Source organism: Pseudomonas sp. DSP3-2-3, from assembly GCF_049898225.1.
Taxonomy (GTDB): domain Bacteria; phylum Pseudomonadota; class Gammaproteobacteria; order Pseudomonadales; family Pseudomonadaceae; genus Aquipseudomonas.
This window is the reverse complement of sequence record NZ_JAFCXH010000009.1, coordinates 1-115,343: the sequence shown is the minus strand read 5'-3', so window position 1 is coordinate 115,343 and position 115,343 is coordinate 1. Positions and strand designations below refer to the sequence as shown.

Below are 115,343 nucleotides of genomic sequence, written 5' to 3'. Positions count from 1 at the left end.
AATCGCCGTAGCCATCGCCCTTGGCCTGGGAACCCTGGTCGGTTGGCGGCGCATCGTCATCACTGTCGGCGAAAAAATCGGCAAGACCCACATGACCTACGCACAGGGCGCATCGGCCGAAATCGTCGCCATGTTCACCATTGGCGCGGCTGACATGTACGGGCTCCCGGTTTCGACGACTCACGTGCTGTCATCCGGCGTGGCAGGTTCCATGGTCGCCAACGGCTCAGGCCTGCAACTGCGCACCTTGCGTAACCTGGCGATGGCCTGGGTGCTGACGTTGCCGGCGGCGATTCTGTTGTCGGGGTCGTTGTATTGGGTGTTTATGCAGATTTTCTAATCTGACGCTCGTGAGAATAGAAAAAGCCGGCGCTTATCATGCCGGCTTTTCTTTGCCCGGTTGCCTCACGCCTTCAGGTTGAACAACGCCACCTGCGGCGCCTCGCTGATCCATTGTTCGCTCACGGTCCAGCCCGCTTGCTCGGCCAGGGCGGTGAACGCCTCGACGGTGAACTTGTGGGAGTTTTCCGTGTGCAGGCGTTCGCCGGGGCTGAAGTGGAACGCCTGGCCGGCAACCGTCGCGGTTTGCTCGACGCGGCTGACCAGATGCATTTCCATGCGCTGTTCCTGCTCATTCCAGACGGCCAGATGATCGAACGCGTTAACCCGGAACGTGCCGTCCAGTTCGCGGTTGATGCGGGTCAGCAGGTTCTTGTTGAAGCGTGCCGTGACACCTTGAGCGTCGTCGTAAGCCGCGACCAGCGTGGCAGCGTCCTTGACCAGATCGACCCCGACGATGAAATGGGCGTTTTCACCCAACAGCGTCCTGGCTGCGCGCAGGAATTTCACCGATTGCTCCGGAGTGAAGTTGCCGATGGTCGAACCGGGGAAGAACCCGACCCGGGTCAGGCCATCCGCCGCGCGGGGCAGTTTCATGACACGGGTGAAGTCATCGATCTGCGGCGCCACGGTCAGGTGCGGGTATTTCTCGTGAAGCTGCTGCGCGGCCTTGTTCAAGGCGTTGGCGCTGATATCAATCGGTACGTAGACCGCGATGTGCGGCGCCGCGTCCAGCAACAGACGAGTCTTCTCGCTGGCGCCGCTGCCAAATTCGACCAAGGCCGCGCCTTGTGGAATCGACGCAGCCACTTGTGCAGCCACATCGGTCAGCAGGCGGGTTTCAGCGCGGGTCGGGTAATACTCGGCGGTATGGCAAATGGCTTCGAACAACTCGGAACCGGCGGCATCGTAGAAATATTTAGGCGAAAGGTTTTTCGCGGGCGAGGACAAACCGGCAATGACGTCGCGGGCAAATTCGCTGTCATGGGGATTGACCACCCCCGGCTGGCGACTGTCACGGGCCAGGCGCAGACCCGAAACGACCCAGCGCTTTTCCGGATGAAAGAAGTTGCGATACGTAGCCCGCGAGTGATTGGGCGAAGTCACGCTGGCGCCACCGCGCAAGACCATCTGGCTGATCATGAACTTGCCGTTGTATTCCCCCACCGCGCTGGCTGCCGGACGGAATCCGGGATAAGCGCTGTAGGCACTTTGCGTCCACTGCCAGGCGACATCATCGACTTGCTCCAGGAGGCCCGCGATGGCCGCAGCCTCCCATTCGGCCTCGGTGGGCAAGCGCGCGTCGACCCAATGGGCATACGCGGCGGCTTCGTAATAGCTGATGTGGGTCACCGGCGCATCGCGCTCGATGGCTTCCAGCCCGCGCAGACTCATGCGCCGCCAGCCGAGGGTTTCATCGTGCTGCCAGTAGAGCGGCGCGTTCCAGGCGTTTTCCTGAACCACGGTCCAACCTTCCGACAACCACAAGCCAGCCTGGCTGTAGCCGCCCGCCTTCATGAACGCCAGCCATTCGCCATTGGTAACCAAGCGATCGCAGATTTCGAACGATTGCAGGTACGTGGTGTGGCGCGGGCCTTCGTTATCGAAGGCGAACTGCGTGCCCTGATGGCCGATTTCGGTCAGACCGCCCTTGAGTGGCTTGTACTGACCGCGCCGCCCGCCTGCATCCTTGGGCCAGCCGGGATCGTAGGCCGGCTTGAGTGACGAGGTGCTGAACAGGTGCAGGATGTCCATCAACAGCAGTTCCTGATGCTGTTCTTCATGGGCCAGGCCCAGTTCGATCAGGCTGTCGAGTTCTTCCGGCAAGGCGCTTTGCAGCAGCGTATTCATGTGCAGATCGACATAATCGCGATACGCCAGCACTTGATCGATACCGGGCCGGGTCATCAACCCCCGCTGCGGGCGCGGGTGGCGCGGGCCGACGGCTTCGTAATAGGAATTGAAGAGATAGCCGAACGTCGGGTCGAACGCCGAATACCCGGAAAGGTTCTCGCTGAGCAGGAAGGTCTCGAAAAACCAGGTCGTATGCGCCATGTGCCATTTCGCCGGGCTGGCGTCCGGCATCGACTGCACTACCATGTCTTCGGCACTGAGCGGCGCCGCCAGACTTTGCGTGCGGCTGCGGACGCTTTGATAGCGTTTGAGCAGTTCGTTGGCGGCAAGGGGTTGGCGTGGCTCGCGTGAGGGGCTGATCATGGGTGTTCATCTCCGGCGTGGCCGCGACCTGTGTGTTCAGGCAGTGCGGCGTCGAGCGTTTCTTTATGAGCTTCTTATGAGCGGCGGCAGGGAGTTTGAGGTGCGAAAAGCGCGGAATGTTCAAACCGTATATCCGAACGGGGACGCTGCCCGAAGGGAACGTTTACCAGCACTGTGGATCGGAACACACAATCATCTGAATACTTTCCCCTTTAGACGGGCCTTAATGCAGGAGCCAACTTGCTGGCAACGCGTGAGCACGCGTATCAGCGACGCCGCCTCGCGAACAAGTTCACTCCTACCGTGCGACCGATCCCAAAAGGCTGTGCCGATTCATGAGCAATAAGTACGCGCCCCGTGACTGGGCGCCCCATGAGCGCCCTACCCTGCCGGGTTCGCCGTCCACGCCGCTGCACTCGACCGGCAAGCGCTGGGCATTTGCGCTGGTAGGCGTCATTGTCGCGCTGACCGGCGGCCTGGGGAACGCCCTGGTGATCGCCAACCTGCCGTATCTGCAAGGTTCACTGGCGGCAACCACTGCCGAGATTGCCTGGCTGCCCGCTGCGTACGTCATGACCAATGTGTCGATGAACCTGCTGCTGGTGAAATTTCGTCAGCAATTCGGCTTGCGCGCATTCACCGAAGTGTTCCTGGTGCTGTATGCGCTGGTGACGTTCGGCCACCTGTTCGTCAATGACATCAACTCGGCGATTGCGGTGAGGGCCGCGCACGGCATGGTCGGCGCAGCACTCTCGACGCTGGGCCTGTATTACATGATTCAGGCGTTCCCCACCAAATGGCGCTTGAAAGCCCTGGTGCTCGGGCTGGGAACCGCCCAGCTGGCAGTACCGATGGCGCGGCTGGTCTCGGAGGATCTACTGCAGATTGCCGAATGGCGCGGTTTGTACCTGTTTGAACTGGGTATGGCCCTGCTTTCCCTGGGCTGCGTATTGCTCCTGAAGCTGCCGCCGGGTGATCGTTTCAAGGCATTCGAAAAGCTCGACTTCCTCACTTTTGGACTGCTCTCCACCGGCTTCGCCTTGCTCTGCGCGGTACTGTCGCTGGGGCGCATCGATTGGTGGCTGGAGCAAACCTGGATCGGCGTCGCGTCGGCGGCCTCCATTGCGCTGATCATGGCGGGGCTGGCCATCGAGCATAATCGGCGCAATCCGTTGCTGATCACCCGTTGGCTGGGCAGCGGCAAGATCCTGCGCCTGGCGCTGGCGGTGATCCTGTTTCGCGTGGTGCTGTCGGAACAATCCATTGGCGCGGTAGGTTTTCTTCAAGCCTTGAACATGGGCTCCGAACAACTGCACACGCTCTACGCGGTGATGTTGCTCGGCAGCGTCGCGGGTCTGGCGGTCAGCGCCTGGACGATCAATCCGGCGCACCTGATCACCCCGCTGATTATTTCCTTGATGATGATGGCTACGGGCGCGTGGATGGACAGCGGTGCCACCAACCTCACCCGTCAATCGAACATGTATTTCAGCCAGTTCCTGCTGGCGTTCGGCGGGACGTTTTTCCTTGGGCCGACCTTGGTCCTGGGGGTCAGCGGGGTGATTGCCAATCCGCGCAACATGGTAAGTTTTTCCGTGCTGTTCGGGATTACCCAGAACATCGGTGGCCTGATCGGCTCGGCGGCGCTGGGTACTTTCCAGATCGTGCGGGAGAAGTTTCACTCCAGCGTCCTCGTCGAGCACCTTACGTTGCTCGACCCGCAGGTACAGGCGCGCCTGACCAGCTCCAGCGCCAGTTATGCTGCGGCGATTGCCGATCCATCGACGCGGACCAATCTGGGCATTCGCGCCATTGCGACCGCCGCGACCCGGGAAGCCAACGTACTGGCCTATAACGATGTGTTCATGCTCATCGCAGTGATTGCCGTGTTGACCATGATCTGGATCTCGATACGCGGGATCTGGTTGAGAATCACCACACAACCGATTACACCGGCCGCCCCTGCGCCGGTAGCATCGACTTCCGTAACTTCCAGTGGCGCCACCTCTTCATGACCGAATCCACCACGCCGACGCCTGCCAACCCGGCTCCCGCAGCTTCCGCGCCACCACCGCCCGCGCCAGCCCCCGCGACCAGCGAACCGCGCTCGACACGCACCCGGATCATCTCCTCGGTGATTTTCGGCAGCGTTGCCCTGATCGGCATTCTGATTGTGCTGTACGCCTGGCAACTGCCGCCGTTCGGCAGTCCGATAGAGACCACCGAGAACGCGCTGGTGCGCGGCCAGACCACCATCATCAGCCCGCAGTTGAGCGGTTACGTCTACGAAGTGCCGGTCCAGGACTTCCAGTTCGTCAAGCAAGGCGACTTGCTGGTGCGGCTCGATGATCGCATCTATCGTCAGCACCTGGATCAGGCCGTGGCGCAACTTGGCATCCAGAAAGCCGCGCTGGCCAACAACCTGCAACAGCGGCGCAGCGCAGAAGCGACTATCGTGCAACGCAAGGCAGCACTGCAAAGCAGCATCGCCCAAGGTCGCAAGGCCTCGGCGGATCTGCGCCGCAGTCAGGCGTTGGTCACCGACGGTTCCATATCGAAAAGCGAACTGGACGTTGCCCGGGCCGCCGACGCTCAGGCAACCGCCGCAACCGCCGAGGCCAAAGCCGTGCTGGAGATTGCCCGGGAAGACCTGCAAACGGTGATCGTCAATCGCGACTCGCTGGAGGCCTCGGTGGCCAATGCTGAAGCCGCGATTGAACTGGCGCGTATCGACCTGACCAACACGCGCATCCTTGCGCCCCGCGACGGGCAGCTTGGGCAGATCGGTGTGCGCCTGGGCGCCTACGTGAATTCTGGCGCGCAACTGATGGCGCTGGTACCGAAGCGGCTGTGGATCATCGCCAACATGAAGGAAACCCAGATGGCCAACGTACGTCTCGGTCAGCCGGTGACGTTCAGTGTCGACGCCCTGAATCACCAGAAAATGCAGGGGCGCGTGCAGCGCATCGCCCCCGCCACCGGCTCGGAGTTCAGCCTGCTGCCGGCGGACAATGCCACCGGCAACTTCGTCAAGATTGCCCAGCGGGTTCCGGTGCGCATCATCGTCGAGCCCGATCAGCCGCTTGCCGAACACCTGCGGCCGGGCATGTCGGTGGTGGTCAGCATTGATACCAGCCGCGATGGTGAAATCCCTCCCGATCCGGGCAGCAAAGACTGATACGCGCTATCGGCCATGCATGAATGCCTTGGCGTTTTGCAGGAATGCCGATTGTGCTTTGCAAATTTGCACTGGTAGCATCGGCGGTCATTACTCTGACCGCCCGCCCTAAAGTCTGAACCCAAAACAACAATGAACAGGGAGTTTGCAGATGACTGTACAGGTTGTAACTGGCGTACCTGACCAGCAGGATTTCCCCCAGGACACCGTGCTGGCCGAGGTCCGCAACCATATCGGGCATCTGACCCTCAATCGCCCGTCCGGCCTCAACGCCATTGACCTGAACATGGTGCGCGGCCTGCAACGTCAGCTCGACGCCTGGGCCGAAGACGATTCGGTGTACGCCGTGGCCCTGCGCGGGGCCGGTAACAAGGCGTTCTGCGCTGGCGGCGACATTCGCTCGCTGTATGACAGTTTTAAAAGCGGCCAGACGATGCATCAGGACTTCTTCGTTGAAGAGTACGCGCTGGATCTGACGCTGCACCATTACCGCAAACCGGTCCTGGCGCTGATGGACGGATTCGTCCTGGGCGGCGGCATGGGCCTGGTGCAAGGCGCCGATCTGCGGGTGGTGACCGAACGCAGTCGGCTTGGCATGCCGGAAGTGGCCATCGGTTATTTCCCGGACGTCGGCGGCAGTCATTTCCTGTCGCGAATCCCGGGCGCGCTGGGTACTTACCTGGGCGTCACTGGCGTACAAATCGGCGCCGCCGACGCCTTGTATTGCGGCCTGGCCGACTGGTATCTGCACAGCGATGCGCTCCCGGAACTTGATCAACAGCTCGACCAGATGCCGTGGCGCACCAGCGCGCTCAAGGATCTGCAGGGCGTGATGGCTGGACTGGCGAGCCAACATTTGCCGAATCCGCCACTGGAGAAGCTACGTCCGGCCATCGACCACTTCTTCGCTCAGCGCGATATCCCGAGCATCATCGAACAACTGCGCGAAGTGACCGTTGCCGACAGCCACCCGTGGGCTATGACCACGGCAACACTGATGGAGACTCGCTCGCCGCTGGCCATGGCCGTGACCCTGGAAATGCTGCGCCGTGGCCGGCATCTGTCCCTGGAAAAATGCTTTGCCATGGAGCTGCATCTGGATCGCCAATGGTTTGAACGTGGCGACCTCATCGAAGGCGTCCGCGCCCTGATCATTGATAAAGACAAGAAGCCCCAATGGAATCCGCCAAGCGTGCAGGCCTTGAGCGCCGAGCAGGTACATGGATTCTTCAACGGCCAGGAGAACTGAGTCATGCACGATATTGAACTGAGTGAAGAACAAGTCATGATCCGCGACATGGCGCGCGAATTTGCCCGCAATGAAATCGCGCCCCATGCCCAGGCCTGGGAAAAGGCCGGCTGGATCGACGACGCGCTGGTGACCAAGCTGGGCGATCTGGGCCTGCTGGGCATGGTGGTCCCGGAAGAATGGGGCGGCACCTATATCGATTACGTGGCCTACGCCCTGGCAGTGGAGGAAATCTCGGCGGGCGATGCGGCCACCGGTACCTTGATGAGCGTGCACAGTTCAGTGGGCTGCGGGCCCGTCCTCAATTACGGCAGCGAAGAACAGAAAACCACCTGGCTGGCGAAGCTGGCCAGCGGCCGCGCCATCGGCTGCTTCTGCCTGACCGAACCACACGCAGGATCCGAAGCCCATAACCTGCGCACCCGCGCCGAGTTACGCGACGGCCAATGGATCCTCAACGGCGCCAAGCAGTTCGTCAGCAACGGCAAGCGCGCGCAACTGGCGATCGTCTTTGCCGTGACTGATCCGGAGCTGGGCAAAAAAGGTTTGTCGGCGTTTCTGGTGCCCACCGATACGCCCGGTTTTGTCGTGGATCGCACCGAGCACAAAATGGGCATTCGCGCCTCCGACACCTGCGCGGTGACCTTGAGTAACTGCGTAATCCCCGCCGCCAACCTGCTCGGCGAGCGCGGCAAGGGGCTGGCCATCGCGTTGTCCAATCTGGAAGGCGGCCGCATCGGTATCGCCGCCCAAGCGTTGGGGATCGCCCGCGCCGCATTCGAAGCCGCGTTGGTGTATGCCCGGGAACGGGTGCAATTCGACAAGCCGATCATCGAGCATCAGAGCGTGTCCAACATGCTCGCCGACATGCACACCCGCATCAACGCCACGCGTTTGTTGATCCTGCACGCGGCGCGATTGCGCAGTGCCGGCAAACCGTGCCTTTCGGAGGCTTCGCAGGCCAAGCTGTTCGCCTCGGAGATGGCCGAATGGGTCTGCTCCAAGGCGATACAGATTCATGGTGGCTACGGTTATCTGGAAGATTACCCGGTTGAGCGCTATTACCGGGATGCGCGGATCACCCAGATTTATGAAGGATCGAGCGAAATCCAGCGGCTGGTGATCGCTCGGGAACTCAAGCATTACCTGGTTTAAAGCGATCACAAAGATGATCCGGCAGGCGGCGACTTGTCCCTGAAGCATCATTCCACCTGAGCCCATCCAGCGTCTGGCCCACCGCTTTCCCGGACAAGTCCGGTCCTGCCGAATCTGTGCTAGTCCGGTAGGAGGGGACTTGTCCCCGAAAGCATCATCCAACCCGACCCAACCCAGCGTCTGCGCCACCTCTTTCCCGGACAAGTCCGGTCCTGCCGAATCTGTGCTAGTCCGGTAGGAGGGGACTTGTCCCCGAAAGCATCATTCAACCCGACCCAATCCAGCGTCTGCGCCACCTCTTTCCCGGACAAGTCCGGTCCTGCCGATCTCGTCGTTTCAGATTGGCGGCAATCAAGTCATGGGAGGGTTGAATCGTTCGCGCCCCAGCAAGGTGACCAGCAAGGTTATCGAGTCGGCATTACTCAGTATGATGTCACTGCGTTTGTCAGCATCGGCATAGAAGATATCCCGGGCCTCGTCCAGTGTTTTCTTCCCGGTGATTCTCAGAATCGTGAGTTTGGCGTCGCCATCGCTGGTCTTCAGGTCTCGCGGGAACTCATCACTGGTAGTGTCCTTGAACAACTCCTCTCGAGGCGTATCGAACGACAGACAGCGCTGTTGATAACCTTCATAGCGCTTCTTCAAGCTTTGGTAATAGTCACCACTGTCGTAGACCAGATCCAGATACGGCGCAGAAGCTTCCACATAAGCGATGTCATGGCTGTCGTTGGCGATGTGTGAGAGTTCGTGGAGCAGAACGGTAGTCCGATAGTGCGCCTGAACGTTGAATCCATTCTGACCGCTGGGCGGAGGTTTAAGGCGGTAGGTTTTACCGCGAAAGTAACGCTCGGTCAGAAAAATGCGTTTGTGCACGTCTGCACTGTAAGTGAACGCAGTGGCGTCCTGATGTCCCCGCTTATTGGTGCCAACGACAAACCTCTCGGAAGAGAATGGCGAGAGTGACTGATGCAGCAACGCTTCCTGAAGTTCAGTGATCTTCAGGATGATCAGCGCGATCAGCCGCTCGTTGGGCGTAGTGACCGTAAAGAAATCGGCGATTATGTGCCGGGTTGCCGCCGGGATATCCCCGGTAGCAAACTTGGGCAACAGATTGCTGCGCGCCGTCTTCAATAAATTGCGCACCCCCTGATGCGCCTCGGCTATTCGTCGGGCTCTGTCCGGAAATAGACGCCTGATTTCCGGTAAACCACGGGCCTCGACAATCAAGATCTCATCGAGTTGATCATCAATGGTCAAAACGTCAATCCGGGACAGCATACCGCCGCCGCCTTTGAGGCCAGCGTCGAGATCAAGGGTCCAATTGCGGTCTTTGTCGGTTCGTATCCAGGGCCCCAGGATATGGTCCTTGACGATACGGTAGCCTCCCACAGTGAAACGTATCTGATAAACCTTGCCGTCGACTGGAGCATACTCATTAGACGTACTGCGACTGCGATACACGTTGAACAGCTCGTCTTTGGTCAATTCGCTCAGTGAAACGCTATCAGCCTCAAGACGCCGGAGCCGATTGCGCAGCTCGGGGGTCAGTTTGTGATTACCCCAGGAAAAATCCACAAAAGACGTAGCTGGCGTCTCAACGACGGGTTCCTTGACAACAGGCTCCTCGACAGCATGTTCCTCTCGGCCTTTCGGATTCTGCCGCGATGAAATCAAAAGGGCCAGGGCGGTAGAAAATTCCGAAAGCGCCTTGCCCCAACGATGCCCGGTCAGGTCGTCCGCAGAAGCTTGCAGCCACGACTGACTTTGCCAGGCCCCGACCAGCTGACCCAGCCGGCCAGGCAAAAGCGCCAAGGTCTGCTCGCTGCCCAGGGTCATTAGAAACCGACAGGCCTGTTGGTTGTATTGCGCCGTGGTGAGGCTCGCTTGCTGCGCGGTCAGGATCAGGACGGACTTCAGGCCTTCGAACAAATAGTTAAAGGCATTGCCGCGTACCGGCTGGAGCAGGATGCGTGGCGGCGCCGGAGGAAATATTGGCACGTCCAGAAACGCTTCCGTACTCCAGGGCAGATGGGGTTCGAGGAATCCGCCATTGTCGTAAACCTGCCTGACCTGCGGATCAAGGCGTGCAAGGATCAACGATTGCAAACCGCTGGAGTCCTGAATGGCTGCAATCAACGCAGCTTCGCTGGCGTATTCCGAAAACTGCACGTGATCCACCAGAACTGAATACAGGATCCACGGCCCGGTCGTAGCGTCCTGCGCAGTGATGATATACAGACCTGTCACCACATCCGGCGCGCGCCCCGGCTCTGCGACCAGTTGCAGCGGACTGAGTTCAACGTCCTTACCCTCCACGGGTAACCGGGCCAACCCATCGGGCATCTCCACAATCGCGTGGACAAAACGCAGCGCTTGCTCGGAAAAAACCTTCTGTAACTTGAGTTCAAAGGCCGCCAGGATCATTAACGGCGGCATGCATACCGTGAATAACCTGACGCGCCGGTGATATTCCGGATCATGGACGCTGAGTTTCACATGCAGCAAAGCCTGATAGCTGGCGCCGACATCAAGGTCGCTCACCAGATCCCTCACGTAAGCAACGTCAGGTATTGGTGACGCGGCATACCCGTTTTCCAGGGCAACGCTCAGCGTCGCATCCTGTGCGCCACCGAAGCGGGTGATTGCAAAGTTAGTCAGCGTTTGCGTGCGTACCTGAGTGGCAGCAGGCACCGAGGACGGAATCTCGCCGAGCGGTGATGGTGCGCTGAGGTAACGGGTCAGGCTGATCAGAATCCTGTCCGGATCGAGCGACTGCCCGGCAAAATCCTTCTCCAGCCGAGCGTTTATAAGCTCATAGGCATGCGTCTTCAGGCTCGGGATATCAAACATGAAATCCTGATCGGAGCCCAGCACCACGTAAGCATTGAGCAAAAGCGCACTGAGCGTTTCAAGATCCTCGACGCTGGCGTCGTTTATCCAGTGCGGCAAAATTGCTGTGAACAGCGAGACCTCAACAGCGTATGCCAGCGAGTCCTTCAAACCGCGCAGCTGATCGCTGGTATTTGCCACGCTGATAAGCGCGCCTGTCAGGGCAGCGTCCGCCTGCCATCGCACGGCATCATCAAAGGCGGCTTCGACTTCCTTGATCTGCCGGTCCAGCTCTGCGTCCTGAAGATGCTCGATAAAGTGTTCGTCAATGCGCTCCAGCCCGACATTGATTGGCAAGGATTGCTGCAGATGAGCACGAATCCCCTCTTTGACAGGTGAGCTGAAACAATCCAGCCACTGCGCCCGGGTTGAAGGATCAGCCAGTGTCTGCTGGATCAGGGCTTTCAGATCGGAGCGCGCCTGATATTCCTGCAAGCCGATAAACGGCGAGCACAGCAGCAGTTTGCCCTCGGCGTCCAGGGGTTGACGCAGGACAAACACGTTGGTCATAACGGCTGCGGGCGCCCCCGATTGATACTCGACATGCAGCGCATACACCTCAGTAGTGGCATCGCCACAATGGGTGCGCAGGCTCAAGCTCGGCAGGTCCAGAACCTGCTCGAACATGCCCAGCGATCTGACACTCAAGTTGCCAAAGCGTTTTTCCACGCGCAATGCAAGGCGCAGCAGCTTGCCGCGCATTCTGCTGCTCATCTGCCAGGGCAGTAACTGTGTGTCCAGGCTGCGCAGGTGACCGAAGCGGGCATTGCGGTTCTGCGAGGTCAGTGTTTGCCGGAAGCCGGCATCGGCCAGATCCAGAATGTGGTCCAGTATGCCGACTGTCAGTACCGTCTGCGGGTGTTGTTCTGCGGTTGCAGAGTCTGCGGTGACTATCAGGCAATCGTTCGGCAACTGCGTAAGGAAACGGCCGGTGACTTTTTCCAGCAGCAGACTCAGCAGGTTTATCGGACCCGCACCGACGGGCTGTAACCAGAGAACACGAGCGTCGAGTTGCACCTGGGTAACAACCGATAGATAGCGATTCAGAACCTGGCGTGCGCACTCAGCCGCGCCTGGATGCAGGGCTCCGGTTTGATCGATTTGCTGCTCCACGGCATTGAGATAGTGCTGCCAGGTGTTCAGGGCCACGGCACCACCGATAGCGTCCGGTTTGAATGAGTTGGCGCGCACCGCAGCCTGCCGGCACGCGCGTCCAGGGGCTCCGGGTTCATCGCCCCAGCGGCCTGAACCGCCCGACGCAACGAGCCCTGGATTGAGCAACTGTCGAATGTCCAATGCATCGTCGATAACCACTGCCGCCTTGCTGGCCCGATTGCAAGGCAGGTCGATGACGTGCGCCAGATTACGTTTCTGCCAGGCGATGATCGAGTCCATGGCATCGCTGAACAGCGGTCGCCCAATCGGGTCCAGGCGCAGCTGCAATTGGCCTTGGGCACCCAGCAACGCGTGGTCATTGAGCGATGTACACTGCAGCATCTCCGCCCGGCCAGCGGTCGATGTCAAATGCTCGATTAACCGCCTGATGCCAGCGAAACGGCGCAGCCCATGCCAGGCTGAAAACAACAGCAGGCAGGATAAATCTGCCGTCGTCAGATCGATCAGGATAACGCCCGCAAGTTTCACCGGCTCCGCGCCAGCGATCGATACGGAAAGTCTGGCCGTCGCAGGCTGCGCACTCCCGTCAGCGCTGGACTGAGGATGCAATCTGCGCAAGTGAACCCATTCCTCGTTGGAAATACCTGCGGTCTGCACACTGCTCAGCAAATGATGGCGAAAACTGTCCGCCAACAGCCGCGCACCCAGATCGCGCCGGGTACCACTGCCGGTAACCGGGCTGAGCCAAAAGTTCTTCAGCAGTTCTTCGAAGCAATCCTTGGTCGCGTCGCGAACGTTGGTAAGCGCATCCACAAACGGCTGCGCCTCAAGCGAAGTCAGCACCCGACCCGTAGCGTCCAGGAATCGCCTCCGGACAGCAGGATCGACAGGCTTGTGGACATACTCATCCATTGCAGCCTCAGCCAGGGACTGCGTCCCCAATACCAGAGGCTGCGCAGCGACGCCGGAGATATCTGCAACCTGAACGATTTGCAACAGATGGGTGTACACATTCAGCGAGGTGTCTGGCAGTGCGCGCAGAAGGGTGTCTTGCATCGCGCAGCCCACCGCCACTTGCAGTGAAGGCAGCAGCATCAGGTGGGCCGCGAAAACTTCCAGGCTCTGCCCATGCTGGCAGATGATGGAGCGCATTTGCTGCTCAAAAGTATCACCCTCGATCGATTCATATGCCCATGGGGGTGAAGGGGTAGGCGGCAACCTGAAACGAGCGTTGAGCACCTGCGCCAGCTGTTCGCGGCTGGCGAACTGTTCCAGTCCGCTGAGCTGAGTGTGCAGAAACACGGTCTTGTCGCTGGACGCAGGGTCACTCAAGAGCAGCGCGGCCGCCAGCTCCGCAACAGGAACCGCGCCGTCATCGATGACCAGGCGATCAACTCGTGGCATGGGAACGATTTGAGCGGGTTGCGCAAGATCGACCAGCCTGCCGAGCCATTGATGCTGCGGTGAATCGATTCGCGCAACGGCCAGCGCGTGGTGCAGATCTGCGACGTACTGCGCCCTGAGCGCTTGGCTGGAGAAATAGTGGGTGGATGCCAATGGCATAACAAACTCCTTGTGGAAAACCCTGCGCCGTTGGCAGCGCAGAGTCTGGACAAAAAACAAGGAGCTTATCCATGGTTCCCCGCAGGCGTTCCATATATAAAGCAGTGCTGAGTAAGCGCAACCTGCGGGAGGAAAACCGTCTCAAGGAGCAACTGAGGGAGGGTCAGAGTGTTTTCACGTCAAACGCCCGCGCCCCAGGATCATGACCAACAAGGCCACCGAGGCGGCATTGTCGAGGATGATCTCGCTGCGCTTCTGGATTCAGGCTTTTTTGTTCTGCTCAACCCATGCCGCGTAGGCATTGATAAAGGTTTGCAGGAAAGGTTTGGTCTGCTCGGACAACGTTCCAGCTGCATCGAAGAACGTGCCCGCATTACCGAGATAGGCTTCAGGCTGTTGCAGACAAGGAACGTTGAGGAACACCAGGGACTGGCGCAAATGGTGGTTGGCGCCAAAACCGCCAATGGCACCTGGCGAAGCGCTGATGACGGCACCGGGTTTGCCGCTCCAGGCGCTCTTGCCGTAAGGTCGGGAGCCGACATCAATGGCGTTTTTCAAGGCACCGGGCACCGAGCGGTTGTATTCCGGAGTGACAAACAGGACCGCATCGGCTGCGGCGATCTGCTGGCGAAACGCAGTGTAAGACTCAGGCGTGGAGGTCGCGGTATCGATGTCTTCGTTGTACAGCGGCAGGTCGCCGATTTCGACAATCTTCAACTGCAGATTTGCCGGAGCCAGTGCAGCGAGCGCCAGCGCAACTTTTCGGTTAATGGAGTCCGCACGCAAACTGCCCACTACAACCGCGACCGAGTAAACCTGACTCATGGAGATTTCCTTTTACGAATTCAAAGAGCCAGTAGTTATAGATGAAGTCAGGGATTAAAACCGGCTTTAACTTGTTTGAATGTGCCAATATTTTTGGCCGACTGACGGCGCATCCCCGGTAAATCGCAGCGCGAACTATTTTTTTCCAGGCGGAAAACTCCCTGCTAAAACAGCGGTCTACAAGGCTTGAGTGCCAATGCCATAAACCTTTCTTGCGACTCGGCTTACAAGCCGGCGCAGATTATCGGCGCGCGGTGTTAGCATGCAGCAGTAAATGAGCGGTTATCTTCAGAGGTTACAAAGCAAATGGCTTCAGTTCTCGTCGGACAATTTCATGCAAGGGACGCCGAAGGCCGCGTCTACTCCGTGCATGAGTTCCAGGAATCACAGCCCTCCGAGGCTGGCGGCACGGAACCTGTATCAACCTATCGCCTGGCAATCGGCGATCGGGTCAAGCACTTGGGCGGAGATGTCTTCCAGTTGCTTCAGTCCGGTGTGGAAATGACCCGTACAAAGTAATATTCGGCCTGAGGTCGCTTGATCGCTTCGTCTTATCGTGAGCGCAAGCGGCTGTTCAGGCTGAACGCTGATCGCTGCTGCTATCAACATCGGTAACAGCATCATTGAACAGCATGTACCAGAAAATCGCTGCTTCCCGTGTATGCGGGTCAATGCCGCGATAACGCATGTGATCAACCCCGCCTACAACGAACCCGCAACGCTCGTACAACTTGCAGGCAGCCAGATTGTTGTTCTGGGTTTCCAGCATGATCCCCGGCAAATCCTGTTTGCGACTCCAGAATTGCGCGACATCCAGCAGCGCCCGGGCTACCCCGTTGCGACGCGCGCAAGCATCAACCGCCAGTTCGTCGATATGGGCAAAGCCATTCCAGTGCCTGCTCAGCACCACATGTCCCACTGCTCGATCTTCCAGCCAGGCAACCAGCACGGTGCTGTCCGCTGCGTCGCGATAATCGCAGAACTCCTGGGAATCAATGCCGTAATTCTTGGAATAAGGCTCGACCGGTTCGATCTCCCAGCACTCGACGCTCTCCCCTACCTGCGCCAACGCAAATCCGCTGACGGTGAAGCTGAATTCGCTGTTGAGGATGTAATCCTCGAAGCATTCGTCTGCAACCCGAATGCTCAGTGCTGGATTAACCGCTGGATTAGCCAAAGTCATCACATCGCTGCGCTGGGATGAAGGATCAAGCTGACGCCTGGTCCCGAGCTTCCTGCAACTGCACCCACAACGCCGGGGCGCCTGCCGATTTGGCGATAGCGGCCATGCGCACATCGTGCTCGGCCAGCTCGCTTTCGCTGGCACGGATGACGCGGCAACGTGCGCGATCAATCGGCAAGCGACGAATCTCGCTGGCGTTATTGCCGGAACCTTCGCCGGAGCCATTACCGTCTGTGGCATTGCCAGCCAACGACAGGCTGGTCTGGCCGCCGGTCATGGTCAGGTAGACGTCGGCCAGAATCTCGGAGTCGAGCAAGGCGCCGTGCAATTCACGACCGGAGTTGTCGACGCCATAGCGTTTGCACAAGGCGTCCAGGCTGTTGCGCTGGCCGGGATGGCGTTCACGAGCCATCAGCAAGGTGTCGAGCACCGTGCAATGCTGGGTGATATCGGCCTTGTCGGTCTGTCCGATCAGGGCGAATTCGTTATTGATAAAACCGATGTCGAACGCGGCGTTGTGAATGATCAGCTGCGCGCCCTTGATGAATTCGAAGAACTCATCTGCCACTTCAGCGAAACGCGGCTTGCCCACCAGAAATTCATTGGTGATGCCGTGGACGCCAATCGCGCCTTCGTCGCTTTCGCGATCAGGTTGCAGGTAAACGTGGAAATGCCGACCGGTCAGACGACGGCCGATCAGTTCGACGCAACCGATCTCGATGACCCGGTGGCCATCGGTGACCGGCATGCCGGTGGTTTCGGTGTCGAGTACAACACTACGCATGTCTGATGCCTCTCACTTCGTCGACACCCCGATTGGCCAGCTGGTCGGCACGCTCGTTGCCGTAATGGCCGATGTGTCCGCGCACCCATTGCCAGGTCACAGTGTGCCGATTGACTTGTTCATCGAGCAATTTCCACAGGTCGGCGTTTTTCACCGGCTCCTTGGCCGCTGTCTTCCAGCCGCGCTTCTTCCAGTTGACCATCCACTCGGTAATGCCTTTCATGACGTACTGCGAGTCGGTCACCAGGGTCACGTCGCAGGAACGCTTGAGCTCTTCAAGGCCGCGAATCGCGCCTGTCAGCTCCATGCGGTTGTTGGTAGTGTTGGCTTCGCCGCCCCACAACTCCTTTTCGACGCCCTTGCACACCAGCAGTGCGCCCCAGCCGCCTGGGCCGGGATTACCCTTGCAGGCACCATCGGTGAAGATCTCAACGCTTTCGGTCATTACAACTTTTTCCGGAAAATAGTGGGCTTGAGCACAGCCTAGGGTTCGCTACTGCGACGATTCACTTTCGCCATGGGCAGCGGAATGAGCTTGCCCAGGGGTTCACGGCGGGTCTGGCGCACGGGCCGCAGCCCCACCACCATCTTTCGCGCCACTAATAAATAGAAGCCACCGCCGGGGCTTTGCCATCCGCCACCAAGCCGTTCAAGGCCAGACAAACGTGCTTGCCAGGCTGCCGAAGCAAGCGGCGGACGATAGCATCCGAAGCGCCGTTTCTCCAGTGCGAAGCCCAGCAGATTAAGCCAGTCGGCGACGCGCGACGGGGAAATGCAGCGCGCCTTGCGCAACGCGTCCTGGGCGAACGCATGGCGCAATCCCCAGGCGCTCCAGGGGTTGATGCCGATAATCAGCAGATGACCGCCGGGCCGCACACTGCTGGCGGCTTCGCGCAACAGGCCGTGGGGTGACAGGCAGAAATCCAGGCCGTGCTGCAAGACCACCACGTCAGCCGCATGCTCGCTGAGCGGCCAGGCCTGCTCTTCACACACGATCTCAACCCCCGGCAGCGGCGCGCCAAGGCGGACGTTACGCTGCACCTGCTCGGCAGCGGGCGGGGTCTCGGCAGACGGCCCGTAATGCACCAGATAGCCGCCAAAATAACGCCCCAGCTCGTCTTCGAGGACGCGACGTTCTTCCTGCAGCAACAATTGGCCCAACGGCCCGGACAACCACTCACGCGCCGAACTGATCAGCGCCAGCCACTCAGGATCAGCCTGGGCGAAAGCTTCATCGGTCATTTCAGTTCTCCTGAGGGGATGCTCGCCTCGAACGTAATCAGACTCTAAGATGCACCATTGTTTCCCGCTAAGCGAACTGCGCCATGATACAGATCGATGCCCTGCCCGCTTTCACTGACAACTACATCTGGTTGTTACAAGATCCTTCCAGCAAACGCTGCGCCGTGGTCGATCCGGGCGATGCGGCGCCGGTACTGAGCTGGCTGGAACAGCACCCCGACTGGCAACTGAGCGACATTCTCGTCACCCACCACCACCACGACCATGTGGGCGGTGTTGCCCAACTCAAGCAGGAAACCGGGGCCAGAGTGCTTGGTCCGGCTGCGGAAAACATCCCGGCACGGGACGTGGCCCTGGTCGATAACGACCGGATCAACGTCCTCGGCCTGGACTTCGATGTCTATGCGGTGCCGGGTCACACCCTGGGCCACATTGCTTTCTACCATGCACAGACACCGGCGCCGCTGCTGTTCTGCGGCGATACCTTGTTTGCCGCTGGCTGCGGACGCCTGTTCGAAGGCACCCCGGACCAAATGCATCACTCCCTTGGCCGCCTGACCAACCTCCCGGGCAGCACGCTGGTGTACTGCACTCACGAATACACCTTGAGCAATCTGCGCTTTGCCCAAGCCGTTGAACCGCATAACACCGACATCGCCGAACGTCTTGCCCAGGTCAGCCAGTGGCGCAGCGAAAACCGTATCAGCCTGCCTTCAAATCTAGCTCTGGAACGCCGGACCAATCCATTTATCCGCACCAATGAAACATCTGTTAAAGAAAAAGCTGACGAACGGACGGGAACCCAAAACCAGTCCCCGAGCGCGGTTTTTGCTGCATTGCGCGCCTGGAAAGATAAGTTCTAAACAACCCGCAAATCAGTAACAAAATTCTGAATGGTTGACCATTGGCAGGGCTGTTCCTAGAATCGCCCGACATTTTCGCCTGGAACTATCCCCCAGCCAATGTCGTCATCTATAAGCAGAACCCTCAATTCAGACGCATTGACCCGGTTGGCTCAGGCTATCGCTGTTGCCGTGAGCGCTACACTCGCGGGCTGTCAAACCACCAGCCATATCGAGCCCAGCAGTACCCACCGCGCGCCGCCCCTGGCCGCGGGGATCAAGCCAAAACCGATTTTTCTCAGCCACAAACCCACGCCACTTGCGCCAGCGCAGGACGTCTGGGAGCGGATGCGTCAGGGCTTTCAGTTGCAACAAGGCAACGACCTGAACCCGCGAATCGATCAACAGCGCCTCTGGTTCGCCAACAACCCATCGTTCCTCGAGAACGCCGGTGAGCGTGGCAGCCTGTATATGCATTACATCGTCGAGCGTCTTGAAGAGCGCAACATGCCGCTGGAACTGGCCCTGCTGCCAGTTATCGAAAGCGCCTACAACCCAATGGCCGTGTCCCGCAGCAGTGCCGTCGGCCTGTGGCAGTTCATCCCGTCCACCGGTCGCTACTTCAACCTGCGTCAGACCAGCTTCTACGATGGCCGCCGTGACGTTCAGGCGTCGACCGTTGCCGCGCTGGATTACCTGAGCAAGCTGCACGACATGTTCAACGGCGACTGGCTGCTGGCCCTGGCCGCCTACAACGCTGGCGAAGGCACGGTCAGCCGCGCCATCGAACGCAATGACAAGCTCAACCTGCCGACTGATTACTGGAACCTGCCACTGCCGCAGGAAACCAAGGATTACGTGCCCAAACTGCTCGCGCTTTCCCAGGTTGTCCTGGCGCCTGAAGCCTATGGCGTGAACCTGAACCCGATCGCCAACCGGCCTTACTTTGAAGTCGTCGAACTGAACCAGCGGATGGACCTGTCCAAGGTCGCCGCCATGGCCAACATCGATGAAGACGAATTGTTCCAGCTCAATCCGGCCTTCAAGAAGCGCATGACCGTTGATGGCCCGCAGCACTTGCTGGTGCCCACGTCCAAGGCTCAGCTGCTGACCGCCAGCCTGTCGACCATGAAGCCTCAGGAACTGGTCGACTGGCAGCAATACCGCGTGCGTCCCGGCGACACCCTCGCCAGTCTCGCCAGCCGTTATCAGGTATCTGTCAGTTCGTTGAAAAGCAGCAACAAGATTGCCGGCAACAACCTGCGCGTCGGCCAGGCCCTGACCATTCCGACCCAACCTGGCATGAGCCCGGCGCAACCGGTGTTCGAAGAAGTGGCCCGTAACGACAAGCCTGTGCGCAGCCGCAGCTACAAGGTCAAACCCGGCGAGAACCTGACCATGATCGCCAAGGCGAACAAGGTCGACGTCAAGGATCTGCAGCATTGGAACAAGTTGTCCGGGCAGGGCCTGAAAGTCGGCCAGACACTGGTGATGGAAGACAACACCAAGGCCAGAAGCACGGTTGTCGCCAGCACCAAGGCCAAGCCGGGTACCAAGGAAGCGGACAAAAAATCCATGCAGTACAAAATCCAGAAAGGCGACTCGATGTACCTGGTCGCCAAGCGCTTCAACGTCGAGATGCAACATCTCAAGCGCTGGAACCCTCGCACAGGTTCGGCACTCAAGCCAGGCCAGACGCTGACGGTTTATCTGCCGCATTGAGTCCCACCGCCCCATGGACTGACGCCCGTGGGAGCAAGCTTGCTTGCGAAGACAATATTCCAGCCGCAGATGATGTGGCGCTCGGACTACTCCCTTCGCGAGCAAGCTCGCTCCCACATGTCCGTGTTCTACTGTGGGACTCAGCCCTTTGGGCTGTGGTCTTTTTCCTGCCGATACAAGCTGTTACTGTTACCGGCCTAAAGCCCAAGCCGTCTGGATCGTGATACGTCCCTTCCTGCTACTCATTAGCCTGGCCTTGAGCTTTCCCGTCTGCGCAGCCATCAGCGAAAGCCACGGCTATGCGCAATTCGGCGTGCTCAAGTATCCGGCCAGCTTCACGCATTTCGACTGGGTCAATCCCGAGGCGCCGAAGGGTGGCACCTTGCGAATGATGGCTTTTGGCACGTTCGATACGCTCAACCCTTATACCTTCAAGGGCAGCAGCCCGATTTCCACCGGTAATTTCCTGCAGTACGGCGTCAGTGAGCTGAACGAGCCGCTGATGGTCGGCACCGGCCAGTACGACCCTTCCGGGGATGAGCCGACCTCAAGTTATGGCTTGATCGCACAGAGCGTGGAGTTCAGCGAAGATCGCAGCTGGGTGGTGTTCAACTTGCGCCCCCAGGCGCGTTTTCACGACGGCAAGCCGATTACCGCCTACGACGTGGCCTTCTCCTATCGCACGTTGCTGAAAGATGGCCATCCGCAATACCGCACGGCGTTGCAGGAGGTGCAGCGGGTCGACATCCTCAATCGACATCGCATTCGCTTCGTCTTCAAGCGCGCCGGGAATCCGCTGCTGATTCTGCGTCTGGGCGAGCTGCCTGTACTGCCGCAGCACTATTGGAAAGACCGCGACTTCAAGGCCACCACCTATGAACCGCCGCTGGGCAGCGGGCCATACCGCATCACGCGAGTGCAGCCCGGTCGCCAGCTGGTGTTCGAACGGGTCAAGGATTACTGGGGCAAGGACTTGCCGGTGAATCGCGGCAAGTACAATTTTGATCGCGTCGAAGTCGAGTTCTATCGCGACAGCGATGTGGCCTTCGAAGCCTTCAAGGCCGGTGAGTTCGACATTTATATCGAGCATCAGGCCAAGAATTGGGCCACCGGGTATAACTTCCCGGCGGTGGCCAGCGGCGACGTGATCAAGGCGCAAATCCCGCACAAGATCCCGACCCAGACCCAGGGTTTGTTCATGAACACCCGGCGCGCCACCTTTGCCGACGTGAAAACCCGCGAAGCCCTGGGCCTGATGTTCAACTTCGAGTGGACCAACCGCACGCTGTTCAGCGATGCCTACCAGCGCTCGACCAGTTACTACCCCAACAGCGAGTTCTCCGCCAGCGGTCTGCCGACGGGCGCGGAGTGGCTGCTGCTGTCGCAGTATCGCGAGCAATTGCCGCCGAGCCTGTTCACCCAACCCTTTGCGGTGTCAAAAACCGATGGCGGCGGTATCCCACGGGAAACCCTGCGCAAGGCCTTGGGACTGTTCGGCGAAGCGGGCTGGAAGCTGGCGGATCAGCGTTTGATGAATCGTGATGGCCAGCCATTGCGCTTCGAGATCCTGCTGGTCAATCCCAATCTCGAACGCATTCTGCAACCCTATATCGAAGACCTGCGGCGCATCGGTATCGACGCGCGGCTGCGTACGGTGGATCGCGCCCAGTACAAGCAGCGCCTGGATCAGTTCGATTTCGACATGATTCTCATGACCCTCAACCAGACGCTCAGCCCAGGCCTGGAGCAATGGCAGTACTTCCATTCCAGCCAGGCGGCGATTACCGGCAGCAAAAATTACGCTGGTGTCGCCAACCCGGTGGTCGACGGCCTGCTCAATCAATTGCTCGCCGCGCAAACCCGCGACACCCAGGTGGCCGCCGCCCGTGCGCTGGACCGTGTCCTGTTGTCGCAGCACTACAGCATTCCAAACTGGTACCTCAATAATCATCGCCTGGCGTACCGCAACCGGTTCGCCATGGTCACCACCCCGCCCTATACGCTGGGGTTGCGCGCGTGGTGGCTCAAGCCCCTGGAGAAGATTCAATGACCGTTTTGCGTTCCCTGCTGATGCAGGCTGGCGGCCTCTTCCTCGCCGGCCTGGCCTGTACCGCTCAGGCTGCACCCGAACATGCCGTGACCATGTACGACGAAGCACCAAAGTACCCGGCCAACTTCACCCACTTCGACTACGTCAACCCCGATGCACCCAAGGGCGGGCTCTTTCGCCAGGCTGGCTTTGGCAGCTTCGACAGCCTCAACCCGTTCATCAACAAGGGCACCGCCGCCGATGACGTCGGCATGATCTACGACACACTGGCCCGCTCCAGCCTGGACGAGCCGATGACCGAATACGGCCTGATCGCCAGCAAGATTGAAAAGGCTCCGGATAACAGCTGGGTGCGCTTCTACCTGCGTCCGCAGGCACGCTTCCATGACGGCCATCCAATCCGCGCCGAAGACGTGGAATTTTCCTTCAATACCCTGATCAAGGATGGCACCCCGATGTACCGGGCCTATTACGCCGGTGTCGACAAAGTGGTCGTCGAGGATCCGCTGCGGGTGCTTTTCAAGTTCAAGGACAACCAAAGCCGCGAGTTGCCGCTGATCCTCGGCCAATTGCCCGTGCTTCCCAAACATTTCTGGGCCAGCCGCGAGTTCACCAAGGGCAACCTCGAATTTCCGCTGGGCAGCGGCCCCTACAAGGTCGCCGAGGTTAACGCTGGCCGCTCCGTGCGCTACGAGCGAGTCAAGGACTATTGGGCCAAAGACCTGCCAGTCAACCGCGGGCAGTTCAACTTCGATGTCATGAGCTACGACTATTACCGGGACATGGACGTGGCCCTTCAGGCTGGCAAGGCCGGACAGTTCGACTATTGGCTGGAAACCAGCGCGAAGAACTGGGCAACCGCCTACGACACGCCCGCTGTGCGCGAAGGCCGCCTCATCAAGGAAGAACTGCCCAACGGCAACCCTCAAGGCATGCAGGGCTTTGTCATGAACCTGCGTCGCCCGCTGTTCCAGGATCCAAAGGTACGCGAGGCGCTGACCCTGCTGCTCGATTTCGAATGGACCAACAAACAGATGTTCAATGGTTCGTACAGTCGGACCAAGAGCTATTTCGACAACTCGGAAATGGCCGCCAGTGGCCTGCCGTCCGCCGAGGAACTGAAAATCCTCGAGCCGTGGCGCGGCAAGATCCCCGAGCGCGTGTTCAGCGAACCTTTCCAACTGCCGGTCAACGACGGCAGCGGCATGATTCGTCCGCAATTACGGCGTGCCTTCCAGTTATTGCAGGAGGCTGGCTGGACCATCAAGAACGACAAGATGAGCGATGCCGAGGGCAACCCGATGAAACTGGAGTTTCTTCTGGCCCAGACCCAATTCGAACGCATCCTGCTGCCCTACAAACGCAACCTCAGCGATCTGGGGATTGAACTGACAATTCGCAGGGTTGACGCATCGGAATACATCAACCGCCTGCGCTCGCGGGACTACGACATGATTGTCAGCAGCTTTCCCCAGTCCAGCTCGCCGGGCAATGAACAACGCGAATACTTTCACTCCGTCAGCGCCGACCGCACCGGCAGCCGCAATTTCATGGGCCTCAAAGACCCGGCGGTGGACAGCCTGGTGGACGGCCTGATCAACGCCGACTCCCGACAAAGCCTGGTCGACCACGCCCGGGCGCTGGATCGGGTGCTGCTCTGGGGCTTCTATGTGCTGCCGAACTGGCACATCAAGACCTGGCGTGTCGCGTATTGGGATCACATCGCTCATCCCGGCGTAAAAGCGCTATCCGACATCGGTACCAACACCTGGTGGTACAAGCCTGACGCCCGTCCGGCAGCGCCCCAACCAACGGGCAATGCGCCTGCCAGTACGGAGCGCTGAGATGCTGGCTTATATTTTCCGCCGCCTGCTGCTGATCATTCCGACCCTGTTCGGCATCCTGCTCATCAACTTCGTGATCATTCAGGCTGCACCGGGCGGCCCGGTGGAACAGATGATTGCCAAGCTCGAAGGCTTTGAGGGCGCCACCAGCCGCATCGCCGGTGGCGGCGCCGAGGTGTCGGTGGCGGGCTCGACCTATCGCGGCGCCCAGGGCCTTGACCCAGGTTTGGTCAAAGAGATCGAGCACATGTACGGCTTCGACAAGTCGGCGCCGGAACGCCTGTGGATCATGGTCAAGAACTACGCGCACCTGGATTTTGGCGACAGCTTCTTTCGGGACGCCAAGGTCATCGATCTGATTGTCGAGAAAATGCCGGTGTCCATTTCCCTCGGGTTATGGAGCACGCTGATCATGTACCTGGTGTCGATTCCGCTGGGCATCGCCAAGGCCACGCGACACGGCAGTCACTTCGATGTGTGGACCAGTTCGCTGATCATTGTCGGTTACGCGATCCCGGCGTTTCTGTTCGCGATCCTGCTGATCGTGGTGTTCGCCGGCGGCAGTTATCTGGACTGGTTCCCTTTGCGCGGCCTGACCTCCAACAACTTCGACGAACTGAGCACCGGCGGCAAGATCCTCGACTACTTCTGGCACCTGGTGCTGCCCGTCACCGCGCTGGTGATCGGCAACTTCGCCACCATGACTCTGCTGACCAAAAACAGCTTCCTCGATGAAATCGGCAAGCAATACGTGATCACCGCCAAAGCCAAGGGCTTGAGCAATCATCGCGTGCTTTACGGCCATGTATTCCGCAACGCGATGTTGCTGGTGATCGCCGGATTCCCTTCTGCGTTCATCGGCATCTTCTTCACCGGTTCGCTGCTGGTCGAGGTGATCTTTTCCCTGGACGGCCTGGGCCTGATGAGTTTCGAAGCGGCCATCAACCGCGATTACCCGGTGGTGTTCGGCACGCTGTTCATCTTCACCCTGCTCGGGTTGGTGGTGAAGCTGATCGGCGATATCACCTACACGCTGGTAGACCCGCGCATCGACTTTGAAAGCAGGAAACATTGATATGAAGTTGTCTCCTCTCAATCGTCGCCGCTTCGAACGATTCAAGGCTAACAAGCGGGGCTGGTGGTCGTTGTGGTTATTCTTGATCCTGTTCGGCCTCAGCCTTGGCGCAGAACTGATCGCCAACGATAAACCGCTGGCCGTGCGCTATGACGGCAGCTGGTATTTCCCGGTGCTTGAGCGCTACCCGGAAACCACGTTCGGCGGCGAATTCCCGCTGGAAGCCAACTACAAAAGCCCCTACATCAAGGAACTGCTGGCCGCCAAAAACGGCTGGGTGTTGTGGGCGCCGATTCCGTTCAGCTACCAGAGCATCAACTACGACCTGAAAGTTCCGGCACCTGCACCACCATCGGCAGAAAACCTGTTCGGCACCGATGACCAGGGCCGTGACGTGTTGGCCCGAGTCATCTATGGTTTCCGGGTTTCGGTGCTGTTCGCCCTGACCCTGACCATCCTCAGCTCGATCATCGGCGTGATTGCCGGTGCCTTGCAGGGCTTTTACGGCGGCTGGGTGGACCTGCTCGGGCAGCGCTTCCTGGAAATCTGGTCGGGACTGCCAGTGCTGTATCTGCTGATCATTCTCGCCAGCTTCGTCCAGCCCAACTTCTGGTGGCTGCTGGGCATCATGCTGCTATTTTCCTGGATGAGCCTGGTGGACGTGGTGCGCGCCGAATTCCTGCGTGGGCGCAACCTGGAATACGTGCGTGCCGCCCGGGCGCTAGGCATGGAGAACGGCGCGATCATGTTCCGCCATATCCTGCCCAACGCGATGGTGTCGACCATGACGTTCATGCCGTTCATCCTCACCGGCGCAATCGGCACCCTGACGGCGCTGGATTTCCTCGGCTTTGGCCTACCCGCCGGCTCGCCATCGCTGGGCGAACTGGTGGCGCAGGGCAAATCCAACCTGCAGGCTCCGTGGCTCGGCATCAGCGCCTTCGCCGTGCTGGCCTTGATGCTCAGCCTGCTGGTGTTTATCGGTGAATCCGCCCGCGACGCTTTCGACCCAAGGAAATGAGATGAACAATGACAATCTGATCGAGATTCGCGATCTGGCCGTCGAGTTCGTGGCAGGCGAAGGCTGTCAGCGCGTGGTCGAAGGCATCAGCTTTGATATCCGCCGTGGGGAAACCCTTGCGCTGGTGGGTGAAAGTGGCTCGGGCAAGTCGGTGACGGCGCACTCGATCCTGCGCCTGCTGCCCTACCCGCTCGCCCGTCATCCAAGCGGCACGATTCATTATGCCGGGCAGGACTTACTGACCCTGAGCGAGAAAAAACTGCGGGCGATCCGTGGCAATAAAATCGCCATGATCTTTCAAGAACCGATGACCTCGCTGAACCCGCTGCAATCGATCGAAAAGCAGATCAACGAAGTGCTCGGCCTGCACAAAGGGCTAATGGGCAAGGCGGCCACACATCGCACCCTGGAGCTGCTGGAGCTGGTAGGCATACCCGAGCCGCAAAAAAGACTCAAAGCCCTGCCACATGAGCTCTCAGGCGGTCAACGCCAGCGTGTGATGATTGCCATGGCCCTGGCCAACGAGCCCGAGCTGCTGATCGCCGATGAACCGACCACCGCGCTGGACGTTACGGTGCAGCTGAAAATCCTCGAATTGCTCAAGGAATTGCAGGCGCGCCTGGGCATGGCACTGCTGCTGATCAGCCATGACCTGAACGTGGTCAAGCAAATAGCCAATCGCGTATGTGTCATGCAGCGCGGTTGCATCGTCGAACAAGCATCCTGTGAGGAGCTGTTCCGTTCGCCTCAGCATCCGTACACGAAAATTCTGCTCAGCGCGGAGCCCAGCGGCGGTCCTGCGGCCAATCCGGCCGGTGCGCCACTGCTGGAAGTGGAGGATCTGCGGGTCTGGTTTCCGATCAAGAAAGGTCTGCTCAAACGGACCGTGGATCATGTCAAGGCAGTGGACGGCGTTCAGTTCAGTCTGCCTCAGGGGCAAACGCTGGGGATTGTCGGCGAAAGCGGTTCGGGCAAATCGACCATGGGCCTGGCGATTCTCCGGCTGATCGGTAGCCAGGGCGTCATACGGTTTCAGGGCAAGACGCTAGACTGCCTGTCGCAGCAGGAGATTCGCCCGCTGCGCCGACAGATGCAGGTGGTGTTTCAGGACCCGTTCGGCAGCCTGAGCCCGCGTATGTCGGTGGGGGAAATCGTCGGCGAAGGCCTGCGTATTCATCGCCTGGGCACCGCAGCCGAGCAGGAAATGGCAATCATCGCGGCGCTCAGGGAAGTAGGTCTGGATCCGGAAACCCGGCACCGCTACCCCCACGAGTTTTCCGGTGGGCAGCGGCAGAGAATCGCCATTGCCCGGGCATTAGTGTTAAAACCGGCGCTGATTTTGCTGGACGAGCCCACTTCGGCGCTCGACCGGACAGTCCAGCGTCAGGTAGTGGAGCTGCTGCGTTCACTGCAAACCAAGTACAACCTGACGTATTTGTTTATCAGCCATGACCTGGCGGTCGTCAAAGCGCTTAGCCATCAGTTGATGGTGGTCAAGCAGGGCCAAGTGGTCGAACAGGGTGACGCGCAAGCTATCTTTGCCGCACCGCAACATCCTTATACACAGCAGCTGCTGGAAGCCGCCTTTTTGGCGCCGGTAGCTGTCGATTAACCTGAAGAGGAACAACACATGGGTTTTCTCGCCGGTAAGCGCGTCCTGATCGTCGGTGTCGCTAGCAAACTGTCCATCGCATCCGGCATCGCTGCCGCCATGCATCGCGAGGGTGCAGAGCTTGCCTTCACCTATCAGAACGACAAACTCAAAGGTCGTGTCGAAGAATTCGCCGCAGGCTGGGGCTCCAATCCTGAACTGTGCTTCCCTTGCGACGTCGCCAGCGACGAAGAAATCGCCAAGGTCTTCGAAGAACTGAGCAAGAAATGGGACGGCCTGGACGTGATCGTTCACTCCGTGGGCTTCGCACCGGGCGACCAGCTCGACGGCGACTTCACCCAAGCCACCACCCGCGAAGGCTTCCGCATCGCGCACGACATCAGCGCCTACAGCTTCGTGGCCCTGGCCAAGGCCGGCCGCGAAATGATGAAAGGCCGCAATGGCAGCCTGCTGACCCTGTCGTACCTGGGCGCAGAGCGCACCATGCCTAACTACAACGTGATGGGCATGGCCAAGGCCAGTCTGGAAGCGGGCGTACGTTATCTGGCTGGTAGCCTTGGCCCGGAAGGCACGCGCGTCAACGCGGTATCGGCTGGCCCTATCCGCACCCTCGCCGCTTCCGGGATCAAAAACTTCCGCAAAATGCTGGCAGCCAACGAAGCGCAAACCCCACTGCGTCGCAACGTGACCATCGATGAAGTCGGCAACGCCGGCGCGTTCCTGTGCTCGGACCTGGCGTCCGGCATCAGCGGCGAAATCATGTACGTCGACGGCGGCTTCAACACCACCGCGATGGGTAACCTCGAAGAGTAATCTTCACGGCGTTACCCAGGCCCGCCGCTCGCAAGAGTGGCGGGCTTTTTCGTGGGCAATCTGTCACGGGCAAATCGCGAACCCAGTGGGACCGGATTTATCCGGGAAGGCGATGAGACTGAATACATATCCAACCCAAGTGTATCCATCAGCATTCGCGGGCAAGCCCGCTCCAACGAGACAACGCAAAAAAAAGCCGCTCAATGAGCGGCCTTCTTTTTTGTCGTCAGATCAGAGCATCAGAACCGCTCGATCTTCGCCTTGCTTTCCAGCTGTGCACGGTAAGCAGCGAAATCCTGCTGGCCGGCACGGGATGCCAGGAAACGACGGTATTGTGTTTTCTCTTCTTCAGATGGCGCAGCCGCTTGATTGACGCCGTTGAGGCGCACAACCACATAGCTGCCATCAGCCAGCGTCAGGCTGGTGAAAGCAGGTTTGTCCTTGCCTTCAGGCTTGGGCATGCGGAACAGCGCCTGCAGCACGGCTGGCTCTACGCCTTCCTGACTGCGAGTCACCGCTTCCATGACCTTCCAGCTCTGACCATCCTGCTTGGCGGCCATCGGAACCTTGCCATCGCGCAAACCGGCCAGCAGAGCATCGCCCCTGGCCTTGACTGCAGCGCTGGCGTGTTCCTTGATCAACTGAGCGCGAATGACACTGGCAACGCTTTCCAGCGGCAGCTGTTCAGGTTGACGGTGCTCCTTGGAGCGCACGACCACTACGGTTTCCGGGTCGAGTTCCAGCGCGTTGCTGTTGGAACCTTCTTCCAGCACTTCCGGACTGAACGCGGCCTGCAGCACTGCGCGGTTAGCCGTAAGACCTTCGCCGCCTTCACGACCAAACGGTGCGGTCGTCTGGACTTTCAAACCCAGATCCTGAGCCGGCTGGACCAGATCGGACGACTCGAATGCCGAATCTTCAAGCTGCTTGGTCGCTTCCACGAAGCGCTGCTCAACCTGCTGGGATTTCAGGTCGTTGGTGAGCTTGCCCTTCAGACTGGCAAAGGTAGGCACCGACGGTGCTTCCACACCCAACAACTTGATCAAATGCCAACCGTAGGAACTTTGCACGGGCGCTGAAACCTGGTCTTTGTTCAAGGCATACAGCGCGTCTTCAAATGCCGGATCGTAGACACCCTTGCCTGCGTAACCCAGGTCACCACCTTTGGATGCCGAACCCGGATCCTGGGAGAATTCCTTGGCCAGAGCCGCAAAATCTTCGCCTTTGGCGAGACGCTGTTGAATTTCTTCAATCTTCGCCTTGGCCTGTGCTTCGTTCAGCTTGTCGCTGACTTCGATCAGAATGTGCGCAGCGCGACGTTGCTCAGCCAGATTGGCGATTTCTTTCTGATACGCCGCCTGGAGGTCTGCGTCCTTGACTTGCACCTTGTCGAAGAAGGAAGACTTCTTCAGCTCGACGTAATCAAGTACGACCTGTTCCGGACTCAAGAACTCTTTGGCGTGCTCGTCGTAATGCGCCTTGATCTCGTCGTCGGTGACTTTGACTGCTGCGGAATCGGCAGTCAGGGTCAGGGTTGCGAAATCGCGGGTCTGTTTTTCCAGACGGGCGAAAGCTTCGACTTGCGTATCGGTCACAAAAGCACTGCCAGCGACACCGGCGCGAACCTGACCGATCAGCATTTCCTGAGCCAGCATCTGGCGGAACTGCAAACGGGTGAAGCCCAGCTGACGAATCACCTGATCGAAACGATCTGCGTTGAATTTGCCGTCCACCTGAAACTCGGGTGTTTGCAGGATCTGTTGGTCCAGCGCAGCTTCCGAGAAGGAAAACTTCGCCTTGGCGGCACCTTGCAACAGGAGCTTGCGGTCAACCAGACCTTTCAAGGCGGCGTCGTGCAGCATTTTCTCATCGAGCAGAGCAGGATCGAAATCCTTGCCCAACTGCTGCATGAGCTGGCGGCGTTGCATGTCGATTGCCTGGCTCAGCTCGGTCTTGGTGATTTCATCACCATTGACCTTGGCGGCGTCCTGCTTGGTGCTGGTCGCCGAAAAAAGAGCGTCGAATCCCGTCAATGCCATCAAGGCAATGATGACCCCGATAATGGTCTTGGCAATCCAGCCCTGTGAATTGTCCCTGATGTTCTGCAGCATGCGTCCCCCAAAACGGTTGTACTGACTATCCAACCGCGGAGCGTGGGTAGAAAGCGGATAGAAGAAAGGCGCATCCGAGGATGCGCCTTCTCGTAACGGGCGAAGCGGACGGGGTAGCTACTTGCGACCCCGGTGTGCCAGGCCGGATTCAAACCGACCGCACTACCGCTCCGCTGCCGATGCAGAATAGTTCTGCTTCGGTTGGGCAAAGGCTTTGAGAACTTAGTTGACAGCTTCTTTCAGGGCTTTACCGGCTTTGAAACCTGGTTTTTTAGCAGCAGCGATTTCCAGTGTCTTACCGGTCTGAGGGTTACGACCGATACGTGCTGGACGATCAGTCACGGAAAATGTTCCGAAACCCACCAGTACAACGGAGTCGCCAGCCTTCAGAGCGCCAGTGACGGATTCGATCACTGCATCCAGCGCACGGCCGGCAGCAGCTTTCGGGATATCAGCAGATGCAGCGATAGCATCAATCAGTTCCGACTTGTTCACTCTAAGTCCCCTTATGTCTATATTGAGTATGTTTCTAAGTTTTTTGGTAAAGCCAAACGAACGCTGAGCGGCTTGCAGATGCTTAAAAGAGCCGCTTTATAACAAGGGCTCTAAAAAGCTGTCAAGGAAGGCCGCCCAGACTAATGCGTGCTAATCCTTTCCTTAGAGTCAGACTCGCGCTTTTCATCCTTAGCAACCATCTCCGGAGCCACATCCGGCAAGGGCTCCGGCGCGTATTGCAGCGCAATTTGCAGGACTTCGTCAATCCATTTAACCGGCTTGATCTGCAGGTCACGCTTGATGTTGTCCGGAATCTCTTTCAGGTCACGGACGTTTTCTTCCGGAATGATCACCGTTTTGATACCGCCACGGTGCGCAGCCAGGAGTTTTTCCTTGAGCCCGCCAATTGCCAGAACCTGCCCGCGAAGGGTGATTTCGCCGGTCATTGCCACGTCCGCACGCACAGGGATCTGTGTCAGCGCCGAAACAAGGGCCGTGCACATGCCTACGCCTGCGCTAGGGCCATCTTTGGGCGTCGCGCCTTCTGGCATGTGGATGTGCGTGTCGCGCTTCTCGTGGAAGTCCACAGGGATGCCGAGACTTTTCGCGCGACTGCGTACCACGGTCAGTGCCGCCGTGATGGATTCAACCATCACATCGCCCAGCGAACCGGTCTTGATCAGCTGACCTTTGCCCGGCACAACCGCCGCTTCGATGGTCAGCAATTCACCGCCCACTTGCGTCCACGCCAGGCCGGTAACCTGACCGATCTGGTCCTGCTGCTCAGCCAGGCCGTAGCGGAATTTGCGCACACCGAGGAAATGCTCAAGCATTTCGGCCGTGACACGAATTGCAAAACGTTTTTCCAGCGCGTGCTCTTTGACCGCCTTGCGGCAGACCTTGGCAATCTGGCGCTCAAGGCTACGCACGCCCGCTTCACGGGTGTAGTAACGGATGATGTCGCGAATCGCTTCCTCGTCGAATTCCACTTCGCCTTTTTTCAAGCCGTTGGCCTGAATCTGCTTGGGCGAAAGGTATTTGACGGCGATGTTGATCTTCTCGTCTTCGGTATAGCCAGGCAGACGGATGACTTCCATCCGGTCCAGCAATGCCGCAGGAATGTTCATCGAGTTCGCGGTGCACAGGAACATTACGTCGGACAGGTCGTAGTCGACTTCCAGGTAATGGTCGTTGAAGTTGTGGTTCTGCTCCGGATCGAGCACTTCAAGCAATGCCGAAGCCGGGTCGCCGCGCATGTCACTGCCCATCTTGTCGATTTCATCGAGCAGGAACAGTGGGTTGCGAACCCCAACCTTTGTCATCTTTTGAATCAATCTTCCTGGCATCGAACCGATATAAGTCCGACGATGACCACGAATTTCGGCCTCATCACGTACGCCACCCAAGGCCATGCGCACAAATTTACGGTTGGTTGCGTGGGCAATGGACTCAGCCAGAGAGGTTTTACCCACACCAGGCGGGCCAACCAGACACAGCACCGGGCCACGAATCTTCTTCACGCGCTTTTGCACGGCGAGGTATTCGAGAATGCGTTCTTTGACTTCATCAAGGCCGTAGTGGTCAGCGTCGAGAATGTCTTCGGCGCGAGCCAGATCCAGGCGAACCTTGCTCTGAGCCTTCCACGGCACTTGAACCAGCCAGTCGATATACGAGCGAACCACGGTGGCTTCTGCTGACATCGGCGACATCTGCTTAAGCTTGTTCAGCTCGGAAGTTGCCTTGGCCAGTGCGTCTTTTGGCAGGCCAGCGGCATCGATACGCTTTTTCAGGTCCTCGATTTCGTTGTGACCTTCCTCGCTGTCGCCGAGCTCTTTCTGAATGGCCTTCATCTGCTCGTTCAGGTAGTACTCGCGCTGACTGCGCTCCATCTGCTTTTTGACGCGACCGCGGATACGCTTCTCGACCTGCAACAGGTCAATCTCGGCATCAAGCAGCGCCAGCACGTGCTCGACACGGGCGGCCAGATCGATAATTTCGAGAATTTCCTGCTTCTGCTCGATTTTCAGCGCCATGTGCGCCGCCATGGTATCCACCAGGCGACCCGGCTCATCGATGCTGTTAAGCGAGGACAGCACTTCAGCCGGGACTTTCTTGCCCAACTGAACATATTGTTCGAACTGCGCCAACAGGCTGCGCACGAAGACTTCAGACTCACGATCAGGCGCGTCTGTTTCTTCGATCAGCGCGACTTCTGCGCGGCAGTGGCCGTCGACTTCCATGAAGCGTTCGACCGAGCCGCGCTGCTCGCCTTCGACCAGCACCTTGACGGTACCGTCGGGCAATTTGAGCAGCTGCAATACGGTTGCAATGGTGCCGACGCTATAAAGAGCTTCTTCACCAGGATCATCATCAGCAGGATTTCTTTGCGCGAGCAACAGGATCTGTTTGTCGCCTGTCATCGCAGCCTCAAGGGCTTCGATAGACTTCTCGCGCCCCACGAACAGCGGGATAACCATGTGCGGATAAACCACAACATCACGCAATGGCAAGAGAGGCAATTCAATGGTCGTTTTCATGATTTCGCCTCTACGGCGGCCAAGTGGCCGTGACAGGTTGAATGAGCTTGAATTCAAGATGGGGGTAGATCCTGAAAAAAACAAGCTCTGAAGCAGGAAATGCAAAAGGGGCCCGAAGGCCCCTTCTTTATTCATGCAGCAGTGTCACTCACGCGTCCGGAGCAACCTTGGCAGGCGGCTCGCTGTTTTCATATATCAACAGCGGCTTGGACGTGCCATCAATGACGCTCTCGTCGATCACCACCTTGCTCACCTCGGATTGCGAGGGGATCTCGAACATGGTGTCGAGCAGGACACCTTCGAGAATGGAGCGCAAACCACGGGCGCCGGTTTTGCGCTCAAGCGCGCGACGGGCAACCGATTTCAGCGCATCGGCACGGAACTCAAGGTCCACACCTTCCATTTCGAACAACTTGGCATACTGCTTGGTCAGGGCGTTTTTCGGCTCGGTGAGAATCTGCATCAGCGCAGCCTCATCCAGCTCGTCCAACGTAGCCAGAACCGGCAGGCGACCCACGAACTCTGGAATCAGACCGAACTTGACCAGATCGTCAGGCTCGACTTCACGCAGGGATTCACCGACCTTCTTGCCTTCTTCCTTGCTGCGCACTTCGGCGTTGAAACCGATGCCGCCCTTGGTGGAACGGTTTTGAATAACCTTTTCCAGACCAGAGAACGCGCCGCCGCAGATGAAGAGGATGTTCCGGGTGTCAACCTGAAGGAATTCCTGCTGCGGATGCTTGCGACCACCTTGAGGCGGAACGGAAGCGACCGTGCCTTCGATCAACTTGAGCAAGGCCTGCTGCACGCCTTCACCGGAAACGTCTCGGGTGATCGACGGGTTGTCAGACTTGCGCGAGATCTTGTCGATCTCATCGATGTAGACAATGCCCATCTGAGCTTTTTCTACGTCGTAATCGCACTTCTGCAGCAGCTTCTGAATGATGTTCTCGACATCCTCACCCACATAACCCGCCTCAGTGAGGGTGGTTGCATCGGCAATGGTGAACGGAACGTTCAGCAAACGGGCCAGTGTTTCGGCAAGCAGGGTTTTACCCGAGCCTGTCGGGCCGATCAGCAAAATGTTGCTCTTGCCGAGTTCGACGTCGTCATTCTTCTTGTCACGCTGATTCAGACGCTTGTAGTGGTTATACACCGCTACGGCGAGAACCTTTTTGGCACGCTCCTGACCGATCACGTACTGATCAAGGATGCCGCTGATTTCTTTAGGCGAAGGCAATTTATGCGCGCTGCTTTCGGCCTGGGCTTCCTGCACCTCCTCACGGATGATGTCATTGCACAGGTCGACGCACTCGTCGCAAATAAACACCGAGGGGCCGGCAATCAATTTGCGCACTTCATGCTGGCTTTTGCCACAGAAGGAGCAATAGAGCAATTTGCCGTTGTCCTCGCCGTTGCGGGTGTCAGTCATTCGTTCGATCCAAATCCGATAGGCTTGCAACACAAGATGAAGGCTATTGCAGGCTTTTTCAAGCCCGCAAGTGATCTGAACAGCCGACCAACCCTATTTTGAGCTGCTTATTAAGCGGGGCGCTGACTGATCACTTCATCGATCAGCCCGTACTCACGTGCGGCTTCTGCGCTCATGAAGTTATCGCGGTTGGTATCACGTTCGATCTCTTCGAGCGTGTGCCCACTGTGTTTGGCCATCAGCGTGTTGAGGCGCTCACGAATGAAAAGGATTTCCTTGGCATGGATTTCGATATCCGAAGCCTGGCCCTGGAAACCGCCCAGTGGCTGGTGAATCATCACGCGCGAGTTCGGCAGGCAGTAGCGTTTACCAGCGGCACCGGCTGTCAGCAGGAACGCACCCATGCTGCACGCCTGTCCGATGCAGGTAGTCGATACATTGGGCTTGATGAACTGCATGGTGTCGTAGATCGACATGCCAGCTGTCACCGAACCGCCCGGTGAGTTGATGTAGAGATGGATATCCTTGTCCGGGTTTTCCGCTTCAAGGAACAGCAGTTGCGCACAGATCAGGTTGGCCATGTAGTCTTCTACCGGGCCGACCAGAAAGATCACTCGCTCCTTGAGCAGGCGCGAGTAGATGTCATAGGCGCGTTCGCCACGGGCGGACTGCTCGATAACCATCGGGACCAGGCCGCCAGCGGCCTGGATGTCAGAGTTCTGCTGAATATAAGAATTGCGGGACATGTCTCGCATTCACTCCCAAATAGTCATTTCTTGAATACGCACAAGCCAGCGCGAAGGCTGGCTTGTAGGTGTTTTCGAACGAGAGAAAACAATCAGTCGGCTTGTGGAGCTTCTACCGGCTTGACTGCTTCTTCGTAGGAGACCGACTTGTCGGTCACGCTAGCCTTCTGCAAAACAGTATCCACAACTTGCTCTTCAAGCACAACAGAACGCACTTCGTTCATTTGCTGCTCGTTCTTGTAGTACCAGGCCACAACCTGCTCTGGCTCCTGGTAAGCGGATGCCATTTCCTGGATCAGCTCGCGAACACGAGTATCGTCAGGCTTGAGGTCGAACTGCTTGACGACTTCAGCAACGATCAGGCCCAGCTCCACACGACGCTTGGCTTGCTCTTCGAACAGCTCTGCCGGCAGTTGATCAGGCTTGATGTTGCCGCCGAACTGCTGAACAGCCTGCACGCGCAGACGGTTTACTTCGTTTTCCAGCAACGATTTAGGCACTTCGATCGGGTTGGCGGCCAGCAAGCCGTCCATTACCTGATTCTTGACCTTGGACTTGATCGCCTGACGCAGTTCGCGCTCCATGTTCTTGCGAACTTCGGTGCGGAAGCCGTCAATGCCGGTTTCCTTGATGCCGAACTGCTTGAAGAACTCTTCGTTCAGCTCAGGCAGTTTAGGCTCGGAAACAGTGTTGACTGTCACGGTGAACTCGGCGGCTTTACCAGCCAGTTCCAGGTTCTGATAGTCTTCCGGGAAAGTCAGGTTCAGAACACGTTCTTCGCCGGCTTTAGCGCCAACCAGACCGTCTTCGAAGCCAGGGATCATGCGGCCGGAGCCCAACACCAACTGGGTGCCAGTTGCCGAACCGCCAGCGAACACTTCGCCGTCAACCTTGCCAACGAAATCGATGTTCAGCTGATCTTCGTTCTGGGCAGCACGATCGGCCACTTCGAAACGAACGTTTTGCTTGCGCAGGATTTCCAGCATGTTGTCGAGATCGGCATCAGCCACGTCGGCAGCCAGACGCTCAACAGCGATGGATTCGAAACCTGCAACCGTGAACTCAGGGAACACTTCGAAAGTCGCGACGTATTCCAGATCCTTGCCCTTTTCGAAGGACTTGGGCTCTACAGAAGGAGCGCCAGCCGGGTTCAGCTTCTGCTCAACCACTGCTTCGTAAAAGGTAGCCTGGATCAGGTCGCCCAGCGCTTCCTGACGCGCGCCATCTTCATAACGCTGGCGGATCACGCTCATAGGCACTTTGCCTGGGCGGAAGCCCGGGATCTTGGCTTTACGTGCGGTCTGCTGCAGACGCTTGTTGACTTCAGTCTCGATGCGTTCGGCAGGCACGCCAATGGTCATGCGGCGCTCAAGAGCGGAAGTATTTTCAACAGAAACTTGCATGGATATTCCTCGTTGCACAGACGTTAGCCGGCCGTTTCCGACCCCAGAATCAAGGGCATGCATTCTAGTGGGTCAAACTCAAGAAGTCACCCTACTGAAAAAGGGCAAATGAAGAGGACGGATTCAGCGAGCCCGCAGGTGACAACCATCATGGGCTCCCACCGACCAAAACGCGTCTGGCACGGCCTTATAGAAGGCATCGCATGCACATGCTCGTCGCCGACTCCCTCCCCAAAAGCACGTCTTGCGCGACCGACGGCAGCCGGGCTGAGCGATCGGGCAAAACGATAAAAGCATAATCCTGAAACAAAAAAAGCCGCACTAGGCGGCTTTCTTCAGTCGTCAGTGCTGAACCAGCAACAACGCTCGTATCTTGGTGCGGACGGAGAGACTCGAACTCTCACACCTTGCGGCGCTGGAACCTAAATCCAGTGTGTCTACCAATTCCACCACATCCGCATTCAATCGTTAAAGCAAAGGCGCCAGATTATAAGTCTGGCGCCTCTCTGAATATGGGGTGGACGAAGGGGATCGAACCCTCGACAACGGGAGTCACAATCCCGTGCTCTACCAACTGAGCTACGCCCACCATATTGCGTTGTAACCGTGACATCTTACTTGTGCCAAAGCTGCCTTTAATGGCGCACCCGGCAGGACTCGAACCTGCGACCATCCGCTTAGAAGGCGGATGCTCTATCCAGCTGAGCTACGGGCACTTATATAATCTGTATTCTTTAACGATCACAAATTAAAAGGCTTTCAATCACACCGAGCCAATCTGCAACTCTGCCTGACCAAATCAACCAGTGCTAGCTTAACCAGTGCTGGGCTGTGCCCGACAAGTGCGACGAATCTTATAGACGGCCCCCAGGGTCGTCAACTCTTTTTTCGAAAAAATTCAGTTAGATAAAGGAGTTAGCTGAATTCGCGGACCAAGCGCCTTTGCCCGTGCGTCGTGACATGCGAGAATGCGCGCTCTTTTCCAATCCCTCTCGATGGTTAATCACGCGTAATGACTGCAAAACTTATCGACGGCAAAGCGATCGCAGCCAGCCTGCGCCAGCAGATCGCCAAACGTGTCGCCGAACGTCGCGATCAAGGCCTGCGCACACCTGGCCTCGCGGTGATTCTGGTGGGCAGCGACCCCGCCTCTCAGGTTTATGTCTCGCACAAGCGTAAAGACTGCGAGGAAGTCGGCTTCATCTCGCAAGCTTATGATCTTCCTGCCGAAACCACCCAGACCGCGCTGACCGAGTTGATCGATCGTCTGAACGACGACCCAACTATCGACGGCGTGCTGCTGCAATTGCCGCTGCCCGCGCATCTGGATGCATCGTTGCTGCTGGAACGCATTCGCCCGGACAAGGACGTGGATGGCTTCCATCCTTATAACGTCGGCCGTCTGGCCCAGCGTATTCCGCTGCTGCGCCCTTGCACCCCGAAAGGCATCATGACGCTGCTGGAGAGCACTGGCGTTGATCTCTACGGGATGGACGCGGTTGTCGTTGGTGCCTCGAACATCGTCGGGCGTCCAATGGCGATGGAGCTGCTGCTGGCAGGTTGCACCGTTACCGTCACGCACCGCTTCACTCAGGATCTGGCCGGCCATGTGGGCCGTGCCGATCTGGTGGTGGTCGCGGCGGGCAAGCCGGGCCTGGTCAAAGGCGAATGGATCAAGCCGGGCGCCATCGTCATCGACGTCGGCATCAATCGTCAGGAAGACGGCAAGCTGGTCGGTGACGTAGTGTACGAAACCGCCCTGCCCCGCGCGGGCTGGATCACACCGGTTCCGGGCGGTGTTGGCCCGATGACCCGTGCCTGCCTGCTGGAAAACACCTTGTATGCCGCAGAAACCCTGCACGGCTGATCAAGTCGGCAATCCGCGGCATAAAAAAAGCACCCGAACGGGTGCTTTTTTATTCACGTCGACTGGAGCTTATTTCTTGGCGCTTTCCCAGCTTTTGAGCAGTTCCGAGTAAGCGATGGTTTCGCCTTTAGGCTTCTCGTTGGCCAGTTTGCGTTGCGGAGCGGCCCAGCCGTCCGGCGATGCCTCGCCTTTCTTGTACCAGGCTTCGGCCGTGGTTTCCGGATTCATCTTCGGTGCACAGCCGCTGGCGTCCTGGACCTTGGAGCGCTCGATTCGGGTCATGATTGCATCCTGATCCTTGGCCAGGCCGTCCAGCGCCACTTGCGCAGTCTTCTCGCCCGTTACCGCTTCAGCCACATGACTCCACCACAGCTGCGCCAGCTTCGGATAATCCGGTACGTTGGTGCCGGTCGGCGACCATTGCACCCGCGCCGGGCTGCGATAGAACTCCACCAGGCCACCGAGTTTCGGTGCCAGCGCGGTCATCTCCTTGGAGTTGATGTCCGATTCGCGAATCGGCGTCAGGCCAACAATGGTTTTCTTCAAGGAAACACTTTTCGAGGTCACGAACTGCGCATACAGCCAGGCAGCCAGACGGCGTTTCTCGTCAGAGGCTTTCAGGAAGGTCCAGGAACCTACGTCCTGATAACCCAGTTTCATGCCTTCTTTCCAGTACGGACCTTTAGGCGACGGCGCCATCCGCCATTTTGGCGTGCCATCGGCGTTCATCACGGGCAGACCAGGTTTGGTCATGTCCGCCGTAAACGCGGTGTACCAGAAGATTTGCTGTGCGACGTTGCCCTGAGCTGGCACCGGTCCGGATTCGGAGAAGGTCATGCCCGCCGCTTCAGGCGGCGCATAAGCCTTGAGCCAGTCGATGTATTTCTGGGTTGCGAATACCGCCGCAGGCCCGTTGGTATCGCCACCACGAGTGATGCTCGAACCGACAGGATGGCAATCCTCTACGCGAATGCCCCACTCATCCACCGGCAGACCGTTGGGCAAGCCTTTGTCGCCACTACCAGCCATGGAGAACCAGGCATCGGTGAAGCGCCAACCCAGCGACGGGTCTTTCTTGCCGTAGTCCATGTGACCATAAACGCGTTTGCCGTCGATTTCCTTGACGTCTTCGCTGAAGAATTTGGCAATGTCTTCATAAGCCGACCAGTTGACCGGCACGCCCAGCTCGTAACCGTACTTGTCCTTGAATTTCTTTTTCAGGTCCGCACGTTCAAACCAGTCGGCGCGGAACCAGTAGAGGTTGGCGAACTGCTGGTCGGGCAGCTGATACAGCTTGCCGTCCGGCGCGGTAGTGAACGACGTACCGATGAAGTCCTTGATATCCAGGGTTGGCGAGGTGGCTTTCGCCCCTTCCGGACTGGCCATCATTTCTGTAATCGACAGCGCCTTGCCATAGCGGAAGTGAGTACCAATCAGGTCGGAATCGTTTACCCAGCCGTCATAAATACTCTTGTCCGACTGCATGGCGGTTTGCAGCTTCTCGATTACGTCACCTTCCTGCAGCAAGTCGTGAGTGACCTTGATGCCGGTGATCTCGGTGAACGCCTTGGCCAGGGTTTTCGACTCGTATTCATGGGTGGTCAAGGTTTCTGAAACCACCTTGATGTCCATGCCACGGAACGGCTCGGCGGCCTTGATGAACCACTTCAACTCCTCCAGTTGCTGCTCGGGGCTGAGGGTTGACGGTCTGAACTCACTGCCAGCCCATTTCTTTGCAGCGTCTTCGTACTGATCCGCCCACGCCGACATGCTCAAGCCGCTGATCGTCAGCATCGTGGCGATTGTCACGCTATGTCGCAGCTTGTTTTTGTTATTGAACATAGACACCTCCAGTGTTGATTCTTATTGGTCCACTAAAAATCCCGCTTTCGCCTAACCCCAGCGCATTACTACCAACAGCCAAGCCAGGGAAATCCCCGAAGCAACCCAGATACTCCAGTCAGTCGCGCCAATGACCAAAAGGTGCAGGTAGGCGCTGCCGAGTAGCCCGATGAACAACCGATCGCCACGGGTGGTGGCAATCGGCAAGAAACCCCTGCGCTCGATACTCGCCGAACGCAACTCCCATACCGTCATCCCCGCCAGGATCAGGGCGATGCTGGCGAAGAAGGCAGCGGTCGGTAAAGTCCAGGACATCCACTCCATTTTTCGACTCCTCAGACCCGGCCGAGGGCAAAGCCCTTGACCACGTGATTACGAACGAACCAGATCACCAGCATGCCCGGCAGAATAGTCAGTACTCCCGCTGCCGCCAGTACGCCCCAGTCAATCCCCGAGGCCGAGACGGTGCGGGTCATGACCGCTGCAATCGGCTTGGCGTTGACCGACGTCAACGTGCGCGCCAGCAACAGCTCGACCCACGAGAACATGAAGCAGAAGAACGCCGTCACGCCGATGCCGGAGCCAATCAGCGGGACGAATATCTTCACGAAGAACTTGGGAAAGCTATAACCGTCGATATAAGCCGTTTCGTCGATTTCCTTGGGCACGCCCGACATGAAGCCTTCGAGAATCCACACCGCCAGCGGAACGTTGAACAGGCAATGCGCCAGCGCTACGGCGATGTGCGTGTCAAACAGCCCGATGGACGAGTACAGCTGGAAAAACGGCAACAGAAACACTGCCGGTGGCGCCATGCGGTTGGTCAGCAACCAGAAGAACAAGTGCTTGTCGCCGAGAAAACGATAGCGTGAAAAAGCGTAGGCCGCAGGCAGCGCGACACTCAGCGATATCACGGTATTCAGACAAACGTAGTACAGCGAATTGATATAGCCGCTGTACCAGCTCTCGTCGGTGAAAATCACCTTGTAATTGGCGAAGGTGAAATCCTGTGGGAACAGCGTCAGGCCGCCGAGGATTTCCGTGTTGGTCTTGAACGACATATTGATCAGCCAGTAGATCGGCACCAGCAGGAACAGCAGGTAGATCCACAACGGCACTATCTTGCGCAGGTTCATGGCCGCTCCTCAGTTCTTTTCGCCGTGGGTCATGGCGGTGTAGAACACCCACGACACCAACAGAATGATCAGGAAGTACACCAGCGAGAACGCGGCCGCCGGCCCCAGGTCGAATTGGCCCAAGGCCATGGTGGTCAGTGTCTGGCTGAGGAACGTGGTCGAGTTGCCCGGCCCGCCGCCGGTCAGCACGAACGGCTCGGTGTAAATCATGAAGCTGTCCATAAAGCGCAGCATTACGGCGATGAGCAGCACACTCTTCATTTTCGGCAGCTGGATGTGTCGGAATACCGCCCAGCCGGACGCACGATCAATGCGCGCGGCCTGGTAGTAAACGTCCGGGATGGCACGCAGACCGGAGTAGCACAGCAGCGCCACCAGCGAGGTCCAGTGCCAGACATCAATGACCAGCACTGTCACCCAGGCATCCGAAGCGTTGGCTGCATAGTTGTAGCTGATGCCGATCTTGTTCAGCGCGTAGCCCATCAGCCCGATATCGGCGCGGCCGAAGATCTGCCAGATGGTGCCGACCACGTTGAACGGGATCAGTAGCGGGATGGTCATGACGATCAGGCACAACGAAGACCAGCGGCCTTTGGTCGGCATGGTCAGCGCGATGGCGATGCCCAGAGGAATTTCGATCAGCAGCACACAACCGGAATAGATGAACTGACGCAGCAACGAGTCATGCAGGCGCGGGTCCTGCAGCACCTGTTTGAACCAGTCGGTACCGACAAAATAGCGACTGGACTGATCGAAGATGTCCTGCACCGAGTAATTGACCACCGTCATCATCGGAATGATGGCGCTGAACGCCACCAGCAGGAAAACCGGCAGTACCAGCCACCAGGCCTTGTTGTTCTGCACCTTACGCATGGGACACCTCACTTTCGGAGCTGGCCTGGAGCAGATACTCGTCGGCGTACAACATCAGCCATTGCCCCGGAAAACTGATCCACGCCTGGCCTTGCGGCACGGGCTTGTCTTCCTGCAGGCGCACTTTCAACGACTGGCCAGCCAGCTTCAGGGTCAGAATCTTGTAGGTGCCGAGATCTTCAACGTAAGTCACATCGGCACACATCGCATCGTCATAGGGCCCGTCCCACACGTGGATGAATTCCGGGCGGATACCGACTTTAAGGCTGCTCCACTGCGTACTGGCGAGCTTCTGTTGCAGGCCTTCGGACAGCGGCAGATGAATGTCACCGAAGCCGACGCCCCCGGCTTGCGGGGTGACTTCAATCAGATTCATCCCAGGGCTGCCGATGAAATAGCCGACAAAGGTGTGGGAAGGTTTTTCGAACAGCTCGCGCGGCGTGCCGAACTGCACGATCTGCCCGCCATACATCACCGCAATCTTGTCGGCGAAGGTCGAAGCCTCCAGCTGATCGTGGGTGACGTAGACCATGGTGATGTTGAATTGCTCGTGAATCTGCTTGAGCTTGCGCCGCAGCTTCCATTTCAGATGCGGGTCGATGACCGTCAGCGGCTCATCGAAGAGGATCGCCGACACGTCATCACGCACCAGGCCGCGGCCCATGGAGACTTTCTGTTTTTCGTCGGCTGAGAGGTTCTTGGCTTTGTTCTTCAGTACGGCTTGCAGGTCCAGCACCTCGGCGATTTCCTGAACCTTGGCCTGGATGCGCTTTTCGTCCATGCCTTGATTGCGCAGCGGGAACGCCAGGTTGTCGTACACCGTCATGGTGTCGTAGACCACCGGGAACTGGAAAACCTGGGCGATGTTGCGCTTCTCGGGGGTCAGGTCGTTGACCACTTTCGAGTCAAACATCACCTGGCCTTCCGAAGGGCTGAGCAGGCCGGAAATAATATTAAGCAAGGTCGATTTGCCGCAGCCCGAAGGCCCTAACAAAGCATAGGCGCCGCCCTGCTCCCAGATATGGCTCATCTCGCGGATCGCGTAGTCGTCGGGGCCCGACGGTGCGCTGCTGTAACTGTGGGCGAGGTTCTGCAAACGAATTTCAGCCATCAGGCAACCCTCGCCATACGCAAGCCCGGCGCCTGGATCAGGCGACCTTGCTCATCGAAGACAAACAGTTTGTGGGTCGGGATATACACCCGAATCGAAGCATCGACGTCGTAGGCGTGCACGCCCGGCAAATGCAGGACCAGCGAGAAGTGCTCGTTGCGCACGTGCAGAAAGGTTTCCGAACCGCTGATTTCTGCCAGCTCCACGGTAACTGCCAGCTCAAGGTCGTCATCGTTGGAGGGCACCAGGCTCAGATGACTGGGGCGCACGCCAAAACGGAACGGACCATCGCCGACTTTGCGCAGATCCACATTGAGCGGGAAATGCACGAAGTTGGCGAAGCTGACTTCATTGCCGTCAATGCGCCCCGGCATCAGGTTGATCGGCGGCTCGGAAAACAATTCAGCAGCCAGCACGGTCTTGGGCTGGTGATAGACCTCTGGCGTCCTGCCGCTCTGCACAATCCGCCCTTCGTGCAGGATCGTTGTGGTGCCGCCCAGCGCCAGGGCTTCGTTGGGTTCGGTGGTGGCGTAGATGGCGATGGTATGCCGCGCTTCAAACAGCTCGCGCATTTCCTGGCGCAGTTCTTCCCGGAGTTTGTAGTCGAGGTTGACCAACGGCTCATCAAACAGAATCAACTCGGCATCCTTGACCAGCGCCCGGGCCATGGCCGTGCGCTGCTGCTGTCCACCGGACAACTCCAGCGGATAACGCTGCAGAAAGCGCTCGATGCGCAGCATCTTTGCGGTTTCATGCACCTTGCTGTGGATAACTTCTTTGGATTCCCCGGCCTGGCGCAGTGGCGAAGCGATGTTTTCGAACACCGTCATGCTCGGGTAATTGATGAACTGCTGATAAACCATCGACACGTTGCGGTGCCGCACTGCGGTCTGCGTGACATCCTTGCCGTTCATCAGGATTCGGCCGCTGTCGGGTTTATCCAGCCCCGCCATCAAGCGCATCAGGCTGGTTTTGCCTGACAGGGTGCGGCCCAGCAGAACATTGAAAGATCCGGGTTCGAAGCTCAAGGATGCGTCGTCGATCCATGTTTGGCCGTCGACAGCGCGGCTGACGTGCTCCAGCGTGAGTGACATGGCGTGCCCTTTATTGTTGGTTCTTATCAGGGGTGTTGCAATCAGTCGAAACCTGCATCGAAATTTTTTTCGAATGTTTACGGCTATTTCAACGAGCATTGCGACAAGCGTGCCAAGTGAGCGCGGCTCAAGTCGACAGCAGCAAAGCTGCGGATTAGAGCCTTCACCTGGAATCAGCTGCGCAGTGGGGTTTCAGTGCTGAACAAAAATGAACAGCAAACGCTGAACACTTGAACAATCCAGAGGTTGACTTTGAACAATATTGAACAACACTGGAGAAACGTTTCGAGCCAAGGCTCGTGCAGGTCGCACAACAAAAACAATAAAAGTACTCGCAGGATTTCCTCTCATGTCCACACCCAGTGCCTCCCTTGCTCACGACATCATCGTTCAGGATTCATGGGCCCGTTGTCGGGAGTTCGGTCTGAGCCATCAGTCCAGCCCTTCATTCGGTCAGTTGCCAGGCGCGCAAGTGATTGAACTGCTGGAACGGCACGACCCGCTGGTGCAGACCACCCATCAGGAAGTGCTGCCCTTCTACGAGAACATCCTCGCCAACTCCAATTGCCTGATTCTGCTGGCCGACAATCAAGGCCAACTGCTCAAGTCCTGGGGCGCCCAACGCTTCATCGAACCTTCGCGTACGCAAGGCTTCATGGCCGGCGCCAGCTGGGTCGAGCGCGGCACCGGCACCAACGCCATCGGCACCGCGCTGGCCTGTGAACAGGCCGTGCACATCGAACACGACGAACACTTCCTCAAGGCCAACCGCTTCATGACCGGTTCCGCCGCGCCGATCTTCGACGCCAACCGGCGCATCATCGGCGTGCTCGATGTGTCCAGCGACAGCTTCCTGCCGCCCTCCCACACGCTGGGCATGGTGAAAATGATGAGCCAGTCGGTGGAGAACCGGCTGATCCTTGACCAGTTTCAGGACACGCATTTCCAGCTGACCTTCAATACCGGGCTGAATAATCTGGATAGCCAATGGGCCGGGTTGCTGATCTTTGATGAAACCGGGCGAATCGTCAGCGCCAATCGCCGCGCCGATAATCTGTTGGGCGTTAGCCTGTTGCGGGCCAATATCGAAAATCTGTTCAAAAGCCCGGTCGCGCGTTTGCTGGATGAGACCGAGGGGCAACCGTTTGCCCTCCAGGCCTCTGGACATAACCGTTTCCACGGTTTGCTCAGACGTCCGAAACGCAAACCGACGCATCTTCATGCGGTCCCGCCGCCCACCAAAACACTGCCGAGCGATGTATTGCCGCTGGCAGCCGTGGGCCTGGGCGATGCAAAAGTCGAGAAAGCCGTGCGCCAGGCCGAACGGCTGCTGGAAAAAGACATTCCGCTGCTGATCCACGGCGAAACAGGGGTTGGCAAAGAAGTGTTTGTCAAAGCCCTGCACCAGGCCAGCTCACGTGCAGCCCGGCCGCTGATCGCCGTGAATTGCGCAGCCATACCCGCTGAATTGGTGGAGTCCGAGCTGTTTGGTTATGAGAAAGGCGCCTTCACCGGCGCCCACCACAAAGGCAGCATCGGCCTGATTCGCAAGGCGGACAAAGGCACCCTGTTTCTCGATGAAATCGGCGACATGCCGTTGGCCGTTCAAGCCCGCCTGTTGCGGGTCTTGCAGGAACGCTGCGTGCAACCGCTGGGCAGCAGCGAGCAATATCCGGTGGATATCCGCTTGATATCCGCCACCAACCGCAACCTGCGCGAACAGGTGCAGACCGGGCATTTCCGCCAGGATTTGTACTATCGGATCAGCGGATTGAATCTGGAGCTGCCGCCGCTACGCCAACGTACGGACAAGGCCGCTCTGATCCAGCGGCTCTGGGAACAGCATCGCGAAGTTCAACAACATAGGGGCTTCGAGCCGAAAGTCCTGGCCCTGTTCGAGGAGCATCCATGGCCCGGCAACCTGCGCCAGCTAAGCAACGTGATTCAGGTTGCCTTGGCCCTTGCCGACGATCAGCCGATCGGCCTTGAGCATCTGCCCGATGATTTTTTTGCCGATCTGGAACGGGCAAACCCCGTTGGAGCGACTTTAGTCGCGAAGGCGTCAATTGCTCTCCCGGCTAAAGCCGGTCCTACAGAGCGCCTCGCGCCAACAGATTTGAATGATTTGTTGCAAGCCACTGGCGGCAACATTTCCCAGCTGGCAAAACGCCTCGGCGTGAGCCGCAATACCCTTTACAAAAGGTTGCGGGAACGGGATCAATGAAACTTGTGGGACCGGATTTATCCGGGAAGGCGCCAGTACAGACGATAGATAAGCATCGAATGTACTGGCCTCTTCGGGAATAAATTCCCTCCTACAGGACTCGGCCGCTCGTCATCAATCCGCCAATCGCCAGGTCGTTGCGCCTTTGCCGTCTTCCAGCACCACGCCCATGGCGGTGAGCTGGTCGCGGATGCGGTCGGATTCGCCCCAGTTCTTGGCGACACGTGCTGCCAGACGGGCTTCGATCAAGGCTTCGACTTGCGCCGCATCAACCCGACCTTCAGCGCCAGCGCGCAAAAAGTCGTCCGCTTCCAGTTGCAGGACGCCCAAAACGCTGGCCAATTCCTTCAAGCGTGCCGCCAATCCAGCCGCAGCAGCCAGATCGGTATCGCGCAGGCGGTTGATCTCGCGCACCATCTCGAACAACACCGCACACGCTTCCGGCGTACCGAAGTCGTCGTTCATGGCAGTTGAGAAACGCTCGACAAACGCTTCGCCACCCACAGGTTCGGCAACCGGCAAGCCACGCAGCGCGTGATAGAACCGTTCCAGTGCGCTCTTGGACTCTTTCAGGCTGTCTTCGGAGTAGTTGATGGCGCTGCGATAATGGCTCGAAACCAGCAGATAACGCACCACTTCCGGATGATATTTCTCCAGCACGTCGCGAATGGTGAAGAAGTTGTTCAAGGACTTGGACATCTTCTCGCCATTGATGCGAATCATGCCGCAGTGCATCCAGGCATTGGCGTAGGTCTTGCCGGTCGCGGCTTCGCTCTGGGCGATTTCGTTTTCGTGGTGCGGAAACTCAAGATCGCTGCCGCCGCCATGAATATCGAAGGTCTCGCCCAGGCAGCAAGTGGACATCACCGAGCATTCGATGTGCCAGCCCGGACGCCCGGCGCCCCAAGGCGATTCCCAGCTTGGCTCGCCCGGTTTGACGCCTTTCCAGAGCACGAAATCCAGTGGGTCGTCCTTGGACTCATCCACTTCGATACGCGCGCCGATGCGCAGGTCTTCGATCTTCTTGCGCGACAGCTTGCCGTAACCGAGGAACTTGCCGACGCGGTAGTACACGTCGCCATTGCCCGGTGCGTAGGCGTAACCCTTGTCGATCAAGGTCTGAATCATGGCGTGCATGCCAGCGATGTGATCGGTGGCGCGTGGCTCCATGTCCGGCGGCAGAATGTTCAGCCGCGCCTCGTCCTCGTGCATCGCATCAATCATGCGCGCGGTCAGGGCATCGAACGTTTCGCCGTTGTCACGGGCTCGGTTGATGATCTTGTCGTCAATATCGGTGATGTTGCGCACGTACGTCAGGTCATAGCCGCTGAAACGCAGCCAGCGCGTGACGAGGTCGAACGCCACCATGCTGCGGCCATGGCCAAGGTGGCAGTAGTCGTAGACGGTCATCCCGCAAACGTACATGCGCACCTTGTTGCCATCCAGCGGCTTGAAGACTTCTTTGCTCTTGGTGAGCGTGTTGTAGATCGAAAGCACTGGGGCTCCTTAGCTCCACGAATCTCGTAGCGTTACAGTCCGGTTGAATACCGGCTGACCTGGTTTCGAGTCCTTGATGTCCGCGCAGAAATAACCTTCGCGTTCGAACTGGAAACGGTCTTCCGGTTGCGCGTTTGCCAAAGAAGGTTCGGCACGACAACCGGTGAGGACCTGCAGCGAATCAGGATTGATGTTGTCCAGGAAGCTGGCGCCGTCTTCGGCCTTTTCCGGGTTCGGCGAGCGGAACAGGCGATCATACAAACGCACTTCGCATTCGACGCTGGCTGCGGCCGGCACCCAGTGCACCACGCCTTTGACCTTGCGGCCTTCAGGGTTCTTGCCCAGGGTTTCCGGGTCGTATGAGCAACGCAGCTCAACGATGTTGCCGCAGGCATCCTTGATCGCTTCGTCGGCACGAATCACATAGCTGCCGCGCAGGCGCACTTCGCCGTTGGGCTCCAGGCGCTTGTAGCCTTTCGGCGGTTCTTCCATGTAGTCGTCGCGATCGATGTAGATCTCGCGAGCAAACGGCAACTCGCGCACGCCGAGGTCTTCTTTCGGGTGACGGGGCAGTTCCAGCTTCTCGACCTGGCCTTCCGGATAGTTGGTAATCACGACTTTCAGCGGACGCAGCACGCACATGGCACGCGGCGCGCTGTGGTCCAGATCATCGCGGATGCTGAATTCGAGCATGGCGAAATCCACGACGCCATCAGAGCGATTGGTACCGATCATCTCGCAGAAGTTGCGAATCGACGCGGGCGTGTAGCCACGACGACGGAATCCGGAAATGGTCGACATGCGCGGGTCATCCCAGCCGGAGACGTGCTGCTCGTCGACCAGTTGCTTGAGTTTGCGCTTGCTGGTGACCGTGTAGCTCAGGTTCAGACGCGAGAATTCGTACTGACGCGGATGGCAAGGTACTGGCAGATTCTCCAGGAACCAGTCATACAGCGGACGATGGCCTTCAAACTCCAGGGTGCAGATCGAGTGCGTGATGCCTTCGATGGCATCGGACTGACCGTGGGTGAAGTCATAGTTGGGGTAGATGCACCATTTGTCGCCGGTCTGGTGATGATGGGCATGACGGATGCGATAGAGGATCGGGTCGCGCAGGTTCATGTTCGGCGAGGCCATGTCGATCTTGGCGCGCAGCACGCGTGCGCCGTCCGGGAACTCACCGGCCTTCATGCGGGCGAACAGGTCCAGGCTTTCCTCGACGCTGCGCTCGCGAAACGGGCTGTTCTTGCCCGGCTCGGTCAGGCTGCCGCGATATTCGCGGGCCTGCTCGGGGGTCAGATCGTCGACATAGGCCTTGCCCGACTTGATCAGCTCGACTGCCCAGTCGTGCAATTGGTCGAAATATTGCGAGGCATAGCGCACTTCGCCGGACCATTCGAAGCCCAGCCACTTGATGTCATTTTCGATGGCGTCGATGTATTCCTGGTCTTCCTTGGCCGGGTTCGTATCGTCAAAGCGCAGGTGCGTTTCGCCGCCAAATTCCTTGGCGAGCCCGAAATTCACACAGATCGACTTGGCATGACCGATATGCAGATAGCCGTTGGGCTCAGGCGGAAAGCGCGTGACGATCTTCGTGTGCTTGCCGGCATCCAGGTCAGCCTGGACGATCGGGCGCAGGAAATTGGTCGGGACAGCAGGGCCTGCCTTGGAATTCGCAACGGGGTCTTGAGTGGGCTTGCTCATAGGATCCTTGGACAATACAAGTGCGCGGCCAGGGTAGGCCGACTAAATCAAAGCGCCTATCATAGCCGATGCCGTCAAGAGGCTAACAGCACACTCTGCGAAAACACGCGAGTTAAAAACTCGACCGAATTATGTAACCACCTCTGTAAACTGCGCGTCAGGGTTATATCGCGCCCCATCCATGAATCAAAAAGAGCGACTTTTCCATGTCCAAAGTAAAACTGACTACTAACCACGGCGACATCGTTTTAGAGCTTAACGCTGAAAAAGCGCCGCTGACCGTTGCCAACTTCATCGAATACGTCAACGCCGGCCACTACGAAAACACCATTTTTCACCGTGTCATCGGCAACTTCATGGTCCAGGGCGGCGGTTTTGAGCCAGGCATGAAAGAAAAGAAAGACAAGCGCCCAAGCATCCAGAACGAAGCTGACAACGGCTTGCCGAACAACAAGTACACCGTTGCCATGGCCCGCACCATGGAGCCGCATTCGGCATCCGCGCAGTTCTTCATCAACGTGTCTGACAACAGCTTCCTGAACCACAGCACCAAGACCACTCAGGGCTGGGGCTACGCAGTATTTGCCAAAGTCGTTGACGGCACCGACGTGGTCGACAAGATCAAAGGTGTTTCCACCACCAGCAAAGCCGGCCATCAAGACGTACCGGCTGAAGACGTGATCATCGAGAAAGCCGAGATCATTGAGTGATATTGCTGATCTCCGATCTGCATCTTGAGGAGGAGCGCGCGGACATTACCCGGGCGTTTCTGGATCTGCTCGCCGGCCGCGCCCGCGCTGCCGAGTCGCTGTATATCCTCGGGGATTTTTTCGAAGCCTGGATCGGTGATGACGCCATGTCACCGTTCCAGCGCTCGATCTGCGAAGCCCTGCGCGAGTTAAGCGACAGCGGCACGCACATTTTTCTGATGCATGGCAATCGTGACTTCATGATTGGCCGCGCATTCTGCAAGGCGGCAGGCTGCACGCTGCTGCGCGACCCCAGCGTCGTACAAATGAATGGTGAGCCGGTGCTGTTGATGCACGGCGACAGCCTGTGTACCCGGGATGAAGCCTACATCCGCATGCGTCGTATCCTGCGCAATCCGTTGACGTTATGGGTGTTGCGCAATCTGCCCAAAAGTACGCGCTACAAGCTGGCGCGCAAGCTGCGCAGCGAAAGCCGGGCGCAGACCCGCATGAAAACCAACGACATCGTTGACGTCACGCCCGAGGAAGTGCCGAAGGTCATGACCCAATATGGCGTACGCACCCTGATCCACGGTCATACCCATCGACCGGCGATCCACAAGCTGCAAATCGGCGATGACGCCGCCCGCCGCATCGTGCTCGGCGATTGGGACAAACAAGGCTGGGCCTTGCAGGTCGACGAACAGGGCTTCGCCTTGAGTGCGTTTGATTTTTTAACGCCTGAATGAGCTGTGGGAGCGAGCTTGCTCGCGAAGGCTGTACCGACCCCTTCGCGAGCAAGCTCGCTCCCACGGTTTGTCACCGCTCAAAGGATCAATGCCCGCCCCCAGCCGCTGGTCCGGCCTTGGCGGCAAACGGCGGTTTGGCCAGCCACACCAGCAAGATCAGCCCCATGAACACCCAACCCAGCAAGTAGAAATAATCCACCGTGGACATCATGTACGCCTGACTGTTGAGCGTCTGCTCCAGCTGCGCGTAAGCCTGTGGACTGGCGCCGCCCAGGCTGTTCAGTGCGTCGCGCGTGGCTGGATCATAAGTGCTGAGGTTCTCGCTCAGGTACGCATGATGCTGGTCCGCCCGGCGAATCCAGATCCAGGTGGTCAATGACGCGGCAAAGCTGCCGCCGAGCGTGCGCAGGAACGTCGCCAGCCCGGAACCGTCGGCGATCTGATTGGGCGGTAAATCCGACAACAGGATGCTCAAGGTCGGCATGAAGAACAGCGCCACGCCCGCGCCCATGAACAGCTGCACCAGGGCGATGTGCTCGAAATCCACCTGATTGGTAAACCCGGCGCGCATGAAGCAGCTGGTGCCGATTGCCAGGAAAGCCAGGCCAGCCAGCAAGCGCAGGTCGAACTTATGAGCATATTTGCCGACAAAAGGCGACATCAGCACCGGCAGGATACCGATGGGGGCCACCGCCAGCCCGGCGTAGGTCGCGGTGTAACCCATCTGAGTCTGCAACCATTGCGGCAACAGCAGATTGATCCCGAAGAAACCTGCGTAGCCACCCACCAGCACCATGGTGCCGATGCGGAAATTGCGAAACGCGAACAGGCGCAGATTGACGATGGGATGCTTGTCGGTCATTTCCCAAATGATGAACACCGACAAGGCGATAGCGGAAATGATCGAGCCAATCACAATGAAGTTGGATTCGAACCAGTCCAGGTCGTTGCCCTTGTCGAGCACGATCTGCAGCGCTCCCACGCCAATGATCAACGTCAGCAGGCCCACGTAGTCCATAGGCTGATAGCTGGTCACCACCGGACGCTTGGCCATCTGCATGCGCACTACCAGCACGGCGAACAGACCAATCGGGATATTAATGAAGAAAATCCATGGCCAGCTGTAACTGTCAGTGATCCAGCCGCCAAGTATCGGCCCGGCAATGGGCGCGACCACAGTGACCATCGCCAGCAATGCCAGGGCCATCCCCCGTTTGGCCGGAGGATAGACCGCAATCAGCAAGGTTTGCGTCATCGGGTACAACGGCCCGGCGACCACGCCTTGCAACACCCGAAAGCCAACCAGCTCGGGCATCGACTGGGAAATCCCGCAGAGGAACGAGGCGACGACGAACAGAATCGTCGCCCACAAAAACAGTTTCACTTCGCCGAACCGGCGGCTCAACCAGCCAGTCAACGGCAAGGCAATTGCGTTGCTGACGGCAAACGAGGTGATGACCCAGGTGCCCTGCTCCGAACTGACCCCGAGGTTCCCCGAGATGGTCGGCAAGGCGACGTTGGCGATGGTGGTGTCCAGCACCTGCATGAACGTCGCCAGGGACAGGCCGATGGTGCATAACAGGAGGCTGGGCGGCGTAAATGAAGCGGGGGCGTTGGCACTCATCGCGAATCCCTGAAAACTCTGGCGGCGCCCCGGCCTGACCGGCCGAGGCTACGGATGGGCGGTTCAGCGCTGGGCAGTCTTGCCGGTCGCGGCGCTGTTTTCGTGGATCAGGCGCGCGATCAAAGCATCGGCCTGAGCCAGTTGCTGCTCATACACGTTGGTGCTGAACGAGGCTTTTTTCGGCGGCTGCTGGGCCAGTACAGGGCCGCTTTGATCATGCAGATTGACGTCGACCACCGTGGACAGGCCGATGCGCAACGGATGCTCGGCCAGTTCGTCGGCATTGATGTGGATCCGCACCGGCACACGCTGAACGATCTTGATCCAGTTGCCGGTGGCATTCTGGGCAGGCAACAACGCAAACGCGCTGCCGGTGCCCGCGCCCAGGCTGTCGATGGTGCCGCTGTACTTCACGTCGCTGCCGTACAGGTCAGACTCGATTTCCACCGGCTGCCCGATGCGCATCTTGCCCAACTGGGTTTCCTTGAAGTTGGCGTCGATCCACAGCTGATCGAGCGGGATCACCGCCATCATTGCCGTGCCCGGCTGCACGCGCTGGCCCAACTGCACGGTGCGTTTCGCCACATAACCGGTTACCGGAGCGATCAAGGTGCTGCGGGCATCGGCCAGATAGGCCTGCCGCAACTGCGCAGCGGCGGCTTTCACGTCGGGATGCGACGAGACTTCGGTGTCATCCACCAGGGCAACGCTGCTGGCCAATTGTTGCTGCAGATTGTTCAAGGCACTTTGCGCGCTGGTCAGATCGTCCTGTGCATGGGAAAGCTCTTCCTGGGAAATCGCCCCGCCAGCAGCAAGATTCTTCCGGCGGCTGTAATTGTCCTGCGCCCTCTTCACTTCAGCGCGCTGCGCCGCCAATTGAGCTTTCATGCCGTCGACGTTGCTGTACAAGCCGCGCACCTGCCGCACGGTCTTGGCCAGATTGGCCTCGGCGCTTTGCAGGCCGACTTCGGCATCGCTCGGGTCAAACTTGAGCAGCACCTGACCTTCGCGGACCAGATCGCCATCGTCAGCGCCGATGCTGATTACGGTGCCGGTGACCAGCGGAGTGATTTCCACCACGTTGCCGTTCACATAGGCGTCGTCGGTGCTCTCGCTCCAGCGCCCGTAAAGCTCGTGCCAGGCCCAGATGCCCAACCCGCCCAGAATCACGATCAATAACAGTCCCAGCAGAAGGAATTTACGCTTGCGTGGATTGCTGTCTTTTTTGCCATCCTGCGCCTTGGCGTTGTCAGCCTGGTCTTTGAGCGCGGGTGTGTTTTCGCTAGCGGCAGTGGCCATGACGATTACCTTGAGTTAGTCAGCGAAGCAGTTGAGGAAGTGGCCGGTCTGGTTGATACCGAAGGGACTTGCCCCTCGAAACCGCCGCCCAGGGCCTGCATCAACTGGATCGACAAATCGATTCGTTCGGCGTTGAGATCAGCCAGTTGGCGTTGGGATTGCAGCAGTTGCTGTTCGATGGTCAGCACATCCAGGTAATTGCCGATGCCCGAGCCGTAACGCTGGGTCACGGTGTCGAACGACTGCTGAATGACATCGGTGGCGTGCTGCCGCGCCTGGATCTGGCCGTCCATGGCGCGCAGCTGACCAATGTTGTCACTGACGTCGCCCAAGGCCCGAATCAGGCTTTTATTGTATTGCGCCACGGCCAGGTCGTAATCGGCATCCCGCGCATCCAGGTCGGCACGCAGTCGGCCGCCATCGAACAGCGGCAGGGAAATGGTCGGCGCGATATTAAAGAAGCGACTGGCCGAGCCGAACAACGCATCGCCCAGCAACGACTCGGTGCCCGCAGCGGCGCTCAGGTTGAGGTTCGGATAGAAGTTGGTCTTGCCGGCCACGATGTTCTTGCTCGCCGCCTCGACCCGCCAACGCGCGGCGACGATGTCCGGACGGCGCCCCAACAGTTCGGCCGGCAAAGACGATGGCAACGCCACGACAGCAGGCTTGAGTACGTTGGGCCGGGAAATATCCTCGCCACGGTCCGGGCCTTTGCCGAGCAACACCGCCAGGGCGATTTTCGCGCTGCGCAGACGCTTGTCGGCGTCGATCAGCTGTTCCTGGGAGTTCGCCTCCAGGCTCTCGGTCTGCTGATATTGATACTGGCTGTCGATCCCGGATTGCAGGCGACGGCTGCCCAGATCGAGCAATTGCCGGGTGCGCTTGAGATCTTCAGTCGCCAGATCATGAACCACATAAGCCTGACCGAGATCGCTGTAGGCCCGCGCCACATCGGCAGCCAACGTCAATTGCGCCGCCTGTTGATCGACTTCGGCAGCCCGGGCCTGGCCCAGCGCCGCTTCCCAGGCGGCACGCTGGCCGCCCCACAGGTCGAAGTTGTAATTGAAATTGACCGCCATGCTGCGCAGGGTGCTGTAACGCCCGCCCACACCGCTCGGATCCTGATCCCTGGCCAGGCGCGAACGGCTGACGCTGGCGTCGGCATCAACGGTCGGCATACGAGCGGCATCGGCAGCATAAGCAGTCGCCATCGCCTGATGAGTGCGCGCGCTGGCAACCTGCATGTCCGGGCTGTCGCGCAGAGCTTCCGCGATCAAACCGTCAAGCTGCGGATCGCCGAGGTTTTTCCACCAGTCACGTTTGGGCCATGCAGCGGGAGAGAGGGTGATGTCGCGCAGATTACGTTCGCTGTGCAGGGTCTTGGCATCAAGGCTTTGACCCTCGGTGACCAGACCGCTGTAATTGGCGCAGCCAGCAAGGCTCAGGGCAATCAGCAACAGGCTGTGACGCGCCTGCAAAATCGTGCGGTTCATGTTGCACCTGTGTCTTTGAAGCTCAAGCGGGTAATGGTGATGTGGTCGTTGGCATTGACCAGCACCTTGGTCAGGATCCGCTCCAGACTGGCGACTTCCTCCTCATCGAGAACACCCAGCAGTTCATTCATCGCGTCGGCGCCGATCTGCGGCAAACGATCAGTAATTGCCCTGCCCTCTGCCGTCAGTGCCAGTTGCACCTGACGTCGATCGGCAGCCGAACGCGTGCGCGTGATCAGCTGTTTTTGCTCAAGTCGATCCAGCATGCGGGTCATGGATCCGCTGTCCAGAGACAGGTGACGACACAACTCTGCAGGTGTATCCGCCCTGAACTGAGCAACGATGATCAGCACCTTGAACTGCGAAGACGTTACGCCGTAAGGCACCAATTGCTGGTCTAGAATGCGATCCTTGAGCGAATTGGAGCGGCCGATGAGCATGCCCATGATGGTCGACTGAGAGTCCGCAGGGCTGAAATGTGTCATGAATACACCAAAGTAGCTGCCTAGGCAGAGAGTTACACGATGTTACTGCTTAGGCAGCAAATGGCCAAGCTTTTATTAGCTTGCTTACTATTCAGATGTAAAAAAGGCGTCCGAGGACGCCTTTCGATACCTAAGGAGAAATCAAGCCAGCGCCGGCACACCACTATGAAAGCGGAACTCTTCATCAGGGCTTTCGATCAACTCGCGCTCGGCGAGCAGAATTTCCTGGATCTTAGCCTCCACATCCGCCTTGTCGCCGTAGGTATGGGCCAACTTCAGATAATCCTGAAAATGCCGGGCCTCGGATTTCAGCAGGCTGGAATAGAACTTGGCCAGATCCTCGTCCAGATGCGGGACCAACGCTGCAAAACGCTCGCAGGAGCGCGCTTCGACAATCGCGCCGACAATCAGCGCGTCCGTCAGGCGGTACGGATTGTGATTGCGCACCAGCTTGCGCAACGAACCGGCGTAACGGGCGGAGCTGATGTTGACCAGCGGGATCGCGCGTTTGCGGATGATGGCGATGACTTGTTCGAAATGGCGCAGTTCTTCCCGCGCCAGCCGGGACATCTTGCTCAGCAGGTCGAATTTGTCGTTGTACTGGAACATGAACTGAAATGCCGCCCCGGCAGCCTTCTTTTCATTGTTCGCATGATCGATCAACAGGATGTCCAGATTGCGCAAAGCGGCCTGGACCCAGCTGTCGGGGGTGCGGCAAAGCAGGAAGGCTTCTATTTCAGGGATCGGGTACATGAGTTCACGGCTGGCTGGGTGGGCAAAGCCCGGCATTATACGAGGGCAGCCGAACTCCCGCGATAGAAATGAAATTGACCTGAATCAACGCCCGATTCCGGGCAGCACAACTATAGTTATCCGGTGCTCATGCAGCCGGGAGATCCAACTCATGCAAGCCATTCGCAGCATCCTAGTGGTCATCGAACCCGACCATCCTGACAGCCTGGCGCTCAAACGAGCGCGGTTGATTGCGGGCGTCACTCAGGCACATCTGCATTTGCTGATCTGCGACCGCAAAAACCATCCGCATAACGCCCTGCTGGTCGAGCTCAAACGGCGCCTGCATGACGAAGGCTTCACCGCCACGGCCGAGCAAGCGTGGAATGAAAGCCCGCACAAAACCATCATTCAGGTACAGCAGGCCGAAGGCTGCGGGCTGGTGATCAAACAGCACTTTGCGGACAACCCGCTGAAGAAAGCGCTGCTGACGCCCGAGGACTGGAAACTGCTGCGTCAGTGCCCGAGCCCGGTATTGATGGTCAAGACCGACAGATCATGGGTGAACGGCGTGGTGCTGGCGGCGGTTGATGTGGGTAACGCCGACGGCGAGCACCGCGCCCTGCACTTCGACATCATCGATCGTGGTTATGACATCGCCGCCCTGGCCAAGGCCCAGCTGCACGTGATCGCCGCCCATCCGTCGCCAATGCTGTCGGCGGCCGACCCGGTATTCCAGCTCAAGGAAACCATCGAAGCGCGCTATCGCGAGCAGTGCCAGGCGTTCCAGACCGAATTCGACATAGATGACAATCATCTGCACATCGCCGAAGGGCCTGCCGATGTCCTGATCCCGTTCACCGCCCGTCAGCTGGGTGCCAGCGTGACCATCATCGGCACCGTGGCCCGCAGCGGAATTTCCGGCGCACTGATCGGCAACACTGCCGAAGTGGTGCTGGACTCACTGGAAAGCGACGTATTGGTGCTCAAGACCGAGGAAATCGTCGCGCATCTGGAAGAGGTCTGGGTGAAGGGTTGAAGCTGAAAATCGATCATAGGAGCGAGGCTTGCCCGCAAACACTGCGTATTGCGCGCTATAGAAGTCTGTATCTGTGGGACCGGCTTTAGCCGGGAAAATGCCTTCCCGGCTAAAGCCGGTCCCACAATCACCCCCCGAACGCATCCTTCAGAAACCCCGGCGCGATGTAGCGCTCGTAGTGCGCCTCGGAAAGCAGAAAAAACTCCCGATCAATGGCGTCGCGCAGATCCGGCAGCGGCCAGTCGCGAAATTCCGGCAATAGCGCAAGACCATAGGCTTCTATATTGGAGATCACCCGCGCACCGCGGGCGATCAGCTGATAGGCCCAGCAATACTCGGACTGGTTGGGCACGAAGCGAATCTTGCGCTGCACCAGTTGCAGGCGCAGTTTTTCGGCGTCGAATACTTCGAGCTTGGCGGTCATCACCTGCACCAGCAACTGCTCAAGGCGCAGCCACACCGCACGTTTTTCAGCCTCGTTATAGCCGTTCCAGTTGATCACTTCATGATGAAAACGCTTGCAGCCACGACAGACCAGATCCCCGTAAACGGTGGAACAGAGGCCTACGCAGGGCGTTTTGATGATTTGATTGGGCATGGCGGACAGGGCGGCAACAGGCGAAACAAGCCCGCATGTTAGCCCTTTGTCTAACAGGGGTCACCCCCGAAGGTGTAGGGCTTAACTTACCTTTAGCAAAGTTTTCCCGTAGAATCAGCGAGCCTTTTAAGGCGCCAATGTCCGTTGGAAGCTGTTTTCAAAGCGTCACGAGCACAGTCAAGTTAACCCCGCAGTCGGTGTTGACGCAGGTTTCGCGCCTTCGTCAACACTCATCAGCCGTCCTGCAGGCGTAAAACTTTGAAAACAGCTTCTGTAAGGAATTGCCGATTTACCCTGGCCAAGGAACTCAAAAAGTTTCGTCGTGCAGGTATCGGGTAATTCCTGGATGAGCGTCCCGGACACCCATTTGGGACCACTGATGAGGGTAATACTGTGCTTGAAGCCTACCGTAAACACATCGAAGAGCGTGCCGCCCAGGGTATCGTGCCCCAGCCGCTTAACGCCGAACAAACTGCAGGCCTGATCGAGCTGCTGAAGAATCCCCCGGCTGGCGAAGAAGCTTTCCTTGTCGACCTGATTACCAATCGCGTTCCACCTGGCGTTGACGAAGCTGCCTACGTCAAGGCCGGTTTCCTGTCTGCCCTGGCCAAGGGTGAAGCCACTTCGCCATTGATTGATAAAAAGCGCGCTGTCGAACTGCTCGGCACCATGCAGGGCGGCTACAACATCGTCACGCTGGTCGACCTGCTGGATGACGCTACCCTCGCGCCGGTTGCCGCCAAAGAACTCAAGCACACGCTGCTGATGTTCGATGCGTTCCACGACGTCGCTGAAAAAGCCAAGAACGGCAACGCTCAAGCCAAGGAAGTCCTGCAATCCTGGGCTGACGGCGAATGGTTCCAGAAGCGTCCGACCCTGGCCGACAAGATCAGCCTGCGCGTCTTCAAGGTGACTGGCGAAACCAACACCGACGACCTGTCCCCGGCACCCGATGCATGGTCCCGTCCGGACATCCCGCTGCACGCCCTCGCCATGCTGAAAATGGCCCGCGAAGGTATCGAGCCGGACGTTCAAGGCTCCATCGGTCCGATGAAGCAGATCGAAGAAATGCGCGCTCAGGGCTTCCCGATTGCCTATGTTGGCGACGTGGTCGGTACCGGTTCTTCGCGTAAATCCGCGACCAACTCGGTGCTGTGGTTCTTCGGCGATGACGTTCCTTACGTGCCGAACAAGCGCGCTGGCGGTTTCTGCTTCGGCAGCAAAATCGCTCCGATCTTCTACAACACCATGGAAGATGCTGGCGCACTGCCGATCGAATTCGACGTCACCAACATGAACATGGGCGACGTGATCGACCTGTATCCGCATGCTGGCAAAGTCTGCAAACACGGCACCGATGAAGTCCTGACCACCTTCGAAATGAAGACGCCGGTCCTGTTGGACGAAGTCCGTGCTGGCGGTCGTATCCCGCTGATTATCGGCCGTGGTCTGACCGAAAAAGCCCGTACCGAACTGGGTCTGCCACCTTCGACGCTGTTCAAGCTGCCTGAGCCTCCGGCTGAAAGCGACAAGGGTTACACCCTGGCGCAGAAAATGGTCGGCAAGGCATGCGGCCTGCCAGAAGGCAAAGGCGTTCGTCCAGGCACCTACTGCGAACCGAAGATGACCACCGTCGGTTCCCAGGACACTACTGGCCCGATGACCCGCGACGAACTGAAAGACCTGGCTTGCCTGGGTTTCTCTACCGATCTGGTCATGCAGTCGTTCTGCCACACCGCTGCTTATCCAAAGCCGATCGACGTCACCACGCACCACACGCTGCCTGACTTCATCATGACCCGCGGCGGCGTTTCCCTGCGTCCGGGCGACGGCATCATCCACAGCTGGCTGAACCGCATGCTGCTGCCGGACACCGTCGGTACCGGTGGTGACTCCCACACCCGTTTCCCGATGGGCATTTCGTTCCCGGCCGGTTCCGGTCTGGTGGCGTTTGCCGCTGCCACTGGCGTGATGCCGCTGGACATGCCGGAATCGATCCTGGTGCGCTTCAAAGGCAAGATGCAACCTGGCATCACCTTGCGCGACCTGGTTCACGCCATTCCTTACTTCGCGATTCAGGCTGGCCTGTTGACCGTCGAGAAGAAAGGCAAGAAGAACGCCTTCTCCGGCCGCATCCTGGAAATCGAAGGTCTGGACGACCTGAGCATCGAGCAGGCATTTGAACTGTCCGACGCCTCGGCCGAACGTTCCGCTGCCGGTTGCACCATCAAGCTGTCGAAAGAGTCCATCAGCGAATACCTGAAGTCCAACATCACCCTGCTGCGCTGGATGATCGGCGAAGGCTACGGCGATGCACGGACTCTGGAACGTCGCGCGCAAGCGATGGAAGCCTGGGTTGCCAATCCGGAACTGATGGTTGCCGATGCCGACGCGGAATACGCCGAAATCATCGAAATCGACCTGGCCGACGTCAAGGAGCCTGTGCTCTGCGCGCCGAATGACCCGGACGACGCCCGTCTGCTGTCCAGCGTTGCTGGCGAGAAGATCGACGAAGTGTTCATCGGTTCCTGCATGACCAACATCGGCCACTTCCGCGCAGCGGGCAAGTTGCTGGATCAGGTCAAAGGGCAACTGCCAACACGTCTGTGGCTGTCGCCGCCGACCAAGATGGACGCTCACCAGCTGACCGAAGAAGGCTACTACGGCATCTACGGCAAGGCTGGCGCGCGCATGGAAATGCCGGGCTGCTCGCTGTGCATGGGTAACCAGGCACGTGTGGAGCCGAACTCGACAGTCGTTTCGACGTCGACCCGTAACTTCCCGAACCGTCTGGGCGACGGCGCGAACGTCTACCTGGCTTCGGCCGAGCTGGCGTCTGTTGCTTCCATCCTGGGTCGCCTGCCGACCGTCGAAGAGTACATGGGCTACGCGAACCAGATCGACACCATGGCAGCGGACGTATACCGCTACCTGAGCTTCGATCAGATCGCTGAGTTCCGCGAAGTCGCAGCGAATGCCAAGATTCCGGTTATTCAAGCGTAAGCGCGAAACACAGCGTTAAAAGAACCCCGTCCTGGTGACGGGGTTTTTTATTGGGCTCATATAAGTCGCCGCAAAACCTGTGGGACCGGCTTTAGCCGGGAAGGGGCCAGTGATGGTTAACAAGATTGAGTACATATCCGTTGCTGCGGTAACGGCGGCTAAGGGTTCCCGGCAAAAGCCGGTCCCACAATGGTCGACATCCCGGAAAAAACCGTCAATACAACACCCATAAAAAACCCCACATCTCTCGATGCAGGGTTTTTCACTACCACTCGATCAAACCATCAAGCCGCGACGGTTTGCCCGCTCATGGCCAGGTCCAGCAGCTCACGGTTGGCGACTGCATACATGGCGTAATCCGTGCCGCTTGCCGCACGGATATCCACCAGCATTGCGCGCCAGCGGTCGACCATCGAACCGTGCTGTTCCAGCCACACGGTCAGACGCTCTTCCACATCTTCAGGGCCGTCCGGCATCTGCAGGACCGAGACCGTGATCGCCCGCTGTTGCCAGTCGATGTCGTCACGGAAGGCTTCACGGGCCAGCGCCTGCCAGTTGTTTTCCACCGGTAGGTTGCTGATCTGTTGCAGGTACCAGGTCACGTCCAGCGCGCTGCCCACGGCGAAGTAAACCTTGGCCACATCGGCAGCGTTCTGCCCGGTGACGTCGGAGGCTTCGATGATCGGCAGCAAGGTGTACAAGTGGCTTGTACCAGCCACCATCCGCGCCAACAATTCCGGTACGCCAGCTTCGACGTAAGCCTGATAACGAGTCTGCCAGACTTCCCGGGTCGGGCCTTCCAGCAGTTCGTCGAGTTTCAGACCCAATGCCGCGATGTGCGGACCAAAGTGCGCCACGTCGCGACCGGCATCCAGTTCATTGCGACGGCTGCGCAGGAACCAGCGGGTGGCACGGCGGCCCAGACGCATCAGCTCGTCCATCAGGGCCAGCTGGATTTCAGCAGGAACCTTGTAGTCCAGCGCTTCGATCTGACGGAACCAGTGCGGCAGGTGGAAGATGTCCCGCACGATCACGTAAGCGCCCGCCACGTTGGCCGCACTCATGCCGGTGGACTCTTTGAGTCGCTGCACGAAGGTGATGCCCATGTGGTTGACCAGATCGTTGGCGATCTGGGTGCTGACGATTTCGCGCTTCAGACGATGCTGACGCATGGAATCCGAGAACTTCGCCGCCAGGGACGGCGGGAACGCGGTTTCCATGTCGCGCGCCAGGTAATCGTCGTCCGGAACACGAGATTCCAGCAACGCTTCCTTGAGATCGATCTTGCTGTAGGAGATCAACACCGACAGCTCGGGACGGGTCAGCCCCTTGCCATCCGCAACGCGCTCGGCGATCTGATCCTCGGCAGGCAGGAACTCGATGGCGCGATCCAGCTTGCCACGAGCTTCCAGATCGCTCATCAGGCGCTTGTATTCGGCGATGCGCTCGTAGGCGCGACGCGTCGCCAGGGACAATGCCTGAGTCTGTTTGTAGTTGTTGCCCAACACCAGATGGCCGACTTCATCGGTCATGCTTTCCAGCAGCTGGTTGCGCTGCTTCTCGGTCATGTCACCGGCCTGCACCACTTCGTTGAGCAGGATCTTGATGTTCACTTCGTGGTCGGAGCAGTCAACGCCGCCGGCGTTATCAATGAAGTCGGTGTTGGAACCGCCGCCATTGAGGCCGAACTCGACACGACCCAGTTGCGTCATGCCCAGGTTACCGCCCTCGCCCACCACCTTGCAGCGCAGCTCGTTGCCGTTGACCCGCAGTGCGTCGTTGGCCTTGTCGCCCACATCGGCATGGGTTTCCAGGCTGGATTTGACGTAAGTACCGATACCGCCGTTCCACAGCAGATCAACCGGCGCCTTGAGCAAGGCGTTGAGCAACTCGGTCGGCGTCAGCTTGTCAGCCTTGATGTCGAAGCGCTCTTTCATCTCAGGACTGATGGCGATGCTTTTCAGGCTACGCGGGAAGATACCGCCGCCAGCGGACATGATGCTGGTGTCGTAGTCGGTCCAGGCCGAACGCGGCAAGTCGAACAGACGCTGACGCTCAGCAAAGCTGCTGGCCGGTTCCGGGTTTGGATCGATGAAGATATGCAAATGGTTAAACGCGGCAACCAGCTGCAATTTATCCGACATCAGCAAACCATTGCCGAACACGTCACCGGCCATGTCGCCGATGCCGATCACGCTAATGTTGTCTTGCTGAACGTTGATATCGCGCTCACGGAAGTGGCGCTGCACACCAACCCACGCGCCTTTGGCGGTGATGCCCATCTTCTTGTGGTCATAACCGGCCGAGCCACCGGAGGCGAATGCATCGCCCAACCAGAAGCCGTAGTCGATGGCGATGCCGTTGGCGATGTCGGAGAAGGTTGCCGTGCCTTTGTCGGCCGCAACCACGAGGTACGGGTCATCATCGTCATGACGCACGACGTTGACCGGCGGCACCAATGTCCCTTCCTTGAGGTTGTCGGTGATGTCGAGCAAACCGGAAATGAAGATGCGATAGCAGGCGATGCCCTCGGCCTGGATTTCGTCGCGACCGCCACCCAGTGGCAGACGACGCGGCAGGAAACCGCCCTTGGCGCCAACCGGCACGATCACCGAGTTTTTCACTTGCTGGGCTTTCACCAGGCCCAGCACTTCGGTGCGGTAGTCTTCCTCACGGTCGGACCAACGCAGGCCGCCGCGTGCAACGTTACCGAAGCGCAGATGCACGCCTTCGACACGCGGCGAATACACGAAAATCTCGAACTTGGGCACCGGCTTCGGCAGTTCGGGAATCTGCCGTGGGTTGAACTTGAAGCTGAAGTAGCTCTTGTTCTGGCCGTTGGCGTCGGTCTGATAGAAGTTGGTGCGCTGGGTCGCCTTGATCAGGTCCAGGTAACGACGCAGGATGCGGTCTTCGTTGAGCACCTGAACGTCGTCCAGAGCGGCCAGAATCGCTTGTTCCAGACGTTGCTGCTTGTCGTCCAGATCGTCGGCCGCCAGCTTGCGCGCCAGATAGAAGCGGGTCTTGAACAGTCGCGTCAGTTCACGGGCGATATCCGTGTGATTGTTCAGGGTCGCCGCGATATAACCCAGGTCGAAGCCCAGGCGAATCTGTTTCAGATAACGGGCATAAGCGCGCAGCAATGCCACATCACGCCATGGCAAACCAGCGGTGAGCACCAGGCGGTTGAACGCATCGTTCTCGGCTTCGCCACGCACGATGTGGACAAAAGCGTCCTGCAAAGTGTCGTTGAGCTGCTGGATGTCCAGGTTCAGACCTTCGCCATAGGTAAAGGCGAAATCATGAATCCAGAACTCGCGGCCATTGCTGTGATGCAGGCGATACGGGAACTCACCCAGGACACGCAGGCCGAGGTTTTCCAGGATCGGCAGCACGTCGGACAGCGCCAGTGGCGTATCGGCGTGGTACAGCTTGCAATGCAGCTGCTGTTTGCCACCGGTCAGCGGCTGATAAAAGCTCATCACCAACGGATTGGCTTCGTTCAGGCTCAACAGATGCTGCATGTCGACCACAGCCGAATGCGCGGCGAAACGCTCGCGATAGCCGGCCGGGAAACCTTTCGGGAAGTCCGCCAGAACGTTGGTGCCGTGGGCTTCGCCGAAGCTTTCCACAACCAGACTGGCGTAATCGTCTTTCCACGAACGGCAAGCCTGAATGACTTCGTTTTCCAGCTGAATCGGATCGATGTTCAGATTGACCTTCGGGTCCACCCGCAGGATCAGCTGCACACGTGCCAACACGGATTCAGAGAAGAACGTCCAGAACTCGCAATCGCTCGCCTTCAGGCGATCCATCAGCACTTGCTGGATTTTCTGGCGAACTTCGGTGGAGTACACGTCACGCGGTACGTAAGCCAGGCAATAACAGAAGCGGCCGTACGGGTCCTTGCGCAGGAATACGCGAATCTTGTTGCGCTCCTGGATCTGCACGATGGACATCACGGTGTTGAACAATTCATCCACCGGCGTCTGGAACAGATCATCACGCGGCAATACTTCGACCACCTGAGCCAGTTCCTTGCCCAGGTGCGCCTTGGCATCGAAACCGGAACGGCGTTCAACTTCTGCGACCTTGCGGCGGATGTACGGGATTTCCCGAACGCTCTCGCCATACACCGAGGAGGTGTAAAGGCCCATGAAGCGGCATTCCTTGATGACCTTGCCGGACGCATCGATCTGGCGGATCGACACGTAATCAGGGTAAGCAGGACGATGCACGCGACTCGGATGGGCGGCCTTGGCGAACGACAGCAGCGTCGGCTCGTGCAGGTAGTTCACTGCGTAGCCTTCGATATGCAGATCGTCTTCGGTCAGCCCGGCGCGCAGGCGTTTGGTCAGGCCCAGGAACGAGGATTCGTCATAAATCAGCTGGCCACCATCGGCCTCACCGCGCACCTGGAATTCTTCGTAGCCCAGGAACGTGAAGTGGTTGTTCACCAGCCACTGCAGAAACGCCTTGATCTCGGACTTTTCGCCTTCATCGACGCCGTACTGCACCTCATCGATGCCGGCCAGCAGCTCGTGGAGCTTGGCTTTCATCGGTTCGAAATCTTCCACCGCAACCCGCACTTCACCCAGCACCTGCTCCAGCTCGCGGGCCAGCACATTCAGCTCGCTGGTGTTGGCGCAGCGATCGATCTCCAGATACATCAGCGATTCTTGCAGCACGTTTTCGCCGGTCGTGCCCTTGGGCAGCAACTCCAGCAATTCACCTTTGCTGCCACGACGCACACTCAACACCGTGGTCTGCAAAGTGTGAATGCTGTAGCCGCGACGGTTCAGCTCGGTACGCACCGAATCCACCAGGAATGGCAGGTCGTGATGCAGCACTTCGACGGCGGTATGTGTCGATTGCCAGCCATGCCGTTCGTAATCGGGGTTGTAGACCCGCACCAGCGGCTGAGCGTGTTCGAAGCGCTCAAGCAGGCGCCAGGCCGACAGGGTGCAACCGACCAGATCAGACAACCGACGCTGGGTCAGTTCATCCAGGGAAATGATGCCGAAGAATTGCTCGGCAAACAGCGCCACTTGTGGCAGTGCCTGTTCGCTGATGTGCTGGGCCAGTGCCGCTTGCAGTTGATGCTGGAAGTCGGGCTTGCTGGCTGCGGTGAAGAACGCCATCTGTGGTACTCCGCTTTGGCTTTTATAAGGAGGAAGCTGGATGGTTAGGTCGCGGACCATGCTCTGCCGTGGGTAACGGGGCAGAACAGCAAAGCATGGCTGAGTGTAAAGCTAAAGAACTAACGCTTGCGGTGTGCGACTCGTCACATTGAAATGCCGAAAAACGCTGTCAGAAAAGTCAACCCATGGCGCAGGACACTTTCACCGCCGGTTATATAGGCTCCAGCTTAACGACAGCAGGCGGCCAACTGCTTGCGAGGCTGCGACATATTCGGTCATCGGCTCGTAGCGCGGTAGCCGATGATCACTCAGGAAGAGAACGGAGATTGCCGCCAGCCTGGCAGAAGTCATGGCCTCAAGATCCAGGCCTCCTGCCAATTGCTGCCAACGCCTGGCTCGAACTGGGTGTTGCTGCTGCTCCATTGAATGCAATAGCCGCTGTAAGGGAACGGTTTACACTCGTAAATACGTTGATTTTTCGGTTGGAGCACTGTCGTTCCCGCCTTATAACCCGCCACCGCCTCCGGAAAGAGGTAGTCGTATTCAGCAGCGTCTTTCAGCTGGAGCGTCTTAACCGTCATGAGTTGTTTCGAGGGCTCGCCCCAGATATTCACGGTGGCAATCATGGTCAGTGGCCCGACCCATTCATCCGCGGCGTGCACATCAAAAACCGGCGCATAAGTCGCACTGACTGTTGCCTGCTTGAAGGTCACACGCCTGTCAGTCCCGCCATCGAAAACACTCACAGCCACGTTTCGAATCTCCGGACCTCCACCGCCGCCAACCTGAAAAGTGAAGTTAGTGCCTTTTTCAACGATGGACGGCGCGTCAAAAATGATGGCTCCGGCATCATCTTCAGGTTGGGCGGTCACCCCGCCGCCCACATGATGGACCTCACTGATCGCGCGGGAATACATGCCTGGTTTGACGGCGTAGAAGTAGCGCGTCGCCGCGCCCCAACCGTAGTTTTCCAACCCACCATGATTCACATTGGGATTGCCGGGCAGCACCCCGATGTCGGCTTTTTGTATCTGGGCCAGCAGGCGCAATGCCCAGCGATGACTGCCTTTATCGTCCTCGCTCACCGTGGTAGAGAAGCTATACAGTTCCTCATTGGAGGGTGAGAAAAAACGGACTTTGACGACGTCACCTGATTGTCGTGGCTCATACATATTGAGCCCACCCAGGAACTTCCAGTTTTTCCAGTCTGAAAGGGGTATTACATTCTGGTTGGTCTCAACCATGGGCGAGGCACCAGCAAACTGTCCCGCCATACCGGCAGTGACCATGCTCAGCAGCACCAAGGTTTTGCTGATTTTCTTTCTTGGATTGCAATGTTTCATCGAAGACCTCCCTGGTCTTGTCAGCTTCTGGAAAACTCGATGGGGCCCGGTATTCAACGTTCAGATCGCATGCCTTATCCAAGGTAGACGCCGTATGAATTTACGATTCAATGAAGATTTTCAAAAGGTTACGGCGGTGTGGAGTGCATGCCGCATTTGCCCAGCAAAAATCAGCCAACACTGGCAAAATTGGCCAATCCCCGGTCAGATCAGGAACTCCCCCATGCAAATCACCACTGCCAGCCTCATCGTCAACCCATGCGACGACGAATATGACGATATGGCCCTGCTCTGCTGCCACAGTGAAGAGGGCGAGCTGTTTTCCCTGACCCGTTTCCCGGATGAAAACGAGGTAGAAATCACCATTCGTGACGACAAGACGCACACCGTTTCCAGCCTGAAGGTGACCTTCAGCGCCGAGCGCCTGCTGGTGGAACTCGATCCGGCCGACGGCAACGAACTGGATGGCCATCAGCTATTTGAAATCCTTCACTCCACTTCAGCCGATGAGCTGCGCGACGTCGAAGAGACGTTGCAGATAATTCTGGAAAATGTCGGTACATATGTCAGCGAGATCGCTTAAGTCATTGTGAGTAAATAGGGCGCTCTCAGTACACGGACCGGAGCCGTCATGACCCAGCTGATTTTCGACGCCCATTGCCACATCATTGACCCGCGCTTTCCCCTCAAGGCCAATGAAGGCTATGTGCCCAAGCCGTTTTGCGTTGCCAACTATCAGGCGTTGGCCGCTCCGTTAGGGGTGGTTGGCGGCGCTGTAGTGTCAGGCTCATTTCAGGGCTTTGATCAGGGATACCTGCTTGAAGCGCTACGCCGACTGGGCTCCGGCTTCGTTGGCGTGACCCAGGTGCCCGCCAACGTCACCAACGCCGAACTGGAAACCCTCAACGGGTTTGGCGTCCGTGCAGTGCGCTTCAACCTCAGGCGCGGCGGCTCGGAGCAACTGGATCAGCTGGAGTTCCTGGCAAGGCGAGTATTTGAGCGAGTAGGCTGGCATACCGAGTTGTATGTGGATTCCAGCGAACTGCCAGAGATCGAAAGCCGCCTGCTGCAACTGCCGAAAGTCAGCATCGATCATCTGGGCCTGAGCGCGGAAGGCCTGCCCAGCCTGCTCCGGCTGGTGGAAGGCGGCGTACATATCAAAGCCAGCGGTTTTGGCCGGGTGGACTTTCCGGTTGCAATCGTCCTGAAGGCAATCTTCGCCGCCAATCCCCACGCTCTGATGTTCGGTACCGATCTGCCATCCACCCGCGCGCCTCGGCCGTTTCGAACCAGCGATATCGACCTGATCAGGGACGCCATTGGCGAGCGCGATGCGCAGATGGTGCTGTGGGAAAACGCGTCGATGTTTTATCGGGCGCGATTTGTGTAAACCGGAGGCGATAACCTGAACAAGGTCAACATATTGCTGCTTATCGCCTCAATTCCTACAAACTTTCAACACATGCTGTAGGACAATTCAGATCTACTCGTAAGCTTCTGCCCGGAATACCAGAAAAAACCCGTAGCCGTTAGTCGGAACACCCCTCTATGGATTAAAGTAACGCCCCCAGCTTCGGTGTCACCTGACGCCGCTGATTACCTGCCAGGAACAGTCATCGATGGAACATCGTGAAGCGCTGATTGCGCTGCGAACATTTCTTTCTACGCAGATTCTCGGCCAGGAAAAACTGATCGAACGCTTGTTGATCGCCCTGCTCGCCGACGGCCACATGCTGGTCGAAGGTGCGCCCGGTCTGGCCAAGACCAAAGCGATCAAGGAACTGGCTGAAGGCATCGAAGCGCAATTCCATCGCATCCAGTTCACCCCTGACCTGCTGCCTGCCGACATCACCGGGACCGAGATCTATCGTCCGGAAACGGGCAGCTTCGTCTTCCAACAGGGGCCGATCTTCCACAATCTGGTGCTGGCTGACGAAATCAACCGAGCACCGGCCAAGGTTCAGTCGGCCCTGCTCGAAGCCATGGCCGAGCGACAAGTCAGCGTCGGTCGCAGCACTTACGAGCTGTCCCCGCTGTTCCTGGTGATGGCGACCCAGAACCCGATTGAACAGGAAGGCACTTACCCGCTGCCGGAAGCACAGCTCGACCGGTTCCTGATGCACGTCAAGATCGGCTTCCCGGACGCTGCTGTCGAACGCAAGATTCTGCAGCAGGCCCGTGGCGAAGCGCTCAATGGTGAAACCAAACCCGAGCGCCGGGTCAGCCAGCAGGCGATTTTTGCTGCCCGCAAGGAAATCCTCAACCTCTACATGGCCGATGCGGTAGAGGAATATCTGGTGCAACTGGTCATGGCCACGCGCACGCCGGGCAAGTTCGATCCGGAAATGGCCGAGTGGATATCCTATGGCGCCAGCCCGCGCGGCTCCATTGCCCTGGATCGCTGCTCACGGGCCCACGCGTGGCTGGCCGGACGCGACTTCGTCAGCCCGGAAGATATTCAGGCGGTGCTGTTCGATGTCCTGCGTCACCGGATCATCCTGTCCTTCGAAGCAGAAGCGGCCGGCATCGATCAGGACCGGGTCATCCAGCGCATCCTTGATGTCGTGGCAGTCGCGTGACGCCATGCAACCCTATCTGATCCCGCAGCCAGGCATTCGCGTCAGCCTCGCCGAACTGATCGAAATGCGCCATCGCGTTCGCGAAGTGCAACTGTTCTCCACGCCGAGTCGGCGCAGCCCGCTGATCGGCCTGCATCACTCCAAGCTGCGCGGCCGTGGCGTCGATTTCGATCAGGTCCGGGTTTATCAGGCCGGCGATGACGTGCGCAGCATCGACTGGCGCGTCACGGCCCGCACCCAGGAACCGCACACCAAGCTGTTCCATGAGGAACGCGAGCGGCCGATTTTTATCCTGGTCGAGCAAAGTCGCCGCTTGTTCTTCGGTTCCGGCCTGATGTTTAAATCGGTGCTGGCAGCCCAGGCTGCGGCGCTGATTGGCTGGGCGGCGCTGATCCACAATGATCGGGTTGGCGGGTTGGTGTTCGGTGACAACGAGCATTACGAAATCAAACCACGGCGCAGCAAGCAAAGTCTGTTGCAGCTGCTCAACCGTCTGGTGCGGATCAATCAATCGCTGCACACCGAAATCGCCGCCGACCGGGACGCGTTCGGTATCGCCTTGCGTCGCGCGCGGGAGGTATTACGTCCGGGCAGTCTGGTCGTCGTGCTGTGCGATGAACGCGCACTCTCGGACGCCGCCGAACAACAGCTGAGCCTGTTGTCACGGCATTGTGATCTGCTGCTGCTGCCTTTGTCCGACCCACTGGATCACGCACTGCCCGCAGCGGGCCTGCTGCGTTTCGCCGAACGCGGCGCGCAACTGGAGCTGGATACTCTCGATCCGCAACTGCGTCAGACCTACCGAGCGCAAGGCGAAGAACGTGCCGCGCGCTGGGAATTGCTCGCGCAGAAACTCCGGGTGTTGCTGATGCCTTTGAGCACGCAACGGGAGATGGTGGAACAACTGCGCGAATACCTGAACGCCCAGCGTCCGGTAAAACACAAATGAACCCGCTGGATCACCTTCAGCCGCTGATAGCGCCACAAGCCATCGGCTTCTGGCCCCCTGCGCCAGGTTGGTGGCTGCTGCTGTTGTTGATCCCGATTGCGGGCTGGGGACTGTGGCGCGTGCGGCATGTGATTCCGGTCAAAGCCGGTATCCGCCGCGCAGAGCAACCACTGGACCCGGTGCGGATTGCCGCGCTGGTGGAATTGGCACAGATGCCCAAACCGTACGACGGCGCTCCGGCCGGAGCCTGGTTGCAGCAAATCAACGGCCTACTCAAACGTCTTTGCCGCAATCACTATCCCTACAGCCAGAGCCACACGTTGAACGGCCGCAAATGGCTGGCTTTCCTGGATAACCGTTGCCCGGCTGCCGGCCTGACACGCTGGATGGTGCTGGTCGAAGGCGCGTACAAACCGGAATGCAAACTGGACGACAAGGCCATTTCCGGCCTGACCCAGGCGGTTGAAACCTGGATTCGCAAACATGTTTGAGTTCGCCTGGCCGTGGGTCTTCGCCCTGCTGCCCCTGCCCTGGGTGATGCGCATACTGCTGCCTGCGGCCGACAGCGGCGAGGCGGCACTGAAAGTCAGTTTCCTCACTGATCTGGAAGGTCTGGTGGGCCGTCGCGCCAAGGCCAACCTGCCAGCATGGCGCCAGCAGTTGCCGTTCATTCTGTTGTGGCTGCTGCTGTTGATCGCCGCCGCACGCCCACAATGGCTGGGTGAACCGCTGCCGGTCGCGTCCAGCGGTCGGGATTTGCTGGTGGCGGTAGATGTGTCCGGTTCCATGGACTACCCCGACATGCAATGGAAAGCAGACGAAGTCAGCCGACTGGTACTGGTCCAGCATCTGTTGGGGGATTTTCTTGAAGGCCGCCAGGGCGATCGGGTCGGGCTGATCCTGTTCGGCAGCCAGGCGTTCGTCCAGGCGCCGCTGACCTTTGATAGGCACACCGTGCGTGTCTGGCTGGATGAAGCGCGAATCGGCATTGCAGGTAAAAACACGGCCATTGGCGATGCCATTGGCCTGGCCCTCAAGCGCTTGCGGCTGCGTCCGGCACAAAGCCGGATTCTGGTGCTGGTTACCGATGGCGCCAACAACGGCGGCCAGATCGATCCGGTGACTGCCGCCCGACTGGCCGCCGAAGAAGGCGTGAAAATTTACCCGATTGGTATTGGCGCCGACCCGGAAAAAGCCGGTTCGCTGGGCATGCTCGGGCTCAATCCAAGCCTGGATCTGGACGAACCGACCCTCAAGCAAATCGCCGAAATCAGCGGCGGCCAGTATTTCCGGGCCCGCGACGGTGATCAGCTGGAGAGGATCCGCAAAAGTCTCGACGCGCTGGAACCGGTCGCGCAACAACCGACCCAGGCGCGCCCGGCGCTGGCGCTTTATCAGTGGCCGCTGGCTGGCGCCATGTTGCTGAGCCTGATCCTGGTCATACATGAGCGTTGGCCGAACAATCCGCTGCAACGCCTGCTCAACCGGCAACGCTTCATGCGCGACGACCGCCAATGGCGCGAGCGAATCAAGCGCCTGGGGAGGCGCACATGATCAGCCTCTGGCCGCACTGGTTTCGTCCCTGGTGGCTGCTGTTATTGCCGCTGCTGATCTGGCTGTTCTGGCGGCTCTGGCATCGTCAGAAACGCGCCGGGCGCTGGCAGATGATCTTGCCGGTGGCGTTCCATTCGGTGCTGCTCAATGGTGGCAAGGGTCGCGACAATAAAACCCCGTGGATTTTCCTCGGGGTGGCGTGGATGCTGGCTTTGCTCGCCTTGCTCGGCCCTGGCTGGCAGCGCGTGGAACAATTCAGCCAGAAACCGGTAGACCCACTGGTGATATTACTGGAGGTCACTCCGGAAATGCTCGCCACTGACAGCCCGCCAACCCGGCTGGAGCAGGCCAAACGCAAACTGCAGGATCTGTTGCAGGCGCGCAGCGATTCGCAAACCGCCATCATTGTCTACGCGGGCAGCGCCCACACGCTGGTGCCCCTGTCGGACGATCTGGCCACCATCCGCAACCTTCTGGATGCGGTCAAACCGTCGATCATGCCGCAGGCCGGGCACCGCGCAGACCTCGCCATGCATCAGGCATTGGGCTTGCTCAAGCAAGCAGCGCTGGGCCGTGGGCGAATCCTGCTGATCGGTTCGTCGTTGAGCGAACAGGAGCGCCAGGGGATTCGTCAGGCATTGGTAGGCCAGAGTCCGCCGCTGTTGATCCTGGGTGTCGGTACAGCCGAAGGTGCGCCGGTACTTCAGGAAAAAGGCGGGTTGCTCAAGGACCGTCAGGGAGCAATTTTGCTGCCGCGTCTGGACAGCGCCAGCCTGACGGACTTCGCTGGCCAGCTCGGCGGCCAATACCGGCAAGTGCGCATGGATGACAACGACCTGCGCGAGCTTGGCTTGCTCGATGGGCCAAAAGCCCTGCGCAGCGACGGGCAACTGATCCAGCTGGACAGCTGGGCCGACCAGGGACACTGGTTTCTGCTGCCGCTGCTCTTGCTGGCTGCCTGCGCGGGTCGGCGCGGCTGGTTGCTGTGCCTGCCGCTGCTGATGCTGCTGCCGCAGAACAGCTATGCGTTCGACTTTCAGGACTTGTGGTTACGTCCCGATCAGCAGGGCCAGCGGTTGCTGGAGCAGCATCGTCCTGCCGAAGCTGCCAGGCAGTTCGAAAACCCGCAATGGAAAGGCATTGCGCTTTACGAAGCAGGTGACTATGCCAGTGCCGCCCAGCGCTTCGCTGAAGGTAATAGTGCGGCTGACCACTACAATCGCGGCAACGCGCTGGCGCGCAGCGGCGAACTGGAGGCAGCGCTGGACGCCTACGAACAAGCGCTGGAGCGGCAGCCGGAGCTGCAAGCAGCAGTGAAGAACAAGGCGCTGGTCGAACAGATCCTTGAGCAGAGCAAGCAACCCAAAGCAGCGGAACCCGCCGAGACCAAGCCCAGCGACGGTGACGACGACGGCGACAACGCCCAAAGCCAGACGGCGACCGAGCAACAGTCTCAAGACAAGGACAAGGAGCCCACCGAGCCCGGTGAGGAAAACAGTCCCGGTACTGCTCCCCCGCCGCGTAATGGCGGCAATCCGGCGCCCGGCTCGCCTCTGGACGATAACGAAACCACTCAACCGCCGATCCGCCCTGCGGACCGCCCGATGGATGGCGAACGTCGGCAAGCGCTGGAGCAATGGCTGCGCCAGATTCCGGATGATCCAGGGGAATTGCTGCGCCGCAAATTCTGGTACCAACAGCAACAGCGTCAGGAAAAAACCCGATGAGTCGCGTGTACACCTTATTGATCAGCCTGCTGCTCTGTCTGGTCGCACTGCCCAACCAGGCGGCGGAATTGACCGCGAGCGTGGATCGCGCACGGCTCAATTCCGGGGAAACCGTCGAACTGACCCTGGAAACCAGCGACGTCACCCAATTCGGCAAACCTGACCTCAGCTCTCTGGAGCGCGACTTCGACGTGCGCGGTACGCGCCAGGTCAATCGCCTCAATACGCTGGACGGCGGCAATCAGGCGACCACGCGCTGGATCATCACCTTGCTGCCCAGGCAAACCGGATCGGTGATCATTCCGGCGCTGGAGCTGGGGGAGCTGAAGAGCGAGCCGATCACCCTGCAGGTGATCCAGAGCAACGAACAGGATCAGTCCGGCAAACTGGCGCCGGTATTCTTCGACGCCAGCCTCGATCAGGACAGCGTTTACGTGCAGGCGCAGGCGGTGCTGAACCTGCGCATCTATCACTCGGTTGCGCTGTTCGACGACAGCAACCTCACGCCCCTTGAAGTGCCGGATGCGCGCATCGAAAAACTCGGCGAATCCAAGACCTACGAGAAACTCATCAACGGCATCCGGCATGGCGTGATCGAGATGCGTTATGCGATTTATCCACAGCACAGCGGCACCCTGGTGATTCCGCCGCAAGTATTCAACGCTACCCTGGTCCAGCCCGCCTCGGAAAACACCCAAAGCAACGATCCGGTCAATCCGTTCGGCCCGCAGCCGGGCAAGGTGATGCGGGTCAATTCGGCACCGCTGCCGCTGACGGTGAAGGCCAAGCCTGCCGACTATCCGGCCGATGCGCCCTGGCTGCCGGCCCGCAGTGTCAATCTGAGCGAAAGCTGGAGCCCGGAACCGGGACACAGCCAGGTGGGTGAATCCTTGACGCGGATCCTGACGCTCAAGGTCGAGGGCCTATCCAGCGCTCAACTGCCGCCATTGCCGGCCACCGACCTCAGCAGCCTGCGGCGCTATCCCGACCAGCCGCAGCTGGCCAATCTGGCCAGCGAGCGCGGCATCATCGGCACGCGTGAGGAACGCGAAGCACTGGTGCCGAACCGGGTCGGCGCCATCGAACTGCCCGCCGTCGATATTGTCTGGTGGAACACCCGCGAAGATCACCTGGAACATACCTCACTGGCCGCCCGCACCTTACAGATCAGCAGCAACCCAAGCCTGGAAGTGGACACGCCGGTAAATAATGATTTGGGCGGCGTCACAGTGATCGGCCCGCCGGTCTGGCCATGGCAGATGAGTACATTGTTTTTTGCCTTTACCACGCTGATCGGGGTAATTCTCTGGTGGCGGGCGCGCTGGCAACCGGCGGTGGCGCGGGTCGCCCAGGCCGGGCCGAGTCCGCGCACAGTGCTGGATGATCTCAAACGCGCCAGCCTGGCCAACGACCCACATGCGACCCGTCAGGCGCTGGACGCCTGGGCGCGTCAGCAACCGGAAACCCTGGCTGACATGGCGGCACGTTTTGTCCCGCTGTCCGACGCCCTCGATGGTCTGAACGGCGCGCTGTACAGTGAGACCGGCCAACTGTGGCTGGGCGAAGACCTGTGGCGCGCGATCCGCACGCTGCCTGCCTCGGAACATGTTCCGGATGCAGCGACGGACCAGAGTCTGCCGCCGTTGTATCCCAAGTAGAAGGTTTTGCGGAATTGAACGCTGTTGGAGATTCTATGTCCGAGGGCAACCGCCAGGCGCCAGACGTATTGTCTGAACCGACGTCTTCCCGGCTAAAGCCGGTTCCACTGTGGGACCGGCTTTAGCCGGGAAGACGGCATTCCAGTAGACGCATATGCATCGGCTGTACGTGCAGATCCGTTGGAGGCTTGCCCGCGAATCAAGCGCCTCGGTAGACCAGGCCCACCGCGCTACAGTTCTTCGCGGGCAAGCCTCGCCAACGAATATTTGCGCATCGCCAAGCCTCACGACACACAATTTTGAATTGAGAAAAACACATGCGACTGTTCCACACCTCCGACTGGCACCTTGGCCAGAACCTTCATGGCCAGGAGCGGGACTTTGAACACGCCAGCTTCCTGACCTGGCTGCTGGCCCGTCTGGCCGAGCGTCAGCCTGATGTGCTGCTGATTGCCGGGGACATTTTTGACACGGTCAATCCGCCGATCAAAGCCCAGGAGCGACTCTACGACTTCATCGTCAATGCTCACGAGCAGCAGCCGAAGCTGACCATCGTGATGATCGCTGGCAACCATGATTCGGGTTCGCGCATCGAATTGCCCGCGCCGCTCATGCGCCGTCTGCGCACTCACGCGCTTGGCCGGGTGTTGTGGCTCGATGACGGCACGCTGGATGTCGAACGCCTGCTGTTGCCGCTGCCCGATGCCAACGGCGAGATCGGCGTCTGGTGCCTCGCCCTGCCCTTTCTGCGTCCGGCTGAAGTCACCGGCGCGACTCTGGGCGACAACTATTTACGCGGCATCGGCCGGGTCCATGAACTGCTGATCGAAGCCGCCAATCTCAAGCGCCAGCCGGGCCAGGCCCTGATTGCCATCAGTCATGCGCACATGGCCGGTGGCTCAGTCTCGGAAGACTCCGAGCGCAGCCTGATCATCGGCAACGCCGAAGCCCTGCCCGCCAGTCTGTTCGGCCCGAGCATCACCTATGTCGCCCTCGGCCACTTGCACAAACCGCAACGGGTCAATGGCGAAGAACGTATTCGCTACAGCGGATCGCCCATTCCGCTGTCATTTTCGGAAATCGGCTACGCACACCAGATCCTGGAAATCACCTGCGAAGGCGACCAGCTGCGCAGCGTCGAAACCCTGCTGATTCCTCGCGCAGTCAATCTGCAACGGATCGGCCCTGCTCCGTTCGCCGAATTGCTGGTGCAACTCAAGGATTTGCCGGACATCGATCTGCTGGCTGATATCGAACGCCAGCCGTGGCTGGAAGTCCGCGTACGCCTGGATGAGCCGCAACCGGATTTGCGCAACCAGATCGAAGGCGCCCTGCAAGGCAAGGCCGTGCGTCTGGTGCGCATTGCCGCCGAATATGCCGGCAACGGCCGTGGCGACGGCAGCGATGACGGTGAAGGCCTGATCGAACTCGATCAGCTCAACCCGCTGGAACTGTTCAGCCGAGCCTGGCAGGAAAATTACGGCAGCGAGGTCGATGAGCAAACCCTGACCGATTTCGCCACGCTGTTGCAGGAAGTCCAGCTGGAGAGCGAACAACCATGAAAATTCTCGCCATCCGCCTGAAGAATCTTGCCTCCCTGGCTGGCCCTTTTGAACTGGATTTCACCGCCGAACCCCTGGCCAGCGCCGGGCTGTTCGCTATTACCGGCCCCACCGGCGCGGGCAAAAGCACCTTGCTTGATGCCTTGTGCCTGGCGTTGTTTGGCGCCATTCCGCGCCTGAGCAACATTGGCCAATCGAAAGTGCCGGAAATCGACGGCGACATCAGCACCAACGATCCGCGCACCCTGTTGCGACGCGGAACCGGCAGCGGCTTTGCCGAAGTGGATTTCGTCGGCATCGACAACCGTCGTTATCGCGCCCGTTGGGAAACCAATCGCGCGCGGGATAACGCCAGCAAGAAACTCCAGGCCAGTCGCCAGACGCTCACCGATCTGGACAGCGAGCAAATCCTCAGCAGCCAGAACAAGACCGAATACAAAACCCTGCTCGAAGCTCGCCTCGGTCTCAACTTCGAGCAGTTCACCCGGGCGGTCATGCTGGCCCAGAGCGAGTTCAGCGCCTTTCTCAAGGCCGACGACCGGGAACGCAGCGAGCTGCTGGAAAAACTCACCGACACCGCAATCTACAGCCAGTTGGGGCGACGCGCCTTCAGCAAGAGCCAGGAAGCGAAAAAGGCCCACGACGATCTTCAGGCCTTGGCTACTGGTGTCACACCCATGGCGGCGGAAGATCGCGTCGAGCTGGATCAGCGTTTCGAATCAGCCCAACTGACGCTCAAGACCCAGCAAAGCGAACTGCGCCAGCTTGAACTGCAACAGCAATGGCACAAGCTCCTGCTGCAACTTCAGCAAGAACAGCAAAGCGCCGCCGAACAGTTGCAACAGGCGCAACTGCATTGGCAAAGCCAGAGCGGCGAACGGCTAAATCTGGCCCGCCTGGAACAACTGGCGCCGCAGCGTCACCAGTTCCTGCGGCAAACCGAATTGACTGCTCAACTCAGTCCGTTGGCCAGCCAGATCCAGCAACAGATCAGCCAGCAGAGCGAACTGCATACTCGACAAAGCCAATTGCAACAGACGTGCGTCGAAGCGCAGGCCGCGTCGCTCAACTCGCAACAGCAGCACAGCGATGCCGCGCCGCTGCTGCGTCAGGCCTTTGACATCCAGAGCAATGTGGCCCGATTGGCGGACGACTTGCGCCAGGCCGATGAGCACAGGCAACAGGCCGAGCACAGCTACGCCCAAGGGCAAAGCGCCTTGCAAAGCCTGCTTGAGCAACAGGCCCGGGTTGCCGAGCGTCTGCAACGGATTGCCGGGCAGCTGGAACTCAGCCAGGCGCTGGCCCCTCTTGGCGAAGCCTGGAATGCTTATCGCGATCGCTTGAAACAACTGATGCAGATCGGCGCGCGCCTCAAACAAGGCCAGACCGAACTGCCGAGCCTGGAACAGCGCGCCAATGCTGCCAACCAGCAAGCCGGCGAATTGCGCAGCGCATTGGATCTGCTGTATCGCGAAGCGGGCGCTGAAGCCGAAGCGGTGGGCGAGCAGATTCAGATCCTTGGCAGCCTGCTGCAAGACAATCGCAAACAGCAGCGGGCCCTCGAAGAACTGACGCGGCTCTGGACCAGCCAGCAGGAACTCGACAGCCGCGCGCTGGAGCTGACGGACAAACAGCAACAGGTCCAGCTTCAGCGCGAACAACTCAATCGCGAAGGTCTGCAAGCCAAAAACCAGCTGCAAGTCGCCGAGCAAACCCTCACCGTGACCCGCCAGCTACTGGAACGCCAGCGCCTGGCCCGCAGCGCCAGTGTCGAAGAACTGCGTTTACAGTTGCAGGATGACCAGCCGTGTCCGGTGTGCGGCAGCAACGAGCATCCGTGGCATGAGCCGCAAGTTTTGCTGCAAAGCCTCACCCAGCATGACGAAAACGAAGAGAACAACGCGCAAAAAGCGGTGGATGCCCTCAAGGAAACGCTGGCCGAGTTGCGCACCACGGTGGGCGGACTGATTGCCCAGCAGAAGGAATTCCTGCACCAACAGGAACAACTCGCCACCCGCCAGCAAGCACTCGCACCCGCGTTTGAAGCGCATCCGCTGGGCACACGCTTGCTGGAGCAGGACGCCGCCAAACGCGATGCCTGGTTGAACCAGCAACTGACGCAATTGACGCAAAACATCACTCAGGACGAACAGCGCCAGGACGCCTTGCTCACCCTGCAAAAAGAGGCTGCGCGCCTGCAACAGCAACTCTTGAGCGCTAACGAAGCCAGTCAGGCCGCCACGCAACAACTGGCCGAACAGCAGCGCGCGCTGAACAGCGACCGCGAACGTCTCGAAGAAGAGCTGACCGCCTTCGCGCCGCTGCTAAGCGCCGAGCAGCTCGACGGCCTGCGCCACGATGCCGCTACCACGGTCATGCATCTGGACCAGCAGGTCACCCAGCGCCTCGAGCAACTGGAACAACAACGCGATGAACAAGTAGAACAACGGGAACGCCAGCAGAAGATCGAACTGGAACAGTCCCAGCAGCAAACCCGTACCCGGCAGTTGAGCGAACTGCAACAACGTTGCACCGTGCTTGGCGACCAACAGACCGCCGGCCAGCAAGCCCTGGCGCAATTGCTTGGCGAGCACGCCAAGGCCGAGCAATGGCAGCAACAACTGGAATCCGCAGTGGAACAGTCGCGGCACGCCGAAAACGCGGCGAGTCAGGCATTGCAGGAGGTCAGCAGCCAGTTGATTCAGCTGGCCGCCGAACTTCAGGCGCGCCAGGAACGCTTGCGCGGCATGCAGCAGGAAAGCGCCGAACTGAACGCGCGAATTGCCGAGTGGCGCAGCCGTCATAGCGAACTGGATGACAGCGGTCTGCAACAGTTGCTCAGCGTTGACGATGAGCAGGTCAGCGAACTGCGCGGCCAACTGCAAGCCAGCGAAAAAGCCGTCGAGCAGTTCAAGGTATTGCTGCAGGAGCGCGAACAGCGCTTGCACAGCCATCAGGCGCAGCAACCTGGCAGCATCGACGCCGAACATCTGCAAAATGCAGCGGCTGAGCTACACGGATTGATCGCCGCAAGTGAACAACTGTGCGCCGACTTGCGCGCCCGGCAAGCCGACGACCAGCGTCGCCAGGACGCCAATCAGGCGCTGGCGCAGCGGATCAGCCAGGCCTATGACGAATGGCAACGCTGGGCGCGGCTCAATGCGTTGATCGGCTCGGCCACCGGCGACACCTTCCGCAAGATTGCCCAGGCCTACAACCTCGACCTGCTGGTGCATCACGCCAACGCACAACTCAAGCAACTGGTGCGTCGCTATCGGCTCAAACGTGGCGGCAGCATGCTGGGTCTGTTGGTGATGGACACGGAAATGGGCGACGAACTGCGCTCGGTGCATTCGTTGTCCGGTGGCGAAACCTTCCTGGTTTCCCTGGCCTTGGCGTTGGGCCTGGCCTCGATGGCTTCCAGCACACTGAAAATCGAATCGCTGTTCATCGATGAAGGCTTCGGCAGCCTCGATCCGGAATCCCTGCAACTGGCCATGGATGCGCTGGACGGGCTTCAGGCTCAAGGCCGCAAGGTGGGCGTTATTTCCCACGTTCAGGAAATGCACGAACGAATACCGGTGCAGATCCAGGTTCGTCGTCAAGGCAATGGCTTGAGCACTATCGAGGTCAGCAGTTGATTCCGGTTCTGTATTCGTTTCGACGTTGCCCGTATGCCATGCGTGCGCGCATGGCCGTGCGCTATGCCGGCTGCGAGGTGCGCATTCAGGAAGTCAGCCTCAAGGCCAAGCCGCCGCAAATGCTGGAGCGCTCACCGAAAGGAACGGTGCCGGTCCTGATCCTTGATGACCGGGTGCTGGAACAGAGCCTGGATATCATGCATTGGGCGCTGGCGCAGAACGATCCGGACAACTGGTTGATGATCAATGACGGTGATGCTCGGCGGCAGATTCAGGCGCTCATCGAAGAGAACGATCAGGTGTTCAAAGTGCATCTGGACCGCTATAAATATTTTGTCCGCCACCCTGAATATCCTCAGCAACATTACCGCCAGTTGGCTGAAGGGTTTCTGCAACAACTGGAAGACCGGCTGCAACAGCGGGACTTTCTGGTGGGCAGTCATCTGACGTTGGCGGATATCGCCCTGGCGCCTTTTATCCGGCAATTCAGCGCTGTGGATCCCGACTGGTTTGCCAACAGTGATTACCCGAAGTTGCGTGGCTGGTTGCAGCGGTTTATCGCGTCGGCGTTGTTCAAGGCGGTGATGGTTAAGTAAAACTATCGAGTGGGCGTTGGGGCCGCCTCACGAATAAATTCACACATTTTCGAAATCGGCACGATCTGGTGGGACCGGATTTATCCGGGAAGACGTCGGTTCAGTCAGCGAGATAGTTGAAGCCTGTCCCGCCCCCCTCGCGAATAAATTCGCTCCTACAGGCTTAAATCAGGTCGCCCACCCTTTCCGGCCGATTCCCCGCCACCATGTTCTGTGCCCTGGACCGTTCAATGGCGTGGGCGATCTCGTGTCGGCATTCGATACTGCGCGCTAATCCGCCCACCGAGCCTTGGCCAACGCCCAGCAATGAACCGCCATTGATCAATACCGCGAGCCCGGCCGTTACCCATAACTTCCCGCCACTCACGACGCACGCTCTTGCGCATTAGTCGCCGTACGCTCAACCAGGGTTTGCGCCGAGGGCGTTGTAAGTTGTGGATTCATGCTGGTAACAGTGACCACGGCGATGAAGACAACATAAAGCGAAATGGCGATATAAGCGCCTTGTTTGATTGAATTAAGAATGGCAGTGGCCATGGGTGTAACTCCGTGATGTGTTTCCAGGCCGACAGGATCGTGGAAAAGCGCACTATTTAAAAACGATGGCTGGGCATAGCGGTTATCAGGTCGGTTGATAATGGGCAGACAAACATCGAAGCAAAAAAAACCCCGCGACCTTTACAGGCGCGGGCCAAGGGGAAGTCATCTGACGCTTTCGCGAGCAGGCTCACTGGCAGAATTTGCAGGGTCTGATACGCAATGATCAGTGGGCGCAAAAACCTGGGTAAGCGAACATGCTCGCGAAAGCGGCGGTAACATAAAACTTTGACTGCGAATCCATTCCCCGGTATTGAACCGTTCATTAACGGGGAATGGATTCACTTGTTAACCAAGTTCATTGTTGAGTCTTGTGATCCAGTGCTGCATAGAACTTGGCGCTTTGTTGCAGATACTTGGGAGAGTAGGTCTGGGTAGAGTGAGCTTTTTTGTCGGCAACTTCGACACTGGCGTGGGCTGGCAGCGCAACAGTGGCAGAGATGGCGGACGCGGCGATGATGGAGAAGATATTGAAGTTCATGGCGGTAACCCTCGGATGTTCTGTGGAAGCTTCGTTTCAAGTCTTGACCGTCTTGGCCGTGACTCAAACTTACCCCCGAGGGCCGATCATTCGAAATGTTTTGTAGCACTAGCTCATATCAGCCGGATTAATACATACGCCAGCCCGCGCATTTGGCGGGCTGGCGCCGATCCACAGCTACTTGCGCGTCAGGAAACGGAAGTCCGAAGGCGAATCGAAGTCGACCTTTTGCACGGTCTCGCCGAGCAATCCGGTTTTCGGATCGACCTTGACGGTGACGATCTGATTGCTTTTCTGGTTGGCGATCAGCATGAAGTGGCCGCTGGGGTCAAAACTGAACTCCCGGGGCTCGGTGCCTTCCACGGAACGGCGCTGAATTTCCTTGAGTTGGCCTTTGCCGTCGATGGCAAATACCAGCAACTGGTTGGCCTCGCCGCGATTGGCCACGTACAGGAACTTGCCGTCCGCCGAAGTGTGCAAGCCGCCCCCGCCGACTTTCTGCTGCACGCCTTTATTCTTCAGGTCCACCCGTTGCGTCTGCTTGAACGCACCGTCGTGGTAATCGAACACCGCAACCTGGGCAACCATTTCCAGAGTCAGCCAGGCGTGCTTGCCGTCCTTGCTGAACAACAGATGCCGAGGACCACTGCCCGGCGCCAGCACTACGGTCGGATGTTTGGCGGGCTGTAACGGCTGGGTTTTCTGGCCGTCGTAGCTGAACACGAATAGCTTGTCGGCGCCCAGATCGCTGGCCACCAGATACTTGCCGTCCGGCGTTGGAACCGCTGAGTGCACGTGGGAAGAGGCCTGGCGTTCCGCGTTGACCTTGCTGGCGCCGTGATTGTTGCTGACTTGCGCAACATCAGACAGCTTGCCGTCCTTGCCGACGGGAATCACCGCCAGAGCGCCACCCGGATCGGGATGCACCGCGTAGTTGGAGACAAACAGGAAACGCTCATCCGGGCTCAGGCTCGAATGGGTCGGCTCGTCGCCACGGCTGACCACTTGATTGATCAGGGTTATATCATGGGTCTTGGGGTCAATGGCAAAACTGCTGACCTTGCCCACCACATCGCTGCCGCCGGGGCCGTTTTCGTAAACCGCAAACAGATGACGCTGATCTTTGGACAGCGTCAGCCAGGACGGATTTTCACTCTTGATCACTTGCAGCGGCTTGGCGTCGAGCTTGCCGGTCTGGCTGTCGAAACGATAACGGTAGATACCTTCGCTGGCACCCTGGGTATATGAACCAATCAGTACATCGTAGTCGGTCATGCTTTGAGCCTGTAGCGGCAGAGCGCTCATTGCGCTGACCAGCGTCAGCAACGGCAGGAGTTTACGAGTCATGGGCATATCTCTTGTGGATTGTTATCGGGCGCCATCGACGCGGGAATCACCTCTATGACACTGCCTGCCCCGGATTGGTTTTATACGGATCCGTCCTCTTCAAGCTCGTCCACGTCATTGCTCGGAGTGAACGCATCCAGGCATTTCAAGCTGTGATCGCTGGTGCCGTCGTTGATCGTCCAGCTTTGCAGCGCTGCGTCGAACGTCGCCGCATGAATCTGCTCAAGACTGAAACGCCAGGTCTTGCGCTCGCGACCGTCCATGCATTCCAGAGTCAGGAAGTCGCCGAGGAAGAAATCCCAGGCGTGCAGGCCGTCGATTTCCAGCATGGTCGCGGTCTTCAGGGATTCGTGCAGGGTGGCAGGAGCGTCGGTCATTTCATTCGCCTTCATGAAAAAGGCGAATGATAGGCCAAAATGCCCTGCTCGGTCAGGCCGGGGCTTGTGCCGGTGATGCAATCGGCTTGTCGTGAATGGTCTCACGCACGTAATAGCGATTCGGTATGCCCCAGATAATCAGCGCCGTGGCCAGCACGCAGACGGCGCACAGCACATACAGCGCAGGCGTGGCGACACCGGTCAGGTCCTTGATCCGGCCGACCATGAACGGCGCAATGATCCCGCCGAGCTGACCAATGGAGTTGATCAGCGCGATGCCCGCAGCCGCCGCCAGTCCGCTGAGAAAGCGCGGCGGAATGGTCCAGAAGATCGGCATCCAGGCGATGATTCCGGTCATGATCATGGTCATGCCGACCATCAATGGCACCAGCTGCCCAGGGAAACTGGCGCAGACCAGATAACCTGCGGCGGTCAGTGAAGCGCAACCGGCCATGTGCCAGCGTCGCTCGCCATGCCGGTCCGAGCTGGCACCGATCAGCAGATTGCCGACGACGGCGCCCAGATACGGGATCACGGTCAATAGCCCGATGTTCATCGTATCGGCCACGCCAGCGGTCTTGATCAACTGCGGCATCCAGAACAGCAGGCCGGTCAGCGCCATCACCAGGCACAGATAAATCACCGACATCACGTAAGTGGTCGGGTGTTTCCAGATGTCCTTGAAGGTCTGCGGAATCTCCGGCTGCACTTCCTTGGCCATCCGCGCCAACAAGACTTTCTTCTCCCGGTCATTCAACCACGGCGCATCCTCGATCCGGTCGCAGACGAACCAGAACACCACGATGCCGAGCAGCACCGAAGGAATGCCCTCAAGCAGGAACAACCAGCGCCAGCCGGGCATGCCCAGCACGCCATCGAAATGGCCAAGAATCAATCCGGCAATCGGACCGCCGACAATACCGCACAGGCAGATCGAACTCTTGAAGTAGGAATTGACCCGCGCCCGACGATTACCCGGATACCACTGGGTAAAGAAATACAGCACTCCGGGAACGAAGCCAGCTTCCATCACGCCGATCAGAAACCGCAAGGTGTAGAACCAGAATTCGTTCTGCACGAACATCATGCAGGCCGAGGTAATGCCCCAGGTCACCATGATCCGCGCAATCCACACTCGCGCACCGATCTTGTGCAGCAGCATGTTGCTGGGCACTTCGAACAGGAAATAACCGACGAAAAACAGGCTGGCGCCGAGGCCGTAAACCGTTTCGCTGAAACCCAGATCGCTCTGCATTTGCAACTTGGCGAAACTGATGTTGACCCGATCCAGATAAGCGAACAGGAAACAGGCGATGAACAACGGGATGATCCGCCAGTTCACCTTGCGATAAATCCGGTCCTCGAAAGCGTCCTCGTCGAAGCCTTCGACGGGCACAGTAGTGTTGGTCATGTGCACACCTCGTTATTTTTATTGGTGTCGTAGAACATGTGGGAGCCAACTTGTTGGCGAGACGCTGGGTCTGCGTACACAGCAATAGCGCCTCGCGAACAAGTTCGCTCCTACCTCGGCCGCGTGTTAAAGCTTGCCAATTCCCCCCGGCTGAAACGCGGTTTCACTGGTGGCTATGCCGTTGACCAGTGGTTTACCGAATTCGGCCTGGCTGATTTCGAACTGGTCGCCCGGCTGGGTACGAATGCCATCGGCGAACGATAGGGTCGCGGTGCCGAAGAAATGCACATGCACATCGCCTGGACGCAGGAACTGGGCGTATTTGAAGTGGTGGTATTCGAGGTTTTCCAGGCTGTGGCACATGTTGGCCTCGCCGCTGAGGAACTCTTTCTCCCAGAGCACGGCGCCGTCACGAATGACCCGACTGGTGCCGGCCAGATTCTGCGGCAGTTCGCCCACACGCAGTTCAGGTCCGAACGAGCAGGCGCGCAGCTTGGAATGCGCCAGATACAGGTAGTTTCTGCGCTCCATGATGTGATCGGAGTATTCGTTGCCGATGGCAAAACCCAGCCGATAAGGCTTGCCGTCGTTGCCGATCACGTACAGCCCGCTCAGCTCGGGCTCTTCGCCGCCATCTTCGGCAAACGGTGGCAATGGAAAAGCCGCGCCAGGACGCACGACAATGCCGCCATCACCTTTATAGAACCACTCAGGTTGCACACCTGCCTGACCTGCCTCGGGTTTACCGCCCTCCACGCCCCATTTGAAGATGCGCATGGTGTCAGTCATCGACGCTTCGTCGCCCGCCTGCTGGTGCATCTTGTCCCGCGCCGCAGCGCTGCCCAGATGCGTCAGGCCGGTACCGCTGACCAGCAAGTGCGCAGGATCGGGATGATCCAGCGGCGGCAGGATGCGCTGCTCGGTGAGCAGTTGCGCATAATCGTGGCTGTCACCGAGGCCCTGGCTGTCGACCTGCCGAGCCAGATCGATGCCCGCATCAATGGCTGACAACGCCAGTTCGCGCACGCTTTGTGCGCCTTGCACTTCACGGATCAGATCGCCGTCCACCAGACCGACACGACGCTGGCCGTTGCTCAACTCAAATTGCACGAGGTTCATTGGGATCTCCTTTCATACAGTACGGACTGTGGGAGCGAGCTTGCTCGCGAAAACGCCAGCACATTCACCGCCTTCGCGAGCAAGCTCGCTCCCACAAAACAGATCAGGCTTGGCGGCTGCGCGCACTCGCCGCGAAATCGGTGGCGGGCAAGACGTGTTTGCGCTCCAGCAGGCGATACACCACGCCGGTCAGCACCAGGCCGAAGACCATCACGCCAGACAGGAAATACAGCCCGGACGCGAGATTGCCGGTGTATTCCTTGAGCGCGCCGATCACGAACGGACCGATGTAGCCGCCCAGGTTGCCCACCGAGTTGATCAAGGCAATCCCGGCGGCGGCGCTGGCACCGGCAAAAAAACGTCCCGGCAAGGTCCAGAATACGGCGGTGCAGGAAAACAGCGAGAAGGCCACCAGGCACAAAGCCGCCAGTTGCGCGACCGGAATGGCCAGCCAGGCACTGAGGAACAGGCCGATGGCGCCCAGCACATAAAGCACGGCCAGATGTCCGTAACGGTCATTGAGACGGTCGGAACTGCGCGGCACGATCAACAGGCCGACGATGCCGAAAATGTACGGCACTGAAGACACGAAGCCGGTCACCAGATCGGTGCCGCCGAACTGTTTGATCAGCGTCGGCAACCACAGGCCCAGACCATAGATGCTCAAGGTCACTGGCAGATAGAACAGCGCCAGCAGCAACACGCGCTTGTCTTTCAAGGCATGCAGCGGATTGCCGTGGCGGGTCTGGCCGTATTCTTCGAGGTCTTTTTTCAGTTCGCCGGTGAGCCAGTCCTTCTCGGCCTGGTCCATCCATTTGACTTGTTTCGGACCGTCCGGCAACCAGCGCAGGACCGGCCAGGTGAGCAGAATCGCTGGCGTGCCAATCACGATGAACAGCCACTGCCAGCCGTGCAGGCCGAGTACGCCGTCCATGCCCAAAAGACCACCGGACACGGGGCCGGTGATCATCATGGCGATAGGTTGGGAGAGGATGAACAAACCAAGGATCTTGCCGCGATGGCGAACCGGGAACCACTGGGTGATGTAGTACAGCACGCCAGGGAAGAAGCCGGCTTCCGCCGCACCGAGCAGGAAACGCATGACATAAAAGCTGTGCGCGCCCTGAACGAACGCCATGCCGATGGTGATTGCGCCCCAGGTGATCATGATCCGGGCGAACCAGCGCCGCGCGCCAAAGCGCTCAAGCATCAGATTGCTGGGGATTTCCAGGAGGAAATAGCCGATGAAGAACAGACCCGCACCCAGGCCATAAGCCGCATCACCGATGCCGATGTCCGCGCTCATGTGCAGCTTGGCGAAGCCGACGGCGGAGCGGTCAACGTAAGCAATCAGGTAGAGCAGGATCAGAAAGGGGATCAGTTTCAGGGTGATGCGACGAATAAGCCTGAGTTCCTGGCTCATGAAAGCGGTCTCCAATTGTTTTTGTTATGGAACCTCTGGGGCCGCCTCTGGCTTTGAGCGTGAGCTTTTGCCAGGGTCATTCCCTCATTGAAAACCGACTATATAGTATTACTATTTAGCTCACAACTCTTCCAATGGAGCGAATTTGCGCTTACTTTAACCGTCATAAACGCCATTAAGTCTTACAATAAGAGAGCCGATCATGTCTGATTCCGATAAAAAACCCACCCTGCGTTCTGCCCAATGGTTTGGTACCGCCGACAAGAACGGCTTTATGTACCGCAGCTGGATGAAGAATCAGGGCATCGCCGATCATCAATTTCAGGGCAAGCCGATTATCGGCATCTGCAACACCTGGTCCGAGCTGACGCCCTGCAACGCGCACTTCCGGCAGATCGCCGAACACGTCAAGCGCGGCGTGATCGAGGCCGGTGGCTGGCCGGTGGAATTCCCGGTGTTCTCCAACGGCGAATCCAACCTGCGCCCCACCGCGATGTTCACCCGCAACCTGACCAGCATGGACGTCGAAGAAGCGATTCGCGGCAATCCCATTGATGGCGTGGTGTTGCTCACCGGTTGCGACAAGACCACTCCGGCGTTGCTGATGGGCGCGGCCAGTTGTGACGTGCCAGCCATCGTCGTCACCGGCGGTCCGATGCTCAACGGCAAGCACAAAGGCAAGGACATCGGCTCCGGCACCGTGGTCTGGCAAATGCACGAAGCCTATAAGGGCGGGCAGATTACCCTCGACGATTTCCTCGCGGCGGAAGGCGACATGTCGCGCTCGGCAGGCACCTGCAACACCATGGGCACCGCATCGACCATGGCCTGCATGGCTGAAGCACTGGGCACTTCCCTGCCCCACAACGCTGCGATCCCGGCCGTGGATTCGCGTCGTTATGTGCTGGCGCATATGTCGGGTATGCGCGCGGTGGAGATGGTCCGCGAAGACTTGCGCCTGTCGAAGATTCTTACTAAAGAGGCGTTCGAAAACGCGATTCGCGTCAACGCGGCCATCGGCGGTTCAACCAACGCCGTGATCCACCTCAAAGCCATTGCCGGGCGCATTGGCGTGGACCTGGAGCTGGACGACTGGACACGCATCGGCCGTGGCATGCCGACCATCGTCGACTTGCAGCCGTCCGGGCGTTTCCTGATGGAAGAGTTTTACTACGCAGGCGGCTTGCCCGCCGTGCTGCGCCGCATGGATGAGGCCAAGCTGTTGCCCAACCCTGACGCGTTGACGGTCAACGGCAAATCCATCCGCGAAAACACCAAAAACGCACCGATCTACGGCGAAGACGAAGTGATCCGCGCCCTGGACAACCCGATCCGCGCCGATGGCGGCATCTGCGTGCTGCGCGGCAACCTCGCACCATTGGGCGCAGTGCTCAAGCCGTCCGCTGCCACCGCATCATTAATGCAGCATCGTGGCCGCGCCGTGGTCTTCGAGAACTTCGACATGTACAAGGCGCGGATCAACGATCCCGATCTGGACATCGACGCCAACTCGGTGATGGTCATGAAAAACTGCGGGCCCAAGGGTTACCCAGGCATGGCCGAGGTCGGCAACATGGGCCTGCCCGCCAAGCTGCTCGCCCAAGGCGTGACTGACATGGTGCGGATTTCCGATGCACGCATGAGCGGCACCGCCTACGGCACGGTGGTTTTGCACGTGGCGCCGGAAGCGGCTGCGGGCGGACCGCTGGCCGTGGTGCAGGAAGGTGACTGGATCGAACTCGATTGCGCGACGGGTCGCCTGCATCTGGATATCTCCGACGCCGAACTGGCCGCACGCCTCGCGGACTGGCAAGCCCCGCCAAAACTGTTGGTCGGTGGTTATCGTGAGTTGTATGTCGAGCACGTGTTGCAGGCCGACCAGGGTTGCGATTTCGACTTCCTGGTCGGTTGCCGTGGGGCCGAGGTGCCGCGTCATTCGCACTAGTTGACAGCTGTTGGAGCGAGGCTTGCCCGCGAAGAACGATCACGCGGTGCATTTGACTTACCGAGCATTGCCGCCATTCGTGGGCCAGCCTCGCTCCAACGGGCGCCATCTCCTTCAAGCTCGCCGCCAATGCTATGATGCGCCGCATTCATCGCTCAGGATCGACTTGCGTTCCCATGGATTACCGAAAGCCTTCCGACCGTAAAAGCATGCACGCCCGCATCGTCCAGGAACTTGGCATGCAGATCGTCTCCGGGCGTTTCAAGCCTGACGAAAAGCTGCCCGCAGAAGCCTTGCTGTGCGAAGAATATGCGGTCAGTCGGCCGGTCCTGCGTGAGGTAACTCGCGTCCTGGTCGCCAAGGGCCTGGTCTATTCCCGCCCGCGCGTAGGCACTGTCGTTAAGGCACGTAAGGAATGGCACTTGCTTGATCCAGACGTGCTGCATTGGGTCATGCAGAGCACCCCGCAAAACGAGTTCTTCAACCTGCTCACCAGTGTTCGTGCGGTGATCGAGCCGGCCGTTGCCGCGCTGGCCGCCCAGTACGCAACCGATGAAGAAATCGCCTCCATCGACGAAGCCTACCAACGCATGGAAGCCGCGCCGACGCCGGAAGCGTTGCTACAGCCAGACCTCGACTTTCACAGCCGCATCGCCGACGCCACCCACAACGACTTGCTTTCGCACCTGTGCAACATGCTGTCGCTGGCGTTGCGTGAAGCCCTCAAGCATTCCAATCGACGGCCCAATCTGCACGAGCTGGCGCTGCCGCGTCACAAGGCAATCCTCACCGCTATCCAGAATCGCGACGCCCTCGGCGCCCGCCATGCGACGCTGGTGCAGCTCGACGATGCCAGAAATGCGTTGAGTGTGGTGCTGGGGCAGGGTTCGGGGGGCTAGCCCGTGACACAAATCCCGTGGGAGCGAGGAATGAGGTATTTAATGCTCCTTCAATGGGAAAACAACGAATTTCCCACCTTGCCCGCCATCTTCTCCGGCTTGATCAGGAACCGTGCCAGTGCCGGCAATAACCACAACGCGCCGAACATGTTCCACAGCAGCATGAAGGTCAGCATCAGGCCCATGTCCGCCTGGAACTTGATCGCCGAGAAAATCCAGGTGCACACGCCGATGGCCAGGCACAGGCCGGTGAACAACACCGCCTTGCCGGTGGACTTCAAGGTTTCGTAATAGGCTTCCTGCAACGGCAAGCCGGCGCGCAGGAAGCTTTCCAGGCGACTGTAGACATAAATGCCGTAATCGACGCCAATCCCCACGCCCAAAGCAATCACCGGCAAGGTCGCGACCTTTACCCCGATGCCCATGAACGCCATCAAGGCGTTACCCAGCACTGACGTCAGCACCAACGGCAAGACGATACACAAGGTCGCCGCCCAGGAGCGGAAGGTGATCATGCACATGGTCGCGACGCAGATGTAGACCAGGATGAGGATGGTCATCTCGGTCTGTTTGATCACTTCGTTGGTGGCTGCTTCGATACCGGCGTTCCCCGCTGCGAGCAGGAATTCCAGGCCTTCGCGGTTATTTTCCTTGGCGAAATCCTGCACCGCATGCACGGCCCGATCCAGAGTTTCGGCCTTGTGATCGTTGAGGAAAATCAGCAACGGTGCCAGCGAGCAATCGTTGTTGTACAAGCCGTCGGCCCGGGCGATGGAGCTGTTGAGCACGTCCTTGTTGCGCGACAGGGATTCCCATTTCAGGTTGCCCTCGTTCATGCCCTTGATCATTTGCCTGGACACGGTCACCAGGGAAATCGCCGATTGCACGCCCGGCGTATTCTCCATTTTCCAGGTCAATTCATTAATGGCCGACATCGTCGGATAGGCTGAGCAGCCTTCGCGTGGCGTCTTGACCATGACCACCAACACGTCGGAACTGGTGGAGTAGTTGTTGATGATGAAACTGTTGTCCTTGTTGTAACGCGAATCCGGGCGCAATTCCGGCGCTCCCTGATCAAGGTCACCGATCTTCAGGTTCTGGCTGTACCAAAGCCCGCCGCCAAAGGCCAGCAACGCCAGCGCGACAGACACCGGCGCGATTTTGGCGCTGGCGAAGTTCGACAGCAAGCGCCAGAACGGGTGCTCACAGACTGAGTCCTTCTTGCTGCGGCTGACCGCTTTTTTGCTGATACCAACGTAGGAAATTGCCACGGGCAACAGAATCAGGTTGGTGAACACGATCACCGCAACACCAATCGACGCGCCAATCGCCAGCTCGCGGATCACGCCAATGTCGATGATCAGCAGCGTGATGAAACCCACCGCATCGGCCAGAATCGCGATCATCCCCGGCAGGAACAATTGGCGAAAGGTCCGCCGCGCCGCCGTCAGGGCGTTCTCGGCGTCGCTGGATTGCAGGGCAATACCGTTGATCTTCTGCACGCCATGGGAAATACCGATAGCGAAAATCAGGAATGGCACCAGCATCGAATAAGGGTCCAGCCCGAATCCCACCACATGCATCAGGCCCAACTGCCAGACCACGGCAATCAACGTCGTGCTCAATACCGCAATCGTGCTGCGGATACAGCGGGTAAACCAGATCAGCAGCACCAGGGTAATCAGGAACGCCACGCCAAAGAACAGCACCACCATCAGCAGGCCATCAATCAGATCGCCGACTTTCTTGGCGAAACCGACAATGTGAATCTTGATGTTGGGGTTTTGCGCCTGGTACTTGTCGCGAATCTTTTCTTCCAGTTGATGGGAGAACTGCTGATAGTCCAGTTTGACCAGCTTGCCCTGGTCTTGCGGATCCGGGTAGGACTCCAGCAGCGGCACATCGACGATGCTCGATTTGAAGTCGTTGGACACCAGTCGGCCGACCTGACCGGACTTGAGCACGTTGTTACGCAGAAGATCCAGGCTGTCATCCGAACCGTTATAGCTCTGCGGGATCACCTCGCCGCCGGCGAAGCCCTCCTCGGTGACTTCGGTCCAGCGCACGCTCGGGCTCCACAACGACTTGAGCCCGGAACGGTCGACGCCGGGGATATAAAACACCTCGTCGTTGATTTCGCGCAGGGTTTCCATGTACTGCCTGGAGAAGATGTCGCCATCCACAGCTTCGACAGAAATCCGCACCGTATTGCCCAGGTTGGCCAGGTCGTTGCGGTGCTCCATCATTTTCTGAATGAATGGATGTTCCAGCGGGATCATCTTTTCGAAACTGGTGGAGGGGCGGACCAGCGTGGCCTGCCAGAACAGAAAGGCGCTGACCAGCAGGCAAATGACGATCACTGCCGGCCGATTGTTGAAAATCAGCCGTTCAAGAAGCGTGGCCTTGTCGTTGTTGTGCTGCTGAGTCTGGTGAAGATTACTCATGCCGGATGTCCCGCCTTGATCATTCTTATTGTTGGGTCGACTCGGCGCCGGTCGGCGAGGTCAGGCGAACGCCGCCCTGCCCGACCAGAATCAGATTGCCCTGTGCATCACCCGCCACGCCCGCCAACGAAATCCGGTCCGGACGGTTATAAACCTGAAAGGTCAGGCCATCGTCGGTACTGCGCATGACACTGCCGCCGTTACCCACGAGCACCAGTGAGCCGTCAGCGAGCAAGGTTGCGTTGGACAGGCCGAATTCCAGCGGCCCACGCGCAGCCTTCAATTCAATGGGGTTCCAGTTGTCGCCAAAATCCGTCGAGCGATACAGGTTGCCGCGCAATCCGTAGACCAGCAGCGTGCCGGGCTGACCCGTGCCAATAGCGCCAAACAGCGAGCCTTGATAAGGGCCTTCGAGCTTTTCCCAACTCTGCCCGTCGTCAGCCGAACGGAACATGGCGCCCGCCTCACCCACGATGAACAAGCCTGCGTCAGCAACCTGCGCAATCCCGTTAAGGTGATATTGGTCTTCGTTATCGAGACGGTCGCTGGCGTCTTGCCAATGCTGGCCGCCATCCGTCGTGGTCATCAACGAACCATAGGCGCCGACTGCAAAGCCTGTGCTGAGATCCTTGAACCAGACGTCCAGCAGCGGTGCTTCGCGCTTGAGGTCTTCGAACTGCTTGCTCCAGTTCGCGCCGCCGTCGCTGCTGGCGAGGATTTGCGCATCGTGGCCAACCGCCCAACCATGTTTTTCATCGACGAAATACACCGCCGTGAGCAACTGCCGAGTTGGCACTTTGGCCTGGGGCCAGGTCTTGCCTTGATCATCGGAATACAGGATGTGGCCGCGATCACCCACCACCACCAGCCTTGCGCCCGCGTGGGTTACGTCCAGCAACAGACCACGAGTTGATTTGGCGGATTCGATGGAATAAAGCGCCGCAGGATCCCCGCCAGCGCTGCTCTGCGCGCTGTCGGTTGCAGCCATGGAGGGAGTGATGAAGCTCGCCAGCGTCAATGCGGCGAGAAGCGAGCATGTTTTCGCCAAGGGTTTACGGGTGCGTGATACCAGTGAACGGCCAATGGCCGCGTCCGCACTGGACTGGGTGCGCCGATCTGCAGGCTCACTCATGGAGCGTTCCCCTTTTATTGTTATTAGGTCCACCGAGACTGACCGGCGTTTGCAAAACCGCTGCAAGCGCTCTAGCCCTTGTCTTTTTGGAAGCAGACCTATCCTATCCAGCTTTGGAAACCCGTGACAATCGACAAGACGTTATCTTTTGTTAAGCGCCCTCGGTGTGATTGGTTGGGTATCAGTAAAGCTGATGCGGCAAATCTTCGTTGGAGATTCTATGTTCGCGGGCAAGCCTCCAACGGGTACCGGTGTTTGCTGCGCGACAGCGCGGCGTCTGGACGACGGGGAATCTCCTACGGATCTCATCCAAATTGTTTGAGCAGGGGGGCCAGCAAGGATTCAGAACCGGTAAGCCACCGCCAGTGTGGATACCGTGGCTCTGCTGGCCTGACTGCTGGAGTTCTTACCAGTACGTGCGCTCCAGCCAGTTGGGGAATGCTCGATCAGCGAGTTGCCTTTGGCCTCAGCGTAGACCTGATGATCAACCCCCGCCTTCACCGAGAACTGCGGATTGAAGTTGTACGTCAGCCCCAGCGCCATCGATTGCATCCGGCCTGTGTTGCCGTGATTGCCGGCAAACGTCAGATCGCGCATGTGATGCGTGTCGAAATCCCTGGCTCTGACCCATTGGCTATGTTTGAACCGACCTTCGAGCGTCAGGTTCTGGAGGGTGTAGATACCGACAACCCCAAGGAACGGCGTGTCGTAGGTTTGCTGGTAGCTGATGCCTTTGACACCGGCCGGAAACTCGCCGGTCCGGTCTCGATAACCATAATCCGAGGAGTAGATGTAACTGCCGCCCCGAGTCTGCCAATCAAACTGACTGCGCTGATAGCCGGCCATTACCCCAATGGCAAGGTCGTCACGCTTGAGCGCCCAGACTGTCGCCGCCAATTCCGCCTGCCAGGCATTCTTCAGGCGGGTATCCGGATGATCCGAATAGTGGCTCCAGTCGGCATCGTCATCCAACCAGTCGTAATCCTTCATGTGGCTGTTGCCGCCACTCATGCGCGTCCAGCCGCGCACGTCGAGGGAGAGCCAGTCCAGTGCGTGGTAGGTCAGGCCCAGATGCAAGGTGGGCACCTGCTTGATATCCCAGTTCAACTGACTGAGTTTTGCACCGTCATCGTAGACTTTTTCCTCGGCCTTCCCGTTCAATAGCCCGACACCAAGACTCAATTCGACACTGCCAACCTGCAAGCGCTGCTCGTTGGTCACCTGTGCATTGGCCACCGCTTCTTGCCCAAGTGCGACCAGCCCCAGCAGCACCAGCGTATTCCGTCCATTCATCAACAAAGTCCACACCTCAATCGGGATGATGTGCGCGACGATCAGGGTCGACGCAGCACGAAGCGAAAGGATGAGCTTTGTCGCCGGAAAGCTCTGCCAGCCGAGTCCGCAACGGTCTGTATGAAACCGCCATGAAGGTTGCTGGAAAGCACCTACGTGAAACGCAACTCCGAAAATTCCCACATAAAAAAAGGGCCTGTCCGCTTGCGCGTCAGGCCCTTTTTTACCAACCTCCGAAGTTACTCGGCCAGGCTTTTACTCACCACTTCGTACACGTCGCTGGACAGATCACCCGAATCGCGGATGCGCACCAGTTCGGCCTTCATCAACGCCTGACGGGCGCTGTCGTATTTACGCCAGCGAGTCAGCGGCGCCAACTGGCGCGAAGCGATCTGTGGGTTGAAGGCGTTGAGCTGGATGACCAGATCCGCCAGGAAGCGATAGCCGGAGCCGTCCGCCGCATGGAAGTTGATCAGGTTCTGGCCCGCGAACGCGCCGATCAAGGCGCGGACCTTGTTCGGGTTCTTGATGTTGAACGCCGGATGCTGCACCAGCGCTTTGACCCGATCCAGCCCGCCGGGCAAGGTGCTGCCGGCCTGAACGCTGAACCATTGATCCATGACCAGCGGGTTGTCCTTGAAGTTATCCGCGAACACCGTCAGCGCTTTGTCCTTCTCGGCGGTGAACGGCGAATTGACCAACACCGCCAGCGCGGTGAGGCGTTCGGTCATGTTGTCGCTGCTGTCGAATTGCTCAAGGGTGGCGGCCAGAACTTCCGGCTTTTCACTCAACATCAGGTATGACAAGGCAATGTTTTGCAGGCCGCGACGGGCAAAGTGTTCGGCTTCGGCCACATACGGCGTGGCTTTCGACACTTCACGGTTGCTGGTGTAGCGCGACCACAATGCATCGAACAGGCTGTTCGTCAGTTGCTTGCGGACGAATTCCCGAGCGGCGTGGATCGCATCCACGTCAGCCACTTCGCTGATTTCAGTCAGATAGGCTTCGCCCGGCAACGACAGCATTTCCGCGATCATTGCCTGATCCAGCGTGGTGTCCGCCAAAACGGTGCCCAGCGCGGTAACCAGACGCTGATCGAGGACCATGTCCTGACCTTGCTGATACTGGCCAATCAACTCCTGCAACACCTGCACGGACAGCTGCTGCCCGGCATCCCAGCGATTGAAGCCGTCGCTGTCATGCTGCATGAGGAACATCAGCTGATCGCGGTTGTACGGGAAGCTCAGTTTCACCGGGGCCGAGAAACCGCGCAGCAGCGACGGCAACGGCTGTTCGGCGATATCGACAAAGGTAAAGGTCTGCTCGGCCTCGGTGACGGAAATCACGCGCGTCGTACCCGACGCAGCGGGTTCGCCTTGCAGATGCAAGGGCACTTCGCCGCCCTGCTTGTCCAGCAGGCCCAGTGCAACCGGGATCACGAACGGTTTCTTCGCATCGCCAGGCTGGCCCGGTGTGGTCGGGCAGCTTTGGCGGAAGGTCAGGCTGTAGGTTTTGGCAGCGCTGTCGTAGGACTCGCTCACCGCAAGACGCGGTGTGCCCGCCTGGCTGTACCAGCGTTTGAACTGAGTGAGGTCCACGCCATTGGCGTCTTCCATGGCCTTGACGAAATCGTCGACTGTCACCGCCTGGCCATCGTGGCGCTCGAAGTACAGGTCGCTGCCCTTGCGGAAGCCTTCGGCGCCCAACAAGGTATGGATCATGCCGACCACTTCCGAGCCTTTTTCGTACACGGTCAGCGTATAGAAGTTGGAAATCTCGATGAAGCTGTCCGGGCGTACGGCGTGGGCCATGGGGCCGGCGTCTTCGGCGAACTGATGCGTGCGCAGGTAAGCCACATCCTGGATGCGCTTGACCGTCGCCGAGTTCATGTCCGCCGAGAAACCGGAATCGCGATAAACCGTGAAGCCTTCCTTGAGCGACAGCTGGAACCAGTCGCGGCAGGTCACGCGGTTGCCCGACCAGTTGTGGAAGTATTCGTGGGCAACGATGGCCTCGACCCGCTGATGCGCGGCGTCGGTGGCGGTTTCGGCGCGGGCCAGCACGGCACTGGAGTTGAAGATATTGAGGCCCTTGTTCTCCATGGCGCCCATGTTGAAGTCGTTGACCGCAACGATCATGAAGATGTCCAGGTCGTACTCGCGACCGTAGGTTTCTTCATCCCAGCGCATGGATTTTTTCAGGCTGGTCATGGCGTGCTGGCACTTGTCGATGTTTTCCGGCTCGACATAGATGCGCAGGGTCACTTCCCGGTCGCTCATGGTGGTGAACTTGTCTTCCACGCACCACAGATCACCGGCCACCAGCGCGAACAGGTACGCCGGTTTCATGAACGGATCTTCCCAGGTCGCCCAGTGCCGACCGTCATCTTCCGGCCCGCTGGCAATCGGGTTGCCGTTGGAGAGCAGGACCGGAAAGGCATGTTTATCGGCGCTCAGGGTCGTGGTGAACTTGCTCATCACGTCCGGGCGGTCGAGGTAATAGGTGATTTTGCGAAAACCTTCGGCCTCGCACTGGGTGCAGAACATGCCGCTGGATTTGTACAGGCCTTCCAGGGCGGTGTTGGTTTCCGGGTGAATCCGCACGCTGCTGTCGACGACGAAGGATTCAGCCTTCGGGTGCAGGGTCAGGTGGTCCGGGGTCAGCTGGTAATCGGTGTTGGTCAGTTCGACATCGTCGAGCTTGACCGACAGCAGTTCCAGCAGTTGACCATCCAGCACCAACGGCGGCAGCCCCGCGCCACGGGCCGGGTTGCGACGCATGACCAACTGGGTGTGAACCAGGGAATGGTCGTCGAACAATTCGAAGGTCAGGTGCGTCTCGTCGATGAGGTACTCGGGCGCCTGGTAGTCCTTCAGGTAGATCATTTGCGGTTGATCGGTGCGCATGATGAGTCCTTTTTACTGATGCACGGCCAGTTGATAGGCCGTGTATTTGCGAATATTGATCACGCCGGTATCGAAAATCAGGTACTGGCCCTTGATCCCCAGCAACGTGCCTTCGGCGATCGGATTCTTGTCCAGGTTGAAGCTGACAATCTTGGTCGGGTACGCCTCGACGGGGTAACGGATCTCGATGGGCTCCACGTCATGCAGTAATTGGATAGCCTGCAGGCCGAATCGTTCTTGCAGTCCTGCCAGGCCCTCGGCGCAGCTCTCGAACAATTGCTGGCGAATGGCCGCAAGATCCACCGGCTCGGCGTCGCCCTTGAGCAGCGCACGCCAGTTGGTGCGGTCGGCAACCTGGCTGCGCAGCAGGTCTTCGACGAAGCCCGACTGCTGGCGAGTGGCAACCCGCAGGATCGGCAACGCCTGGCTGGCGCCCTGATCAAGCCAGCGGGTCGGCAGCTGAGTCGCACGTGTGATGCCGACTTTTACCCCCGACGAATTGGCCAGGTACACCACGTGATCGGTCATGCAGAACTGCTCGCCCCACGCCGGGTCGCGGCAAGTGCCGTGTTCGTGATGGCATTTTTCCGGGCTCATGATGCAAATATCGCACTGCGCCAGCTTGATCATGCACGGGTAGCAATACCCCTGACTGTAGCTGGACTTGGTCTTGCGTCCGCAATGACTGCAATGAATCGCACCGAGGAACTCAAGGCGCACGGTCTTGCCAATCATCGGGTTGACCGGAATTTCGTTGTCACCCAGACGAAAGCTGTATTGCACCAGCGGTTCATCAAGGCGGGCTGACATTTTGTTGACTGCGCCGCGACCAATCTCGATCAATGGATGGCATCCGACTTGAACAGGATGTTAGGCACCGTCGTGGACTTCGAGCCGCATTCCTGCGCCCCCATGTAGCCGATGCGCTGGTCTTCCGGCAGATTCTGCACTTCCCAGGCGATCAGCGCCTGCAAGGACAACTCGCGCTGCTCCTGAGTCAGCTTGCGGCCGTCGGACCATTTACCGATTTCCACGGCCAGCTTCAGGCTCTCGTAGATGTCCGGGGTGATGTTTTCGATCATTTCAGCAAAAGAGGACATAGAACGCTCCACAACACTCAATAAAAACCAGCGGGAAATTTTAGACGCTGCGGCGGGCCAGAGCACCGCCCAACAGACCTGTAACACAACCGATGATCAGACCGCCCACATGCGCGCCGTTGGCGATTTCGCCGAAGCCGAGCATGCTCACCAGCCCCGACAGGCACAACGCCAGCCAGACCAGCATCATCACCAGAACCCCGCGCGGTAAACGATAGATGGGGTTTGGCGCGAGCATTTGAAAGATCCAGCAATGACCGAGCAAGCCATACAGCACGCCGGACAAGCCGCCAAACAGGCTAGGCCCGCCGAACTGGTATTGAACGTAGTTGGAAACGGCGCTGAACAACAGGGTCAAACCGAGCAGATACCCGCTGCCTTGACGCAACTCGATGCGCCGTCCCAATTCCCAGTACCACATGGCGTTCATGGCCAGGTGCAGGATGCCGAAGTGGATCAGCATCGGCGTGACGATGCGCCACCATTGGCCGGCAGCCAGGGTATCGGCGAGCGGCCTGAAACTCGCGTAATCGCCATGGATACGGAAATCGAGGAAGGTCAGCCAACTCACTGCCTGCAGGTTGTCACCCAGCAACGTGACACCGGCGACGATCAGACAGGCCAGCAGAATCAACGTCGTGACCGGGCTGTCCTTGAGTTGCCGGACAAACCCCGAGCGCGGCAGGCTGCTGGACTGTTGGCCGGCGGGCAGCTGGTAATTTTCATCGCCTTCAGGGTATTGCTGATACAGGGTGCGGACGTCATCAGCCAACTGCGGGGTATCCGGTACCCAGAGCACTTGCTCGCCCGCTTCCTCGCTGACTCGATGGGGCACCCGCAAGCGGTTCAACAGGCTGACGAAGCCACTCAAATCAGTGGTCAACGGCAGACGCAATACAGCAACAGGACTCATTACACGGCCTCGGGACGTTTGACATCGACCCAGACAAACTTGTCGGGATCGATACGGGTTTCCTGGTCAAGCCGATAGGCGACCAACTTGCCGTAAAGCACGGCGCTGTAATCCAGGCAAGCCAGGTTTGGCCGAATGGGAGCGGGTATGCCACTGCGCCAGTAATGGCCGACGAACAGCAAGGGTTCGTCGCTGCCATAGCGCAGCAAGGCGTTTTTTTCAGTGGTGGTCAACGGCGTCTTGGCCACGCCTTCCGGCAAGGCATCGGGTTGAAAGACCACGTCGCCATAGGTTTGCGGATCGTCTTCCCAGAATTTAGTGCGGAAGAACGCCCGGGTCAGGCCGTCGCCACCGGTGAACGTCATGCCATGGGGCAAACGCATGTCGGTGCCGCGCAACAGGCGATCGAATACCGCGCTGGCAAAACTGCCGGGCACCGCCGACGCCTGGACAAAATGCTTGTCGATGCAGCCGTTGCCATGCAAACCCAGCAAGGGTCCGATCAGGCTGGAATCCCAGCACGCATGCACCACGCGAAAACGCTCGGCGTCGATAAACAGCGGCAGTTCGTAGAACCAGTTGACGAAGTCGTTCCACTCGTCCGGGTAATGCTCGAATTGCGCCAGGGTTTCGCCAATCAGGCGCGCGTGCCGTGGCGAATGCTCGCGCACGAACAACTTGCAGCTTTCGGACAAGGCCGGTGTCACCCAGCCTAGCGCGTTGAACTCGTGATTACCCATGATGCACACCGCATGACCGGCCACGACCATGTCGCGCACGATATGCAGGGCCTCGCGGATCAATGGGCCACGGTCGATGATGTCGCCGAGGAACACCGCGATGCGCTCCGGGTGACGCCAGACGCCAGCCTGAAAACGGTAGCCCAGCACGCTGAGCAATTGCTCCAGCGTATGGGCACATCCATGCACGTCACCGATCAGATCGTAGCTACGCGCGGGATCGAGCATCAGTCGCCTCCACCACCAAGCCGGCTGCCCCAGCCAAGCTTGGTGCGGCACACTTCGTAATAGTTATGGTCCAGCGGATGAATCAGGCGCAGTTTCTGCGGCTTCTTGCTCACGGTAATGGTGTCGCCGGGGGCGCAAGTGAAATGATTCTGCCCGTCACAGGAGACCTGTGGATAAATCGTCATGTCTTTGGAGACGACGATTTTCAGCTCACTGTTGCCGTCCACCACAATAGGCCGGCCGGACAAGGTATGCGGGTACATCGGCACGATGACGATGGCATCGAGCTTGGGATGCATGATCGGCCCACCCGCCGACAGCGCATACGCGGTCGAACCGGTTGGCGTGGCGACGATCAGGCCGTCGGCTTTCTGACTGCAGACGAACTGGCCGTCGATATACAGCTCGAATTCGATCATGCGCGTCGACTTGCCAGGGTGCAGCACCACGTCGTTCAGCGCATCGCCCTGGCCGATGGCTTCGCCATGACGACGGACTTCGGCCTGCAACAGGAAGCGGTTTTCCACCAGATAGTGGCCGTCCAGCACTTCGGCGCACTTCACTTCCAGCTCGTCAGGACGAATATCGGTGAGGAAACCCAGGCTGCCGCGGTTGATCCCCAGCACCGGCACATTATGCTTGGCCAACGCCCGCGCCGCGCCGAGCAGGCTGCCGTCGCCGCCGACGACGATCACCATGTCGCACACTTCCCCAAGCATCTTGCGCGACGAAGTTTGCAGGCCATGGCCCGGCAACACTTCCGCAATGGTGTCTTCGAGAATGACGTGCAGGTGCCGTTCCAGCAGAAACTTCTTGAGTCGGCGAACGGTATCGAGCACCTGCACACTGCCGAGGCGACCGATGATGCCGATATTGCGAAATTGCTCCATGGGGCTCCTGCGGGGGTTCGATGCGGCTTAAAGAAAGGGATTATGGGTGAAAGGCCGGGGTAGCGGCAATTGCCGATGTTGTAGGAGCCAACTTGTTGGCGAGACGTTGATCCTGCTTATTCAGGAATATCGCTTCGCGAGCAAGCTCGCTCCCACAAGTGAAATGCGGTCATCTCGTGCAGTCTGCGTGGGACCGGATTTATCCGGGAAGGCGTCGGTGCAGACACCACATCTTCGGCATCTGTGGGTTGCCCCCAAACATAGAATCTCCCACAAGGATCATCTGCTTCCCTCCCGCAAGTTCCGCTATCCTCGGAGCATGATCCTATTTCCCGGCCTGACCCACCTGCCCCGCCAGTTACGCACCTCGCAAGTGCGTGATCTCGCCTGGGTCATCCTGGCGCCGCCGATGCTGGGCGAAGTCCCTTGGCCGCAGCGCCATCCATTATCGGCCAGCGACTGGGTGCACCAGCCGCAACAGTTGGCGGACTTCCTGCTCCAGCTGGATCAGGACAGCCATAAACTCGATCACTGGTTGGCGCTGGGAGCCACGCGACGCCTGGGTTTGTATTACGAGCGCCTGTGGCAATTCGCCGTGCATCATGCGCCCGGCGTCGAGATGATCGCCGCCAACCTGCCGATCCGCCTGGGCGGGCATACGCTGGGAGAGCTGGACATGCTACTGCGCGATGCCGAGGGCGTGCATCACGTGGAACTGGCGATCAAACTTTATCTGGGTCCGCAAAACGGCGATGGCAACGACCCGGCGCAATGGCTTGGCCCTGGCTGCCATGACCGGCTGGATCGCAAGCTGGCCCACCTGAGTCAGCATCAATTACCGATTTCGGCGCGTCCGGAAAGTCGCGAAACCCTTGCGGCGCTGGACATTGACCAGTTCAGTGCAGAGCTTTGGCTGGGCGGTTACCTGCTGTATCCCTGGCCCGGTCAGGCGCAATCACCCCAAGGAGCGCATCGCCAGCATTTGCGCGGCAGTTGGCTGCATCAGCGCGATTGGGAGGATTTCGTCAGCCAGCGACCTAAAGGTCGCTGGCAATTGCTGCCGCGTCACGCCTGGCTGGCACCGGCGCATTACGCGCAACCGTGGAGCAACGAACAGCTTGATGACTGGCTGGCGGAGCTGGACCCACGGGCGCCAGCGCAACTTCTGGTACGCCTGACGGAAAATCCTGACGGCGAATGGGAAGAAGCCGAGCGAATATTTCTCGTCGCTGACATCTGGCCCAACCTCGGCGACACCACCAACGTAGCGTCGAGTCTCGCCCTGCCCGTTTCCCCGGCGTGATCGATCAGGCTGCTTTTTTCGTCCGCGGCAGGAAAACCGCCAGCAGGCCCAGCAGCGGCAGGAACGAACACAGCGTGTAGACGAACAAAATGCCGTGGCTGTCTGCGAGGTAGCCGAGCAAGGCCGCACCGATGCCGCCAAAGCCGAACATCAGGCCGAAGAAAATCCCCGCGATCATGCCGACGTTGCCCGGCACCAGTTCCTGGGCATACACGACGATGGCGGAGAATGCCGAAGCCAGGATGAAACCGATGATCACGCTCAGGACGCTGGTCCAGAACAGGTCCGCATAAGGCAGCGCCAACGTGAAAGGTGCCGCGCCCAGAATCGAAAACCAAATCACCGCCTTGCGGCCGATCTTGTCGCCAATCGGCCCACCAAAGAAGGTGCCCGCTGCCACCGCGCCGAGAAACAGGAACAGTTGCAACTGCGAAGCCGCCACCGACAGATCAAACTTCTCGATCAGGTAGAAGGTGAAGTAGCTGGTGATGCTCGACATGTAGAAGAACTTGGAAAACACCAGAAACGCCAGGATCGCCAAGGCCATGGTTACCCGTCCTTTGGACAATCCGTGCGTCGCGGCCTGGCCTTGCTTGAGCTTGAACAGACTCAAGTGCGAGCGATACCAACGGCTGATGGCGTAGAGCAAGCCCAAGGAAAACAGCGCAAACAGCCCGAACCACGCCACATGTCCCTGGCCGAACGGAATGATGATTGCTGCGGCCAGCAGCGGACCGAATGCCGAGCCGGTATTGCCACCGACCTGAAAGGTCGATTGCGCCAGGCCAAAACGCCCGCCCGATGCCAGCCGCGCGATACGCGAAGCTTCCGGGTGAAAGGTCGAGGAACCGATGCCGATCAGCGCCGAAGCCAGGAGGATCAGCGGAAAGCTGCCGACCATGGACAGCATCAGGATGCCAATCAACGTGCAGATCGAACCCAGCGGCAAGACCAGCGGATTGGGGTGGCGGTCGGTGTAATAACCCACCCAGGGTTGCAGCAGCGAAGCGGTGATCTGGAACGTCAGGGTAATCAGGCCGACCTGGGTGAAGCTCAGCCCGTAGTTTTCCTTGAGCATCGGGTAGATCGACGGCAGCACGGCTTGAATCAGGTCATTGATCAAATGCGCCAGCGCCACCGCGCCGATGATGCGCATCACCAGTGGACTGGTAGTGCTGGACGGCGAGGCTGGAACGGCGTTTGAAGCGGGAGTACTGACGGCCATGAAGTTCATCCGTGGAACGTTTGGATGTGCCCTGACAGTTCATTGCAAAATGTGTCGGCGGCACGCGGGGGCCGCCAATGTGCCATTTTTTGGGGCGCTATCGCCACAATTTGTTGCAGAATTAAACAGCCCGTGGGAGCGAGCTTGCTCGCGAATAGTCCGGTAAGCGCGACACCTTGCACGCCAGAGACACCGTCTTCGCGAGCAAGCTCGCTCCCACAAGCCCTGACCAATCAGGCCGCAGCGCCCATTGCCGTCGGCTTCTCCCCCGCCGGAACATCATGCAGGGAAATCCGCGAGGTCTCGCGCAAGGCCATCCCGCCCGCCAACGCCAGCAAGGCGACAGCGATCAGGTAAAAGGCCGGCGAAAGGTTGCTGCCCGTCGTCGTGATCAACCAGGTCGCCATCAAGGGCGCGGTGCCACCAAAGATGGTGTAGGCCATGTTGTAGGTGATCGCCGATGCGGTGTAGCGGGTGCGGGTCGGGAAAGTTTCCGAAAGCAGCGCCGCCGTGACCACGCCGCACAACACCGCGCCTACGGCCAGCAGCATGACGCCGACAATGGACGCGGCGAACGAGCCGGAGCTGGCCATCAGAAATGATGGATACACCACGATGATCAATAACGCGCAGGCGCTCATCACGGTGACGCGACGCCCGACGCGATCCGAATACAGCCCGGCCAGCGGACAGATCGCGGCGGCGAAAATCAAAGCAATCAACGACACCAGCAGCGCCGTGGCACGACTCAGGCCGCCGGCCACTTGCAGGTAGGTGGCGAAATAGGTGGTGAACATATAGAACGACAAGGCCGTCAGGGAAACGAAAGCGCCAAGGCAGCAAATCGCCGCGCCGTGGTTGCGCAGGGTTTCCTTGAGTGGCGAGTGGGCCACCGCGTGTTCCTCTTTGACAGCCTGAAACGCCGGGGTTTCGTCCAGTTTCCAACGCAGGTAAAGCCCGACCAGCCCCAATGGCGCGGCGATCAGGAACGGCAGGCGCCAGCCCCAGCTGCCCATCGCCTCGGCAGACAGCGATGCTTCCAGGGCATAGGCCACCACGGCTGCGGCAGCGAAGGCGGAAAAGGTCGAAACCGGAATGAAGCTGCCATACCAGGCGCGCTTGTCGTTGGGCGCGTGTTCCATCAAATACGCACAGGCCCCGGCGTACTCACCGCCCGCCGAGAAACCTTGGGCACAGCGGATCAGCGTCAACAGAATCGGCGCCATCACCCCAATGGCGGCATAGGTCGGTAACACACCGATCAGGGTCGTGGCGCCAGCCATCATCAAAATAGTCATCGCCAGGGTTCGTTTGCGTCCGATCCGGTCGCCCAGCATGCCGAAGAAAATCCCGCCCAAAGGTCGAAATGCGAAAGCCACGGCGAACACCGCGAAGGTTTTCAGCAAGGCGGCACTGGCATCGCCGCTGGGGAAAAACTGTTGGGCGATGGTGGTAGCCAGGAAGCCGTAGACCGCGAAGTCGAACCATTCGACGAAGTTGCCGATGGCGGCGGCAACAATGACTTTTCTCAAAGTGGCGGGACTGACCTGCCCTGCAGTTGCACTGGTCATGCTGAACCTCGACGTTGCATCAGGAAGCTATCGATTATCGGGACAGCGGCTGAAAGGGTTCACTCTGAAAGTGTCATCCACGTATTCAGGGCCGACCCGTCATGACCCGAGTGGCGCAGGATTCGTGCCAGAGACTGGAATCAGCCCTACAGGCCCATCGCCCGTCGACCTTGCAGGCCGCCGGTGTGGATGAAGATCAGACGCGTGCCTGCCGCGAAACGCCCGGCCGATATTTCATCGTGCAGCATCAGCAGGGCTTTGCCGGTGTATAGCGGTTCGAGGGGAATACCGCTCTGGTCTTCGCAGGCCGCGATGAAGTCGAGCAGTTGCAGATCGGTTTTGCCGAAGCCGCCGCGACTGGCGTCGAGCAGGTGGTAAGCGGTCAGCGCATTTGATCCGAAAATCGCCGCCACATTCTCCTGCACCCCATGCCCATCCGGCACCGCCATCGCGCCATACACCGGATGTGCCCCGACTTCCGCCAGTACCAGCCCGGCCAGCGTAGTGCCCGTCCCGGCGGCCAACCACCAGCCGTGATAATCGTCCCAACCCAGATTATCTAGCTGGCCCCGCGCCATGTTCAATAACCCGGCACAGCCCGAAGCACCGGCCAAACCTCCCCCACCTTCCGGGATCGGATAAAAGCCTGCATAGCGCGCCAGCCAGGGCCGCCAGAAATCAGGCTCGTGCCGCGCCCGATAGCCGCCATAACCCAGCCAATGCAGCTGCATGCCGAATGCCTGCAAATCCCGCGCGGTCGGAGTTTCCTGCGCATGACCGCGCAATAACCCAACCGTGGGGAAATCGAAACGTTTGCCCGCCGCCGCCAGTGCGTGCAGATGATTGGAATGAGCGCCGCCCAGACTGATCACCCCTTGGGCCTTGGCCTGGGCAGCCGCGGCAAGGTGATCGACGAGCTTGAACCATTTATTGCCGCTGATCTGCGTGTCGATCAGGTCCAGACGCAACACCGCCACCTCGACCCCGGCCTGGGCAAGCCAGGGCAGAGTCAGCTGTTCAAACGGGGCTTGAGGTTGCCAGTTGATGGGTTCGAGGGACACGGTGTATGGCCGGGAAGAAAGGGGCGCAGTCTAACAGGCGCATCTGGTGGAGCGAGGCTTGCCCGCGAATCAGGCGCCTCGGCAGGCCAGGCTCACCGCGTTATCGTTCTTCGCGGGCAAGCCTCGCTTGTACGGGTACCCACGTCCGATGTCTGGTTAAAGTGCCGCCGCCAATCGCGAGCCTTGATCAATCGCCCGCTTGGCATCCAGCTCCGCCGCCACGTCCGCGCCGCCGATCAGGTGCACCGACTGGCCTGCGTCCACCAGCCCGTCGTACAACTCCCGCAGCGGGTCCTGGCCAGCGCAGATCACGATGTTATCCACCGGCAACAATTTCTCTTCGCCCTCGCCGATGCGGACATGCAGGCCAGCGTCGTCGATACGCAGGTATTCAACGCTATTAAGCATCTGCACCTGTTTGTTTTTCAGACCGGTGCGATGAATCCAGCCGGTGGTCTTGCCCAGGCCGTCGCCGACCTTGGAAGCCTTGCGCTGCAACAGAAACACCTGCCGCGCCGGAGCATGGGGCTCGGGTTTGATGCCCGCCACGCCGCCACGAGCTTGCAGGGCGGTGTCGATGCCCCATTCCTTCCAGAACGCCTCGCGATCCAGGCTCGTTGAAACACCTTGATGAACGAGGAATTCGGACACATCGAAGCCAATGCCGCCCGCGCCAATCACCGCCACGCTATGTCCTACCGGCTTGCGCGCAAGGATCACGTCCAGATAGCTCAGCACCTTGGAGTTGTCGATGCCGGGAATGGCTGGCGTGCGCGGGGCAATACCGGTGGCGAGGATGATGTCGTCATAACCCGCGCTGACCAGATCCGTCACGGCAACCCGCTCATTCAGGCGCACTTCGACGCCGGTGGTCTGCAGCTTGCGAGCGAAATAACGCAAGGTTTCGAAGAATTCTTCCTTGCCCGGCACGCGCTTGGCGATGTTGAACTGGCCGCCGATCTCGCTCGCGGAATCGAACAGCGTGACCTTATGCCCACGCTCGGCGGCAACCGTGGCGGCAGCAAGACCGGCAGGACCGGCGCCGATCACCGCAACGCGCTTGATCTGCCGGGTTGGTACGTAATTGAGTTCGGTTTCGTGACAGGCGCGCGGGTTGACCAGACAGGTGGTCAGCTTGCCGCCGAAGGTGTGGTCCAGACACGCCTGGTTGCAACCGATGCAGGTGTTGATTTCATCGGCGCGACCGGCAGCGGCTTTGTTGACGAACTCTGGATCGGCGAGAAACGGCCGGGCCATGGACACCATGTCGGCGTCCCCTTCGCTGAGGATTTGCTCGGCGATTTCCGGAGTGTTGATCCGGTTGGTGGTGATCAGCGGAATGCCCACCGAGCCGCGCAGTTTGGCCGTCACTTTGCTGAAGGCCGCACGCGGCACCTTGGTGGCAATGGTCGGGATGCGCGCTTCATGCCAGCCGATCCCGGTGTTGATAATAGTCGCGCCAGCTTGCTCGATGGCCTTGGCCAGCTGGACGATTTCTTCCCAAATACTGCCGCCCTCGACCAGATCCAGCATCGACAGGCGGAAAATAATGATGAATTGCGGGCCGACCGCCTCGCGCACCCGGCGCACGATTTCTACGGCCAGACGCATACGGTTTTCGTAGCTGCCGCCCCAACGATCAGTGCGATGGTTGGTGTGGGCGGCGAGGAACTGGTTGATGAAGTAGCCTTCCGAACCCATGATTTCGACACCGTCGTACCCGGCGCTCTGGGCCAGGGTCGAGCAGGTCACGAAATCCTGAATCTGTTTCTCGATGCCTTCTTCGTCCAGCTCCCGGGGTGTGAACGGGTTGATCGGCGCTTTGATTGCGCTCGGCGCGACTTGTCTGGGGCTGTAGGCATAACGCCCGGCATGCAGGATTTGCAGGCAGATCTTGCCACCCGCTTCATGCACGGCCTGGGTGACGATGCGATGCTGTTCCGCTTCCCCGGCATTGGTCAGCTTCGCCGCGCCGGAATACACACCCCCTTCATCGTTGGGCGCGATACCGCCAGTCACCATCAGGCCAACGCCGCCACGGGCACGCTCGGCAAAGTACGCCGCCATGCGCTCGAATCCACCCGGTTTTTCTTCCAGGCCGGTGTGCATGGAGCCCATCAAGGTGCGGTTGCGCAGCGTGGTGAAACCCAGATCCAGCGGGGCAAGCAGGTGCGGGTAGTGAGCGGCGGCCATAAAGACTCCATCAAGCATGATCACGGGACGCGGATGCCTTGGGCAACCGTCAATTATTCAAGCCCTTGGGGCCTGTTCATGGCGCAACAGTAAAGGCCGCACTCAGCGCGCTCAATGACTGAAAGTGACAAGTTATTGATCCAAACGCGCAGCGAGGCTTGGCAAGCGCGATGGCGCGCCCTACCCTAGGCGGCAAACCCGCACCCGGCAGCCCTTTTCCTTCTTATGCGTACATTTTTTGCTGTCTTCATTGCCTCGCTGCTGCTGATCGCCCTGACCAGTTATGGGGTCTGGACCGAGCAGCGCCCGGTGGGCCATTACCTGTCTGACCTGCGCATCCAATTGGCAGTCGACGACGGTCAGCCCGGCGAGCGCGGCAATTTGCTGGGTGTGCAGGCGGAACTGTTTCCCGCCGACTACCAAAGCATCGACCGCCTGCACCGCAAACTGGCTGCCTACCTGGAGCAGGCGCGTGAGAAAGGCCTGATCAACAGCAAGACCATCGTCGTGCTGCCCGAACATGTCGGCACCTGGCTGTTTGCCAGCGGCGAAAAGAAACAGCTGTATCAAGCCACTACCATCGACGAAGCCATGACCTGGCTGTCAGTTAGCAATCCGTTGAAATTCGCAACCGCCATGCTGGGCGCCACTGGCGAGAATCGTCTGAACGATGCACACCTGCGCATGAAAGCCGCCAGCATGGCCAAGGATTACCAAGCGGTGTTCGGCGGGCTGGCCAAAGAATTTGGCGTGACCCTGGTCGCCGGCTCCATCGTGCTACCGGAACCCCGTGTGGTTGACGGCAAACTGGAAGTCGGCAACGGCGCGCTGTTCAACAGCAGCCTGGCGTTTGGCAGCGATGGCTCGCCCCTTGGCCAGCCGCAGCGGCAGTTGTATCCGGCCATTTATCAGCGCGGTTATATCCAGGCCGCCGCCGACGCACCGCTCAACGTCATCGATACCCCGGCCGGACGTTTGGGCATCCTGATCGGCAGCGACAGTTGGTATCCGCGCAACTACAGCCGCTTGAATGACAGCGGCGCGGAGTTGATTGCCGTGCCCGCATTCGTGGCCGGCAACGACGGCTGGCGCAAACCCTGGCGCGGCGAGCAAAACGCCGACCTCGCCGCACCCGTCAATATGCCGACTGGCAGCCTCAGCGAAGGCGAAGCCTGGCAGCGCCTGACGCTGACCGGCAAGCTGCCGGGCAGCGCGGCCCGCGCTGGAGTCAGCGTGTTCATGCGTGGTCAGTTCTGGAATCAGGGCAGCGCGGGGCACAGTTTTGCCAGCCGCAACGGGCAGATGATCGTTGAGCCGTCGCTGGACAACAAGACCAGCCACGGCGCGCGCCTGATCAACGTCTGGCTGTGACCATGAATCCATCGCCGATGCGTCTGGGGGATTTGTCCGTCGGGTTTGTTCACAGCCTGAGTGATGCAGTGCGCAGCTTCGGTTGCGATCCCGCCCCGCTGCTGGAGCAATACGGCCTGGACGCCGCACGTCTGGGCGAAGCTGGCGCCCGCTTGTCAATTCCGCGCTACATGCGCCTGGGCCATGCAGCCATCCAGCTCACCGGCCAGCCGGGACTGGGGTTGCGCATGGGCCGGTTAAGCCGGATCAGCCAATGCGGCCTGGCGGGCGTGACTGCCGCGCAAGCGCCCACTGTGCGTGAGGCGGTGCGCACGTTGATCCGTTTTGAAGCGCTGTACGGCTCCAATTACCGGGGCCATTCGAGTTTCCATGAAGACGCTCAAGGCGCTTGGCTGCGTTTTTACTCCATCAGCCCGTACAACGCCTACAACCGCTTCGTGGTGGATTCGATATTCGCCGGTTGGGTGCAGCAATTGTCGACGCTGGCTGGCACGTCGATTCGGGCGCAGCGCATTGAAATCGAATTCGACGCGCCGCAATACGCGGCGGACTATGCAGCGCTAAGTGAAAATCCGGTCACGTTTGCCGCGGATTCAAATCAATTGCGGCTGGATCAAGACGTGCTGGCGTTGCGCAATCCCGAGCACTGCCCGAGCACCTGGCGGCATTTGCTGCAGTTGTGTGAAAAGGAGCTGGAACAACTGACCCGCACCCGCAGCCTGCGTGAACGCATCACGCGTTTGCTCGGGCCGCTATTGAATGGCGGCAGGGAACCGGATCTGGAAGAGGTGGCCGCACGGCTGAAGCTGCCGACCTGGACGTTGCGCCGCAAGCTGGCTGAAGAAGGCACGCGCTTTCGCACCATTCTCAATGACACGCGACGCGACCTGGCGATGACGTATATACGCGATACCGAACTGGCGTTCGGCGAGATTGCGTATCTGCTGGGTTTCGCTTCGGCTGAAGCCTTTCAACGAGCGTTCAAGCGCTGGAACGGCCAGACTCCCGGGGAATTCCGCCGCAGCCAGCGCCACATTGCCTGACGCCCGCTTGCCGCCTACAGCTCGGTAGCGTCGTCTGCTGGCTCTGGTGGATCCAGTTCAAACGCTTTGTATTCGAGTATTTCTTCCAGATAGTCGTCCATAACGCATGCCCTCTTGGCTGTTCTTTAATGACTGCATTCACTGACCATGAGCTCCACCTTAAAGTGCCCAGGTGAAAGAAAAATGTCAGTGTCATTAAAGATACGCGGCGCATTGCCCGGAATTTAGCCAGCGCCGCCTTGACTTGGCCCGCACAACCGAAATAGTCTTCAGGCCATGAACGTAACCAAGCATTTCTTCGGCCAGATTATTATTACCGCCATTCCAGTCATGGCGGGTTAGCCGACGCGTGCACCCAACCCGCCCTAGAGGCGGGTTTTTTCTGTCTCCAGGGCCAACCACTCAGGAGTCAGACATGATCATTTGCCCAGCCCCGCTCGCCCTCTTCAACTCGCAGGCTCTGCGCACCTTCCACACCAGTGAAGGACGCACGCGATGACCGACCTGCTCAATCACTACGCCCGGAAAATCCTCACCTCCCGCGTCTACGACGTAGCCGTGGAGACCCCGCTGCAGGGCGCTCGCCAGCTGTCCGAGCGGCTGGGCAATCAGGTGCTGCTCAAGCGCGAAGACTTGCAACCGGTGTTCTCGTTCAAGATTCGCGGCGCGTACAACAAGCTGGCCCAGCTGAGCCCGGAAGAACTGGCGCGTGGCGTGGTCACCGCGTCGGCGGGCAATCATGCGCAGGGCCTGGCGCTGGCGGCCAAGACACTGGGCGTCGAAGCAACCATCGTCATGCCCAAGACCACCCCGGAAATCAAGGTCGAAGGCGTGCGTTCCCGAAGCGGCAAAGTCGTGCTGCACGGCGATTCGTTCCCCGAAGCGCTGGCCTACTCGCTGAAACTGGTCGAGGAAATGGGCTTCGTCTACATCCATCCGTACGACGATCCCGACACCATCGCCGGGCAAGGCACGGTGGCCATGGAAATCCTCCGCCAGCACCCGGGCCAGCTGGACGCGATTTTCGTCCCGGTGGGCGGCGGCGGGCTGATTGCCGGCATCGCGGCCTACGTGAAATA

General features: G+C 59.0%; 86 protein-coding genes, 3 tRNA genes and 2 pseudogenes (1 of these 91 running past the window's edge). 38 read left to right on the top strand and 53 right to left on the bottom strand.

Annotated features, from left to right (window positions below; translation table 11 throughout):
- Positions 1-340, top strand: the final stretch of a protein-coding gene (locus ACP7E4_RS12835) for an inorganic phosphate transporter (protein WP_426114285.1). 1,190 nt of this gene lie to the left of the window's left edge; the window shows 340 of its 1,530 coding nt (coding positions 1,191-1,530); the start codon falls outside the window, past its left edge; its stop codon occupies positions 338-340.
- Between the two features lie 65 nt (positions 341-405).
- Here ACP7E4_RS12835 and egtB read toward each other — a convergent pair whose 3' ends face one another.
- The gene (gene egtB, locus ACP7E4_RS12830; RefSeq protein WP_426114114.1) at positions 406-2,556 is read right to left on the bottom strand and encodes an ergothioneine biosynthesis protein EgtB; all 2,151 of its coding nucleotides are present in this window, start codon (positions 2,554-2,556) and stop codon (positions 406-408) included.
- Positions 2,557-2,891: 335 nt separating this feature from the next.
- Here egtB and ACP7E4_RS12825 point away from each other — a divergent pair, with 335 nt between their 5' ends.
- From ACP7E4_RS12825 to ACP7E4_RS12810, 4 genes are all read left to right on the top strand, one after another.
- Positions 2,892-4,571 carry an MFS transporter gene (locus ACP7E4_RS12825; RefSeq protein ID WP_426114112.1) on the top strand — a complete coding sequence of 560 codons (1,680 nt, stop codon included), beginning with the start codon at positions 2,892-2,894 and terminating at the stop codon, positions 4,569-4,571.
- Positions 4,568-5,734 carry an HlyD family secretion protein gene (locus ACP7E4_RS12820; RefSeq protein WP_426114110.1) on the top strand — a complete coding sequence of 389 codons (1,167 nt, stop codon included), beginning with the start codon at positions 4,568-4,570 and terminating at the stop codon, positions 5,732-5,734. The genes ACP7E4_RS12825 and ACP7E4_RS12820 overlap by 4 nt, the downstream gene beginning before the upstream one ends.
- Positions 5,735-5,885: 151 nt before the next feature.
- Positions 5,886-6,983, top strand: coding sequence for an enoyl-CoA hydratase/isomerase family protein (locus ACP7E4_RS12815; RefSeq protein ID WP_426114108.1), 1,098 nt, complete (start codon positions 5,886-5,888; stop codon positions 6,981-6,983).
- 3 nt (positions 6,984-6,986) lie between these two features.
- Positions 6,987-8,138 (top strand): acyl-CoA dehydrogenase family protein, encoded by a 1,152-nt coding sequence (locus tag ACP7E4_RS12810; protein ID WP_426114106.1) that lies wholly within the window; start codon positions 6,987-6,989, stop codon positions 8,136-8,138.
- Between the two features lie 351 nt (positions 8,139-8,489).
- Here the strand turns inward: ACP7E4_RS12810 and ACP7E4_RS12805 are convergent, their stop codons facing one another.
- A complete protein-coding gene (locus tag ACP7E4_RS12805) occupies positions 8,490-13,706 on the bottom strand; it encodes a dermonecrotic toxin domain-containing protein (protein ID WP_426114104.1) in 5,217 nt (1,738 codons plus the stop codon).
- Positions 13,707-13,967: 261 nt separating this feature from the next.
- The gene (locus ACP7E4_RS12800; RefSeq protein ID WP_426114102.1) at positions 13,968-14,531 is read right to left on the bottom strand and encodes an NADPH-dependent FMN reductase; all 564 of its coding nucleotides are present in this window, start codon (positions 14,529-14,531) and stop codon (positions 13,968-13,970) included.
- Between the two features lie 306 nt (positions 14,532-14,837).
- Between ACP7E4_RS12800 and ACP7E4_RS12795 the strand changes: the two genes are divergently transcribed.
- Positions 14,838-15,050, top strand: coding sequence for a hypothetical protein (locus ACP7E4_RS12795; protein ID WP_020288763.1), 213 nt, complete (start codon positions 14,838-14,840; stop codon positions 15,048-15,050).
- Positions 15,051-15,105: 55 nt separating this feature from the next.
- Here ACP7E4_RS12795 and ACP7E4_RS12790 read toward each other — a convergent pair whose 3' ends face one another.
- From ACP7E4_RS12790 to ACP7E4_RS12775, 4 genes are read right to left on the bottom strand one after another with little or no spacing between them, the layout of a single operon-like run.
- On the bottom strand, positions 15,106-15,714 hold the full coding sequence (locus tag ACP7E4_RS12790) for a GNAT family N-acetyltransferase (RefSeq protein WP_426114100.1): 609 nt from the start codon (positions 15,712-15,714) through the stop codon (positions 15,106-15,108).
- A 25-nt stretch (positions 15,715-15,739) separates the two neighbouring features.
- Positions 15,740-16,498 (bottom strand): DNA polymerase III subunit epsilon, encoded by a 759-nt coding sequence (dnaQ, locus tag ACP7E4_RS12785; RefSeq protein WP_426114098.1) that lies wholly within the window; start codon positions 16,496-16,498, stop codon positions 15,740-15,742.
- Positions 16,491-16,943, bottom strand: a complete 453-nt coding sequence (rnhA, locus tag ACP7E4_RS12780) for a ribonuclease HI (protein ID WP_426114096.1) — start codon at positions 16,941-16,943, stop codon at positions 16,491-16,493. Before rnhA ends, dnaQ begins: the two co-directional genes overlap by 8 nt.
- Positions 16,944-16,981: 38 nt before the next feature.
- On the bottom strand, positions 16,982-17,740 hold the full coding sequence (locus ACP7E4_RS12775) for a methyltransferase domain-containing protein (RefSeq protein WP_426114094.1): 759 nt from the start codon (positions 17,738-17,740) through the stop codon (positions 16,982-16,984).
- An 83-nt stretch (positions 17,741-17,823) separates the two neighbouring features.
- Between ACP7E4_RS12775 and gloB the strand changes: the two genes are divergently transcribed.
- The 8 genes from gloB (at position 17,824) to fabI (ending at position 28,719) form a co-directional block, all read left to right on the top strand.
- Positions 17,824-18,603: a hydroxyacylglutathione hydrolase gene (gene gloB, locus ACP7E4_RS12770; RefSeq protein WP_426114092.1), complete on the top strand. Its 780-nt coding sequence runs from the start codon at positions 17,824-17,826 to the stop codon at positions 18,601-18,603.
- Between the two features lie 99 nt (positions 18,604-18,702).
- Positions 18,703-20,304: a LysM peptidoglycan-binding domain-containing protein gene (locus ACP7E4_RS12765; RefSeq protein ID WP_426114090.1), complete on the top strand. Its 1,602-nt coding sequence runs from the start codon at positions 18,703-18,705 to the stop codon at positions 20,302-20,304.
- 220 nt (positions 20,305-20,524) lie between these two features.
- Positions 20,525-22,354, top strand: a complete 1,830-nt coding sequence (locus ACP7E4_RS12760) for an extracellular solute-binding protein (protein ID WP_426114088.1) — start codon at positions 20,525-20,527, stop codon at positions 22,352-22,354.
- Complete coding sequence (locus tag ACP7E4_RS12755) at positions 22,351-24,198, top strand: extracellular solute-binding protein (RefSeq protein ID WP_426114086.1); 1,848 nt, start codon at positions 22,351-22,353, stop codon at positions 24,196-24,198. Before ACP7E4_RS12760 ends, ACP7E4_RS12755 begins: the two co-directional genes overlap by 4 nt.
- A 1-nt stretch (position 24,199) precedes the next feature.
- Positions 24,200-25,273 (top strand): microcin C ABC transporter permease YejB, encoded by a 1,074-nt coding sequence (locus ACP7E4_RS12750; RefSeq protein ID WP_426114084.1) that lies wholly within the window; start codon positions 24,200-24,202, stop codon positions 25,271-25,273.
- 1 nt (position 25,274) lies between these two features.
- Positions 25,275-26,294, top strand: coding sequence for an ABC transporter permease (locus ACP7E4_RS12745; RefSeq protein WP_020288773.1), 1,020 nt, complete (start codon positions 25,275-25,277; stop codon positions 26,292-26,294).
- A 1-nt stretch (position 26,295) separates the two neighbouring features.
- Positions 26,296-27,906 (top strand): ABC transporter ATP-binding protein, encoded by a 1,611-nt coding sequence (locus ACP7E4_RS12740; protein WP_426114082.1) that lies wholly within the window; start codon positions 26,296-26,298, stop codon positions 27,904-27,906.
- An 18-nt stretch (positions 27,907-27,924) separates the two neighbouring features.
- A complete protein-coding gene (gene fabI / locus ACP7E4_RS12735) occupies positions 27,925-28,719 on the top strand; it encodes an enoyl-ACP reductase FabI (RefSeq protein ID WP_065833467.1) in 795 nt (264 codons plus the stop codon).
- A gap of 239 nt (positions 28,720-28,958) precedes the next feature.
- Here the strand turns inward: fabI and ACP7E4_RS12730 are convergent, their stop codons facing one another.
- The 9 genes from ACP7E4_RS12730 to ACP7E4_RS12690 all read right to left on the bottom strand — a co-directional run bounded on the left by ACP7E4_RS12730 (position 28,959) and on the right by ACP7E4_RS12690 (position 38,159).
- Entirely contained in the window at positions 28,959-30,830 is a 1,872-nt protein-coding gene (locus ACP7E4_RS12730; RefSeq protein ID WP_426114079.1) for a SurA N-terminal domain-containing protein, read from the bottom strand.
- Positions 30,831-31,052: 222 nt separating this feature from the next.
- Positions 31,053-31,325, bottom strand: coding sequence for an HU family DNA-binding protein (locus tag ACP7E4_RS12725; RefSeq protein WP_002552737.1), 273 nt, complete (start codon positions 31,323-31,325; stop codon positions 31,053-31,055).
- A 140-nt stretch (positions 31,326-31,465) separates the two neighbouring features.
- The gene (gene lon / locus ACP7E4_RS12720; protein WP_426114074.1) at positions 31,466-33,862 is read right to left on the bottom strand and encodes an endopeptidase La; all 2,397 of its coding nucleotides are present in this window, start codon (positions 33,860-33,862) and stop codon (positions 31,466-31,468) included.
- A 148-nt stretch (positions 33,863-34,010) separates the two neighbouring features.
- Positions 34,011-35,294, bottom strand: a complete 1,284-nt coding sequence (clpX, locus tag ACP7E4_RS12715; RefSeq protein WP_426114072.1) for an ATP-dependent Clp protease ATP-binding subunit ClpX — start codon at positions 35,292-35,294, stop codon at positions 34,011-34,013.
- Between the two features lie 110 nt (positions 35,295-35,404).
- On the bottom strand, positions 35,405-36,040 hold the full coding sequence (clpP, locus tag ACP7E4_RS12710) for an ATP-dependent Clp endopeptidase proteolytic subunit ClpP (protein WP_331152117.1): 636 nt from the start codon (positions 36,038-36,040) through the stop codon (positions 35,405-35,407).
- A gap of 92 nt (positions 36,041-36,132) precedes the next feature.
- Complete coding sequence (gene tig / locus ACP7E4_RS12705; protein WP_020288780.1) at positions 36,133-37,443, bottom strand: trigger factor; 1,311 nt, start codon at positions 37,441-37,443, stop codon at positions 36,133-36,135.
- A gap of 374 nt (positions 37,444-37,817) precedes the next feature.
- Positions 37,818-37,902 (bottom strand) — tRNA-Leu (locus ACP7E4_RS12700).
- A gap of 54 nt (positions 37,903-37,956) precedes the next feature.
- Positions 37,957-38,032 (bottom strand) — tRNA-His (locus ACP7E4_RS12695).
- A 50-nt stretch (positions 38,033-38,082) separates the two neighbouring features.
- A tRNA-Arg gene (locus ACP7E4_RS12690) sits at positions 38,083-38,159 on the bottom strand.
- A gap of 296 nt (positions 38,160-38,455) precedes the next feature.
- Here ACP7E4_RS12690 and folD point away from each other — a divergent pair.
- Complete coding sequence (gene folD, locus ACP7E4_RS12685; RefSeq protein ID WP_426114069.1) at positions 38,456-39,310, top strand: bifunctional methylenetetrahydrofolate dehydrogenase/methenyltetrahydrofolate cyclohydrolase FolD; 855 nt, start codon at positions 38,456-38,458, stop codon at positions 39,308-39,310.
- Positions 39,311-39,379: 69 nt separating this feature from the next.
- On the opposite strand, the gene ACP7E4_RS12680 is transcribed toward folD, so the two are convergent.
- Genes ACP7E4_RS12680 through ACP7E4_RS12655 form a run of 6 tightly spaced genes read right to left on the bottom strand, consistent with a single transcriptional unit; the run spans position 39,380 to position 45,366 of the window.
- A complete protein-coding gene (locus tag ACP7E4_RS12680; RefSeq protein ID WP_426114067.1) occupies positions 39,380-41,152 on the bottom strand; it encodes an ABC transporter substrate-binding protein in 1,773 nt (590 codons plus the stop codon).
- Between the two features lie 51 nt (positions 41,153-41,203).
- Positions 41,204-41,476 (bottom strand): DUF2160 domain-containing protein, encoded by a 273-nt coding sequence (locus ACP7E4_RS12675; RefSeq protein ID WP_426114065.1) that lies wholly within the window; start codon positions 41,474-41,476, stop codon positions 41,204-41,206.
- 11 nt (positions 41,477-41,487) lie between these two features.
- Entirely contained in the window at positions 41,488-42,288 is an 801-nt protein-coding gene (locus ACP7E4_RS12670) for a carbohydrate ABC transporter permease (protein WP_331150875.1), read from the bottom strand.
- A gap of 9 nt (positions 42,289-42,297) precedes the next feature.
- On the bottom strand, positions 42,298-43,161 hold the full coding sequence (locus ACP7E4_RS12665) for a carbohydrate ABC transporter permease (protein WP_065833457.1): 864 nt from the start codon (positions 43,159-43,161) through the stop codon (positions 42,298-42,300).
- Positions 43,154-44,272, bottom strand: coding sequence for an ABC transporter ATP-binding protein (locus ACP7E4_RS12660; RefSeq protein WP_426114062.1), 1,119 nt, complete (start codon positions 44,270-44,272; stop codon positions 43,154-43,156). The genes ACP7E4_RS12665 and ACP7E4_RS12660 overlap by 8 nt, the downstream gene beginning before the upstream one ends.
- Positions 44,272-45,366, bottom strand: coding sequence for an ABC transporter ATP-binding protein (locus ACP7E4_RS12655; RefSeq protein ID WP_426114060.1), 1,095 nt, complete (start codon positions 45,364-45,366; stop codon positions 44,272-44,274). The genes ACP7E4_RS12660 and ACP7E4_RS12655 overlap by 1 nt, the downstream gene beginning before the upstream one ends.
- A 349-nt stretch (positions 45,367-45,715) precedes the next feature.
- Here ACP7E4_RS12655 and ACP7E4_RS12650 point away from each other — a divergent pair.
- Positions 45,716-46,571: pseudogene (locus ACP7E4_RS12650) on the top strand (sigma-54-dependent Fis family transcriptional regulator); the annotation flags it as partial.
- Between the two features lie 80 nt (positions 46,572-46,651).
- Positions 46,652-47,590 (top strand): annotated as a pseudogene (locus tag ACP7E4_RS12645) (sigma-54-dependent Fis family transcriptional regulator); the annotation flags it as partial.
- Between the two features lie 114 nt (positions 47,591-47,704).
- Here ACP7E4_RS12645 and cysS read toward each other — a convergent pair.
- Together cysS and ACP7E4_RS12635 are read right to left on the bottom strand one after the other, a co-directional pair.
- Positions 47,705-49,087, bottom strand: a complete 1,383-nt coding sequence (gene cysS, locus ACP7E4_RS12640; RefSeq protein ID WP_426114058.1) for a cysteine--tRNA ligase — start codon at positions 49,085-49,087, stop codon at positions 47,705-47,707.
- A gap of 9 nt (positions 49,088-49,096) precedes the next feature.
- Positions 49,097-50,791 (bottom strand): glutamine--tRNA ligase/YqeY domain fusion protein, encoded by a 1,695-nt coding sequence (locus tag ACP7E4_RS12635; RefSeq protein WP_426114056.1) that lies wholly within the window; start codon positions 50,789-50,791, stop codon positions 49,097-49,099.
- 206 nt (positions 50,792-50,997) lie between these two features.
- On the opposite strand from ACP7E4_RS12635, the gene ACP7E4_RS12630 reads away from it, so the two are divergent.
- Both ACP7E4_RS12630 and ACP7E4_RS12625 read left to right on the top strand, forming a co-directional pair.
- Positions 50,998-51,501 (top strand): peptidylprolyl isomerase, encoded by a 504-nt coding sequence (locus tag ACP7E4_RS12630; protein WP_426114054.1) that lies wholly within the window; start codon positions 50,998-51,000, stop codon positions 51,499-51,501.
- Complete coding sequence (locus ACP7E4_RS12625; protein WP_426114052.1) at positions 51,498-52,229, top strand: UDP-2,3-diacylglucosamine diphosphatase; 732 nt, start codon at positions 51,498-51,500, stop codon at positions 52,227-52,229. The genes ACP7E4_RS12630 and ACP7E4_RS12625 overlap by 4 nt, the downstream gene beginning before the upstream one ends.
- 85 nt (positions 52,230-52,314) lie before the next feature.
- Here the strand turns inward: ACP7E4_RS12625 and ACP7E4_RS12620 are convergent, their stop codons facing one another.
- From ACP7E4_RS12620 to ACP7E4_RS12600, 5 genes are all read right to left on the bottom strand, one after another.
- Positions 52,315-53,853, bottom strand: coding sequence for a DHA2 family efflux MFS transporter permease subunit (locus tag ACP7E4_RS12620; RefSeq protein WP_426114050.1), 1,539 nt, complete (start codon positions 53,851-53,853; stop codon positions 52,315-52,317).
- A gap of 63 nt (positions 53,854-53,916) precedes the next feature.
- Entirely contained in the window at positions 53,917-55,152 is a 1,236-nt protein-coding gene (locus ACP7E4_RS12615) for an efflux RND transporter periplasmic adaptor subunit (RefSeq protein WP_426114048.1), read from the bottom strand.
- Positions 55,153-55,157: 5 nt separating this feature from the next.
- Positions 55,158-56,645: an efflux transporter outer membrane subunit gene (locus tag ACP7E4_RS12610; RefSeq protein WP_426114046.1), complete on the bottom strand. Its 1,488-nt coding sequence runs from the start codon at positions 56,643-56,645 to the stop codon at positions 55,158-55,160.
- Positions 56,642-57,130, bottom strand: coding sequence for a MarR family winged helix-turn-helix transcriptional regulator (locus ACP7E4_RS12605; protein WP_426114044.1), 489 nt, complete (start codon positions 57,128-57,130; stop codon positions 56,642-56,644). Before ACP7E4_RS12605 ends, ACP7E4_RS12610 begins: the two co-directional genes overlap by 4 nt.
- Positions 57,131-57,271: 141 nt before the next feature.
- Complete coding sequence (locus ACP7E4_RS12600) at positions 57,272-57,883, bottom strand: tRNA-(ms[2]io[6]A)-hydroxylase (protein ID WP_331103728.1); 612 nt, start codon at positions 57,881-57,883, stop codon at positions 57,272-57,274.
- A 151-nt stretch (positions 57,884-58,034) separates the two neighbouring features.
- Here ACP7E4_RS12600 and ACP7E4_RS12595 point away from each other — a divergent pair, with 151 nt between their 5' ends.
- Positions 58,035-58,901: a universal stress protein gene (locus ACP7E4_RS12595; protein ID WP_426114042.1), complete on the top strand. Its 867-nt coding sequence runs from the start codon at positions 58,035-58,037 to the stop codon at positions 58,899-58,901.
- Positions 58,902-59,028: 127 nt separating this feature from the next.
- Here the strand turns inward: ACP7E4_RS12595 and ACP7E4_RS12590 are convergent, their stop codons facing one another.
- Positions 59,029-59,499, bottom strand: a complete 471-nt coding sequence (locus ACP7E4_RS12590) for a DUF1289 domain-containing protein (RefSeq protein WP_020288799.1) — start codon at positions 59,497-59,499, stop codon at positions 59,029-59,031.
- 393 nt (positions 59,500-59,892) lie between these two features.
- On the opposite strand from ACP7E4_RS12590, the gene acnB reads away from it, so the two are divergent.
- Entirely contained in the window at positions 59,893-62,502 is a 2,610-nt protein-coding gene (acnB, locus tag ACP7E4_RS12585; RefSeq protein ID WP_426114039.1) for a bifunctional aconitate hydratase 2/2-methylisocitrate dehydratase, read from the top strand.
- Positions 62,503-62,786: 284 nt separating this feature from the next.
- Here acnB and ACP7E4_RS12580 read toward each other — a convergent pair whose 3' ends face one another.
- Together ACP7E4_RS12580 and ACP7E4_RS12575 are read right to left on the bottom strand one after the other, a co-directional pair.
- Entirely contained in the window at positions 62,787-67,643 is a 4,857-nt protein-coding gene (locus ACP7E4_RS12580; RefSeq protein ID WP_426114037.1) for an NAD-glutamate dehydrogenase, read from the bottom strand.
- Positions 67,644-67,990: 347 nt separating this feature from the next.
- Entirely contained in the window at positions 67,991-68,986 is a 996-nt protein-coding gene (locus tag ACP7E4_RS12575; protein WP_426114035.1) for a hypothetical protein, read from the bottom strand.
- A gap of 223 nt (positions 68,987-69,209) precedes the next feature.
- On the opposite strand from ACP7E4_RS12575, the gene ACP7E4_RS12570 reads away from it, so the two are divergent.
- From ACP7E4_RS12570 to ACP7E4_RS12520, 11 genes are all read left to right on the top strand, one after another.
- Positions 69,210-69,569 (top strand): hypothetical protein, encoded by a 360-nt coding sequence (locus ACP7E4_RS12570; RefSeq protein ID WP_426114033.1) that lies wholly within the window; start codon positions 69,210-69,212, stop codon positions 69,567-69,569.
- Positions 69,570-69,617: 48 nt separating this feature from the next.
- Positions 69,618-70,376 carry an amidohydrolase family protein gene (locus ACP7E4_RS12565; RefSeq protein ID WP_426114031.1) on the top strand — a complete coding sequence of 253 codons (759 nt, stop codon included), beginning with the start codon at positions 69,618-69,620 and terminating at the stop codon, positions 70,374-70,376.
- Between the two features lie 229 nt (positions 70,377-70,605).
- Positions 70,606-71,565, top strand: coding sequence for an AAA family ATPase (locus ACP7E4_RS12560; protein ID WP_020288806.1), 960 nt, complete (start codon positions 70,606-70,608; stop codon positions 71,563-71,565).
- 4 nt (positions 71,566-71,569) lie between these two features.
- Positions 71,570-72,514, top strand: coding sequence for a DUF58 domain-containing protein (locus ACP7E4_RS12555; RefSeq protein WP_331149005.1), 945 nt, complete (start codon positions 71,570-71,572; stop codon positions 72,512-72,514).
- A complete protein-coding gene (locus ACP7E4_RS12550; protein WP_426114028.1) occupies positions 72,511-73,005 on the top strand; it encodes a DUF4381 domain-containing protein in 495 nt (164 codons plus the stop codon). The genes ACP7E4_RS12555 and ACP7E4_RS12550 overlap by 4 nt, the downstream gene beginning before the upstream one ends.
- Positions 72,998-74,068, top strand: coding sequence for a vWA domain-containing protein (locus ACP7E4_RS12545; RefSeq protein ID WP_426114026.1), 1,071 nt, complete (start codon positions 72,998-73,000; stop codon positions 74,066-74,068). The genes ACP7E4_RS12550 and ACP7E4_RS12545 overlap by 8 nt, the downstream gene beginning before the upstream one ends.
- Complete coding sequence (locus ACP7E4_RS12540) at positions 74,065-75,795, top strand: VWA domain-containing protein (RefSeq protein WP_426114024.1); 1,731 nt, start codon at positions 74,065-74,067, stop codon at positions 75,793-75,795. The genes ACP7E4_RS12545 and ACP7E4_RS12540 overlap by 4 nt, the downstream gene beginning before the upstream one ends.
- Positions 75,792-77,453 carry a BatD family protein gene (locus tag ACP7E4_RS12535; protein WP_426114022.1) on the top strand — a complete coding sequence of 554 codons (1,662 nt, stop codon included), beginning with the start codon at positions 75,792-75,794 and terminating at the stop codon, positions 77,451-77,453. Before ACP7E4_RS12540 ends, ACP7E4_RS12535 begins: the two co-directional genes overlap by 4 nt.
- A 317-nt stretch (positions 77,454-77,770) precedes the next feature.
- On the top strand, positions 77,771-79,015 hold the full coding sequence (locus ACP7E4_RS12530) for an exonuclease SbcCD subunit D C-terminal domain-containing protein (RefSeq protein ID WP_426114020.1): 1,245 nt from the start codon (positions 77,771-77,773) through the stop codon (positions 79,013-79,015).
- Positions 79,012-82,656: an AAA family ATPase gene (locus tag ACP7E4_RS12525; RefSeq protein ID WP_426114018.1), complete on the top strand. Its 3,645-nt coding sequence runs from the start codon at positions 79,012-79,014 to the stop codon at positions 82,654-82,656. The genes ACP7E4_RS12530 and ACP7E4_RS12525 overlap by 4 nt, the downstream gene beginning before the upstream one ends.
- Positions 82,656-83,252 (top strand): glutathione S-transferase, encoded by a 597-nt coding sequence (locus ACP7E4_RS12520; protein ID WP_426114284.1) that lies wholly within the window; start codon positions 82,656-82,658, stop codon positions 83,250-83,252. Before ACP7E4_RS12525 ends, ACP7E4_RS12520 begins: the two co-directional genes overlap by 1 nt.
- A 163-nt stretch (positions 83,253-83,415) precedes the next feature.
- Here ACP7E4_RS12520 and ACP7E4_RS12515 read toward each other — a convergent pair whose 3' ends face one another.
- The 8 genes from ACP7E4_RS12515 to ACP7E4_RS12480 all read right to left on the bottom strand — a co-directional run bounded on the left by ACP7E4_RS12515 (position 83,416) and on the right by ACP7E4_RS12480 (position 90,007).
- The gene (locus ACP7E4_RS12515; RefSeq protein ID WP_426114016.1) at positions 83,416-83,619 is read right to left on the bottom strand and encodes a hypothetical protein; all 204 of its coding nucleotides are present in this window, start codon (positions 83,617-83,619) and stop codon (positions 83,416-83,418) included.
- A complete protein-coding gene (locus ACP7E4_RS12510; RefSeq protein ID WP_426114014.1) occupies positions 83,616-83,789 on the bottom strand; it encodes a hypothetical protein in 174 nt (57 codons plus the stop codon). Before ACP7E4_RS12510 ends, ACP7E4_RS12515 begins: the two co-directional genes overlap by 4 nt.
- Positions 83,790-84,147: 358 nt before the next feature.
- Entirely contained in the window at positions 84,148-84,330 is a 183-nt protein-coding gene (locus tag ACP7E4_RS12505) for a hypothetical protein (protein WP_065833428.1), read from the bottom strand.
- A gap of 177 nt (positions 84,331-84,507) precedes the next feature.
- Positions 84,508-85,677, bottom strand: coding sequence for a lactonase family protein (locus ACP7E4_RS12500; RefSeq protein WP_426114012.1), 1,170 nt, complete (start codon positions 85,675-85,677; stop codon positions 84,508-84,510).
- A gap of 80 nt (positions 85,678-85,757) precedes the next feature.
- Positions 85,758-86,054 (bottom strand): DUF5629 family protein, encoded by a 297-nt coding sequence (locus ACP7E4_RS12495; RefSeq protein WP_426114010.1) that lies wholly within the window; start codon positions 86,052-86,054, stop codon positions 85,758-85,760.
- A gap of 52 nt (positions 86,055-86,106) precedes the next feature.
- A complete protein-coding gene (locus ACP7E4_RS12490; RefSeq protein WP_426114008.1) occupies positions 86,107-87,465 on the bottom strand; it encodes an MFS transporter in 1,359 nt (452 codons plus the stop codon).
- Between the two features lie 126 nt (positions 87,466-87,591).
- On the bottom strand, positions 87,592-88,584 hold the full coding sequence (araD1, locus tag ACP7E4_RS12485) for an AraD1 family protein (protein ID WP_426114006.1): 993 nt from the start codon (positions 88,582-88,584) through the stop codon (positions 87,592-87,594).
- Positions 88,585-88,687: 103 nt separating this feature from the next.
- Positions 88,688-90,007: an MFS transporter gene (locus ACP7E4_RS12480; RefSeq protein WP_426114004.1), complete on the bottom strand. Its 1,320-nt coding sequence runs from the start codon at positions 90,005-90,007 to the stop codon at positions 88,688-88,690.
- 202 nt (positions 90,008-90,209) lie between these two features.
- Between ACP7E4_RS12480 and ACP7E4_RS12475 the strand changes: the two genes are divergently transcribed.
- Complete coding sequence (locus ACP7E4_RS12475; RefSeq protein WP_426114002.1) at positions 90,210-91,952, top strand: IlvD/Edd family dehydratase; 1,743 nt, start codon at positions 90,210-90,212, stop codon at positions 91,950-91,952.
- Positions 91,953-92,128: 176 nt separating this feature from the next.
- A complete protein-coding gene (locus tag ACP7E4_RS12470) occupies positions 92,129-92,851 on the top strand; it encodes a FadR/GntR family transcriptional regulator (RefSeq protein WP_426114000.1) in 723 nt (240 codons plus the stop codon).
- A 50-nt stretch (positions 92,852-92,901) separates the two neighbouring features.
- On the opposite strand, the gene ACP7E4_RS12465 is transcribed toward ACP7E4_RS12470, so the two are convergent.
- The 9 genes from ACP7E4_RS12465 to ACP7E4_RS12425 all read right to left on the bottom strand — a co-directional run bounded on the left by ACP7E4_RS12465 (position 92,902) and on the right by ACP7E4_RS12425 (position 104,497).
- Positions 92,902-95,295: an efflux RND transporter permease subunit gene (locus ACP7E4_RS12465; protein WP_426113998.1), complete on the bottom strand. Its 2,394-nt coding sequence runs from the start codon at positions 95,293-95,295 to the stop codon at positions 92,902-92,904.
- 25 nt (positions 95,296-95,320) lie between these two features.
- Entirely contained in the window at positions 95,321-96,427 is a 1,107-nt protein-coding gene (locus tag ACP7E4_RS12460; protein ID WP_426113996.1) for a WD40/YVTN/BNR-like repeat-containing protein, read from the bottom strand.
- 342 nt (positions 96,428-96,769) lie between these two features.
- A complete protein-coding gene (locus ACP7E4_RS12455; protein ID WP_426113994.1) occupies positions 96,770-97,720 on the bottom strand; it encodes an omptin family outer membrane protease in 951 nt (316 codons plus the stop codon).
- 239 nt (positions 97,721-97,959) lie between these two features.
- A complete protein-coding gene (gene pepN, locus ACP7E4_RS12450) occupies positions 97,960-100,626 on the bottom strand; it encodes an aminopeptidase N (protein ID WP_426113992.1) in 2,667 nt (888 codons plus the stop codon).
- Between the two features lie 12 nt (positions 100,627-100,638).
- A complete protein-coding gene (locus ACP7E4_RS12445; protein ID WP_426113990.1) occupies positions 100,639-101,469 on the bottom strand; it encodes a DUF2797 domain-containing protein in 831 nt (276 codons plus the stop codon).
- Positions 101,466-101,726: a YeaC family protein gene (locus ACP7E4_RS12440; RefSeq protein WP_426113988.1), complete on the bottom strand. Its 261-nt coding sequence runs from the start codon at positions 101,724-101,726 to the stop codon at positions 101,466-101,468. The genes ACP7E4_RS12445 and ACP7E4_RS12440 overlap by 4 nt, the downstream gene beginning before the upstream one ends.
- Positions 101,727-101,766: 40 nt before the next feature.
- On the bottom strand, positions 101,767-102,639 hold the full coding sequence (locus tag ACP7E4_RS12435) for a rhomboid family intramembrane serine protease (protein ID WP_426113986.1): 873 nt from the start codon (positions 102,637-102,639) through the stop codon (positions 101,767-101,769).
- A complete protein-coding gene (locus tag ACP7E4_RS12430) occupies positions 102,639-103,607 on the bottom strand; it encodes a metallophosphoesterase (RefSeq protein WP_426113984.1) in 969 nt (322 codons plus the stop codon). The genes ACP7E4_RS12435 and ACP7E4_RS12430 overlap by 1 nt, the downstream gene beginning before the upstream one ends.
- The gene (locus tag ACP7E4_RS12425; RefSeq protein ID WP_426113982.1) at positions 103,607-104,497 is read right to left on the bottom strand and encodes an NAD(+) kinase; all 891 of its coding nucleotides are present in this window, start codon (positions 104,495-104,497) and stop codon (positions 103,607-103,609) included. The genes ACP7E4_RS12430 and ACP7E4_RS12425 overlap by 1 nt, the downstream gene beginning before the upstream one ends.
- A gap of 319 nt (positions 104,498-104,816) precedes the next feature.
- Between ACP7E4_RS12425 and ACP7E4_RS12420 the strand changes: the two genes are divergently transcribed.
- On the top strand, positions 104,817-105,800 hold the full coding sequence (locus ACP7E4_RS12420) for a DUF1853 family protein (RefSeq protein ID WP_426113980.1): 984 nt from the start codon (positions 104,817-104,819) through the stop codon (positions 105,798-105,800).
- Between the two features lie 4 nt (positions 105,801-105,804).
- On the opposite strand, the gene ACP7E4_RS12415 is transcribed toward ACP7E4_RS12420, so the two are convergent.
- The 4 genes from ACP7E4_RS12415 to ACP7E4_RS12400 form a co-directional block, all read right to left on the bottom strand.
- Positions 105,805-107,025: an MFS transporter gene (locus ACP7E4_RS12415; protein WP_426113978.1), complete on the bottom strand. Its 1,221-nt coding sequence runs from the start codon at positions 107,023-107,025 to the stop codon at positions 105,805-105,807.
- A gap of 233 nt (positions 107,026-107,258) precedes the next feature.
- Positions 107,259-108,596 (bottom strand): MFS transporter, encoded by a 1,338-nt coding sequence (locus ACP7E4_RS12410; RefSeq protein WP_426113976.1) that lies wholly within the window; start codon positions 108,594-108,596, stop codon positions 107,259-107,261.
- Between the two features lie 146 nt (positions 108,597-108,742).
- Entirely contained in the window at positions 108,743-109,657 is a 915-nt protein-coding gene (locus ACP7E4_RS12405) for a 1-aminocyclopropane-1-carboxylate deaminase/D-cysteine desulfhydrase (protein WP_426113974.1), read from the bottom strand.
- A 156-nt stretch (positions 109,658-109,813) separates the two neighbouring features.
- Entirely contained in the window at positions 109,814-111,850 is a 2,037-nt protein-coding gene (locus tag ACP7E4_RS12400; protein ID WP_426113972.1) for an FAD-dependent oxidoreductase, read from the bottom strand.
- A 225-nt stretch (positions 111,851-112,075) separates the two neighbouring features.
- Between ACP7E4_RS12400 and ACP7E4_RS12395 the strand changes: the two genes are divergently transcribed.
- The 3 genes from ACP7E4_RS12395 to ACP7E4_RS12385 all read left to right on the top strand — a co-directional run.
- On the top strand, positions 112,076-113,221 hold the full coding sequence (locus ACP7E4_RS12395) for a carbon-nitrogen hydrolase family protein (RefSeq protein WP_426113970.1): 1,146 nt from the start codon (positions 112,076-112,078) through the stop codon (positions 113,219-113,221).
- Positions 113,222-113,223: 2 nt separating this feature from the next.
- Complete coding sequence (locus tag ACP7E4_RS12390; RefSeq protein ID WP_426113968.1) at positions 113,224-114,264, top strand: AraC family transcriptional regulator; 1,041 nt, start codon at positions 113,224-113,226, stop codon at positions 114,262-114,264.
- Positions 114,265-114,759: 495 nt separating this feature from the next.
- Positions 114,760-115,343, top strand: a 584-nt coding sequence (locus tag ACP7E4_RS12385) for a pyridoxal-phosphate dependent enzyme (RefSeq protein WP_426113965.1), incomplete at its 3' end; no start/stop codon positions are given.

Coding starts and splice junctions, on each gene's coding strand:
- egtB (WP_426114114.1), bottom strand. CDS start 2,556: ATGATCAGCCCCTCACGCGAGCCACGCCAACCCCTTGCCGCCAACGAA.
- ACP7E4_RS12825 (WP_426114112.1), top strand. CDS start 2,892: ATGAGCAATAAGTACGCGCCCCGTGACTGGGCGCCCCATGAGCGCCCT.
- ACP7E4_RS12820 (WP_426114110.1), top strand. CDS start 4,568: ATGACCGAATCCACCACGCCGACGCCTGCCAACCCGGCTCCCGCAGCT.
- ACP7E4_RS12815 (WP_426114108.1), top strand. CDS start 5,886: ATGACTGTACAGGTTGTAACTGGCGTACCTGACCAGCAGGATTTCCCC.
- ACP7E4_RS12810 (WP_426114106.1), top strand. CDS start 6,987: ATGCACGATATTGAACTGAGTGAAGAACAAGTCATGATCCGCGACATG.
- ACP7E4_RS12805 (WP_426114104.1), bottom strand. CDS start 13,706: ATGCCATTGGCATCCACCCACTATTTCTCCAGCCAAGCGCTCAGGGCG.
- ACP7E4_RS12800 (WP_426114102.1), bottom strand. CDS start 14,531: ATGAGTCAGGTTTACTCGGTCGCGGTTGTAGTGGGCAGTTTGCGTGCG.
- ACP7E4_RS12795 (WP_020288763.1), top strand. CDS start 14,838: ATGGCTTCAGTTCTCGTCGGACAATTTCATGCAAGGGACGCCGAAGGC.
- ACP7E4_RS12790 (WP_426114100.1), bottom strand. CDS start 15,714: ATGACTTTGGCTAATCCAGCGGTTAATCCAGCACTGAGCATTCGGGTT.
- dnaQ (WP_426114098.1), bottom strand. CDS start 16,498: ATGCGTAGTGTTGTACTCGACACCGAAACCACCGGCATGCCGGTCACC.
- rnhA (WP_426114096.1), bottom strand. CDS start 16,943: ATGACCGAAAGCGTTGAGATCTTCACCGATGGTGCCTGCAAGGGTAAT.
- ACP7E4_RS12775 (WP_426114094.1), bottom strand. CDS start 17,740: ATGACCGATGAAGCTTTCGCCCAGGCTGATCCTGAGTGGCTGGCGCTG.
- gloB (WP_426114092.1), top strand. CDS start 17,824: ATGATACAGATCGATGCCCTGCCCGCTTTCACTGACAACTACATCTGG.
- ACP7E4_RS12765 (WP_426114090.1), top strand. CDS start 18,703: ATGTCGTCATCTATAAGCAGAACCCTCAATTCAGACGCATTGACCCGG.
- ACP7E4_RS12755 (WP_426114086.1), top strand. CDS start 22,351: ATGACCGTTTTGCGTTCCCTGCTGATGCAGGCTGGCGGCCTCTTCCTC.
- ACP7E4_RS12750 (WP_426114084.1), top strand. CDS start 24,200: ATGCTGGCTTATATTTTCCGCCGCCTGCTGCTGATCATTCCGACCCTG.
- ACP7E4_RS12745 (WP_020288773.1), top strand. CDS start 25,275: ATGAAGTTGTCTCCTCTCAATCGTCGCCGCTTCGAACGATTCAAGGCT.
- ACP7E4_RS12740 (WP_426114082.1), top strand. CDS start 26,296: ATGAACAATGACAATCTGATCGAGATTCGCGATCTGGCCGTCGAGTTC.
- fabI (WP_065833467.1), top strand. CDS start 27,925: ATGGGTTTTCTCGCCGGTAAGCGCGTCCTGATCGTCGGTGTCGCTAGC.
- ACP7E4_RS12730 (WP_426114079.1), bottom strand. CDS start 30,830: ATGCTGCAGAACATCAGGGACAATTCACAGGGCTGGATTGCCAAGACC.
- lon (WP_426114074.1), bottom strand. CDS start 33,862: ATGAAAACGACCATTGAATTGCCTCTCTTGCCATTGCGTGATGTTGTG.
- clpX (WP_426114072.1), bottom strand. CDS start 35,294: ATGACTGACACCCGCAACGGCGAGGACAACGGCAAATTGCTCTATTGC.
- clpP (WP_331152117.1), bottom strand. CDS start 36,040: ATGTCCCGCAATTCTTATATTCAGCAGAACTCTGACATCCAGGCCGCT.
- tig (WP_020288780.1), bottom strand. CDS start 37,443: ATGCAAGTTTCTGTTGAAAATACTTCCGCTCTTGAGCGCCGCATGACC.
- folD (WP_426114069.1), top strand. CDS start 38,456: ATGACTGCAAAACTTATCGACGGCAAAGCGATCGCAGCCAGCCTGCGC.
- ACP7E4_RS12680 (WP_426114067.1), bottom strand. CDS start 41,152: ATGTTCAATAACAAAAACAAGCTGCGACATAGCGTGACAATCGCCACG.
- ACP7E4_RS12675 (WP_426114065.1), bottom strand. CDS start 41,476: ATGGAGTGGATGTCCTGGACTTTACCGACCGCTGCCTTCTTCGCCAGC.
- ACP7E4_RS12670 (WP_331150875.1), bottom strand. CDS start 42,288: ATGAACCTGCGCAAGATAGTGCCGTTGTGGATCTACCTGCTGTTCCTG.
- ACP7E4_RS12665 (WP_065833457.1), bottom strand. CDS start 43,161: ATGCGTAAGGTGCAGAACAACAAGGCCTGGTGGCTGGTACTGCCGGTT.
- ACP7E4_RS12660 (WP_426114062.1), bottom strand. CDS start 44,272: ATGGCTGAAATTCGTTTGCAGAACCTCGCCCACAGTTACAGCAGCGCA.
- ACP7E4_RS12655 (WP_426114060.1), bottom strand. CDS start 45,366: ATGTCACTCACGCTGGAGCACGTCAGCCGCGCTGTCGACGGCCAAACA.
- ACP7E4_RS12635 (WP_426114056.1), bottom strand. CDS start 50,791: ATGAGCAAGCCCACTCAAGACCCCGTTGCGAATTCCAAGGCAGGCCCT.
- ACP7E4_RS12630 (WP_426114054.1), top strand. CDS start 50,998: ATGTCCAAAGTAAAACTGACTACTAACCACGGCGACATCGTTTTAGAG.
- ACP7E4_RS12620 (WP_426114050.1), bottom strand. CDS start 53,853: ATGAGTGCCAACGCCCCCGCTTCATTTACGCCGCCCAGCCTCCTGTTA.
- ACP7E4_RS12615 (WP_426114048.1), bottom strand. CDS start 55,152: ATGGCCACTGCCGCTAGCGAAAACACACCCGCGCTCAAAGACCAGGCT.
- ACP7E4_RS12610 (WP_426114046.1), bottom strand. CDS start 56,645: ATGAACCGCACGATTTTGCAGGCGCGTCACAGCCTGTTGCTGATTGCC.
- ACP7E4_RS12605 (WP_426114044.1), bottom strand. CDS start 57,130: ATGACACATTTCAGCCCTGCGGACTCTCAGTCGACCATCATGGGCATG.
- ACP7E4_RS12600 (WP_331103728.1), bottom strand. CDS start 57,883: ATGTACCCGATCCCTGAAATAGAAGCCTTCCTGCTTTGCCGCACCCCC.
- ACP7E4_RS12595 (WP_426114042.1), top strand. CDS start 58,035: ATGCAAGCCATTCGCAGCATCCTAGTGGTCATCGAACCCGACCATCCT.
- ACP7E4_RS12590 (WP_020288799.1), bottom strand. CDS start 59,499: ATGCCCAATCAAATCATCAAAACGCCCTGCGTAGGCCTCTGTTCCACC.
- ACP7E4_RS12580 (WP_426114037.1), bottom strand. CDS start 67,643: ATGGCGTTCTTCACCGCAGCCAGCAAGCCCGACTTCCAGCATCAACTG.
- ACP7E4_RS12575 (WP_426114035.1), bottom strand. CDS start 68,986: ATGAAACATTGCAATCCAAGAAAGAAAATCAGCAAAACCTTGGTGCTG.
- ACP7E4_RS12570 (WP_426114033.1), top strand. CDS start 69,210: ATGCAAATCACCACTGCCAGCCTCATCGTCAACCCATGCGACGACGAA.
- ACP7E4_RS12565 (WP_426114031.1), top strand. CDS start 69,618: ATGACCCAGCTGATTTTCGACGCCCATTGCCACATCATTGACCCGCGC.
- ACP7E4_RS12560 (WP_020288806.1), top strand. CDS start 70,606: ATGGAACATCGTGAAGCGCTGATTGCGCTGCGAACATTTCTTTCTACG.
- ACP7E4_RS12555 (WP_331149005.1), top strand. CDS start 71,570: ATGCAACCCTATCTGATCCCGCAGCCAGGCATTCGCGTCAGCCTCGCC.
- ACP7E4_RS12550 (WP_426114028.1), top strand. CDS start 72,511: ATGAACCCGCTGGATCACCTTCAGCCGCTGATAGCGCCACAAGCCATC.
- ACP7E4_RS12545 (WP_426114026.1), top strand. CDS start 72,998: ATGTTTGAGTTCGCCTGGCCGTGGGTCTTCGCCCTGCTGCCCCTGCCC.
- ACP7E4_RS12540 (WP_426114024.1), top strand. CDS start 74,065: ATGATCAGCCTCTGGCCGCACTGGTTTCGTCCCTGGTGGCTGCTGTTA.
- ACP7E4_RS12535 (WP_426114022.1), top strand. CDS start 75,792: ATGAGTCGCGTGTACACCTTATTGATCAGCCTGCTGCTCTGTCTGGTC.
- ACP7E4_RS12530 (WP_426114020.1), top strand. CDS start 77,771: ATGCGACTGTTCCACACCTCCGACTGGCACCTTGGCCAGAACCTTCAT.
- ACP7E4_RS12525 (WP_426114018.1), top strand. CDS start 79,012: ATGAAAATTCTCGCCATCCGCCTGAAGAATCTTGCCTCCCTGGCTGGC.
- ACP7E4_RS12510 (WP_426114014.1), bottom strand. CDS start 83,789: ATGGCCACTGCCATTCTTAATTCAATCAAACAAGGCGCTTATATCGCC.
- ACP7E4_RS12505 (WP_065833428.1), bottom strand. CDS start 84,330: ATGAACTTCAATATCTTCTCCATCATCGCCGCGTCCGCCATCTCTGCC.
- ACP7E4_RS12500 (WP_426114012.1), bottom strand. CDS start 85,677: ATGACTCGTAAACTCCTGCCGTTGCTGACGCTGGTCAGCGCAATGAGC.
- ACP7E4_RS12495 (WP_426114010.1), bottom strand. CDS start 86,054: ATGACCGACGCTCCTGCCACCCTGCACGAATCCCTGAAGACCGCGACC.
- ACP7E4_RS12490 (WP_426114008.1), bottom strand. CDS start 87,465: ATGACCAACACTACTGTGCCCGTCGAAGGCTTCGACGAGGACGCTTTC.
- araD1 (WP_426114006.1), bottom strand. CDS start 88,584: ATGAACCTCGTGCAATTTGAGTTGAGCAACGGCCAGCGTCGTGTCGGT.
- ACP7E4_RS12480 (WP_426114004.1), bottom strand. CDS start 90,007: ATGAGCCAGGAACTCAGGCTTATTCGTCGCATCACCCTGAAACTGATC.
- ACP7E4_RS12475 (WP_426114002.1), top strand. CDS start 90,210: ATGTCTGATTCCGATAAAAAACCCACCCTGCGTTCTGCCCAATGGTTT.
- ACP7E4_RS12470 (WP_426114000.1), top strand. CDS start 92,129: ATGGATTACCGAAAGCCTTCCGACCGTAAAAGCATGCACGCCCGCATC.
- ACP7E4_RS12465 (WP_426113998.1), bottom strand. CDS start 95,295: ATGAGTAATCTTCACCAGACTCAGCAGCACAACAACGACAAGGCCACG.
- ACP7E4_RS12460 (WP_426113996.1), bottom strand. CDS start 96,427: ATGAGTGAGCCTGCAGATCGGCGCACCCAGTCCAGTGCGGACGCGGCC.
- ACP7E4_RS12455 (WP_426113994.1), bottom strand. CDS start 97,720: ATGAATGGACGGAATACGCTGGTGCTGCTGGGGCTGGTCGCACTTGGG.
- pepN (WP_426113992.1), bottom strand. CDS start 100,626: ATGCGCACCGATCAACCGCAAATGATCTACCTGAAGGACTACCAGGCG.
- ACP7E4_RS12440 (WP_426113988.1), bottom strand. CDS start 101,726: ATGTCCTCTTTTGCTGAAATGATCGAAAACATCACCCCGGACATCTAC.
- ACP7E4_RS12435 (WP_426113986.1), bottom strand. CDS start 102,639: ATGAGTCCTGTTGCTGTATTGCGTCTGCCGTTGACCACTGATTTGAGT.
- ACP7E4_RS12430 (WP_426113984.1), bottom strand. CDS start 103,607: ATGCTCGATCCCGCGCGTAGCTACGATCTGATCGGTGACGTGCATGGA.
- ACP7E4_RS12425 (WP_426113982.1), bottom strand. CDS start 104,497: ATGGAGCAATTTCGCAATATCGGCATCATCGGTCGCCTCGGCAGTGTG.
- ACP7E4_RS12420 (WP_426113980.1), top strand. CDS start 104,817: ATGATCCTATTTCCCGGCCTGACCCACCTGCCCCGCCAGTTACGCACC.
- ACP7E4_RS12415 (WP_426113978.1), bottom strand. CDS start 107,025: ATGGCCGTCAGTACTCCCGCTTCAAACGCCGTTCCAGCCTCGCCGTCC.
- ACP7E4_RS12410 (WP_426113976.1), bottom strand. CDS start 108,596: ATGACCAGTGCAACTGCAGGGCAGGTCAGTCCCGCCACTTTGAGAAAA.
- ACP7E4_RS12400 (WP_426113972.1), bottom strand. CDS start 111,850: ATGGCCGCCGCTCACTACCCGCACCTGCTTGCCCCGCTGGATCTGGGT.
- ACP7E4_RS12395 (WP_426113970.1), top strand. CDS start 112,076: ATGCGTACATTTTTTGCTGTCTTCATTGCCTCGCTGCTGCTGATCGCC.
- ACP7E4_RS12390 (WP_426113968.1), top strand. CDS start 113,224: ATGAATCCATCGCCGATGCGTCTGGGGGATTTGTCCGTCGGGTTTGTT.